The organism is Streptosporangium jomthongense (genome assembly GCF_042650425.1).
Taxonomy (GTDB): domain Bacteria; phylum Actinomycetota; class Actinomycetes; order Streptosporangiales; family Streptosporangiaceae; genus Streptosporangium.
In genome coordinates this window covers 170,710-272,888 of sequence record NZ_JBHSBC010000009.1, presented here as the reverse complement: position 1 = coordinate 272,888, position 102,179 = coordinate 170,710, and the positions used below count along the sequence as shown (strand labels likewise).

The 102,179-nt window shown below is 69.1% G+C and carries 94 protein-coding genes and 1 pseudogene; 52 read left to right on the top strand and 43 right to left on the bottom strand.

Annotated features, from left to right (window positions below):
• From ACFOYY_RS11055 to ACFOYY_RS11040, 4 genes are all read left to right on the top strand, one after another.
• Positions 1 to 776: RDD family protein (locus ACFOYY_RS11055; protein ID WP_386189648.1), on the top strand; the 776-nt coding region annotated here is incomplete at its 5' end.
• Positions 777 to 2,138: 1,362 nt separating this feature from the next.
• Entirely contained in the window at positions 2,139 to 2,471 is a 333-nt protein-coding gene (locus tag ACFOYY_RS11050) for a histone-like nucleoid-structuring protein Lsr2 (RefSeq protein WP_184724583.1), read from the top strand.
• 265 nt (positions 2,472 to 2,736) lie between these two features.
• Positions 2,737 to 5,244 carry an ATP-dependent Clp protease ATP-binding subunit gene (locus ACFOYY_RS11045; protein ID WP_352014102.1) on the top strand — a complete coding sequence of 836 codons (2,508 nt, stop codon included), beginning with the start codon at positions 2,737 to 2,739 and terminating at the stop codon, positions 5,242 to 5,244.
• Positions 5,245 to 5,591: 347 nt separating this feature from the next.
• Positions 5,592 to 6,542: a TIM barrel protein gene (locus ACFOYY_RS11040; RefSeq protein WP_352014101.1), complete on the top strand. Its 951-nt coding sequence runs from the start codon at positions 5,592 to 5,594 to the stop codon at positions 6,540 to 6,542.
• Positions 6,543 to 7,724: 1,182 nt separating this feature from the next.
• Here the strand turns inward: ACFOYY_RS11040 and ACFOYY_RS11035 are convergent.
• The gene (locus tag ACFOYY_RS11035; RefSeq protein ID WP_386189647.1) at positions 7,725 to 8,420 is read right to left on the bottom strand and encodes a hypothetical protein; all 696 of its coding nucleotides are present in this window, start codon (positions 8,418 to 8,420) and stop codon (positions 7,725 to 7,727) included.
• A gap of 122 nt (positions 8,421 to 8,542) precedes the next feature.
• On the opposite strand from ACFOYY_RS11035, the gene ACFOYY_RS11030 reads away from it, so the two are divergent.
• A complete protein-coding gene (locus ACFOYY_RS11030; RefSeq protein WP_352014099.1) occupies positions 8,543 to 9,418 on the top strand; it encodes an A/G-specific adenine glycosylase in 876 nt (291 codons plus the stop codon).
• Between the two features lie 60 nt (positions 9,419 to 9,478).
• On the opposite strand, the gene disA is transcribed toward ACFOYY_RS11030, so the two are convergent.
• The 5 genes from disA to ACFOYY_RS11005 all read right to left on the bottom strand — a co-directional run bounded on the left by disA (position 9,479) and on the right by ACFOYY_RS11005 (position 13,700).
• Entirely contained in the window at positions 9,479 to 10,579 is a 1,101-nt protein-coding gene (gene disA, locus ACFOYY_RS11025; protein WP_352014098.1) for a DNA integrity scanning diadenylate cyclase DisA, read from the bottom strand.
• 79 nt (positions 10,580 to 10,658) lie between these two features.
• The gene (radA, locus tag ACFOYY_RS11020; RefSeq protein WP_352014097.1) at positions 10,659 to 12,059 is read right to left on the bottom strand and encodes a DNA repair protein RadA; all 1,401 of its coding nucleotides are present in this window, start codon (positions 12,057 to 12,059) and stop codon (positions 10,659 to 10,661) included.
• A gap of 165 nt (positions 12,060 to 12,224) precedes the next feature.
• On the bottom strand, positions 12,225 to 12,539 hold the full coding sequence (gene trxA, locus ACFOYY_RS11015) for a thioredoxin (RefSeq protein ID WP_352014096.1): 315 nt from the start codon (positions 12,537 to 12,539) through the stop codon (positions 12,225 to 12,227).
• A gap of 2 nt (positions 12,540 to 12,541) precedes the next feature.
• Entirely contained in the window at positions 12,542 to 12,916 is a 375-nt protein-coding gene (locus ACFOYY_RS11010; protein WP_352014095.1) for a MerR family transcriptional regulator, read from the bottom strand.
• 85 nt (positions 12,917 to 13,001) lie between these two features.
• Complete coding sequence (locus tag ACFOYY_RS11005; protein ID WP_386189646.1) at positions 13,002 to 13,700, bottom strand: class I SAM-dependent methyltransferase; 699 nt, start codon at positions 13,698 to 13,700, stop codon at positions 13,002 to 13,004.
• Between the two features lie 161 nt (positions 13,701 to 13,861).
• On the opposite strand from ACFOYY_RS11005, the gene ACFOYY_RS11000 reads away from it, so the two are divergent.
• From ACFOYY_RS11000 to ACFOYY_RS10975, 6 genes are all read left to right on the top strand, one after another.
• Positions 13,862 to 14,710, top strand: coding sequence for a sugar phosphate isomerase/epimerase family protein (locus tag ACFOYY_RS11000; RefSeq protein ID WP_352014093.1), 849 nt, complete (start codon positions 13,862 to 13,864; stop codon positions 14,708 to 14,710).
• Positions 14,707 to 15,438: a TetR/AcrR family transcriptional regulator gene (locus ACFOYY_RS10995; protein WP_386189644.1), complete on the top strand. Its 732-nt coding sequence runs from the start codon at positions 14,707 to 14,709 to the stop codon at positions 15,436 to 15,438. The genes ACFOYY_RS11000 and ACFOYY_RS10995 overlap by 4 nt, the downstream gene beginning before the upstream one ends.
• A 174-nt stretch (positions 15,439 to 15,612) precedes the next feature.
• Positions 15,613 to 17,745, top strand: coding sequence for a heterodisulfide reductase-related iron-sulfur binding cluster (locus ACFOYY_RS10990; protein WP_352014091.1), 2,133 nt, complete (start codon positions 15,613 to 15,615; stop codon positions 17,743 to 17,745).
• 173 nt (positions 17,746 to 17,918) lie between these two features.
• Positions 17,919 to 18,722 (top strand): hypothetical protein, encoded by an 804-nt coding sequence (locus ACFOYY_RS10985; protein WP_386189643.1) that lies wholly within the window; start codon positions 17,919 to 17,921, stop codon positions 18,720 to 18,722.
• Complete coding sequence (locus ACFOYY_RS10980; RefSeq protein WP_386189642.1) at positions 18,719 to 19,798, top strand: glycosyltransferase; 1,080 nt, start codon at positions 18,719 to 18,721, stop codon at positions 19,796 to 19,798. The genes ACFOYY_RS10985 and ACFOYY_RS10980 overlap by 4 nt, the downstream gene beginning before the upstream one ends.
• A 73-nt stretch (positions 19,799 to 19,871) precedes the next feature.
• On the top strand, positions 19,872 to 20,153 hold the full coding sequence (locus ACFOYY_RS10975; RefSeq protein WP_352014088.1) for a metal-sensitive transcriptional regulator: 282 nt from the start codon (positions 19,872 to 19,874) through the stop codon (positions 20,151 to 20,153).
• Positions 20,154 to 20,241: 88 nt separating this feature from the next.
• Here ACFOYY_RS10975 and ACFOYY_RS10970 read toward each other — a convergent pair whose 3' ends face one another.
• The 3 genes from ACFOYY_RS10970 to ACFOYY_RS10960 all read right to left on the bottom strand — a co-directional run bounded on the left by ACFOYY_RS10970 (position 20,242) and on the right by ACFOYY_RS10960 (position 22,570).
• Entirely contained in the window at positions 20,242 to 20,430 is a 189-nt protein-coding gene (locus ACFOYY_RS10970; RefSeq protein ID WP_352014157.1) for a hypothetical protein, read from the bottom strand.
• Between the two features lie 206 nt (positions 20,431 to 20,636).
• The gene (locus ACFOYY_RS10965; protein ID WP_352014087.1) at positions 20,637 to 21,980 is read right to left on the bottom strand and encodes a hypothetical protein; all 1,344 of its coding nucleotides are present in this window, start codon (positions 21,978 to 21,980) and stop codon (positions 20,637 to 20,639) included.
• 47 nt (positions 21,981 to 22,027) lie between these two features.
• Positions 22,028 to 22,570, bottom strand: coding sequence for a gamma carbonic anhydrase family protein (locus ACFOYY_RS10960; protein WP_352014086.1), 543 nt, complete (start codon positions 22,568 to 22,570; stop codon positions 22,028 to 22,030).
• Positions 22,571 to 22,741: 171 nt separating this feature from the next.
• Here ACFOYY_RS10960 and ACFOYY_RS10955 point away from each other — a divergent pair, with 171 nt between their 5' ends.
• On the top strand, positions 22,742 to 23,836 hold the full coding sequence (locus tag ACFOYY_RS10955; protein ID WP_362781066.1) for a hypothetical protein: 1,095 nt from the start codon (positions 22,742 to 22,744) through the stop codon (positions 23,834 to 23,836).
• 230 nt (positions 23,837 to 24,066) lie between these two features.
• Here ACFOYY_RS10955 and ACFOYY_RS10950 read toward each other — a convergent pair whose 3' ends face one another.
• From ACFOYY_RS10950 to ACFOYY_RS10920, 7 genes are all read right to left on the bottom strand, one after another.
• Entirely contained in the window at positions 24,067 to 24,300 is a 234-nt protein-coding gene (locus tag ACFOYY_RS10950; RefSeq protein WP_352014084.1) for a hypothetical protein, read from the bottom strand.
• Between the two features lie 122 nt (positions 24,301 to 24,422).
• The gene (locus tag ACFOYY_RS10945) at positions 24,423 to 25,175 is read right to left on the bottom strand and encodes a GntR family transcriptional regulator (RefSeq protein ID WP_386189640.1); all 753 of its coding nucleotides are present in this window, start codon (positions 25,173 to 25,175) and stop codon (positions 24,423 to 24,425) included.
• Between the two features lie 149 nt (positions 25,176 to 25,324).
• Entirely contained in the window at positions 25,325 to 25,867 is a 543-nt protein-coding gene (locus ACFOYY_RS10940) for a VanZ family protein (protein WP_386189638.1), read from the bottom strand.
• A 50-nt stretch (positions 25,868 to 25,917) separates the two neighbouring features.
• A complete protein-coding gene (locus ACFOYY_RS10935; protein ID WP_386189637.1) occupies positions 25,918 to 26,628 on the bottom strand; it encodes a dienelactone hydrolase family protein in 711 nt (236 codons plus the stop codon).
• A gap of 59 nt (positions 26,629 to 26,687) precedes the next feature.
• The gene (locus ACFOYY_RS10930; RefSeq protein ID WP_352014080.1) at positions 26,688 to 27,089 is read right to left on the bottom strand and encodes a type II toxin-antitoxin system VapC family toxin; all 402 of its coding nucleotides are present in this window, start codon (positions 27,087 to 27,089) and stop codon (positions 26,688 to 26,690) included.
• A complete protein-coding gene (locus tag ACFOYY_RS10925; RefSeq protein WP_352014079.1) occupies positions 27,086 to 27,940 on the bottom strand; it encodes a hypothetical protein in 855 nt (284 codons plus the stop codon). Before ACFOYY_RS10925 ends, ACFOYY_RS10930 begins: the two co-directional genes overlap by 4 nt.
• Before the next feature lie 162 nt (positions 27,941 to 28,102).
• Positions 28,103 to 28,861, bottom strand: coding sequence for an IclR family transcriptional regulator (locus ACFOYY_RS10920; protein WP_352014078.1), 759 nt, complete (start codon positions 28,859 to 28,861; stop codon positions 28,103 to 28,105).
• A gap of 73 nt (positions 28,862 to 28,934) precedes the next feature.
• Between ACFOYY_RS10920 and ACFOYY_RS10915 the strand changes: the two genes are divergently transcribed.
• Genes ACFOYY_RS10915 through ACFOYY_RS10880 form a run of 8 tightly spaced genes read left to right on the top strand, consistent with a single transcriptional unit; the run spans position 28,935 to position 35,797 of the window.
• A complete protein-coding gene (locus tag ACFOYY_RS10915) occupies positions 28,935 to 30,389 on the top strand; it encodes a 2-hydroxymuconic semialdehyde dehydrogenase (RefSeq protein WP_362781072.1) in 1,455 nt (484 codons plus the stop codon).
• Positions 30,382 to 31,179 (top strand): 2-keto-4-pentenoate hydratase, encoded by a 798-nt coding sequence (locus ACFOYY_RS10910; protein ID WP_352014076.1) that lies wholly within the window; start codon positions 30,382 to 30,384, stop codon positions 31,177 to 31,179. Before ACFOYY_RS10915 ends, ACFOYY_RS10910 begins: the two co-directional genes overlap by 8 nt.
• Positions 31,176 to 32,108 carry an acetaldehyde dehydrogenase (acetylating) gene (locus ACFOYY_RS10905; RefSeq protein ID WP_386189636.1) on the top strand — a complete coding sequence of 311 codons (933 nt, stop codon included), beginning with the start codon at positions 31,176 to 31,178 and terminating at the stop codon, positions 32,106 to 32,108. The genes ACFOYY_RS10910 and ACFOYY_RS10905 overlap by 4 nt, the downstream gene beginning before the upstream one ends.
• A complete protein-coding gene (gene dmpG, locus ACFOYY_RS10900; RefSeq protein ID WP_352014074.1) occupies positions 32,105 to 33,118 on the top strand; it encodes a 4-hydroxy-2-oxovalerate aldolase in 1,014 nt (337 codons plus the stop codon). The genes ACFOYY_RS10905 and dmpG overlap by 4 nt, the downstream gene beginning before the upstream one ends.
• The gene (locus ACFOYY_RS10895; RefSeq protein WP_362781078.1) at positions 33,115 to 33,894 is read left to right on the top strand and encodes a 2-keto-4-pentenoate hydratase; all 780 of its coding nucleotides are present in this window, start codon (positions 33,115 to 33,117) and stop codon (positions 33,892 to 33,894) included. The genes dmpG and ACFOYY_RS10895 overlap by 4 nt, the downstream gene beginning before the upstream one ends.
• On the top strand, positions 33,891 to 34,310 hold the full coding sequence (locus ACFOYY_RS10890) for a RidA family protein (RefSeq protein WP_352014072.1): 420 nt from the start codon (positions 33,891 to 33,893) through the stop codon (positions 34,308 to 34,310). Before ACFOYY_RS10895 ends, ACFOYY_RS10890 begins: the two co-directional genes overlap by 4 nt.
• Entirely contained in the window at positions 34,307 to 34,822 is a 516-nt protein-coding gene (locus ACFOYY_RS10885) for a 3-hydroxyanthranilate 3,4-dioxygenase (RefSeq protein WP_362781082.1), read from the top strand. The genes ACFOYY_RS10890 and ACFOYY_RS10885 overlap by 4 nt, the downstream gene beginning before the upstream one ends.
• Before the next feature lie 3 nt (positions 34,823 to 34,825).
• Positions 34,826 to 35,797, top strand: a complete 972-nt coding sequence (locus ACFOYY_RS10880; RefSeq protein WP_386189635.1) for an amidohydrolase family protein — start codon at positions 34,826 to 34,828, stop codon at positions 35,795 to 35,797.
• A gap of 82 nt (positions 35,798 to 35,879) precedes the next feature.
• Here the strand turns inward: ACFOYY_RS10880 and ACFOYY_RS10875 are convergent, their stop codons facing one another.
• Positions 35,880 to 36,593 carry a hypothetical protein gene (locus tag ACFOYY_RS10875; protein ID WP_352014069.1) on the bottom strand — a complete coding sequence of 238 codons (714 nt, stop codon included), beginning with the start codon at positions 36,591 to 36,593 and terminating at the stop codon, positions 35,880 to 35,882.
• 503 nt (positions 36,594 to 37,096) lie between these two features.
• Here ACFOYY_RS10875 and ACFOYY_RS10870 point away from each other — a divergent pair.
• On the top strand, positions 37,097 to 37,363 hold the full coding sequence (locus ACFOYY_RS10870; protein WP_352014068.1) for a hypothetical protein: 267 nt from the start codon (positions 37,097 to 37,099) through the stop codon (positions 37,361 to 37,363).
• Positions 37,364 to 37,371: 8 nt separating this feature from the next.
• Here the strand turns inward: ACFOYY_RS10870 and ACFOYY_RS10865 are convergent, their stop codons facing one another.
• Genes ACFOYY_RS10865 through ACFOYY_RS10855 form a run of 3 tightly spaced genes read right to left on the bottom strand, consistent with a single transcriptional unit; the run spans position 37,372 to position 40,581 of the window.
• Positions 37,372 to 37,761 (bottom strand): MmcQ/YjbR family DNA-binding protein, encoded by a 390-nt coding sequence (locus ACFOYY_RS10865; protein WP_386189634.1) that lies wholly within the window; start codon positions 37,759 to 37,761, stop codon positions 37,372 to 37,374.
• Entirely contained in the window at positions 37,745 to 38,824 is a 1,080-nt protein-coding gene (locus tag ACFOYY_RS10860) for a DUF2293 domain-containing protein (RefSeq protein ID WP_386189633.1), read from the bottom strand. Before ACFOYY_RS10860 ends, ACFOYY_RS10865 begins: the two co-directional genes overlap by 17 nt.
• A gap of 23 nt (positions 38,825 to 38,847) precedes the next feature.
• Complete coding sequence (locus tag ACFOYY_RS10855) at positions 38,848 to 40,581, bottom strand: pyruvate dehydrogenase (RefSeq protein WP_362911207.1); 1,734 nt, start codon at positions 40,579 to 40,581, stop codon at positions 38,848 to 38,850.
• An 88-nt stretch (positions 40,582 to 40,669) separates the two neighbouring features.
• Between ACFOYY_RS10855 and ACFOYY_RS10850 the strand changes: the two genes are divergently transcribed.
• Positions 40,670 to 41,374: an SIR2 family NAD-dependent protein deacylase gene (locus ACFOYY_RS10850; RefSeq protein ID WP_352014064.1), complete on the top strand. Its 705-nt coding sequence runs from the start codon at positions 40,670 to 40,672 to the stop codon at positions 41,372 to 41,374.
• Between the two features lie 179 nt (positions 41,375 to 41,553).
• Here ACFOYY_RS10850 and ACFOYY_RS10845 read toward each other — a convergent pair whose 3' ends face one another.
• Positions 41,554 to 41,946, bottom strand: a complete 393-nt coding sequence (locus ACFOYY_RS10845) for a nuclear transport factor 2 family protein (protein ID WP_352014063.1) — start codon at positions 41,944 to 41,946, stop codon at positions 41,554 to 41,556.
• A 44-nt stretch (positions 41,947 to 41,990) separates the two neighbouring features.
• A complete protein-coding gene (locus ACFOYY_RS10840; protein ID WP_352014062.1) occupies positions 41,991 to 42,770 on the bottom strand; it encodes a MoaF C-terminal domain-containing protein in 780 nt (259 codons plus the stop codon).
• A 67-nt stretch (positions 42,771 to 42,837) separates the two neighbouring features.
• On the opposite strand from ACFOYY_RS10840, the gene ACFOYY_RS10835 reads away from it, so the two are divergent.
• On the top strand, positions 42,838 to 43,626 hold the full coding sequence (locus ACFOYY_RS10835) for an SDR family NAD(P)-dependent oxidoreductase (protein WP_352014061.1): 789 nt from the start codon (positions 42,838 to 42,840) through the stop codon (positions 43,624 to 43,626).
• A 50-nt stretch (positions 43,627 to 43,676) separates the two neighbouring features.
• On the opposite strand, the gene ACFOYY_RS10830 is transcribed toward ACFOYY_RS10835, so the two are convergent.
• Positions 43,677 to 45,098, bottom strand: a complete 1,422-nt coding sequence (locus ACFOYY_RS10830; RefSeq protein WP_386189632.1) for an MFS transporter — start codon at positions 45,096 to 45,098, stop codon at positions 43,677 to 43,679.
• A 165-nt stretch (positions 45,099 to 45,263) separates the two neighbouring features.
• Here ACFOYY_RS10830 and ACFOYY_RS10825 point away from each other — a divergent pair, with 165 nt between their 5' ends.
• Positions 45,264 to 46,121 carry a helix-turn-helix transcriptional regulator gene (locus ACFOYY_RS10825; protein ID WP_386189630.1) on the top strand — a complete coding sequence of 286 codons (858 nt, stop codon included), beginning with the start codon at positions 45,264 to 45,266 and terminating at the stop codon, positions 46,119 to 46,121.
• Positions 46,122 to 46,241: 120 nt separating this feature from the next.
• Here the strand turns inward: ACFOYY_RS10825 and hpaE are convergent, their stop codons facing one another.
• The 3 genes from hpaE to ACFOYY_RS10810 are packed head-to-tail and all read right to left on the bottom strand — an operon-like array spanning position 46,242 to position 50,089.
• The gene (hpaE, locus tag ACFOYY_RS10820; protein WP_352014058.1) at positions 46,242 to 47,708 is read right to left on the bottom strand and encodes a 5-carboxymethyl-2-hydroxymuconate semialdehyde dehydrogenase; all 1,467 of its coding nucleotides are present in this window, start codon (positions 47,706 to 47,708) and stop codon (positions 46,242 to 46,244) included.
• The gene (gene dapA / locus ACFOYY_RS10815) at positions 47,708 to 48,619 is read right to left on the bottom strand and encodes a 4-hydroxy-tetrahydrodipicolinate synthase (protein WP_386189629.1); all 912 of its coding nucleotides are present in this window, start codon (positions 48,617 to 48,619) and stop codon (positions 47,708 to 47,710) included. The genes hpaE and dapA overlap by 1 nt, the downstream gene beginning before the upstream one ends.
• A gap of 48 nt (positions 48,620 to 48,667) precedes the next feature.
• Positions 48,668 to 50,089 (bottom strand): fumarylacetoacetate hydrolase family protein, encoded by a 1,422-nt coding sequence (locus ACFOYY_RS10810; protein WP_352014056.1) that lies wholly within the window; start codon positions 50,087 to 50,089, stop codon positions 48,668 to 48,670.
• Positions 50,090 to 50,259: 170 nt separating this feature from the next.
• Here ACFOYY_RS10810 and ACFOYY_RS10805 point away from each other — a divergent pair, with 170 nt between their 5' ends.
• From ACFOYY_RS10805 to ACFOYY_RS10765, 9 genes are all read left to right on the top strand, one after another.
• Entirely contained in the window at positions 50,260 to 50,667 is a 408-nt protein-coding gene (locus tag ACFOYY_RS10805) for a hypothetical protein (protein ID WP_386189628.1), read from the top strand.
• Positions 50,667 to 51,524: a 3,4-dihydroxyphenylacetate 2,3-dioxygenase gene (hpaD, locus tag ACFOYY_RS10800; RefSeq protein WP_352014054.1), complete on the top strand. Its 858-nt coding sequence runs from the start codon at positions 50,667 to 50,669 to the stop codon at positions 51,522 to 51,524. Before ACFOYY_RS10805 ends, hpaD begins: the two co-directional genes overlap by 1 nt.
• A 94-nt stretch (positions 51,525 to 51,618) precedes the next feature.
• Positions 51,619 to 52,362: an alpha/beta fold hydrolase gene (locus tag ACFOYY_RS10795; protein ID WP_352014053.1), complete on the top strand. Its 744-nt coding sequence runs from the start codon at positions 51,619 to 51,621 to the stop codon at positions 52,360 to 52,362.
• A gap of 61 nt (positions 52,363 to 52,423) precedes the next feature.
• The gene (locus tag ACFOYY_RS10790) at positions 52,424 to 53,101 is read left to right on the top strand and encodes a GntR family transcriptional regulator (protein WP_352014052.1); all 678 of its coding nucleotides are present in this window, start codon (positions 52,424 to 52,426) and stop codon (positions 53,099 to 53,101) included.
• A 278-nt stretch (positions 53,102 to 53,379) separates the two neighbouring features.
• On the top strand, positions 53,380 to 53,943 hold the full coding sequence (locus ACFOYY_RS10785; RefSeq protein WP_386189626.1) for a GNAT family N-acetyltransferase: 564 nt from the start codon (positions 53,380 to 53,382) through the stop codon (positions 53,941 to 53,943).
• A gap of 339 nt (positions 53,944 to 54,282) precedes the next feature.
• Positions 54,283 to 54,630, top strand: coding sequence for a DoxX family protein (locus tag ACFOYY_RS10780; RefSeq protein ID WP_386189625.1), 348 nt, complete (start codon positions 54,283 to 54,285; stop codon positions 54,628 to 54,630).
• 89 nt (positions 54,631 to 54,719) lie between these two features.
• Positions 54,720 to 55,184 (top strand): tetratricopeptide repeat protein, encoded by a 465-nt coding sequence (locus ACFOYY_RS10775; protein WP_386189624.1) that lies wholly within the window; start codon positions 54,720 to 54,722, stop codon positions 55,182 to 55,184.
• 488 nt (positions 55,185 to 55,672) lie between these two features.
• Positions 55,673 to 58,255 carry an ABC transporter ATP-binding protein/permease gene (locus ACFOYY_RS10770; protein WP_386189622.1) on the top strand — a complete coding sequence of 861 codons (2,583 nt, stop codon included), beginning with the start codon at positions 55,673 to 55,675 and terminating at the stop codon, positions 58,253 to 58,255.
• Positions 58,252 to 60,024, top strand: coding sequence for an ABC transporter ATP-binding protein (locus tag ACFOYY_RS10765; RefSeq protein ID WP_386189621.1), 1,773 nt, complete (start codon positions 58,252 to 58,254; stop codon positions 60,022 to 60,024). Before ACFOYY_RS10770 ends, ACFOYY_RS10765 begins: the two co-directional genes overlap by 4 nt.
• 22 nt (positions 60,025 to 60,046) lie before the next feature.
• Here ACFOYY_RS10765 and ACFOYY_RS10760 read toward each other — a convergent pair whose 3' ends face one another.
• Positions 60,047 to 60,940 carry an NADP-dependent oxidoreductase gene (locus ACFOYY_RS10760; RefSeq protein WP_386189620.1) on the bottom strand — a complete coding sequence of 298 codons (894 nt, stop codon included), beginning with the start codon at positions 60,938 to 60,940 and terminating at the stop codon, positions 60,047 to 60,049.
• Positions 60,941 to 61,010: 70 nt separating this feature from the next.
• On the opposite strand from ACFOYY_RS10760, the gene ACFOYY_RS10755 reads away from it, so the two are divergent.
• Positions 61,011 to 61,586, top strand: coding sequence for a TetR/AcrR family transcriptional regulator (locus ACFOYY_RS10755; RefSeq protein WP_362785463.1), 576 nt, complete (start codon positions 61,011 to 61,013; stop codon positions 61,584 to 61,586).
• Between the two features lie 469 nt (positions 61,587 to 62,055).
• Here ACFOYY_RS10755 and ACFOYY_RS10750 read toward each other — a convergent pair whose 3' ends face one another.
• Both ACFOYY_RS10750 and ACFOYY_RS10745 read right to left on the bottom strand, forming a co-directional pair.
• Entirely contained in the window at positions 62,056 to 62,799 is a 744-nt protein-coding gene (locus ACFOYY_RS10750; protein WP_352014044.1) for an SDR family NAD(P)-dependent oxidoreductase, read from the bottom strand.
• The gene (locus ACFOYY_RS10745) at positions 62,796 to 63,797 is read right to left on the bottom strand and encodes a methyltransferase (RefSeq protein ID WP_352014043.1); all 1,002 of its coding nucleotides are present in this window, start codon (positions 63,795 to 63,797) and stop codon (positions 62,796 to 62,798) included. The genes ACFOYY_RS10750 and ACFOYY_RS10745 overlap by 4 nt, the downstream gene beginning before the upstream one ends.
• Positions 63,798 to 63,891: 94 nt before the next feature.
• On the opposite strand from ACFOYY_RS10745, the gene ACFOYY_RS10740 reads away from it, so the two are divergent.
• Positions 63,892 to 64,884, top strand: coding sequence for an aldo/keto reductase (locus ACFOYY_RS10740; protein WP_386189618.1), 993 nt, complete (start codon positions 63,892 to 63,894; stop codon positions 64,882 to 64,884).
• A 247-nt stretch (positions 64,885 to 65,131) separates the two neighbouring features.
• Here the strand turns inward: ACFOYY_RS10740 and ACFOYY_RS10735 are convergent, their stop codons facing one another.
• Positions 65,132 to 66,472: an amidohydrolase gene (locus ACFOYY_RS10735; protein WP_362911223.1), complete on the bottom strand. Its 1,341-nt coding sequence runs from the start codon at positions 66,470 to 66,472 to the stop codon at positions 65,132 to 65,134.
• A gap of 164 nt (positions 66,473 to 66,636) precedes the next feature.
• On the opposite strand from ACFOYY_RS10735, the gene ACFOYY_RS10730 reads away from it, so the two are divergent.
• The 7 genes from ACFOYY_RS10730 to ACFOYY_RS10700 all read left to right on the top strand — a co-directional run bounded on the left by ACFOYY_RS10730 (position 66,637) and on the right by ACFOYY_RS10700 (position 74,479).
• Positions 66,637 to 67,584: an alpha/beta hydrolase gene (locus ACFOYY_RS10730; RefSeq protein WP_362784418.1), complete on the top strand. Its 948-nt coding sequence runs from the start codon at positions 66,637 to 66,639 to the stop codon at positions 67,582 to 67,584.
• Positions 67,581 to 68,321 (top strand): ABC transporter ATP-binding protein, encoded by a 741-nt coding sequence (locus ACFOYY_RS10725; protein ID WP_352014039.1) that lies wholly within the window; start codon positions 67,581 to 67,583, stop codon positions 68,319 to 68,321. The genes ACFOYY_RS10730 and ACFOYY_RS10725 overlap by 4 nt, the downstream gene beginning before the upstream one ends.
• 2 nt (positions 68,322 to 68,323) lie before the next feature.
• Complete coding sequence (locus ACFOYY_RS10720) at positions 68,324 to 70,075, top strand: branched-chain amino acid ABC transporter ATP-binding protein/permease (RefSeq protein ID WP_352014038.1); 1,752 nt, start codon at positions 68,324 to 68,326, stop codon at positions 70,073 to 70,075.
• Between the two features lie 66 nt (positions 70,076 to 70,141).
• Positions 70,142 to 71,296 (top strand): ABC transporter substrate-binding protein, encoded by a 1,155-nt coding sequence (locus ACFOYY_RS10715; protein ID WP_362911225.1) that lies wholly within the window; start codon positions 70,142 to 70,144, stop codon positions 71,294 to 71,296.
• Between the two features lie 40 nt (positions 71,297 to 71,336).
• A complete protein-coding gene (locus ACFOYY_RS10710; RefSeq protein WP_352014036.1) occupies positions 71,337 to 72,209 on the top strand; it encodes a branched-chain amino acid ABC transporter permease in 873 nt (290 codons plus the stop codon).
• 19 nt (positions 72,210 to 72,228) lie between these two features.
• The gene (locus ACFOYY_RS10705; RefSeq protein WP_352014035.1) at positions 72,229 to 73,338 is read left to right on the top strand and encodes a zinc-binding dehydrogenase; all 1,110 of its coding nucleotides are present in this window, start codon (positions 72,229 to 72,231) and stop codon (positions 73,336 to 73,338) included.
• Between the two features lie 172 nt (positions 73,339 to 73,510).
• Positions 73,511 to 74,479, top strand: a complete 969-nt coding sequence (locus ACFOYY_RS10700) for an aldo/keto reductase (RefSeq protein ID WP_352014034.1) — start codon at positions 73,511 to 73,513, stop codon at positions 74,477 to 74,479.
• A 325-nt stretch (positions 74,480 to 74,804) separates the two neighbouring features.
• On the opposite strand, the gene ACFOYY_RS10695 is transcribed toward ACFOYY_RS10700, so the two are convergent.
• Both ACFOYY_RS10695 and ACFOYY_RS10690 read right to left on the bottom strand, forming a co-directional pair.
• Positions 74,805 to 75,626 (bottom strand): nitroreductase/quinone reductase family protein, encoded by an 822-nt coding sequence (locus ACFOYY_RS10695; protein ID WP_386189616.1) that lies wholly within the window; start codon positions 75,624 to 75,626, stop codon positions 74,805 to 74,807.
• Between the two features lie 146 nt (positions 75,627 to 75,772).
• On the bottom strand, positions 75,773 to 76,108 hold the full coding sequence (locus ACFOYY_RS10690; RefSeq protein ID WP_386189615.1) for a hypothetical protein: 336 nt from the start codon (positions 76,106 to 76,108) through the stop codon (positions 75,773 to 75,775).
• 279 nt (positions 76,109 to 76,387) lie between these two features.
• Here ACFOYY_RS10690 and ACFOYY_RS10685 point away from each other — a divergent pair, with 279 nt between their 5' ends.
• Positions 76,388 to 78,832 carry a hypothetical protein gene (locus ACFOYY_RS10685; protein ID WP_386189614.1) on the top strand — a complete coding sequence of 815 codons (2,445 nt, stop codon included), beginning with the start codon at positions 76,388 to 76,390 and terminating at the stop codon, positions 78,830 to 78,832.
• Between the two features lie 442 nt (positions 78,833 to 79,274).
• A pseudogene (locus ACFOYY_RS10680) lies at positions 79,275 to 80,305 on the top strand (IS5 family transposase).
• Positions 80,306 to 80,324: 19 nt separating this feature from the next.
• Here the strand turns inward: ACFOYY_RS10680 and ACFOYY_RS10675 are convergent.
• Positions 80,325 to 80,699 (bottom strand): hypothetical protein, encoded by a 375-nt coding sequence (locus tag ACFOYY_RS10675; RefSeq protein WP_386189613.1) that lies wholly within the window; start codon positions 80,697 to 80,699, stop codon positions 80,325 to 80,327.
• 263 nt (positions 80,700 to 80,962) lie between these two features.
• On the opposite strand from ACFOYY_RS10675, the gene sigJ reads away from it, so the two are divergent.
• Entirely contained in the window at positions 80,963 to 81,850 is an 888-nt protein-coding gene (sigJ, locus tag ACFOYY_RS10670; protein WP_386189612.1) for an RNA polymerase sigma factor SigJ, read from the top strand.
• A 270-nt stretch (positions 81,851 to 82,120) separates the two neighbouring features.
• Here the strand turns inward: sigJ and ACFOYY_RS10665 are convergent, their stop codons facing one another.
• The 4 genes from ACFOYY_RS10665 to ACFOYY_RS10650 all read right to left on the bottom strand — a co-directional run bounded on the left by ACFOYY_RS10665 (position 82,121) and on the right by ACFOYY_RS10650 (position 86,332).
• Complete coding sequence (locus ACFOYY_RS10665; RefSeq protein ID WP_386189611.1) at positions 82,121 to 82,735, bottom strand: hypothetical protein; 615 nt, start codon at positions 82,733 to 82,735, stop codon at positions 82,121 to 82,123.
• Positions 82,732 to 83,283: an RNA polymerase sigma factor gene (locus tag ACFOYY_RS10660; RefSeq protein ID WP_352014021.1), complete on the bottom strand. Its 552-nt coding sequence runs from the start codon at positions 83,281 to 83,283 to the stop codon at positions 82,732 to 82,734. Before ACFOYY_RS10660 ends, ACFOYY_RS10665 begins: the two co-directional genes overlap by 4 nt.
• A 680-nt stretch (positions 83,284 to 83,963) precedes the next feature.
• Positions 83,964 to 85,388: an aminobutyraldehyde dehydrogenase gene (locus ACFOYY_RS10655; RefSeq protein ID WP_386189610.1), complete on the bottom strand. Its 1,425-nt coding sequence runs from the start codon at positions 85,386 to 85,388 to the stop codon at positions 83,964 to 83,966.
• Positions 85,389 to 85,396: 8 nt separating this feature from the next.
• Complete coding sequence (locus tag ACFOYY_RS10650; RefSeq protein ID WP_386189609.1) at positions 85,397 to 86,332, bottom strand: TIGR03619 family F420-dependent LLM class oxidoreductase; 936 nt, start codon at positions 86,330 to 86,332, stop codon at positions 85,397 to 85,399.
• A gap of 159 nt (positions 86,333 to 86,491) precedes the next feature.
• Between ACFOYY_RS10650 and ACFOYY_RS10645 the strand changes: the two genes are divergently transcribed.
• Complete coding sequence (locus ACFOYY_RS10645; protein ID WP_386189608.1) at positions 86,492 to 88,198, top strand: amidohydrolase; 1,707 nt, start codon at positions 86,492 to 86,494, stop codon at positions 88,196 to 88,198.
• A gap of 50 nt (positions 88,199 to 88,248) precedes the next feature.
• Here ACFOYY_RS10645 and ACFOYY_RS10640 read toward each other — a convergent pair whose 3' ends face one another.
• Positions 88,249 to 89,052, bottom strand: a complete 804-nt coding sequence (locus ACFOYY_RS10640) for an ABC transporter permease (RefSeq protein ID WP_386189607.1) — start codon at positions 89,050 to 89,052, stop codon at positions 88,249 to 88,251.
• Positions 89,049 to 90,002 carry an ATP-binding cassette domain-containing protein gene (locus ACFOYY_RS10635; RefSeq protein ID WP_362911237.1) on the bottom strand — a complete coding sequence of 318 codons (954 nt, stop codon included), beginning with the start codon at positions 90,000 to 90,002 and terminating at the stop codon, positions 89,049 to 89,051. The genes ACFOYY_RS10640 and ACFOYY_RS10635 overlap by 4 nt, the downstream gene beginning before the upstream one ends.
• Positions 90,003 to 90,089: 87 nt before the next feature.
• On the opposite strand from ACFOYY_RS10635, the gene ACFOYY_RS10630 reads away from it, so the two are divergent.
• Together ACFOYY_RS10630 and ACFOYY_RS10625 are read left to right on the top strand one after the other, a co-directional pair.
• Positions 90,090 to 90,851 carry a TetR/AcrR family transcriptional regulator gene (locus tag ACFOYY_RS10630; protein WP_352014015.1) on the top strand — a complete coding sequence of 254 codons (762 nt, stop codon included), beginning with the start codon at positions 90,090 to 90,092 and terminating at the stop codon, positions 90,849 to 90,851.
• 60 nt (positions 90,852 to 90,911) lie between these two features.
• The gene (locus ACFOYY_RS10625; RefSeq protein WP_386189606.1) at positions 90,912 to 92,306 is read left to right on the top strand and encodes a DUF4276 family protein; all 1,395 of its coding nucleotides are present in this window, start codon (positions 90,912 to 90,914) and stop codon (positions 92,304 to 92,306) included.
• A gap of 67 nt (positions 92,307 to 92,373) precedes the next feature.
• Here ACFOYY_RS10625 and ACFOYY_RS10620 read toward each other — a convergent pair whose 3' ends face one another.
• On the bottom strand, positions 92,374 to 92,988 hold the full coding sequence (locus tag ACFOYY_RS10620; RefSeq protein WP_362784486.1) for a dioxygenase family protein: 615 nt from the start codon (positions 92,986 to 92,988) through the stop codon (positions 92,374 to 92,376).
• Between the two features lie 459 nt (positions 92,989 to 93,447).
• Between ACFOYY_RS10620 and ACFOYY_RS10615 the strand changes: the two genes are divergently transcribed.
• Complete coding sequence (locus ACFOYY_RS10615; RefSeq protein WP_386189605.1) at positions 93,448 to 95,949, top strand: M28 family peptidase; 2,502 nt, start codon at positions 93,448 to 93,450, stop codon at positions 95,947 to 95,949.
• A 198-nt stretch (positions 95,950 to 96,147) separates the two neighbouring features.
• Here ACFOYY_RS10615 and ACFOYY_RS10610 read toward each other — a convergent pair whose 3' ends face one another.
• Genes ACFOYY_RS10610 through ACFOYY_RS10600 form a run of 3 tightly spaced genes read right to left on the bottom strand, consistent with a single transcriptional unit; the run spans position 96,148 to position 99,414 of the window.
• The gene (locus tag ACFOYY_RS10610) at positions 96,148 to 96,993 is read right to left on the bottom strand and encodes a fumarylacetoacetate hydrolase family protein (protein WP_352014012.1); all 846 of its coding nucleotides are present in this window, start codon (positions 96,991 to 96,993) and stop codon (positions 96,148 to 96,150) included.
• A 55-nt stretch (positions 96,994 to 97,048) separates the two neighbouring features.
• A complete protein-coding gene (locus ACFOYY_RS10605) occupies positions 97,049 to 97,978 on the bottom strand; it encodes a DODA-type extradiol aromatic ring-opening family dioxygenase (protein WP_362911241.1) in 930 nt (309 codons plus the stop codon).
• Entirely contained in the window at positions 97,966 to 99,414 is a 1,449-nt protein-coding gene (locus ACFOYY_RS10600) for an aldehyde dehydrogenase (RefSeq protein WP_386189604.1), read from the bottom strand. Before ACFOYY_RS10600 ends, ACFOYY_RS10605 begins: the two co-directional genes overlap by 13 nt.
• A 119-nt stretch (positions 99,415 to 99,533) precedes the next feature.
• Between ACFOYY_RS10600 and ACFOYY_RS10595 the strand changes: the two genes are divergently transcribed.
• The 3 genes from ACFOYY_RS10595 (at position 99,534) to ACFOYY_RS10585 (ending at position 102,130) form a co-directional block, all read left to right on the top strand.
• Complete coding sequence (locus ACFOYY_RS10595; protein WP_386189603.1) at positions 99,534 to 100,226, top strand: gamma-glutamyl-gamma-aminobutyrate hydrolase family protein; 693 nt, start codon at positions 99,534 to 99,536, stop codon at positions 100,224 to 100,226.
• A 240-nt stretch (positions 100,227 to 100,466) separates the two neighbouring features.
• Positions 100,467 to 101,405, top strand: coding sequence for a hypothetical protein (locus ACFOYY_RS10590; RefSeq protein WP_386189602.1), 939 nt, complete (start codon positions 100,467 to 100,469; stop codon positions 101,403 to 101,405).
• Positions 101,406 to 101,602: 197 nt separating this feature from the next.
• Complete coding sequence (locus tag ACFOYY_RS10585) at positions 101,603 to 102,130, top strand: DUF11 domain-containing protein (protein WP_386189601.1); 528 nt, start codon at positions 101,603 to 101,605, stop codon at positions 102,128 to 102,130.
• Positions 102,131 to 102,179: the final 49 nt, after the last annotated feature.

The following is a 102,179-nucleotide window of genomic DNA, read 5'->3' as shown; positions in this document are numbered from 1 at the left end:
ACGGCCAGCAGCAGGGCTACGGCCAGCAGGCCGCCCAGCCCGGCTATGGTCAGGACTACGGTCAGCAGCAGGGTTACGGTCAGCAGGCCGCCCAGCCCTCCTACGGCCAGGACTACGGCCAGCAGGCGGCCCAGCCGTCCTACGGTCAGCAGCCCTCCTACGGGCAGCCCGACTACGGTCAGCAGGGCTACGGCCAGCAACCCGGTTACGGCGCCCAGGCGTCCATGTACGGCCAGGGGTACGGCCCCCAGGGGGTCACGCCCCCCGGTGCGCCGGCTCCGCTGGCCGAATGGTGGCAGCGTCTGGTGGCGAGGATGATCGACGGCATCATTCTGGCGATCCCCACGGTGATCCTCAGCCTTGTGCTCGCGGCGATCCTTATCACCAACGGCGGTTTCGACCTTGAGAGCGGTGTGATCACCCAGCCCTCGGGGTACGCCCTGTCGACTTTCCTGACCACCATCATCGCCGGTCTGATCTATGTCGCCTATGAGTTCCTGATGTTGCGGCAGAACGGTCAGACCGTCGGCAAGATGGTCATGGGTATCAAGGTCGTCCGGGTGGGAGGCGCTCTGCAGGGCGGTCTCTCCCCCGATGTCGCCATCAAGCGGGCGGGTGTCTCCTACGGCCCCTACGCGCTGAGCGGCATTCCGCTGGTCGGATTCGTGCTCAACATCTTCACTCTGGTGAACGTGCTCTGGCAGCTGTGGGACAAGCCCCTGAAGCAGTGCCTGCACGACAAGGTCGCCGCGACGGTGGTCGTCAAGACCAAGTAGTCGCGGGAAAAGGGACCGGCGGGTTGAACCGCCGGTCCCTTTTCGTGTCCGCGTCCCGGTGCGCCGGGTTTCGTGTGCGCGTTCGCGTGTGACGGGAAACACGCCGGAGGGCGTGCCCGGTAACGAGGGCCCCTCAGGACGCGATGGAAGCGCAAACCCATTCGAGGCGGCACGAGGAGCGTTATGGCCGTCCACCCCCCTCCCTCGCCGACAAACGCCGTGCGCCACGGACGTCACGGCGCCCCCACCCCCAAGGGCCGCGGGATGAACAACTACGCGGTGCGGCCTTTGGACAGCCGTCCACACGGTCTTATGGGGCCCCAAAGGGAGAACGCGTGCCGCGGGGAGTTCGCGGACAGACGGCCGAATGGATCGCGGCCGGGGGAGGGCATCCTCCCGGGCGGCGCCGACTTCGCGTCCCCCAAGGGATTGTCCCGCCACCCGACTTCCCCTTCCCGAGGCTTCTTAGCGATGGCTCAGGAGGCGTCCTGGTGTCACATGGTTGTTACGGAGTCCGCTCCTGTTTGGTGGTTATAAGGTCTACGACTATGTCCTAGATGCCAGACAAGGACGTACTCTTGGTAAGAAAACAAGGAAGATCCGTCTTCTTCTGTCGGCGGAGTCGCACCACGGCCCCCCGCAACATGAAGAGGGCAACTATCCATACGGGTGTTCTTCGCACCGGGGGCATTGTCGGCGGTGAACCCGCCCGAGGTGATCTCCGGCTTCGTGGACGGCCCGTTTGATCTTCCCTTCCAGACCCCTCACCAGGGGCTACGTGAGCAGGAGGCCGTACGGCTCCGCAGTCGCCGAGCCGGGACCGCAATGGTTTTCCGGTGGAGTGATCATCACAAGATCGCCCTGCCGGTTTTTCCCTCCGGCTTTACGGAGCGCAACCGGTAAGACGGCTGGAGAGAAGCATTAAGGTAGTGAGCGGCAGGTCTGTCTGCCCCAGTGACACCCACCGACCGCAGGTGACGCTATGGTCATCCGTGGACGGAACCGGACCGATCGAGCGCGTCCTCCCAGCGTGGCCCGGGTTGTCGCAGGCAAAATTTCCATGGTCTCCGAAAGTTACCCACGGTGCGGAGCGAGGACGAATGAACGAGGTATTGTCCGCGTTGATACCCCCGGTGGTCGTCGGCGGGGCCTTCATCTACGGAGTTGTCAAGCTTCTTCGGAGTGAAGCCGTCGGCCGTCGCCCGGCAAAACGACGGGATCAGGTCGAGTCGCAGAACGGTTGATCACTCCCCGGGCTCGCGGGGCGACGAGAATCGCCGGGCTCCTGGAATTGCCGCTCTCCGATTGCGGGTATATGTTTAGCTAGCGAATGAAACAATACTCCGCGAAAGGATTGCGTAGATGGCCAAGCAGATCCAGGAGATACTCATCGACGACCTCGATGGGGGCGAGGCCAATGAGACCGTCGCCTTCGCGATTGACGGCACCAGCTATGAGATTGACCTCAGCGACGTAAACGCGAAGAAGCTCCGCGACTCCCTGTCGCCTTTCGTGCAGAGCGCCCGTCGTTCCGGTGCTCTGGCTCCTCGCCGTCGTCGTGCGGGTGGTACCCGGGCACTCACGAGGGAGAAGAGCGCCGACATCCGGGCGTGGGCCAAGTCCCACGGCCTCAACGTCAGCGAGCGCGGTCGAATCGCCTCCAAGATCGTCGAGCAGTACGAAGCGGCTCACTAGATCGTTGAATCATGCGGTTATGGCGGCCACGGTGGGGTCCGGTGGCGGCCATGACCGCATGACGCGTTTGAGCGGCCGATAAACGTCGTTCGCTTGCGGCGTATCGGGAACATCGCACCCCCCGCAAGTAGTTGGATGGAGGGTGAACGCCCTGCTCTCGGGGAACGTCTTCTGCGTAGAGCGGTCGCCGGGTCGGGGCTACCATGCGGGATGACAGGGCCCGGATATCCCGGACCTGCCTGACCGCTCTGTGAGGAGCGACGAGATGTTCGAGAGGTTCACCGACCGCGCACGGCGGGTTGTCGTCCTGGCCCAAGAAGAGGCCCGGATGCTCAACCACAACTACATCGGTACGGAGCACATTCTTCTTGGCTTGATCCATGAAGGTGAAGGCGTTGCCGCCAAGGCTCTGGAGAGCCTCGGCATCAGTCTTGAAGGTGTGCGTCAGCAGGTCGAGGAGATCATCGGCCAGGGGCAGTCTGCGCCGTCGGGGCACATTCCCTTCACCCCGCGTGCGAAGAAGGTCCTTGAGCTGTCGCTCCGTGAGGCCTTGCAACTGGGACACAACTACATCGGCACCGAGCACATCCTGCTCGGCCTCATCCGTGAGGGCGAGGGTGTCGCCGCACAGGTGCTGGTGAAGCTGGGCGCGGATCTCAACCGCGTCAGGCAGCAGGTCATCCAGTTGCTCCACGGTTACCAGGGCAAGGAGCCGGCCGCCTCGGGCGGTCCGCAGGAGACGGCGCCGTCGACCTCCCTTGTGCTGGACCAGTTCGGCCGCAACCTGACCCAGGCCGCCCGCGAGGGCAAGCTCGACCCGGTCATCGGCCGGGACAAGGAGATCGAGCGGGTCATGCAGGTCCTGTCCCGCAGGACCAAGAATAACCCCGTCCTGGTCGGCGAGCCCGGCGTCGGCAAGACCGCCGTCGTCGAGGGCCTGTCGCAGAAGATCGTCAAGGGCGAGGTTCCGGAGACGCTCAAGGACAAGCAGCTCTACACCCTCGACCTGGGCGCCCTGGTCGCGGGCTCGCGCTACCGCGGTGACTTCGAGGAGCGCCTGAAGAAGGTGCTCAAGGAGATCCGCACCCGCGGCGACATCATCCTGTTCATCGACGAGCTGCACACGCTCGTCGGCGCGGGCGCCGCCGAGGGCGCGATCGACGCCGCCAGCATCCTCAAGCCGATGCTGGCCCGTGGTGAGCTGCAGACCATCGGCGCGACCACGCTCGACGAGTACCGCAAGCACCTGGAGAAGGACGCCGCGCTTGAGCGCCGCTTCCAGCCGATCCAGGTGGCCGAGCCCAGCCTCAGCCACACGATCGAGATCCTCAAGGGCCTGCGCGACCGTTACGAGGCCCACCACCGGGTCTCCATCACCGACGGTGCCCTGGTCGCCGCCGCCCAGCTCGCCGACCGCTACATCAGCGACCGGTTCCTGCCGGACAAGGCGATCGACCTCATCGACGAGGCCGGCTCGCGCATGCGCATCCGCCGTATGACCGCGCCGCCGGACCTGCGTGAGTACGACGAGAAGATCGCCAACGTGCGGCGCGACAAGGAGTCCGCGATCGACGCGCAGGACTTCGAGAAGGCCGCGGCGCTGCGCGACCAGGAGAAGCAGCTCCAGCTCAAGCGGGAACGCCGCGAGAAGGAGTGGAAGGCCGGCGACATGGACGTCGTGGCCGAGGTCACCGAGGAGCTCATCGCCGAGGTCCTGGCCACCGCCACCGGCATCCCGGTCTTCAAGCTCACCGAGGAGGAGTCCCAGCGACTGCTCCGCATGGAGGACGAGCTGCACAAGCGGATCATCGGCCAGGACGACGCCATCAAGGGTCTGTCCCGCTCGATCCGCCGCACCCGCGCCGGTCTGAAGGACCCGCGCCGCCCGGGCGGCTCGTTCATCTTCGCCGGTCCCTCCGGTGTCGGTAAGACGGAGCTGTCCAAGTCGCTCGCCGAGTTCCTCTTCGGGGACGAGGACGCGCTGATCATGCTGGACATGTCCGAGTTCATGGAGAAGCACACCGTCTCCAGGCTGTTCGGTTCGCCTCCCGGCTACGTCGGATACGAGGAGGGCGGTCAGCTCACCGAGAAGGTGCGGCGCAAGCCGTTCTCCGTGGTCCTCTTCGACGAGATCGAGAAGGCGCACCCGGACATCTTCAACTCGCTGCTGCAGATCCTGGAGGACGGTCGCCTGACCGACGCCCAGGGCCGGGTGGTCGACTTCAAGAACACCGTCATCATCATGACGACCAACCTCGGTACCCGTGACATCTCCAAGGGCATCGGGGTCGGGTTCGCGAAGGCCAACGACAACGAGTCCAACTACGACCGGATGAAGGCCAAGGTGCAGGAGGAGCTCAAGCAGCACTTCCGGCCCGAGTTCCTCAACCGTGTCGACGACATCGTGGTCTTCCACCAGCTCACGCCGAAGGAGATCATCAAGATCGTCGATCTGATGCTCGCCCAGGTGGCGCTGCGCCTGAAGGACCGCGACATGGGTCTCGAAGTCTCCGACGACGCCAAGCAGCTGCTGGCCGACCGCGGTTACGACCCGGTGATGGGTGCCCGTCCGCTGCGCCGTACGATCCAGCGCGAGCTGGAGGACACGCTGTCGGAGAAGATCCTGTACGGCGAGCTCCGGCCCGGCCAGATCGTCAAGATCGGCGTCGAGGGCGAGGGTGACAACGCCACCTTCACCTTCGTCGGCGAGGCCGCGCCCACGGACCGCGTCCCGGACTCGGCCGCCGCCATCGCGGAGCCGATCCAGCACTAGGCCGAACGGTCCCCGGGGCTCCATCCCCGAAGGACCGGCAGGTCAGAGAACTGAAGCAGACCCCGTCGTGAGACATCACGGCGGGGTCTGCTCATTTGTTATACAAGGAGGTGTCCTACCACCAAAGGTAGTACTACACTCTGTAGAGTGAGCCTGGCCAAGGCTCACCAAGTGAGCCACACATCGTGCTTTCCGCGGCGAGATCGCCTTCCGGGGTCAGCCGCGCGGCGTACCGGCGAATCACCTGCAGAGGTGACGCGGTGACCGGCCTCCGCGCGGGATGCTCGGCCCACCAGGCGGGTCCCAGGACCACCTGATCGAAAGCACCACACGCTTGGAGGCATCGGATGCGTTTGCGACACCAGGACGGGACTCTCGTTCACCTGTCCTACAACGCGGGCGTCCATCCCGCTGAGGACCTGGAGAACCTGATCGCCCACCTGACCAGGTACGCCGTTCCGGTGCGCAAGCGCCTCGGCGTCGGGCGGATGGGCGTCGGACTCTGGCTCTCCCCGAGCGTGGCCGACCACCTCATCGCCGACCGGATCGAACTGGTCCGCCTGCGCCGTTCCCTGGAGGAGCGCGGTCTGGAGGTCGTCAGCCTCAACGGCACCGGCGGCCGTAACCAGGAGAGCCCCGGCCCCGACTGGGCCAAGCCCGAGCGGTACCGCTACACGATGTCCCTGGCCAAGATCCTGGCCTTCCTGCTCCCGGACGACGTCCAGTTCGGCAGCATCTCCACCATCCCCATCGGCTGGCGCCGTGACTGGCCCGCCGACCTGCACGCCATCGCGGCCCGCCGCCTCGAACGACTCTCCCGCGAACTGCGCGGCCTCTACAGCGTCACCGGCAAGACGGTCAGGGTCGGCTTCGAGCCTTGGCCCGGCTGTGTGCTGGAGACCACCAAGCAGGCCCTCGAACGCGTCTGCGGCATCGACTCCGAGCATCTCGGCGTCTGCCTCGACGCCTGCCACCTCGCGGGCGGTGCGGAGCAGCCGGAGGACGCCCTGCGCGGCCTGGCCGCCGCTGGTGCCCCCGTCGTCAAGCTCGGCCACGTCCACAACCACTTCGGCGACGCCTGCCAGGAGCTCCCCAGCACCCGTTCCGTGCTTGAGGACACCCTCACCGCGATGCTCTCCGGCGCGGTGAACGGCACGGCCCACATCGAGGTCGAAACCCACGGTCTGGCCGTACCGCTGCGCGCCAAGGGCCCCGGCGCCCTGGTCAACATGATCGCCGAGGAACTCGACTGGGCAAGGACGAACCTGACGGCACTGGGCCTGACACTCGCTGCGTAACCTTTTGCGCCGCCTTCGGCGGCGCGGGTTCGGGTGCTTCGAGCCGACGCTTTCCCTCGTCGTTCGTCCGCTGCGCTCCCTCACTCCTCAGTCCAAGCGCCGGCGCACCCGAACCCTGTCCCTTTGCGCCGCCTGCGGCGTCGCGGGCTTGGGCGCCTCTGAGTCGGTGCTTTCCCTCGTCACTCCGTCGCTTCGCTCCTGCGTTCCTCAGTCCAAGCACCGACGCGCCCAAGCCGACACTCCTCACACTTGGCACCGGTAAAGCACAGGCAAAACCCCTCACTCCTGGTGTGGGGGGCGTCGGTTTCCTCGGCTCAGGTGGTGGGAGCACTGAGGGCAACAGGCCCAATTTCCTTGGTTCGGGCGTTGGAAGGTGCCGGAACTGCCTTTGGCGCGCATGGGCCGGGTTTCGTGGGGCTCGTGCTGGTTTCAGCTCAGCCATGCGCTCCTTTCCGCGTGGGGGCTTCAGCTGCGGTGGTTGGTTCCGGGTGGGGGTCGCGCGGGTTGCTTCAGCGGGCTGGAGGGCACTGGGCAGACGAAGTCAACGGTTCTTCGGTAGTGATCACGTCGGGCCAGGCTGCCACCCTCGGTGCGTACAGCGGGAGCCAGGACGAAGCCAGGGAAAACCCACAGCCCGGTGGGTCTGCGACATGGATGGGGGACCCGGGACGGAGTCAGGGAAGGGCCACGGCTCGGCATGGGGAGTGGCGTGGCGGGCGCTGAGGTGTGGAGCCAGGGAAGGTCCACGGCTCGATTTGGGGAGCTGCGCGTCTGCGGGGTGTGGGCTGAGCGGAGCGTGGCCCGTGAGGCAGAGGGTGGGCTTCAGGGTGAGGGCAGGGGGGAGCGGAGCGTGGTCCGTGAGGCGGATGGTGGGCTTCAGGGGGAGTTCGTGGCCTGGGCGCGGGAGGGTGAAACCGCGTGTGAGTGTGGAGAGGGCACGTCAGGTGAAGGCCGGGAAAGGCTATACGGAAGAACCGGGAAAACCGATCTGGGTGGTGTGAATTGGAGGAATCCGAGGCGGGTTGAGAAGCGGGCGGTGGTGTGGGCCTATCAGGTCAGGAAAAGTCCTGAAGAAGTAGACGGGTCAGGAAAAACCGCGGTACGGCCCCGGAATCCCAAGATGTGAGCCCCGAGAAACCGCGTTGCAAAAGCCTCGGAAACTGTAATGGGGGGAAGGGCAGGTCAGCGGAGGTGGAAGACGGCCTTGTGGCTCTTGAGGTCGGGAGTGCGGACCATGGCCACGTAGGTTCCGGCCTTGGCGGCGGGGCGATGGGCTGAGCAGTCGCTGCCGGAACGGTGCCGGTTCCAGTCGATCTGCCGGACGTACGGGATGCCCCGGTCGAGCCGGCGGATCTCCTCGGCCTCTCCGCTGACGCAGTCGGCGGACGACCAGATCCGGTCGTCGCCCGAGGTGATGCGGACCTCAAGCGCCCGTGCCCCCACGTTGGCGGTGCACATCACCTTGTTGGTGTTCACCAGCGTGACGATGAACTGGGGTCGGCTGCCCCCCGGGTAGACCTCGCTCCGTCCGCGTATGTCCAGGACCAGGTCGGACGGGTCGCAGGTCTGGCCGGGGCGCCTGATCTGGACCTTGGGCTTCGCCTTGACGACGGCGGCCTTCGGGGAGGAGGTGGCCCCGGGGGACCGTGGGGCGGGAGGCGTCGGGGTGATCGTCACCGCGGGCAGAAGCGCCAGGACCGGATCCGGTGACGGGGACCCGGTGGCCGTGCCGTTCGCCCGGGGGTCGTCGTCCTGTCCGCCTGCCGAGCAGGCCCATGCCACCAGGGCGACCACCATGAGCACACCGAGGAGCGCGACCATCCGCCGCCGCCAGTAGACGTCCACTCCTATATCACTACGGAAAGTGTCCGGATCCATACGCACAGTATGGTGACTCTCCGTGGGCCGTGAAGGGCGACCCGCCGCTCTGGTCGTCGTTTCGGAGGGCGGGGTCCGGCGAAGGCGGCGAAGCACGTCCGGAACGGCACTATCGTCGGAGAGTGCCCGAGTCGAACCTCCTGTTGGAGCCTGTCCTCTCCTGGTACGCCGACAACGCGCGTGACCTTCCATGGCGGGCCGAGGACGCCTCCCCCTGGTCGATCCTGGTCAGCGAGATCATGCTGCAGCAGACTCCGGTGGTCAGGGTGCTTCCCATCTGGACGGAGTGGATGGAACGCTGGCCGACGCCCGCGGCCCTGGCCAAGGAACCGCCGGGCGAGGCCGTACGGCACTGGGGGCGTCTTGGGTATCCACGGCGTGCCCTCAACCTGCACGCCTGCGCCAGGGTGATCACCGACGAGCACGGCGGGGAGGTGCCCTCCGACCACGCGACGCTGCTGACGTTGCCCGGTATCGGCGAGTACACCGCCGCCGCGGTGGCCAGTTTCGCCTTCCGGGGGCGATACGCCGTGCTGGACACCAACGTGCGCAGGGTCCTCGCGCGGGCCGTGCGGGGGGAGGAGTATCCCCCGAAGGCCACCACGCCCGTCGAGCGCAAGCTCGCCGCCTCGCTGCTGCCCGGGGAGGAGGACGCCCCGGTCTGGGCGGTGGCCGTGATGGAACTCGGCGCCCTGGTCTGTACGGCTCGCGCCCCTCGCTGCGCCGACTGCCCGGTCGTCGGCCTGTGCGCCTGGCGGCTGGCGGGCAAACCGCCCTACGAGGGACCGGCGCGTAAGGGGCAGACCTACGCGGGTACGGACCGTCAGTGCCGGGGGCGGCTGCTGGCCGTACTCCGTCAGGCCCACGAGCCCGTCCCCAAGGACGCCCTCGACGTGGTCTGGGACGACGCCCCGCAGCGGGAGCGCGCGCTGGACGGCCTGGTCGCCGACGGGCTGGCGGAGGTCCTCGACGACGGGACCTACCGTCTTCCCACCTGAGATCGCCGAGGCACGCACCGGCTTGAGGGCCGGTTCGCGGTGGAACTCCGGGAGGGCGGGTCAGACGTAACGTTCCAGGATGGACGACTCGGCCAGGCGGGACAGGCCCTCGCGGATGTGCCGGGCCCTGGCCTCACCGACGCCGCCGACCTCCTGCAGGTCGCCGATGCTGGCGGCCAGGAGCTTCTGCAGGCTGCCGAACTGGTCGACCAGGCGGTCGACGACCGTCACGGGCAGGCGGGGCACCTTGGCCAGCAGCCGGTAGCCACGGGGGCTGACCGGGCTCTCCAGGACGTCGGTGCCCGACTGGCCGAGCACGTGCGCGACGGCCGTCAGGTCGAGCAGGCCGTCGGAGGAGAGCTGGTCGAGGTCGTGCAGGGCGTCGGCGAAGCGGCGCGGACGTCGTGCCGAGATGGGGAGGTAGTCGCGCACGATCAGCTCACGGTCGCTCTCGGTCCCGGCGACCAGCTCGTTGAGCTGCAGGGAGAGGAGTCGGCCGTCGGTGCCGAGCTCGACCACGTAGCCGGCGATCTCGTTGGAGATGCGCCGGACCATCTCCAGGCGCTGGGCGACCACGGCCACGTCGCGGACGGTCACCAGGTCTTCGATCTCCAGGGCGGACAGCGTGCCCGAGACCTCGTCGAGCCGGAGTTTGTATCGCTCCAGAGTGGCCAGCGCCTGGTTGGCCTTCGACAGGATCACCGCCGACTCCTCCAGCACATGGCGGATGCCGCCCAGGTAGAGGGCGATGATCCGCATGGACTTGCTGAGGGAGATCACGGGAAGGGACGTCTGCACGGCGACGCGCTGGGCCGTACGGTGCCGGGTGCCCGACTCGTCGGTGGGGATGGACGGGTCGGGCATCAGGTGCACCGCGGCTCGGACGATCTTGTGGTCGTCGGAGCTCAGCACGATGGCGCCGTCCATCTTGGCCAGTTCGCGCAGTCGGGTGGCGGAGAACTCGACATCCAGCTCGAATCCGCCGCTGCAGATCGCCTCGACCGTGCTGTCGTAGCCCAGCACGATGAGACCGCCGGTGTGGCCGCGAAGGATGCGTTCCAGGCCGTCGCGCAGCTCGGTGCCCGGCGCGACCGCGGCCAGGACACTTCTGCGGCGTTCGTCGAGTCCTTGTTCGTCGAGTCCTTTGTAGGTGGCTGCCACATGACCCCCGTGGTCCGCGTATAAGGTCTAGCTTACCGGCGAAGGTCCCCCCGAGTCCGGAATCACCGGATCGCCTCTTCTAAGTGACATGAGTGAGGGCGTCCCAGACGTTTTCCGCCTCAACGACATCGAAACCTGGCATGAAGGATGTGCCCCGGCCGCCGACCGGGACCAGGGTGCGGTCGCCGTTGCGCCTTTTGCCCGAGTCGAGGGACCCGGAGGGGACCAGGGCGCGGGTGAAGCCGAGCCTGGCGGCCTCCGACAGGCGGCGCCGTACGTCGCGGACCGGGCGGAGCTCACCGGCCAGGCCGACCTCGCCGAGCACGACCAGGCCGGGGGGCAGCGGTTTGTCCCCGGCGGCGCTGGCGACGGCGAGCATCACCGACAGGTCGACCGCGGGGTCGCTGAGCTTGATGCCGCCGACGGTCGCGGTGAACACGTCGCAGCCGCCGAGCTTGGCGTTGAGCCGCCGTTCGAGCACGGCGAGCACCATCGTCACGCGGTAGGTGTCGAGCCCGGAGGAGGAGCGGCGCGGCTGCTGGGCCTCGGTCCGCGCGACCAGGGCCTGGACCTCGGCGGGCAGCGGGCGGGTGCCCTCAAGGGTGACGGTCACGCACGTGCCGGGGACCGGGTCGTTGCGGTGGGAGACGAACAGGCCACTGGCGTCGGCGATGCCCTCGATGCCGTTCTCGTGCAGGTCGAAGCAGCCGACCTCGTCGACGGGACCGTACCGGTTCTTGATCGCGCGGACCATGCGGAGCCGGGAGTGGCGGTCGCCCTCGAAGTGGAGCACGACGTCGACCAGGTGCTCAAGCGTCCTGGGGCCCGCGATGGAGCCCTCCTTGGTGACGTGGCCGACCAGGACCGTGGACATGCCGCGCTCCTTGGCCAGCCTGATCACGTTTCCCGCGACCTCTCTGACCTGGGTGACACCGCCGGGGACGCCGGTGGCCAGGGTCGAGCCGATCGTCTGCACCGAGTCGACGACGAGCATGTCGGGCTGGACCTTCTCCACATGGGCGACCAGCGCGGCCAGGTCGGTCTCGGCCGCGAGGTAGAGGCGGTCCTGGATCGCGCCGATCCGGTCGGCCCTGAGCCGCACCTGGGAGGCCGACTCCTCACCGGTGATGTAGAGGACGGTCTGCTGGCGCGCGATCTTGGCCGCCGCCTCAAGCAGGAGTGTGGACTTGCCGATGCCGGGCTCTCCGGCCAGCAGCACGACCGCGCCGGGGACCAGGCCGCCGCCGAGCACCCGGTCGAGCTCGCCGACCCCGGTGCTGCGGGCCTGCGCGACCTCGGCCTTGACCTCGCCGATCGGGACGGCGGGGGCGGAGACGGCGCCCGCGGAGGCCACGTTGACGCCGCCGCGCGCGGTCTCCTCCTCGACCGTGCCCCAGGCCTGGCACTCGCCGCAGCGACCGACCCACTTGGCGGTCTGCCAACCGCACTCACCACAGCGATAGCCGACCCTTTTTGCCATGGCCGCGAGGCTACCGGTCCCGACCGACAACTTCACCCGTCGTGTCCCGGGCGCGGGCGAGGAGGCCGGCCATGCGCAGGCGGTGCTGCGGGTTCTGGGGCGGCTCGGTCCCCGCCTGAGTCGTGGGGTCCTTCCCCGTGGATCACCGGGAAGGGCCCCACGGGCTCAGATGTGGCCTTCGAGCTCGGCCAGGAGCAGGCGCTTGGGCTTGGCGCCCACGACCTGCTTGACGACCTCGCCGTTCTTGTAGAGGTTGAGCGTGGGCAGGCCGAGCACGCCGTACCTGGCGCTGATCTCGGGGTGGTCGTCGGAGTTGATCTTGGCGATCGTGACGCGGTCGCCGTACTCGGCGTCGATCTCGTCGAGGACCGGCGCGATCATGCGGCACGGCGGGCACCACTCGGCCCAGAAGTCGACCAGGACGGGCTTGTCGCTCTCCAGCACCTGTTCTGCGAAGTTCTCCGCGGTCAGGGTGATCATTTCTACTCCCGTTTCGTCAGCACGCATCCGGGGCAGGCCGTGGACAACTGTCCGGCGACCTCGGCCCTTCGGACCAGTAGCGCGCGGATCTCGTCGTCGATCTCGGCCAGCTTGCGCCGGTAGACCTCGACGGACTCGGGACAGTCGGCCCCCGACTCGTGCCCCGCCCGAAGGCAGGCCACGAACGGCTTGGCGTCCTCCAGGGTGAACCCGACCGTGAGCAGCGACCTGATCTCGGTGACGAGCTTGAGATCCGCCTCGCTGTACTCCCGGTAGCCGTTCGCCGTCCGCCGAGCCCTGATCAGCCCCTGCTGCTCGTAGTAACGCAGCGCCCTGGGACTGACCCCGGCCCGTCTGGCGAGCTCCCCGATCCGCATCCGGTCCTCCTTACGGCGCCACGGTAAACGTTGACGTCAGTGTCAGGGTCAAGCCCCGGACCGGGGGAACGCATTCCCGGCGAGGTCAGAACCGCTTCCAGCGCAGGAGGTTGGGGTATTCGAGCTCCACCCCGGACGTCTCCGCGATGGCCCGCGCCGCGACCTCCGGCGTGAACTCGATGCGGAGCACGGCTTCGAGGTCGGTACGGCGCTCGAAGGCCATGCGCAGGTCGAGAGGCCGGGTGTGCCAGCCGTTGCGCCGCCAGAACTCCTCGACGGAGGCGGAGGAGTAGGACGGGAGCGAGGCGCTGAACCAGCGGCCGAAGGCGCCGCGGGTGGCGTCCAGGTCGATGACGAAGGCCGTGCCGCCGCGCCGTACGACCCGGGACAGCTCCTTCAGGCCGGGTTCGCAGCCGGGGCCGAAGAAGTAGGCCCAGCGGGCGACGGCCACGTCGGCCGAGGCGTCGGGGAGCGGCAGGTCCTGGGCGGTTCCCCGGCGCACGTCCACGTTCGGCAGGGAGCGGCAGCGGCGTCTGGCCAGCCCGACCAGGTCGTCGTGCGGCTCGACGCCGACCACCCGGGCGGCCCGTGCGGACAGGGACGGCAGGTGGTAGCCCGTCCCGCAGCCGATGTCCACGACCGTCGCGCCGGTCAGCGGCCTGACGGCGGCCATCGCGGCGTCGGCGACCCCCTCGGGATCGACGGCGCGGTTCTCCAGCTCGTAGATCTGCGGGGTGTTCCAGATGTTCGGGCTGGGAATGGCGCCCTTGGCAAACCGCGGCATGCCCCAACCGTAGCGACGGTGCCCGGGTGATCCGCGCCACGTCAAGCGGGCGATACGCCATCGTTCCCCGAGCGCGCTTAGGCTGGCAACGTGAGTGAGAGAACCGACGGCGGTAGGGGGACCCGCTCACGCGAGCTCTGGCCGGGAGGCGAGGAATCCGTATGAGCGTTACCCGAGCATCCACCGCGAAGATCGCCCTGTCCACGGCGTCGGTGTACCCGGAACGCACCCCTGACGCCTTCGAGCTGGCGGCCCGGCTGGGATACGACGGCGTCGAGATCATGGTCGGCGCCGACCCGGTCAGCCAGGACGTCGACGTGCTCGAACGGCTCAGCGACCACTACCAGCTGCCGATCCTGGCGATCCACGCGCCGTGTCTGCTGGTCACCCAGCGGGTGTGGGGCAAGGACCCGTGGGTCAAGCTCCAGCGGGCGCAGCGGGCCGCGGAGCGGGTCGGCGCCAGGACGGTCGTGGTGCACCCGCCCTTCCGCTGGCAGCGTGACTACGCCCGCGAGTTCGAGGTCGGCCTGGCCAGGATGCGCGAGGAGACCGATGTGGTCTTCGCGGTGGAGAACATGTTCCCGCTGAAGGCCAGGGGCAACGAGGTGGTCCCCTACTCTCCCGGCTGGAACCCGATCGACTACGACTTCCCCCAGGTCACCCTGGACCTGTCGCACACCGCGGTCTCCGGTGTCGACGCCAGGGAGATGTTCAACAAGCTCGGCGACAGGCTGGCCCACCTGCACCTGGCCGACGGGCTCGGGGTGGCCAACAAGGACGAGCACCTGGTCCCCGGGCGGGGCAACCAGCCGTGCGCGGAGATCCTGGAGCGCATGGCGGGCAACGGCTACGACGGCCTCGTCGTGCTGGAGATCAACACGCGCAAGGCGAGCGGCCGTACCGAGCGGATCGACGACCTCGCCGAGGCGTTGGCCTTCGCGCGGCGGCACCTGGCTCCCTCGCACGCGTCGGGGGCGAAGGGCTCGGGAACGGCGGGCTCGAAGGGGTGACCGAGCAGCAGTCCCCCGCGGAACAGGACACCGGGCGGGGCGCGGGCCGTACGGCTCCCGCAGGGCGGGACGCGGGGCGGAGCGTCAGGCAGGGCGCCGAGCGGGGCACGGAACAGGACACCGGGCGTGGCGCGGGCCGTACGGCGGGCGGGCGGCGCCTCGGGCGCAGGCCGGGGTCGGCCGACACGCGTGGGCAGATCCTCGCGGCGGCCCGTGAGACCTTCGCGGAGAAGGGCTTCGACAAGGCGACGGTGCGGGGCATCGCCCGGCGGGCCGAGGTCGATCCGGCGCTGGTCCACCACTACTTCACCAGCAAGGAGGGCATGTTCGTCGCGGCGATGGAGCTGCCGATCGACCCCGAGGACGTGGTCCCCATGCTGCTGGCCGGACCGCGCGAGGAGATGGGGGAGCGGCTGGCCGAGTTCGTGCTGACGATGACCTCGCACGCCCAGGCGCGCCAGCCGTTGCTCGCGCTGGTCCGCACGGCGATGACCAACGAGCAGATGGCCACCCTGATCCGTGAGTTCATGACGCACGCCCTGGTCGACAGGGTGGCGCAGGCGCTGGACATCCCCCCGATCAGGATGGAGCTGGCCTTCGCCCAGATGTTCGGCGTGGTGCTGGCCCGTTACGTGCTCAGGCTGGAGCCGATCGCCTCGGTCGACGTCAAGGAACTGGTCGGGCTGCTCGCGCCCACGATCCAGAGGTATCTCGACCCCGTGTCCTGATGCGGTCCGGTGGACAGATTATTGTTCTACAGGACAGGTTGACCGTATGGTGGCCATGGTCGTCGTGTGTCGCCGTCCGTCGCACGGCATCGCGGTGGCGCGGGACGATCCGTCGCAACCGTGGACGGGCCGCGGTCGTACGCCTGACAGCCACCGCCGTCTGTGGGAGGACCCGTGCTCTGGGTAGCGATCATCGGGCTGATCATGACCGCCGTCGCGCTCGCGCTCGCCGCGCGTCGTGTGTTGTTCCTCTACAAACTCGCCACCGTGGGGGCACCGGCCCCCGAGCGGATCGAGTACGCCAGGGACAACGTCGGCACCGAGATCAAGGCGCAGCTCGTCGAGGTCTTCGGTCAGCGGAAACTGCTGAAGTGGACCACCTCGGGCACCGCCCACTTCTTCGTCATGTGGGCCTTCTTCATCCTGGCGACCGTCTACCTGGAGGCGTACGGCACGCTGATCCAGGGCGCGATCACCGGGACGCCTGACTTCCACATCCCGATCATCGGGACCTGGCCGGTGCTCGGCTTCCTGCAGGACTTCATCGCGGTCGCGGCCCTGGTCGGCCTGGTCGTCTTCGCGGTCATCAGGGTGAGGAACTCGCCGAAGAAGCTGGGCCGCAAGTCCCGCTTCTCCGGTTCGCACCTCGGCGGAGCCTGGCTCGTCCTCTTCATGATCTTCAACGTGATCTGGACGATGTTCCTGTTCAGGGGGGCCGCCCACAACACCGGCAACCTGCCCTACGCCTCGGGCGCGTTCGCCTCCGAGGCCACCGCGGCGCTGCTGCACCCGCTGGGTGAGACGGCCAACGAGGTCCTCGAAGGCGTCGGACTGCTGCTGCACATCGGCGTCATGCTGGTCTTCCTGATCATCGTGGTGAACTCCAAGCACCTGCACATCTTCACCGCGCCGCTGAACGTGCTGTTCTCCCGCCGCCCCGACGGCAACGGCCCCGCCCAGCCGCTGCGGATCGACGGCAAGGTCGTCGACTTCGAGGACGAGGACCTCGACGGTGACCGGCTCGGCCGGGGCAAGGTCGAGGACACCACCTGGAAGGGCTTCCTCGACTTCTACACCTGCACCGAGTGCGGACGCTGCCAGTCGCAGTGCCCGGCGTGGAACACCGACAAGCCGCTGTCGCCGAAGATGCTCATCATCGACCAGCGCGACCACGCCTTCAAGATCGCGCCGTACCTGTCGGCGACCCAGGAGCAGCGCGCCGACCTGCACGAGGACGTGCTGGCCCTGCTGGACAAGCCGCTGGTCGGTGAGGACGGCGTCATCCACCCCGACGTGCTGTGGTCCTGCACCAACTGTGGCGCCTGCGTCGAGCAGTGCCCGGTGGACATCGAGCACATCGACCACATCCTGGACATGCGCCGCTACCAGGCGATGGTGGAGTCGAACTTCCCGTCCGAGGCCGGCGTCATGGTCAGGAACCTGGAGAACAAGGGCAACCCGTGGGGGATGTCCGAGATGAAGCGGGCCGACTGGATCGAGGAGCTGGCCGGGCGCGAGGACGACCCCATCGAGATCCAGCTCGTCGACGAGAAGATGCCCGAGGACACCGAGTACCTCTTCTGGGTCGGCTGCGCCGGAGCCCTTGAGGACAGGGCGAGGAAGACCACCAAGGCGGTCGCCGAGCTGCTGCACATCGCGGGGGTGAAGTTCGCGGTGCTCGGCCCGATGGAGGCCTGCACCGGAGACCCGGCCCGCCGCCTGGGCATGGAGTACCTCTTCGACATGCTGGCCAAGCAGAACATCGAGACGCTCAACGAGGCCGGGGTCAAGAAGATCGTCGCGACCTGCCCGCACTGCTTCAACACCCTCGCCAACGAGTATCCGCAGCTCGGCGGCACCTACGAGGTCGTGCACCACACCCAGCTGCTGGCCAAGCTGGTCGACGAGGGCAAGCTGGTCCCGGTCACGCCGATCGAGGAGAAGATCACCTACCACGACCCCTGCTTCCTCGGACGCCACAACAAGGTGTACTCCCAGCCGCGCGACATCATGGCCAAGGTCCCCGGCGTCAAGGCGCAGGAGATGCACCGGCACAAGGAGCGGGGCTTCTGCTGCGGCGCGGGCGGCGCGCGGATGTGGATGGAGGAGCGGATCGGCAAGCGCATCAACACCGAGCGGGTCGACGAGGCGCTGACCACCGACCCGGACACCATCTCGACCGCCTGCCCGTTCTGCCTGGTCATGCTGGGCGACTCGATCAACGAGAAGAAGAACGCCGGCGAGGCCAAGGAGACGCTTGAGGTCGTCGACGTCTCCCAGCTGCTGATCAAGTCCATCAAGGGGTAGGCCGGAACCCCGGTTTCGCCGTCCAGGTACGGCCTGCGACTTGCGGGCCGTACCTGACATGGGGTCAAGATTGCGCGAAAAGGACAGATGGTCGGAAACTTATCCTGTCTATAACAGAAAAATCACGGTAATCTCAACGTCGCGGCAGCCGTTCGACGGGGAGGGGGCTAACGGTGCATGTCGTCGTAACCGATGCCGAGGTCACCCTGGCCGACGTCCTGTCCCTCCGCCTGGCCATCGACGAACCGCTCAGCGAGGGCAGTGAGCTGGTCCTGCGTCAGCGGGGCACGGCCGTCGAGCACACGCTGGCACTGGGGGCGACGGGAGCCGGGGCGCGTGACGCGACGCTCGCCTTCTCCCTGGCCCCGCTGCCGCTCAGCCCCGGCCGCTGGGACACCTACCTCAACCAGGACGGGTCACGGACCAGGCTGCACAGCGTCGACCCCGGCTTCTCCCTGGACCACATCGACGCCTACGCGCTGAGCAGGCGCACGATGTCCTACCGGGCCTACCGGACCCGCAACGGCTTCCTGGCCCTGAAGATCGACGAGGCGGAGCCGGTCGCCGAGGTCCGCGCGGTCTGGTTCCGTGAGGGCCGCTTCGAGGTCACCGGCCTGCTGGCCTTCACCGGCCTCGACGACGACGAGTCCCGGCACGAGGCGCGCCTTTCGCTGCGCCACGACGCTTCCGGCTCCGCGCTGACCGCGGCCGCGACCGTCCAGGGGGTGCGCTTCCACGCCGCGCTCTCCCTGTGCGACCTGTGCGACGTGGTGGCCGGAGACCCCACCCAGCCGACGGCCTGGGCGCCCTCACTGGAGATCGACGGCCTGCCCGCCCCGCTGCGCCTGGCCTCCCGGCTCGACGACGTGAACGGCAAGCGCCGCCGCCTGCACTACCCGGCCACCCGGGTGGACGGGGTGCCGATCCGCCCCCGCTACACCTCCGACGACGAGCTCACGATCGAGGTCGGTGGATGAGGATCTGCCTGCTGGTGCCCTCGATCTGTGGCATGCGCGGAGACGTCAGGTCCGTGGTCAACCTCGCCGGTGAACTGGCCGAGCGCCACGAGGTGGAGATCCTCAGCGTACGGCGCCACCGCGACAGGCCGTTCTTCCCGATCTCCGCCAAGGTGCGGCTGTCCTGGGTCGTCGACGACCGGCCCGGTGTGCGGCACCTGCTGCCCAGGGGACAGGTGCACGCCGAGGTCGCCCTGTGGCGGCGGCTGCGCGCCCTGCGGACCGACGCGGTCGTCTCGACCAGGCCCGGCCTGAGCGTCCAGGTCGCCCGGCACGTCCCCCGGGAGACCGTACGCGTCGCCCGCGAGTGGGGACGGCCCTCCCCGCCGGGGCCGATCACGAAGTTCTACCCCCGGCTCGACGCCGTCGTCGCCGCGACCGAGCGGGGCAGGCAGGACTGGGACCACCTCCTGCACGGCGGCGCCGACGTCAGGCTGATCCCCGACGCGCTGCCCGCGGGGCCGTGGCCGCGCTCCCGCATGGACAACCGCATCGTGGCCGCGGGTGGGCGCTGGGTGCCGGTCAAGGCCTACGACCGGCTGATCCGCGCCTTCGCCGTCGTCGCCGACAAGCGCCCCGACTGGCGCCTGCGCCTGTACGGCGGCGGCCCGGAGGAACGGCGGCTGCGCTCCCTGGTCCAGGACCTGAACCTGCACAACCACGTCTACTTCATGGGCACGACCTCCGACCTGAGCGGCGAGTTCGCCAAGGCGTCGATCGTCGCGGTGACCTCGCGGGCCGAGACGCCGCAGACGCCCGGCATGACGGTGATCGAGGCGATGGCCAGCGGGGTGCCGGTGATCGGTTTCGACAGCCCGAGCGGGCCCGGCGAGTTCGTGGTCGAGGGGCGCAGCGGGGTCCTGGTGGCCGAGGGGGGCGCCGAGATCGAGGCCTACGCGGGCGCGCTGCTGGCGCTCATCGACGACGAACGGCGGCGCAGGGAACTCGCCGCCGGCGCGCTCGGGGCGGCCGCGGTCCACACGGCGCCCGTGGTCGCCGAACAGTGGGAGAAGCTGCTGACCTCCTCCTCTTCCTGAAGGCCGTCCACGGCGGGACAAGTGCTCGATCACGGCCTCTTCCCGTCGGGCGCGACACGGGTACCGTTGGGACATGCATGGCTACAGCGGAGACAAGCAGGCCTATCTGACCAGGCTGCGGCGGGTCGAGGGACAGATCAGAGGCCTGCAGCGGATGGTCGATGAGGATGCCTACTGCATCGACGTGCTGACCCAGGTGTCGGCCGCGACGCGGGCGCTCCAGGCGGTGGCGCTCGGCCTCCTGGAGGACCACATCTCGCACTGCGTCGCCGACGCGGTCAACTCCGGCGGACCCGAGGCCCAGGAGAAGATCAAAGAGGCCTCGGCGGCGATCGCCAGGCTCGTCCGGTCATAACTAGTCACAGGACCCCTTCACGAACTACGTCCCGGACTCCGAAGGGGGAGTCCGGGACTAGGTCGTTCAGATGGTTCTCTCATCGGCCTCAGCAAACAGCCGAGGCGCTCAATCCGAGCGCGTTGTCGAGCTCCGCCAAGGTGAGCGGCCGTTCGCTGGTGGCAACGGCGCTCAGCACCTCCGCGTAGAGCGCGATCTCGTCCAACGCGACACGGTCGTGGACCCTTGAGTCCAGGTCGTCGTGCCCCACCGCGTCGTCCTTCCTTCCGCAGCCCACACCCTCTCCGAGGTTACGGTGGGCGGACTTTCGTGCCCATGGCCCATCGGGACCATTCCTCACGACACCACCACAGCCCCAACGGGATCGTTTCCCGATTTTGAGATCACAATTCGGCAAATTGCCAGATATATATGGGGTCCGAGAGATACAGCAGTGACGGGAGTGAAATAACTAAATCTGTGAGTTAATCGCGCTGAACCGTGTCAGAAGTGTCGCGGGAAGGTTCCCGAGGTGCCCGGGACGGGATCGTCACGTTCGTGCGTCAGACGGTGCACGACCGCGGCGGCCGTGGTGAACCCCCGCTCGGGCACCGGTGTTCCGGTCAGGTTGCACCACGCCAGCCCCATGGCGTAGGCGGCCCCCAGGAAGGCCGCGGCCCCCGCCCTGTCGGGTGGGTTGAGCGCGGAGGGCAGTCTGCCCGAACGGGGCCAGCACCCCCGTAACGGATGCGAGGGGTCGGAGAGCACCACGTGGAGGATGTGCCGTAACTCGGGATCGAGCCACGGATAGAGCGGGTCGGCCGCCCTGGGCCCGAAGGCCGACAGGTCGGCGGCCAGCAGCGAGGCCGCGACCGCCCGCGGCTCGGCGCCCTTCGGCACCAGGAACCCCAGCGTCCCCACCAGGTCGTAGATCGCGTGCTGGAAGTGCTCCCCCGGGGAGTCGTCGGGCAGCGTCACGTGCGGCGGGCACCGCGCCAGCCACGCCTGCCGTACCGCGTCGTCGCCGTAGTGCGCCACCGACGGGTCAGGCCCGGTACGGCGCAGCACCGGGTCGATCATGGCCAGCAGGACGTCGGCCCTGGGCCGGAAGCGCGCGTCGTACCTGATGGTCGCGGCCGTGTCCGCCATCAACGCCACCAGCCGCAGGCCCGCCTCAGGGTGACCGGCCCTGACCCGCTCGCCGTACAGGGCCGCCAGGTCGGCCAGCGAGGCCGGAGGCAGCCAGCGCACCCACTCGTCGCCGGGCAGCGGGCGGGCGAGGAACTCGCCGAACATCGACAGCAGCACCTCGTTGCCGTCGAAGGCGGGCGCGTAGGCGCACCACATGAGCGTGCCCCAGATCGCGGCGACGGGGCTGGGGACCTCCCCGGCGAAGAACTCGGTGAAGGGACCGGTGAGCGGGAAGTCCTGGACGCGCCTGCCCCGCTGGGAGACGACCAGGTCGCGCAGCCGCTCGGTGATCTCGTACGGCACGTCGGGGCCGACGAACCCCTGCACCGAGCCACGGTCGGCGGTGAGGTCGTGGATGCCGGGGACCAGCTGCGGCGGGACCAGCGAGGGTGTCCGCACCACCTGGGCGCCCGTGCGCAGGGCCGGATCGGCGGGCGGGGCCGTCAGATGCCAGCGGCCGTCGGCCGGGTCCTGGCGGTACCACCGGGCGCGCGCGCCGAACAGCCAGCGCCCCCCGTCCGGGGTGGCCAGGACGCGTGAGGAGACGGCCTCGGCGCGGGCGACGGGGGGCAGCGTCCCCCACCGGGGATCGCCCACGAGGGCACGCAGATCCCTCTCGATGGCGTCAAACCCGTCCCAGTGCCGCACGGCGGTCATGTTACCCATCCACCCCCGGCGGGCGCCCTACAACGGCCACGGGCCGCTCAGACGGGCTGGACGACGGCCGCGGCCCGATGCCTGGCGGCCTTGGCCACGTAGTTGTCCGGCGTGCGGGCGAAGGAGGCGCGGTCCTCGTCGGTCAGCTCGCGGACGACCCTGCCCGGGACGCCGGCGACGAGCACCCCGGCCGGGATCCGCTTGCCCGGCCCGACCAGCGCTCCGGCGGCCACCAGCGAGCCCGCGCCGATCCTGGCCCCGCCGAGCACGATCGCCCCGATGCCGATGAGCGCCCCCGTCTCCACGTGCGCCCCGTGCACCATCGCCTTGTGCCCGAGGCTGACCCGGTCCTCAAGCACGGCGGGCTCACGCGGATCGGCGTGCAGGCAGCACAGGTCCTGGATGTTGCACTCCTCGCCGACCTCGATGAGTTCGTCGTCGCCGCGCAGGACCGAGCCGTACCAGACGTTGGCGGCGCGGCCGAGCCGTACCCGGCCGACGATCACGGCTCCGGGGGCGACGTAGGCCTCGGGGTGGATCAGGGGGGTCGCGTCGCCGTCGAGGGCCGCGACGTAGGGGGAGGCGTTCATGCATCGATGGTACGAGGGGGCCGGATGCCCGATATTTCGGCGGCCGGTGGCGCGTTCCGGTTGCGGTCTTGGGCAGTAAGCAGGAAAGTCGTCTCCTGACGTCTCCTTTTCCGTAACACAACCTCCACGGGTAGCGCGATGACAAACCAGCACGAGAGCTTTCCCGATCTGATGCATGAAGACTCGTTCGAGGTCGTCATGCGCGGCTACAGCCGCCGCCAGGTCCACGACTACATGAGCCGCACCCGCAACCAGGTCCGCGATCTGGAGGAACGGCTCGCACGGGCGATCGACCAGGTGGAACAGAGTCGTGCGGAGCTGGCTGACGCTCGTCGGCGGCTTTCCGACGCCCCCCAGGACTACGACGAGCTCGGCGAGCGGCTCAGCCAGATCCTGAAGCTGGGCGAGGAGGAGGCCGCCGCCAAGCGGCAGGTCGCCGACGCCGAGGCGACCAAGCTCCGCGACGACGCCGCCACCGAGGCCGAGCGGATGGTCACCTCCGCCATGGAGCGGGCCGAGGGCATTCTGAACGCCGCCCAGCAGGAGGCGGAGCGGCGTGTGTCCGAGGCCACGAACGCCTCCGAGCAGATGCTCTCCCAGGCGGGCAACGAGGCGGAGGAGACCGTCAACGCGGCCCGCGCCGAGTCCGAGGAGACCCTGCGCTCGGCCCGTGCGGAGGCCGACCGCATCCTCACCTCCGCCAGGCACGAGGCCGAGCGGATGATCGACAGCGCCCGCACCGAGGCCGAGTCCACGGTGACCTCAGCCAACGCCGAGGCCCACGCCACGCTGACGGCGGCCCAGCAGCGCGCCACGATCCTGGACGAAACGACCGGGCGCCGGGTGACATATCTCACCGACACCCACCACGAGGTCATGCGCCGGCTCAACGAGATGGGTGCCGTCCTCGGCGACCTGATCCACCGCGAGGGCGCGGCGGGCCCGCTGATCGACGAGGCCTCCGTGCTGCCCCCGGCGCCCGCGCAGCAGGCCCTGCCCGCCCCGGACGCCCCGCGGGCTCCCGAGCTCGCCGCCGCCGAGGCTCAGGACGGCCAGGACGGCGCGGAGGGCGACTTCTCCGGGCAGGACTTCTTCACCCCCAGGGCCGACTTCACCCCCGACCAGGCAAGGGACGGGCAGGACGAGGAGACCCTGCTCGTCGTCGAGTCGGACGTCGAGGCCGTCCGAGTGATCGTCGAGGACGACGGGGACGGCCGGGAACGGCGCGGCCGGACGGGGAACGACGAGTACGTCGCCCGCTCGTAGCCCTTCCGCTGCGGGGCGTCCTGTGTCCGGGGCGCCCCATGACGGGCGAGGAGACGTCCGGCGGATGGCCCGGTCCGTGTGGTGTCACATCCCACCGGTGTGCGGGCCGCGAATTCAAGCTGGTGTGATCAAGCGAAAGGCCCCCGCCCCCGATGGGTCGTGGGCCTTTCGCGATTGGGGGCCCGGTGCCGGGGCCGCGCGATCCGCTGAACCAGGCACCGGGCGGCTCTTCAGGAGTCCTCGTCCGGGCCGTCCGGCCGCTCGGAGAGGTCCTGCTGACGATGGAGCTGCTCGCGCAGCTTCTCGGGGTCGTCCGCGTCGATGGTCATCGCGCATCCGAGGTCACGCTGGGCGGAGGTCAGCGGGTGGTGGCGGGTTGCCCACCACCGACCCGCGTCGCTCCGCCAGATCGTCCACGCGGGAAACTCCCGGGCGATTTCCGCCAGATGCCGATCGAATGACATCTATGCACCTTCCCCGCGCCCAGGCCCTCGCGACGTCCACCTCTCGACGGTGATGCACTTCTCTAGAGAAATCAATGATCGTGGGGGACAGGTCAACCTATCGCTTGACGAGTCGCCTTGATCTATGCGTCGAAGTCGTACTGGAGTACATAGGACGCGGCGTCCAGCACCATCTCGTTGACCTCGACGGCTGTCCCGTCCGCCGTGTAGGCGACACGGCCGATCGCGATGACCGGGGTCCCCGCGGGCAGGTCGAGCTGGACGGTCTCGTGAGGGTGGGGCATGCGGGCCCGTACCTCCTCGGTGAAGTGGGCGGGGGCGTGGCCGAGGTCGCCCAGGCGCGCGTAGACGCCGCCGGGGCCGGTGTCCCGCAGGGTGATCGGTGTGCCCTCGACGAGAGCCGCGGGGAAGCAGGAGACCGACAGCTGCACGGGCCTGCCGTCGACCGAGTAGCGTCTGCGCCGTACCCACACCTCGGTGCTGCCCAGGACACGTGCGACCTCCTCCTCGGCGGCCTCCCTGCCGATCTCCACCTCGTCGACGGCGTAGGGGCGCCCCGAGGTGTCCGAGTCCCAGATCGCCTGGCCCTGTCCCCACTGCCGCTGCGCGAGCCTGCGTGAGCCGTGCCGTCTGATCGGCCGGAACAGCCGCACGTAGACTCCCGAACCGCGTTTCGGTACGGCCAGGCCCTCGTTGATCAACACGGACAGGGCCTGTCTGGCGGTCGCGCGGGCTATGCCGTGCTCGGCCATCAGGGCGTTCTCGCCCGGAAGCCGGTCCCCGTCTCTGAGCGCGCCGGACAGGATCGCTTCGCGAAGCCCGTCGGCGATGCGCCGGTAGATCGGGGGCTCGGGAGGAACCGGGGATTGCTGCACGTTATATCACCCTCTGTCACCAACCGGGTTTGGCGTCTCCAGAGAACTTGCCCCGTCTTGTCCACGATCGCACAGATGCAGACGATGGTCCCGTGCTTCTTTTGAGCGGATCGTACCCGTGTGACGAATGACGGGAATTACCCGGTCCGTTACCGGACACCCGTCTCGGCCGCCGTCCGTGACGCCCACCACCTCCGCGTGACCATCGCGGCCAGTACGGCGCCCGCCGTGTTGACCAGTACGTCGTCGACGGAACTCATCCTGCCCAGGCGCAGGCCGTACTGGAGGAGTTCGACCGTGCACGACGCGCAGGCGGCCACGGCGGCGATCCGGGCGAGGGAGGCCAGGCGCGCCACGCGCGTCGGCAGCAGGGCGCCGAGCGCGGCGAAGACCAGGAGATTGCCTCCGACCTGCACGAACACGGTGACGGCCGGGCTGCCGAACAGCTCGGCGAGGTCGCGGAGCGGGACCAGGCTGACGGTGCTCGGGGCCGGTCGCGGGGTGAGGATCATCCAGATCCAGGGGACGGTCCCGGCCACCATGGCGACGTCGGCGGCGGCCGTACGGGTGGGGTGGGGGTGGTCGTCACGGGCGCGGCGGCGGGCCAGGAGGCGGACGGCGAGCAGGGCGAGCGGGACCGCCAGGGCGCTCACGACGATGACATCTCCCCATAAAGCCCAGACCTGTCGCATGGGGTAATGATGCCGGGGTACAGGAAGATGACCTTCAGGTAAGGGCCGGCTCAGCGCAGGTGGCGGCCGAGGAAGTCCAGGGCGAGCGCCCAGACGGCGGGTGCCTCCTGCGGATCGTGGAACTGCGGGGCCTCGTGGTTGAGGAAGGCGTGCCCGGCCCGTTCCGCCACGTGGACCTCCACGTTCGGCCGCTCAGCCGCGGCCCGTTCGACCAGGGCGACCCGGTCACGGGAGATGTAGGGGTCGGAGCCGCCGAAGACGAGCAGCAACGGGCAGGCGATCCGCTCCATCAACCCCGTCACGTCCGGTACGGCGGAGCCGTAGAACGACAGCACCGCGTCCGTCCGCGCGTCCGCCTCCAGGGAGGCTGCCAGCAGGTAGGCCACCGAGCCGCCCAGGCAGAACCCGACGATCCCGGCACGGCCGTCCGCCTCGGGCAGTTCGCGCAGCAGGGACAGCGCCGCCGCCGCGTCCGCGACCCCCCGGGGGACGTCGAACCGGGCGCCGACCCGTATCGACTCCGCGGTCCCGGCCTCGTCGTGGGCGGAGACCCAGCCGGGCTGGATCCGCCAGAACAGGTCCGGCGCGCCGACCACGTACCCCAGCCCCGCGAGCTCCTCGGCGACCCCCCTGATGTAGGGCCCGACCCCGTAGATCTCCTGGATCAGCAGGACGACCGGGCCATGACCGCCCTCGGGCACCCACAGATGCAGATCGAAGGACCCGTCCGCCACGGCCACCTTCTCAACACGGGTCTCCACACGATCCTCCTGAGCCATCCGACACCTCAGCCCAGTGAACCGCATCTCCCCCTGAGGGCTCACACCAGGAGCGACAGTCCGGGGAAGTCGGTGAAGTGGCGCCGGTTCCCGGTGAGCAGGGGAGCATCGTGGTACATCGCCGTGGCGCACACCCACAGATCGTTCACCTGGTGAGCGGCGCCGAGGGCATGGCCCTGGGCGACGGCCTGTGCCCTGAGAGTGCCCCAGAGACGCGCGAGATCCTCGTGATAGGGAGCCACGAGGTAGCGGCGGACGGCCTCCTCAAGCGCCTGGACTTTCTTCGGCCCCCAGTTCTTCTTGGCGGCTCCGTAGTACAGCTCTCCGACCGAGGCGAAACTCAGCGCGGGAACCGCGCCTTCGAGGTGTGGTCTGTACTGGTCGGTGTTGATCCCCTGCCACAGGTACGAGAACACGTCCGTATCCACGAAGACGTATCTCATCCCTCTCCTCTGCGCGCGGCACTGATGGCCTCAAGGAAGTCGTCGAAGTCGTCGATGGCCTCGCCCTGTAGCTCCTCGACGTCGCCTACGGGGGAGACACCCTGCTCGTGGGCGAGGGTTCCGAGAGGAGACGAGGGAGCGCTCGTCAGGCGCCTGACCGTCTCCAGGTGCATGACCCGCACGGTGGTGCCGTCCGGCTGAAGCTCGGCTCTGCCGCCGGCCATGACCAGCTGGTCCATCGCGTCGAGCACGAGATCACGCAGGTCACCGTCGAAGTCGGCCAGGATGCTCCCCGCGTAGGTGTCTATCCGGCAGCGCAGGGTGGCCGGTGAGAAGTCCCCCATGTGGAGACGGCCGACCACTGTGACCTCCCTTTCCGTCGCCTGGGCGGGCGCTTCGCGCAGTGCCTCACGGAAGACGGAGTCGATCACGAAGCCTCCTCCTGGGCGGAGCAGTTCGATCCTGCTCACTCCTCCTGAGCCGATTCCCCCGGCGAGCTGGCGAAGGCCGCTGACCACCGGAGGAGTGAAGTGGGAGGGGAGCCCCCGGCCCTGACGGACGTGCTCGATGCCCTCGTCGAGCATACGCAGGGACTGCTGGAGCAGGTCGTTCGTCTCGGCCTGTGGGGGGCGCGTCACATCGAGGATCGCAGACCCTCGCCTGAACCCGGTGAAGTCGAGCCGTACGGCCTCGACCACGTCGCGTGGCCTGCGTCCAGGCCTGATGGAGGTGCCGAGCCCTGTCAGGGCCAGCCGTTCCAGAGTCATCTGCAGGCCGCCCGCGATGCGGGCGAGCTCTGCCAGCGGCAGCCGTCCGTCCTCGGAGGCGGGTCCACTGATCCGGACGCTCATCGAGAAATCCGGCGAGGCATCGCCATGCCGTGCCGTCATGGTCGCACCCACCCCCTCTCGGTCTCACGGTAACCCCGCCTTCCCTTCGGCGCCGAGCGGCGTCGCGGGGGAGCCTATGGCATTTCCTCACTGTCGGTGATCGAAAATATCTGAAAAGTCACCTCAGATGCCCCGGGTCAGGGCTCGGGAGATTCCGAGGGCGGCGGCTTTCACGGCGGGGGCCAGGCGGGTGGGCTGGAAGCGGGCCAGCGGGACGGAGACCGACAGGGCGGCGACCGCCACGCCGTCGCCGAAGACCGGGGCCGCGATGCAGGCGCCGCCGAGCTGGGACTCCTCACGCTCGTAGGCCAGGCCCGCCGCCTGGATCTGGCCGAGTGCCTCCTCAAGCCGCTTGGGGTCCACGATCGAGTGCGGGGTCAGGCGGCGCAGAGGACGGCCGAGGACCTCCTCGATGAGGCCGGGCCCCGAGTAGGCCAGCAGTGCCTTGCCGATGCCGGTGCAGGTCAGCGGGAGACGGCCGCCGACACGTGAGGGCAGGGCGAAGGACTCCTGGCCGCGGATCTTCTCGACGTAGACCACGTCGAGGCCGTCGCGCACCCCCAGGTGCACGGTCTCGTGGGTGGCCTCGTACAGGTCGTGCATGAAGGGCAGCGCGGCGTGTCTCAGGTCGCGTTCGAGGGGCACGATGCTACCGAGTTCGAACAGCCGGCGGCCGAGGTAGTAGCCGTCGTCCCGGCGGGTGACCGCCCCGATCTCGGTCAGCTCGGTGAGCAGCCGGAAGGCGGTGGTCTTGGGGAGATGGCAGCGCGCCGCGACCTCGGTGAGCCGCAGCGGGCCTCCCGTGGGGCGGAACGCGTCGAGCACGAGCCAGGACTTCTCCAGCATCGAGAGCCGGTCGGTGTTCCGTTTCACGGAACTCATTCTTGCTCAACGGAGTCCCCGCGCCTATACCCGTACGTAGTGACCAGGTGTGGTCCTTTCGTGAGGAGAAGACTTGTCTGACCAGGTGACCCACTTCATCGGTGGGGTACAGGTCGCCGAGGGGGCGACGTTCGAGACGCACGACCCCGTGACCGGCGGGGTGGTCCGCCTGGTCCACGAGGCGGACCGGGCCGTCGTCGACAAGGCGGTCGCCGCCGCCCGCGCGGCACAGCCCGGCTGGGCGGCGCTGCCGATCGCGGAGCGGGCCGGATGGATGCGCCGCCTCGCCGACGCGATCGAGGCCAGGTTCGAGGAGCTCGTCGCCGCGGAGATCGCGGACACCGGTAAGTCGATCACACAGACCCGTACGCTGGACATCCCGCGTGGCGCGGCCAACTTCCGTTCCTTCGCCGAGATCGCCGCCCAGCGCCCCGACGAGGCCTTCCATCTGAAGGACGTGCTGAGCTACACGGTGCGCAGGCCGCTCGGTGTGGTCGCGGTGATCGTGCCGTGGAACCTGCCGTTCCTGCTGGCGACCTGGAAGATCGGCCCCTCGCTCGTCGCGGGCAACACCATCGTGGTCAAGCCGTCGGAGCACACGCCGGGCTCGATGGCCGTGCTCGCCGACATCGCCGCCGAGGTCGGTCTGCCGCCGGGTGTCCTGAACGTGGTGCACGGCTTCGGCGGTGGCTCGACCGGCCAGTTCCTCGTGGAGCACCCGGGGGTGGACGCGGTCACCTTCACCGGCGAGAGCCGTACCGGGTCGACGATCATGAAGGGCGTGGCGGACCGGGTCAAGCCGGTCTCGTTCGAGCTGGGCGGCAAGAACGCCGGGCTGGTCTTCGCGGACGTCGATCTGGACGCGGCCGTCGAGGGCAGTGTGCGTTCGGTGTTCACCAACGGCGGGCAGGTCTGCCTGTGCACCGAGCGGCTCTACGTCGAGCGGCCGATCTTCGAGGAGTTCGTCACGCGCCTGGCCAAGCGGGCCGGGGAGCTGCGGTTCGGGCGTCCCGAGGACGAGGACACCACGATGATGCCGATGATCTCCGCCGAGCACCGGGACAAGGTGCTGACCTACTACCGGCTCGCCGAGAAGGAGGGCGCCGAGTTCAGGGCGGGCGGCGGCGTGCCGCGCTTCGGCGACGAACGGGACGGGGGGTACTACGTCGAACCGACCGTGCTGACCGGTCTGCCGCCGACCTCCAGGGTGAACCGGGAGGAGATCTTCGGCCCCGTCTGTCACGTCACGCCGTTCGACACCGAGGCCGAGGCGATCGCACTGGCCAACGACAGCGAGTACGGCCTGGCCGCGACGGTGTGGACCTCGCGGCTCAGCCGGGCGCACCGGGTCGCCCAGTCCCTTGAGGCGGGCCTGGTGTGGGTCAACACCTGGTACCTGCGCGACCTGCGCACCCCGTTCGGCGGGGTGAAGCTGTCGGGCATCGGCAGGGAGGGCGGCACCGACTCCCTGGACTTCTACTCGGAACCCACCACGATCACGATCAAGCTGGAGCCGGAACATGAGTGAGTGGAGCGAGGCGACCGACGCGCTCGCCGAGGCGGCCGACCAGCTGCTCGACGCGGCGCGCCACGGCAAGCCGTGTCCCCCGGTACGGCAGACGCTGCCGAGCGGGACGGCCGAGGTCGGCTACGCCGTACAGGAGATCAACACCAGGAGGGCGCTGCACGAGGGGCGGCGGCTGGTCGGGCGGAAGATCGGCCTGACCTCGACCGTGGTCCAGCGGCAGCTGGGCGTCGACCAGCCCGACTTCGGGATGCTCTTCGCCGACATGGCCTGCCTGGACGGGCTGCCCGTGCCCGCCTCCCGGTTCCTGCAGCCGAAGGCCGAGGCGGAGATCGCGGTCGTCCTCAAGAGCGACCTGGTCGGCGGGCCGTTCACGGTCGCGGACGTCATCAGGGCGGTCGACTTCGTGCTCCCGGCCATCGAGATCGTGGACAGCCGGATCGCCGGGTGGGACATCTCGCTGGTGGACACCATCGCCGACAACGCCTCAAGCGGGGCGTTCGTGCTCGGCAACACCCCGGTCGACCTGCGCGGTCTCGACCTGAGGCTGGCCGGGATGACCATGACGAGGAACGGCCAGGAGGCCTCGACCGGCGCAGGCGCGGCCTGCCTGGGGCACCCGCTCAACGCGGCCGTGTGGCTGGCCGACGCGCTCGGCGGCAAGGACTTCCCGCTGCTGGCCGGGGACGTGGTGCTGACCGGCGCGCTCGGGCCGATGGTGCCCGTCGAGGCCGGGGACGTGTTCGAGGCGCACATCGACGGCGTCGGTTCGGTAAGGGCGGTGTTCTCATGACGACGGTGACCACGGGTGGGCCGGTGAAGATCGCGATCATCGGGTCGGGCAACATCGGCACCGACCTGATGTTCAAGGCGCTGCTGTCCAGGCGGGTGGAGGTCGTCGCGATGGCGGGCATCGACCCCGAATCCGACGGTCTGGCCCGCGCCAGGCGGCGCGGGGTGGCCACCACCCACGAGGGTGTCGAGGGCCTGGTCAAGCTGCCCGGCTTCGACGAGGTGGACATCGTCCTGGACGCGACCTCGGCCGGGGCGCACGTGCACAACGACCGGGTGCTGTGCGAGCACGGCAAGCGGGTCATCGACCTGACCCCGGCCGCGATCGGGCCGTACGTGGTGCCTCCGGTGAACCTGGACGTCCACCTCGGCGAGCGCAACCTCAACATGGTGACCTGCGGCGGCCAGGCGACGATCCCGATCGTGGCGGCGGTGGCCTCGCGGGTCCCGGTGCGGTACGCCGAGATCGTCGCCTCGATCTCCTCCAGGTCGGCCGGTCCTGGCACCCGCGCCAACATCGACGAGTTCACCGAGACGACCTCACGGGCGATCGAGCAGGTCGGCGGGGCCGCGCGGGGCAAGGCGATCATCATCCTCAACCCGGCGGAACCGCCGTTGATCATGCGGGACACGGTCTACTGCCTCGTCGACGACTGTGACGAGGCCGAGGTCGAGCTGGCCGTACGGGAGATGGTCGAGCGGGTCGCCGGGTATGTGCCCGGTTACCGGCTCAAGCAGGACGTGCAGTTCGAGCGCGTCCCGGCGGGTGAGCCGCTGCCGACCGGGGAGCGCTCCGGCGGCGTCAAGGTGAGCGTCTTCCTCGAAGTCGAGGGGGCCGCCCACTACCTTCCCGCGTACGCGGGCAATCTGGACATCATGACCTCGGCCGCGTTGCGCACCGCCGAGCGGCTGGCGGAGGTGGGCGCATGAGGCTCTACGTCCAGGACGTGACGCTGCGGGACGGCATGCACGCCATCAGGCACCGTTACAGCACGGAGCAGGCGGCTCAGATCGCCGCCGCGCTGGACGCCGCGGGCGTCGCGGCCATCGAGGTCGCCCACGGCGACGGCCTCGCCGGGGGCAGCTTCAACTACGGCGCGGGCGCGCACACCGACGACGAGTGGATCGAGGCGGTCGCGGGAGCCGTACGGCAGGCGAAGCTGACGACCCTGCTGCTGCCCGGGATCGGCACCATCCACGACCTCAGGCGGGCCCACGCGCTCGGTGTGACCTCGGTCAGGATCGCCACCCACTGCACCGAGGCCGACATCTCCGCCCAGCACATCGCCACCGCCCGTGAACTGGGCATGGACGTGGCCGGGTTCCTGATGATGTCCCACATGGCGCCGCCGGAGGAGCTGGCCAGGCAGGCCAAGCTCATGGAGTCGTACGGCGCGCACTGCGTCTACGTGACCGACTCCGGCGGCGGGCTGACCATGGACGGGGTGCGTGACCGGGTCAGGGCCTACCGCGAGGTGCTCGACGAGGCGACGGAGATCGGCGTCCACGCCCACCACAACCTGGGCCTCGGCGTGGCCAACTCGGTCGTCGCCGTGGAGAACGGCACCTTCCGGGTCGACGCCTCCCTGGCCGGGATGGGCGCGGGCGCGGGCAACTGCCCGATCGAGGTGTTCGTCGCGGTGGCCGACCTGATGGGCTGGGAGCACGGCTGTGACCTCAACGCCCTGATGGACGCGGCCGACGACCTGATCAGGCCGTTGCAGGACCGGCCGGTCCGGGTGGACAGGGAGACGCTGACGCTCGGCTACGCCGGGGTCTACTCCAGCTTCCTGCGTCACGCGGAGGCGGCCTCCGAGCGCTACGGGATCGACACCCGGGCCATCCTGACGGAGGCGGGCAGGCGGCGGATGGTCGGCGGCCAGGAGGACATGATCGTGGACATCGCGCTGGACCTGGCGCGCGCGAAGGAGAACGCGTGACCGACATCCACAAGCTCGCCGCGGTGCTCGACGAGGCCGCCCGTACGGCTCGCGCCGTACGGCAGCCGGAGCAGGACTACGACGTGGCGACCGCCTACCGGGTGCAGGAGGAGTTGCTGCGGCTGCGCCTGGACCGGGGCGACCGGCTGGCCGGGGTGAAGCTGGGCTTCACCAGCGAGGGCAAGCGCCGCCAGATGGGCGTGCACGACGTGATCTTCGGCAGGGTGCCGGAGTCGTCGGCGGTCCTGGACGGCTCAAACGCTGATATTTCCGGCTATATCCACCCACGTATCGAGCCGGAGGTCGTCTACCTCGTCGGCAGGCGCATCGCCACCGTCGCCGACGCCCTCGCCCCCGGTGCCGTGGTGGCCATGGCGCCCGGCATCGAGATCATCGACTCCCGCTACGAGAACTTCCGCTTCTCGCTGCCCGACGTGATCGCCGACAACACCTCGGCCGCGGGCTACGTCGTCGGCCCGTGGCGGCCGTACGACCCGGCGCTGTGGAACCTCGGCGTGCTGCTGGAGATCGACGGCCGGGTCGTCCAGGCCGGATCGACCGGAGCCATCCTCGGCGACCCGCGCAGGGCCGTGGTCGAGGCCGCGCGGCTGGCCGTACAGGCCGGGGTGGTCATCGAGCCCGGCTGGATCCTGCTGGCGGGCGCCGCGACCCCGGCCGAGCCGCTCCCGGCGGGCGCGCACGTCAGGGTGCAGGCCCAGCACCTGGGGTCGGTCTCCTTCACCGCCGCGGGCGCCGTCAACGGGGAGGCGCCGTGAGCGAGGGCGTGGTCGTCGGCGGGAAGGCCACGCCGCGTGGCAGGTTCCCGCACGTCAAGCGGGCCGGTGACCTCATCTACGTGTCCGGGACCAGCTCCCGCAGGCCGGACAACACGATCGCCGGGGCACGGGCCGACGAGTTCGGCACGGTCAGCCTCGACATCGCCGAGCAGACCAGGGCGGTGATCGAGAACATCCGTGACATCCTCCAGGCCGTGGGAGCCGACCTCTCCGACCTGGTCCAGGTGACCGCCTACCTGGTGAACATGAACGACTTCGGCGGCTACAACGCGGTCTACGCGGAGTACTTCGACGAGACCGGACCGACCAGGACGACGGTCGCGGTCCACCAGCTGCCCCACCCCCATCTTCTGATCGAGATCCAGGCAGTCGCCTACAAGGAGGAGAGCCAGTGATTCCGCCCATCGACTTCACCAAGTGGATCGACGAGCACGCCCACCTGCTCAAGCCCCCGGTGGGCAACAAGGTGATCTTCGAGGGGGCGAACGACCTCATCGTCATGGTCGTCGGCGGCCCGAACGCGCGGACCGACTTCCACGTCGACCCGTACGAGGAGCTGTTCTACCAGGTCCGCGGCAACATGCACATCAACGTCATGACCGAGGACGGGCCGGAGACCGTGCACGTCAAGGAGGGCCAGATGTGGCTGCTCCCGCCGAACCTGCCGCACTCGCCGCAGCGCCCCGAGGAGGGGTCGGTCGGCTTCCTGGTCGAGCGGATCAGGCCCGAGGGCGTGCTGGAGAAGTTCCGGTGGTACTGCCAGGACTGCAACGCCGTCGTACACGAGGTCGAGCTCCAGGTCCGTGACATCGTGTCCGACCTGCCGCCGATCTTCCAGGCGTTCTACGACGACGAGAAGGCCCGTACCTGCGGCGACTGCGGCGCCCTCCACCCGGGCAAGGGATAGCCGTTGATCATCGACGTCCACACCCACCACGTCCCCCGGGGCTGGCCCGACCTGGGCTGGCCGCAGGCGCCCAGGCTCAGGGTCGAGTCGGAGCGGGAGGCCATGATCCTGCTCGGCGACCGGGAGTTCCGCAGGATCCAGGACGACTGCTGGAACCCCCGGGTCCGTCTCGACCGGATGGACGCCGACGGGATCGACGTCCAGGTCGTCTCCCCGACGCCGGTCTTCTTCTCCTACGAGCGTCCGGCGGCGCAGGCGGCCGGGGTGGCGCGGATCCTCAACGACCTGGCCCTGGAGATCTGCGACTCCGAGCGGCTCGTGCCGTTCTGCCAGGTGCCGCTGCAGGACCCCGACCTGGCCTGCGCGGAGCTGGACCGGTGCCTGGCGGCGGGGCACGCGGGCGTCGAGATCGGCAACCACGTCGGTGACCTCGACCTCGACGACGCGGGGATCGTCCAGTTCCTCCAGCACTGCGCGGCCGTCGGCGCGCCGGTCTTCGTCCACCCGTGGGACATGGCCGACAGCCCCCGGCTGCGGCGCTGGATGGCCCAGTGGCTGGTCGGCATGCCGGCGGAGACCCACCTGTCGGTGCTCGCCCTCATCCTGGGCGGTGTCTTCGACAGGGTCCCCGACAGCCTGCGGATCTGCTTCGCGCACGGCGGCGGCTCGTTCGCCTTCTGGCTCGGCCGCTTCGAGAACGCCTGGCACCGCCGCAACGACGTGGTCGGGACCTCGCTGCTGCCGCCCTCGGCCTATCTGGAGCGCTTCAGCGTCGACTCGGTGGTCTTCGACGAGCGGGCGCTGCGGCTGCTGGTGGACACCATGGGGCAGGAGCGGGTCATGCTCGGCTCCGACTTCCCCTACCCGCTGGGGGAGACGGCGGTCGGCTCGCTGATCAGGGGCGCCGGGTTCCTGACCGAGGAGGCGCGGGCGCGGTTGCTCGGCGGCAACGCCGTACGCTTCCTCGGCCGCTGACCCCTCTGTCCTCACGGGCGTACGGCGACGCCCGGGTGACCTGGCACGGTGGTCACCCGGGCGTCGCCGTACGGCCCGCGTCCTACTTCTCGGACAGCTTGCGGCCGCGGTACATCGGGTGGTCGGTCTCCCAGTAGCGCCAGCCCTCGACCCGGGCGGGAACGTTGGCGATGCCGGTGGCGATGTGGTTGACGCTGCAGTCCTCAAGCTGCTTCCAGGTCGACCAGCCGACCCGGTAGCCGAACACGCGGTACCAGAGGTTGCCGTACTTGCCGGGGGTGACGTCCCTGGCGTACAGGTGGCCCGCCTCGACGACGTGCTCCTCGGCGAGTAGCGGGTTGACGTTGTTGCGCAGCCTGCGCAGGATTCCCTCGTGCAGGGCGTTGCGGTCGATGTCGTGCTTGATCTCGCTCTGCTTCTCGCGCTCGATCTCCACCTCGAAGTACACGCGGTACTGCCGCCTGACGCTCGCCGTGATCGTGCCGCCGGGGCCGTCGATGAAGCGGGTCCTGGGAAGGAAGAAGTTGATCGGCTTGAAGTGGTGGAACCTGAAGAAGTTGTGGGGCCTGCACTTGCGGCGGGCCTCTTCCTTGAGCGTGGGGATGGTCGGCGTCGGGTTCGGGACGGCGACCGAGTCACCCTGGCTGCCGAGGGCGGCGGGCGCGGTGACGGTCGTGCACACGGAGGCAGCGAGCGCGAGGGAGGCGGACCCGGCCAGAATCGCCGTCGTCAGCCCCCTGGACCTGGTCCTGGCGCGGGCTACGACGGCATCCGTGCGGGGAATGGGCGTGAACATAGGAAGATACCGTTCTCTCCGGAACGCGGCCCGTGGCCGCGACCAACCATCTGACCGAAATACGGCCTGTGCCCGTTACGTTGGTTGACTCAACGTAACGATAAGGATGCTTACAGTTGCCAATGGTTGTCGTGTGACGCCACGCCGTCGCGAAGTCTCTTTAAAAGGGAAAGGCCGGGTGAAAGGCGTCTAGGCAGGTGGCGGTGGCGTTCTTCCGTCAGTGGTCACATTGCTCACGAAGCGGTCGGCCCATTGCGGTTCGCGGACATTCTCCTGACCCGTGGGACTCGGTGGAATCAGGGGATGAAAGACGATCTGTCGCTAAATGTGTTGGCGTAATCGCTTTTAGTGGCTGAATGGTAATCCGAGGGGCCTGAGGCCTTGGGGCTCTCTGGGGTGCCTCCGGGGCCTCGCGGTCATACCGTGGAAGTCTCCGGTTCGACGCCGTGCCGTCATCTCGGTGGCGGCACGGCGTTCCGTCTGAGATTCACGTGGAGTCATCCATGATGACCAGGATCAGGAACGCTCTCGCGGCCGGTGCGATGGGGGCCTGCGCCCTCGCCGTGCCCGCCATGACACCGGCCCAGGCGGCCCAGGTGGACGCGCCGGGCGTCACAGAGAACGTGAAGCCCTGCAAACACGGCAAGTGTCACCGCCACCGTCACCACCGTCAGAACCCGGAACGCATCCCCGGCGGAATCCTCAACGACGACCTCAGCGACAACAGGACGCCGGGCGGCAGCAGAGGAAGCGGGGGCATCATCAACTGAGGGAGCCCTCAGCTCGGCACATCACCGGGAGACGAGGCGTCCAGCGTGGCGACGAGCCGCTTGGGCGCCACGGCCCGGTAGCTCTCCTCGACCCAGTCGAGCAGCACCTCGGTCTCCGGCAGCGGGCCCGTCAGCGGGATCGTCACCCACCCCGCCCTGCCGAGGCCGTAGCCCGAGGGCTTGGCGCCGTCGAGGGACAGGGCGTGGCCGTTCGACTCGGGGAGCTTGACGCCCACGTGCGGACTCCACCTGTCGGTCGGCTCCTCGACGCCGAGGAAGACGAAGATCTTCTTGTTGACCTTGACGACGCTCTCACCCCAGGGGTGGTCCTCGTACGCCTCGGGAAGGCTCAGCGCGAACCTGCGCATCGTCTCCCGCACCTCACGCCAGCTGTCCATGGCGCCCATTGTGACCAGCGGCACCGACAATCTCGCTCCGCCAGCGGGCGAGCACCCGGTCGATGCCGCTCCTGATGCGCTCCCTGGCCTCGGCCCGGGGGACCCCGGACATCAGCAGCCGGTCGTAGTCGGTGTCCAGGTGCCGCACCGAGGCGATCACGGCCAGCGTGACGGCGTTCTCGTCGAGGACCCTGGCCGCCGCGGTACGGCCGACCCGGCCGCTGCCCCGCTGACCGGCGTGCCGGGCGATCTCCTCGGCCCGCTCGGGCGGACAGCCGGGGAACAGCCTGACGATCTCCGCGGCCATCCGCGCCTGGAACTCCACGTCCTCGCCCGCGCGCCGTTCCCGGTCGCGCTCGCGACGGCGCAGCCGCACCTCCTCGTCGGCCAGGCACTGCTCCTCGGCCAGCGCGAGCGCGGACTCCTCGACCAGGATGCCGAGGCGTTCGTACCGTTTGCGCCGTTGGTTGAACCTGACCACCAGGGCGGCCAGCCCGCTCTCCTTCTTCGCCCTGCGGCTCAGCGCCGCGTTCCCCGCGGGCAGCAGGACCAGGTGGTCCAGATCGGCGCAGGTCAGGCAGTACGGCTCGGTGCCCTCCATGATGAGGTACGGCCCCGTCCCGCCGCAGCCCGCGCACCTCCACTCCCGCTGGGGCTCGACCGCGACCAGATCGGGGGCCTTGGCCTGCCGTTCGGCCAGCCGCCTCCTCCTGGCCTCGCTCATGTCGGGGGAGACCCAGTGGACACGGAAGACCGACTCCTCGCCCCCGGCCAGGAAACGCAGCTCGCCCCGGTCCCTGCCGCTCGACAGGTAGGCGCTCTCGCCCTCGGTCAGCCCCCGTTCGAGCGCCCAGCACCTGAGCAGGAGGGCCGCCTCGGTCATCCGGGCGCCGTCGACCGCGGTCAGCTCCTCAAGCGTGGCGGCCCCGCCCTGCCGCCAGGTGTCCACCTGACCGGCGCGCAGCCAGCGCAGGCCCGTCAGCACGTCGATCACGGTGACGAACCCACGCTGGGCGAGCGCGGCCTCGGCCGCCTCGGTGATCCGCCGCTGCAGTCTGCTCACCCCGACAGCCTGCCGTACGGGAATCAGGGACGGGGAATGTTGCGCAGGTTCGCCCTCGCCATGTCGATCATGCGCCCGACGCCGCCGCTCAGCACCACCTTGCTCGCGGCCTTGGCGAACCCCTTGACCTGCTCTCCGGTGATGCGCGGCGGGATGGACAGCACGTTCGGGTCGGTGACGACGTCCACCAGGTACGGGCCGGGGGCCTCCAGGGCCGTGCCGAGCGCCTCGCGGACCTCCGAGGGACTGCGCACGGTCACGGCCTCGACGCCCATCGCCGTGGCGATCGCCGCGTAGTCGGTGAAGGGGTAGTCGGTGCCGAAGTCGGGGAGGCCGTCGACCAGCATCTCCAGCTTCACCATGCCGAGCGAGGAGTTGTTGAACACCACGATCTTCACCGGAAGGTCGTGGTCCCGTACGGTGAGCAGCTCCCCGAGCAGCATGCCGAGCCCGCCGTCGCCGGACAGCGAGACCACCTGCCTGCCGGGGGCCGCGAACTGGGCGCCGATGGCGTGCGGCAGGGCGTTGGCCATGCTCCCGTGCCTGAAGGAGCCGATGACACGCCTGCGGCCGTTCGGCGTCAGGTAGCGGGCGGCCCAGACGTTGCACATCCCGGTGTCAACGGTGAAGACCGTGTCGTCGCCGGCCAGCTCGTCCAGCACGTCGGCGACGTACTCGGGATGGATCGGGACATGGTGCTCGATGTCCCGGGTGTAGGCGTCCACCACGTTGTCCAGGGCCTTCAGGTGCCGTTCGAGCATCCTGTCCAGATAACGGCGGTCCTGCTTCTGGCGCACGTCGGGCAGTACGGCCCGCAGCGTCTCCCCGACGTCGCCGTGTACGGCCAGTTCGAGCGGTGTCCTGCGGCCCAGGCTGCCCGCGTCGTGGTCCACCTGGACGGTCCGCGCGCCGGGCAGGAACTCGTCGTAGGGGAAGTCCGTGCCCAGCAGCACCAGCAGGTCGGCCTCCCGTGTGGCCTCGTAGCACGCGCCGTACCCGAGCAGGCCGCTCATCCCCACGTCGTAGGGGTTGTCGTACTGGATCCACTCCTTGCCCCGCAGCGCGTGCCCGACCGGGGCGAGCGTGCGGGCGGCCAGCGACATGACCTCCTCGTGCGCGCCGCGCACCCCGGCGCCGCAGAACAGCATCACCTTCTCGGCGGCGTTCAGCGCGACGGCCAGCTCGGAGACCTGGTCGGCCGGAGGGTGGAGGGTGCCCGGCTGGGTGAGGAAGTCGTGCGGCCCGGCCTCCTGGGACACCCGCAGCTGCGCCACGTCGCCGGGCAGGACGACCACGGAGACTCCAGGGCCGCCGATCGCCCGCTGTACGGCCACGCGCAGCACCCTGGGCATCTGCTCCGCCGTGCCGATCACCTCGCAGAAGCCGGCGCACTCGGTGAACAGCCGTTCCGGGTGGGTCTCCTGGAAGAAGTCCGTCCCGATCTGCGGGCTGGGGATCTGCGAGGCCAGCGCGAGTACGGGGGCACGGCTGCGGTGGGCGTCGTACAGGCCCTGCACCAGGTGGGTGTTGCCGGGCCCGCAGCTGCCCGCGCACACCGCGAGCCGCCCGGTGACCTGCGCCTCGGCGGCGGCGGCGAAGGCCCCGGCCTCCTCGTTGCGTACCTGGACCCAGTCGATGCCCCCGGTTCTGCGCACCGCGTCGACCACCGGGTTGAGGCTGTCGCCCACGACCCCGTAGATCCGTTCGACTCCGGCCTGCCGCAACACCTGGACGAACTGCTCGGCGACGGTCCCCATGGCGCTCCCCCTCGTTTCGCGTCATGGGGTACCTCACCGGTTTTTTCCGAATCACTCCGGACCGCGTAGGGCTGACTACGATTGGGCGATGACGGTGACCGTACTGACGGGGGCGGGCATCTCCACCGAATCCGGCATTCCCGACTATCGAGGCCCGAACGGCCTGTGGCGCGCGGACCCGGAGCAGGAGAAGCTCGTCACCTACCACCACTACATGGGCAGCGCCGAGATCAGACGGCGGTCATGGCTGTTCCGCCGCGACAGTCCAGCCTGGGACGCCGAGCCGAACGCCGCCCACCGCGCCCTGGCCACGCTGCCGGACGCCTGGATCATCACGCAGAACGTCGACGGCCTGCACCGGCGCGCCGGGTCGCCGCCGGACCGGGTGCTCGAACTGCACGGCAACATGTTCGGCGCGGTGTGCACCTCGTGCGGGGCGGACTCGACGACGCGTGAGGCGGTCGAACGGATCATGGCGGGGGAGGACGACCCGGCCTGCCGCGCGTGCGGCGGCGTCCTGAAGACCGCGACCGTGATGTTCGGTCAGTCCCTCGACCAGGATGTCCTGTCCAGGGCGGTCGAGGCGGCAGGGAACTGCGAGGTGTTCGTCGCCGTGGGCACCTCCCTGCAGGTACGGCCCGCGGCGACCCTGGTCTCGATCGCGGCGGAGGCGGGGGCCAGGGTGGTCATCGTCAACGGGGAGCCGACGGCCTACGACCACATGGCCGACGAGGTCGTCCACGACCCGATCGGCGTGGCCGTACCCCGGCTGTGCGCCGCGCTCACGGCCTGACGGGCCTTGACGGGCCTTGATGGGCCTTGACGGGCAGGGCCCGCCGGGTTCGGGCCGACCGGCGCCGGTAACCGGTCGGCCCGAACCCGGCGGGCCATGTGACAAGGCCGGTGACACGAGGTGTGTCACCGGCCGCGTCATGGGCGCCCTGTCACAGGCGCCGCGTCATGGGCACCGTGTCACGGGCGCAGGGCCTCCTGGACCAGCGCGGTGTCGGTGAACTGCTCGAACTTCGTGGCGACGCCGTCCTTGACGTGCCACACGTGCGTGAAGCGGACGTCCATGTACTTGCCGGTGGCGAGGTAGGTGCCCCGGTAGTTGCCGATCACGACGATCGTGTCGCCGCCGTCGACGTACTCCTCGGGAACCGCCTGGTAGTTGTCCCACTCGCCGCCGAGCCTGGCGAAGACCTTGTCGCGCACCTCGTCAGGGCCGATGTAGGTGCCCGCGTACGGGAAACCGGCCATCTCGGTCCACGCGGCGTCGGGGCCGAGCAGGCCCAGGATGCCGTTGACGTCACCCGCCGCCGAAGCCTCGTATGACGCGCGGACCGCGTCGAGGTTCTTGCTCATTGCCTCTCCTTACTTCACTTCGCTTCGCTGAACAGCGCTTGTCCTCAGACGGGCTCTCCGCCGTCCGGGTAGGTCACCTGGCCGAGCGGCTGGATGTAGGCGCCGCCGCCGGAGTTCCTGATGTCACCCTCGCCGGAGATGCCGAGGAAGGAGCCGACCGAGCGCAGCGCGGCCCAGTCGTACAGCCAGGTCGCGGCCACCGGGATGAGGAACTCCCTGAAGGTGAAGACGTAGACGTCCTCGGCGATCTTCCAGGTGCTCGCCATGTCCACGTCACCGTGGCCGCGCTGCTCGCCGACGAGGCACTGCCAGGCGTAGCGTTCGGAACTGAGGTAGACGTGTTCGTAGAGGTGGTTCGGGCTGTAACGGTACAGCGCCCGCCTGCCGATCAGGTCACGAGTGGGTGCGGGCGCCTCGCCCGTGACCTCACGACCGTCGATGGTTCCGGGGGTGAAGGTCTGGGAGACCTGAGGCTCGCCGGGGGTCCGCTCCTCAGCGACGATGGAGACGATGCGCAGGGCGCGCCCGGTCGCGGTGTGCAGGACGACGACGTACGCCTCACGGGGCTGCGAGGCCTGGGTCCAGTGAACGAAGAAGAGATCGTCGCGTACGGCGATCGCCTCGTACCAGTCGGCGGCACCGCCGTCGACGTTCACGCTGTGCGCGTCCTTGAAGGAAAGGGTGGTCGTGGTCCCGTCGTCGAACGTCAGGCTCACCTCGGTGCCGGCGAGGACGTCGGAGACCGGAATTCGGTTGGTGTCGATCCCGGCGGCGAAGTCGTCCATGTTCTTCCAGCCGTCTGGCCGGTCTACTTCGGCGGTCACTACGACTCCTTCCTACGCGAAGTTATCTATGAAATCATATAGCTTCTAGCTGCAAAGGAGTAGGCCGATGAGGCTAAAAGGTAAGGTCGCCCTGGTCACCGGGGCCGGTACGGGAATCGGCGCGGCTGTCACCCGAAGGTACGTGGAAGAGGGCGCCAGAGTCGTTCTGACCGGTCGGAGAGAGGCGCTCCTTACCGAGGTCGCCACTCCGCTCGGAGACGCGGCCGTGGCCTTCGCCGCCGACGCGACGGACGCCGCCCAGATGCGGGCGGCGGCGGACCTGGCGCGTGAGCGCTTCGGCTCGCTCGACATCGTCGTCGCGAACGCCGGTGGACACGGGGGTTCCGGGGTCGCGGACACCGACGACGAGTCGTGGGGGCTCAGCCTCGACGCCAACCTCAACAGCTGCTTCGTGACCTGCCGGGAGACGCTGCCCGCGCTGATCGAGAGCCAGGGAAGCATCGTGATCGTCTCCTCGATCGCGGGTCTGGCCGCCGGACCCAACGTATGCGGATATGTCACGACCAAGCACGCGCTGGTGGGGCTGACCAAGTCGCTGGCCCGTGACTACGGCCCCAAGGGCGTGCGGGTGAACTGCCTGTGCCCCGGCTGGGTGCGTACCCCGATGGCCGACCACCAGATGGACGAGCTCGCCGCCCGCGACGCCATCACCCGTGACGAGGCCTACGACCTGGTCACCAAGGACGTCCCGCTGCGCCGCCCGGCCACCTCCGAGGAGATCGCCGACATCTGCCTGTTCCTCGGCTCCGCCGAGTCGGCCATCATGACCGGTTCCGTGATCGTCGCCGACGGCGGCGCCATGGCCGTCGACCTGCCGACCCTGGCGTTCGGCTGATCCTCGACGCCCGTACGGTGCCCGGCGGCCAACGCCGGGCACCGTACGGGTCAGACGGCAGGCCGCCTCGGGTTCGTAGGGACTCGTAGGAAGAGGGCGACCACCACCGCCGTGACCAGGCAGAAGGCGGCGTTGACGACGATCGCGACGCTCACCCCGCCGAGCACGTTCCCGACACTCTCCCCACCCTGGGCGTGGACGTAGGCCGCGACGACGGCGCTCATGACCGGGATGCCCATGGTGATGCCGACCTGCTGGCTCATCGTGGCCAGACCTGTCGCCAGCCCCTGCTCCCCGTCGGGAAGCCCGGAGGTCGCGGTGACCATGAACCCGACGATCGCGACCAGGTTGGCCACCCCACCGGCGAAGGTCGCCACCAGAAGCAGGGCGATCCAGCCGGGCTCCGGCCCGAGCAGGGCGAGCGGAAGGGTCGAGGCCGCCTGGACGACGAGGCCCGCGACGACGGCCCTGGCGCCGCCGATCCCGCCGATGACCCTCGGGCCGACGATCCCGCCCAGTACGGTGCCCACGCCGAGGACGGCGAAGGCCAGACCGGCGCCCAGCGGGGAGTAGCCGAGGACCTTCTGCAGGTAGAGGGTGAGCAGGAAGACCAGGGAGGTCTCCGTCGCGAAGGCCAGCAGCCCGGCGACGTTGCCCAGACCGACACTGCGCCGCTTCAGGATCGCGACCGGCACCAGCGGCGCGGCGACACGCTTCTCGATCACCCAGAAGGCGGCAAGGAGCAGCACGCCGGCGCCCAGGGCACCCAGCACGGCCGGGTCGCTCCAGGAACGCTCGCCCGCCGTGGTGAGTCCGTAGATCAGGGCCAGCAGGCCCGAGGTGACCGCGACCGCCCCCAACGGGTCGAGTTTCGGCCGTTCCGCGGGCCGGGTCTCGGTGAGCGTGGACGGGGCCAGGACGAGCACGACGACCGCGACCGGCACGTTGACGAAGAACGCCCACCTCCAGCTGAGCAGGTCGGTGAGGACGCCGCCCAGGATCGCCCCGGTGGTGAAGCCCGCGGCCATGAGGGCGCCGTTCAGGCCGAGCGCCCGCTCCCGCAGCGGCCCCTCGGGGAAGGCGGTCGTCAGCAGGGAGAGCGCCGCCGGAGTGACGGCGGCGGTGGCCAGCCCCTGGGCGACACGGGCGATCAGCAGCGGTTCGGGAGAGGTCGCCAGGCCACCGGCCAGGGACGCGACGCCGAGCAGCGCCATGCCGGACAGGAAGAGCCTGCGCCGTCCGAAGAAGTCGGCGAAGCGCCCGAACAGCAGGGTGAACCCCGCGGCGCAGAGCGCGAAGGCGGTGGCGATCCACTGCAGGTTCCGCAGGGAGAAACCGACGCTCTCCCCGATCTCCGGCAGGGCGACGTTGAGAATCGAGAAGTCGACCGCGAGGGTGAAGCTCGCGCTCAGCAGCAGGACCAGAGTGAGCCGCTGCTTGGTCGTCATCCTGGGCCGGGTCCGTTGGTCCACGCTTGACACGTCGAGGGTCCGTTCTCGCTGGTGGCTTTCCGCTGTCGGTTCACCACCATCGATCGGACCGGGATCGGCAACCAGGCCTCAGAAGCTCCTACCCACCGGTTGCCTGGCACCGGCAGGGACAGGCACGGCCCGGATAAACCGGGCACCATGGACTTCATGCAGGACATCACGGCACTCGGGGAGTTTCTCCGCACGAGACGAAGCAGGCTCAAGCCAGAGGACGTGGGCGTCGCCTCCTACGGCAGGCGTCGTGTGCCGGGCCTTCGCCGGGAGGAGCTGGCCCAGCTCGCCGGTGTCAGCGCCACCTACTACACCCGGCTGGAGCAGGGGCAGAGCGCCAACGCCTCGGAGGCCGTCATCGACTCCCTGGCCCGCGCGCTCGACCTGAACGAGGACGAACGCGCCCACCTGCACGACCTCGCCAGGCCCGTCCCCGCGAAACGCCGCAGACCCGCCAAGCCCGCCACGGTACGGCCCGGCACCCGCCAGCTCATCGACGCCATGGGTGAGGTTCCCGCCGTGGTGCTGGGGCGGCGCAACGAGGTGCTCGCCTGGAACAGGCTCGGACACCTGCTTCTCGCCGGGCACCACGCCTTCGACGCCCCCGACCGGATCGCGGACCGGCCGAACCTGGCCCGGATGCTCTTCCTCGACCCGCACCACCGCAACCTCCACGTCCACTGGGAGGAGGAGGCGATCCGCGCGGTGGCCTCGCTCAGAGTCGTGGCGGGCCGCTACCAGGACGACCGCGAGCTGGCGGAGCTGATCGGCGAGCTGTCCATGAAGAGCCCGGAGTTCGCCGCCATGTGGTCTCGGCATCCGGTGGCGACCTGCGCCTCCGGCACCAAGCGCTTCCAGCACCCGGAGGTCGGCGACCTCACCCTGGAGTTCGAGGTCCTGCACCTGCCGGACGACTCGGGCCACCGCGTGCTGATGTACAGCGCCAAGCCCGGCGGCTCCTCGGAGGCCGGACTGAAACTCCTGCGGAGCATGGTGAACTCCGTCGGTTTCTGACGCCGGAGGAACCGGCCGTGGCCCTCCCGGCCGGCAGGAGGCCGGAAGGACCACGACCCGCCGGACCGGGTACGGCCCGGCGGGAACGGTCCGGGCCAGGGGCGCCGGACCGGAGAAGGGTCAGGAGACGCCGAACCGGGAGATCGGCAGGTCCTCGGTCGCCACGTGCACGATGTGCGACTCGGTGTAGACGTCGATGCTGTGCTTGCCGCCCTCACGGCCGAGGCCACTGGCCTTGACGCCGCCGAACGGGGTGCGCAGGTCACGGACGTTCTGGGAGTTGACCCAGAGCATGCCCGACTCGATCTGCTGGGCGAGCCTGTGCGTGCGGCGCAGGTTGTTCGTCCACAGGTAGGCGGCCAGGCCGTACCGGGTGTCGTTGGCCAGCTCCAGCGCCTCCTCCTCGGTGGAGAACGGCGTGACGCACACGACCGGGCCGAAGATCTCCTCCTGGAAGATCCGCATCTTCGGCGAGACGTCCGCGAACACCGTGGCCGACAGGAAGTTGCCGACCGGCAGGCTGTCGGGGCGTGAGCCACCGGCGACCAGACGGGCGCCCTCGTCGATGCCGATCTGGACGTACTCCATGACCCGGGCGTAGTGCTCGGGGTGGACCAGCGCGCCCAGCTCGGTCGCCGGGTCGTCCGGGGCGCCGACCTTCACGCGGGAGGCGCGCTCGGCGAAGCGCTGGACGAACTCCTCGTAGACGGTGTCCTGGACCAGAACGCGGGAGCTGGCCGTGCAGCGCTCGCCGTTCAGGGAGAAGACACCGAAGACGGCGGCGTCGAGCGCGCGGTCGAGGTCGGCGTCGTCGAACACGATCAGCGGGGACTTGCCGCCGAGCTCCATCGACAGCGTCTTCAGGTTGTCCGCGGCGTTGCGCATGATGATCTGGCCGGTGGTGGTCTCACCGGTGAAGGAGATGATCGGCACGTCGGGGTGGGCGACCAGGGCGGCGCCCGCCTCCTCACCGATGCCGTGCACGATGTTGAACACACCGGCGGGCACGCCCGCCTCCTCCATGATGGCCGGAAGGAGGCTGGCCGACAGCGGGGACCACTCGGCGGGCTTCAGGATGACCGGGCAGCCGGCCGCGAGCGCGGGCGCCAGCTTCCAGGTCTCCAGCATGAACGGGGTGTTCCACGGGGTGATCAGGCCCGCGACGCCGATGGGCTTGCGGATCACGTAGTTCAGCTGGGCGGAGGCGACGCGGTAGACGTCCTCACCCAGGGTGGTGATGACGTCGGCGAAGAACCGGAAGTTCTGCGCGGCGCGGTGGGCCTGGCCACGGGCCTGGGTGATCGGCAGACCGGTGTCCCGGCACTCCAGGGAGGCGATCTCGTCGTCCCGCTTCTCGATCGCGTCGGCGATCTTGCGCAGGACGCCGGCGCGCTGCTGGGCCGGCATCTTCGGCCACGGGCCCTCGGTGAAGGCCTTGCGGGCCGCGGCGACCGCGGCCTCGATGTCCTCGGCCTGACCGGCGGAGACCGTCAGGTACTCCTCGTTGGTCGCGGGCTCAAGGGCGGTGAACGTCGCGCCGGAGACGCTGGGGACATGTTCCCCGCCGATGTAGTGCTGCAGGTTCATCAAGCCACTCCCTCACTCTGGGCCAGCAGTTCGTTGATCCGCTTGATCCCCGCGTCGGTGGGCGTGATCAGAGGCGGGCGGACATGACCGGAGGCGATCAGACCGCGTTGTTCCAGGACCCACTTGGCAGGGGCGGGGTTCGTTTCGACGAACAGCAGCTCGACCAGGGGGTGCAGGGCGTAGTGCAGGTCGAGGGCGGTCTTGTGGTCGCCCTCGACATAGGCGGTGTACATCTTCGCGACGGCGGCCGGGGCCAGGTTGGCGACCGCGCTGACGAAGCCGACGCCGCCGATCGCGAGCAGCGGCAGGCAGAGCAGCTCGATGCCCGACCACATCAGGAAGTCACGGCCGCACTTGTGGAGCACCTGGGAGAAGTGCTCGAAGTCCTTGGTGGTCTCCTTGATGCCCACGACGTTGTCGTGGTCGCGGCGGAGCCTGGCCACCGTCTCGGGGGCGATGTCGACCGCGGTCCGCGACGGGACGTTGTAGATGACGATCGGCAGGCTGGGGAACTCCTTGGCGACCGTGGAGTACCAGCTGTAGAGCGCCTCCTGGGTGGGACGCGCGTAGTACGGGGTGATGACGAGGGCGGCGTCGGCGCCGAGACGCTCGGCCTCCGCGGTCAGGCGCATGGTCTCGTCGAGCTTGGCGGAGCCGGTGCCCGGCAGGAACGGCACGCGGTCGGCGGTCTCCTCGGCGACGGCGGCCATCGCGGCGATCCGCTCGTCGACGCTCTGCGCGCCGGGCTCACCGGTCGAGCCGCCGATCGAGATGCCGTGGGAGCCCTGGTCGAGCTGCCAGCGGACCAGGGCACGCAGCGAGTCGAGGTCGAGCTCGCCCGTCGCGGTGAACGGGGTCACCACGGGGGCGAGGGACCCGCGAATGCTCGCGGGATCCGAACGGAACTTCATGTGATCACTCCTTGTGCTGCTACAGGTCGGTCTTCGCGGGGGTCAGGGTCACTCGGCGCTTGCCTGCTCCTCGTAGACCTGGCGCCAGGCCTTGTTCATCGGGTAGAGGCCGTCGACAGAGGCGCCCTCGTCGACTCGCTCGTAGATGAAGCGCTCCTCCTTCTCCTGCTTGACGGAGTCGCGCGCGACCTCGGCGACCAGCCGGGGCGGGATCACGACAACGCCCTCCGCGTCGCCGACCAGGACGTCACCCGGCATGACCAGCACGCCGCCGCAGTCCACCGGGATCTGCGAGTCCATCGGGACGTGCCTGCGCCCGAGCACGGCCGCGTGCGCGACCCCGTAGTAGGAGGGCATGTCCAGGCTGGAGAAGGAGGGGCTGTCCCGCAGGCCGCCGTCGGTGATCACGCCGACGGCGCCGCGGCGCAGGGCGCGCAGCGCGAGGATGTCGCCCAGCGTGCCCGCGCCGTGGTTGCCCCTGGCGCTGATGACCAGGACCTCACCCGGCTGGATCTCCTCGACGGTGCGCTTCTGCGCGTTCATGCCGTTGCCGATCTCGGCGAAGACGTCCTCACGCAGCGGGAGGTAGCGGAGCGTCCTGGCGACGCCCACCATGCGCAGGTCGGGCCTGGCGGGCTTGACGCCCTCGATGAAGTGGTGGTCGATGCCCCGCTTGCGCAGCTGGGAGGAGATCGTCGCGGTGGAGACGGACTTCAGGGCCGCGATGAGATCCTCGTCGAGGACGCCCGCCTTCTCGGCGCCGGGGACGGGGGTCGAGCCGTACGCGGCGGCCTTGAGCTGGTCGGTGACCTTGGGCTGCACGCCGTAGGGGGGCAGGGGGCCCTCGTCGGCGACGACCTCGTTGCGGAGCCTGCCGGTGTCCTCAAGCTCGACCTCGACCACGTCGCCGGGCTGCACGACGGTCGATCCCGCAGGGGTGCCGGCCAGGATGATGTCACCGGGTTCGAGCGTCATCAGCCGGGACAGGTCGGCGATCAGCAGGTCGAAGCCGAACAGCAGCTCGTCGGCGCACGCCTCCTGGACCAGGTCCCCGTTGACGTAGGTGCGCAGCCACAGCTTCGACGGGTCGTCCGTCTTGAGGATGGCCGGGCCGATCGGCGTGTAGCCGTCCTGGCCCTTGGCGCGGAGGTTGGAGCCGAGGTCGGCGTGCTTGAAGTCGTAGACCCCGAAGTCGTTGGCGGCGGCGTAACCGGCCACGTGGCCGAGCGCCTCCTCGGGGGAGACCCGGTGGGCCCGGGTGCCGATGATGATGGCGATCTCACCCTCGAAGGCCATCAGCTCACAGCCCGCGGGCCGGACGACGGGCCGACCCGACCAGGACAGTGAGGAGGCGGGCTTGAGAAAGTAGGAGGGGACCGCCGGGGTACGCCCACGCTCGGCCGCTCGGCTGCGGTAGTTGAGATGGACCGCGATGATCTTTCCTGGCGTCAGGCCGAGCGGGTGATCCACGGCCACCTCCCTGAGTTAAATCGTATACGACATCATGCATGATACGCGATGAGGTCACGTCGGGCTATAGACAAAGATATTTGAATTCGTACATGATTTGGAGGTGTTCGGGCTTGTGAGACCCACCGCGGGGGAACACGAGCACCGGACGGACCCGAGGAGATCGACAGATGACGGACCTGGCCAGCGGAGACGGGCGCGTTCCCGTGTCCCGCACGGCCGCCGACGGCCTCTTCGCGGCGGGTACGGCCCGCGTTCGGGCGGTGACGCCCCGGAGGACACACCGGCCGATCGTCCGGATACTGTCTGAGAACGACCCCGGTGCCCCCCACGACATCGTGGATCGTGCCAGCACCTCGGAGTACGGCCCCGCGACCTTCGCCACGGCCTTCGTCCGAACCAGGGACCTGTCCACCCCCCACCGCACGACGGCCGGGGACAGGGCCGGAGCCGTCCTCACCGACATGATCCATGTCCCGGATGCCGCGACCAGCGGCCACGACCGGGGGATGGGACCGTACGCCATCGTCGCCTATGCAGAAGTCAAGGGCGTCTGGACACACCTGGGAGGGTCGTGATGGGAGAGCTCGTCATGGCGGCCAAGATCACGCATGTGCCGTCGATCTGGCTGTCGATTCAGCCCGGTAAGCACTTCGGCATCCGGAGGAACGCCGAGCTGGCACTCACGGAGATCGGCAGGCGGGCCCACGAGCGTGGGGCCGACACCTTCCTGGTCGCCGACACCCACTGGCTGAACAGCATCGGCTTCCACCTCAACGGCAAGGAACGCCACCAGGCCACCTACGTCAGCCACGAGCTGCCGCACTTCATCCACGACCTGGCCTACGACTACCAGGGCGACCCCGAGCTGGCCGAACTGGTCCGTGAGGAGATCGTCGCGGGCGGGCAGAAGGCACGCGTCCACGACTACAACGACCTCGGCCTTGAGTACGCCACTCTCGTGCCGATGTACTTCATGAACAAGGACTCCTCGATCCGGGTGCTGCCGATCGGCTGCAACATGTACTCCACGATCGAGGAGAACCGCAGGATCGGCGAGGCGCTGATGCGGGCCATCCGCCGCAGTGACAGGAAAGTGGCCTTCCTGGCCAGTGGCTCGCTGTCGCACGCCTTCCCGGCCAACGAGATCGCCGAGTCGATGCTCGACGACGTGAGCAGCGAGATCAACCGGCAGGTGGACATCAGCGTCCTCGACATGTGGACGCAGGGCCGTACGGCCGAGTTCCTGGAGATGCTGCCCGACTACAACAAGCGCTGCACGGGAGAGGGTGCCATGGCCGACACGGCCATGCTCTTCGGTCTGCTCGGCTGGGAGAATTACACCGGCAACGGCGAGCAGCTCTGTCCGTACTTCGGCAGCAGCGGCACCGGCCAGGTGGTCGTCGACTTCCCCCTGCCCGCCGAGGTCTCCTGATCCCCAGGGGTACGGACGTCTTCCGGCGGAGATCGGAGACGTGCAGTACGATAAGAAATCGTATGTGAAAGACTCTTCGAGGAGTACGCGACCAATGCAGGACCGACAGGGCTTGGCCTCCCGTGTTTTCCCCTCTGACCACCCCGTCGACCTGCCCCCCGTGCTCCTCCTGCACGGCATCGCCTCCGACGGCGAGACCGACTGGGTCGCGCCGGGCACCGTCGCCGCGCTGAACGACGCCGGGCGCACCGCCGTCGTGGTCGACCTGCGCGCCCACGGCGCCAGCCCCGCCTCCGACTCCGCCGAGGAGGCGGGCGCCCCGGCGCAGGCACGCGACATCCTGGCCGTGTTGGACGAGGCGGGCGTCGAGACGTTCGACATCGCGGGCTACTCGCTGGGCGCCAGGCTCAGCTGGGCGGTCGCCGAGGCGGCTCCGGAGCGCGTGCGCCGGGCCGTACTCGGCGGGCTCAGCCCCGTCGAGCCCTTCACCATGGTGGACATCGCCGCCCTCCACAAGGCCGTCGCCGAGGGCGTGCAGCCCGAGGACCCCTTCACCGGGATGATCGCCGGGATGGTCGGCTCCCGTGGCCCCGAGCGGGCGCCGGGTCTCGCGCTCGTCGTCGAAGGCCTGGCCGGGAGCCCGTTCGACCCGAAGGGATGGCCCGGCCAGACCCCGCCGGTCTTCGTCGTCGGCCAAGACGACATGATGACGAACGGAATCGAGCGTATCGTCGGTCTGGTAGACGGAGCGGAGCTGCTCACCGTCCCGGGCGACCACTTCGGCGCGCTCACGGGTGCCGAGTTCCGTGGCATCGTCGTGAGGGCGCTGAGCCGGTGATCACCAACGGGGCGGGCGCCCACCAGGGCAGCGGCCCAGGGTTAAAGATGAGGGGACACCGGTGAGAGTGGTCAAGAAGACCGCCAAGGCCAAGGAGTCGAAGGCGGAGATCAGCTACGGGCTGCTCCGTTCACGAATCCTCGACGGAACGTACGGCCCCGGCTACCGGCTGGTCATGGACCAGCTCGCCAGGGAGACCGGAGTCAGCACGATCCCGCTGCGCGAAGCCGTACGGCGACTGCAGTCGGAAGGACTCGTCGAGGTCGTGCGCAACATCGGCGCACGCGTGGCCGTCTTCGACTCGACCCAGGTCGAGCACACGCTCAACGTCCTGGCCCGGCTTGAGGGATACGCCACGGCGATCTCCGCCCCTCTCATGTCGCCCGAGCAGATCGAGGAGTCGCGGGAGATCAACGCCCGCATGGTCGAAGCCCTTGAGGAGTTCGACCCGACCTCCTTCACGGCCCTCAACCGGCAGTTCCACTTCTCGATTTACCAGTACTGTCCGGACGACCACCTGGCCAACCTGCTTGAGTCGGAGTGGGCACGGCTGGACCACATGCGGCGTTCGAGCTTCACCTACGTTCCTGGACGGGCCCGGCGTTCGGTGGTCGAGCACGAGCACATGCTCGACCTGATCTCGATGGGCGCCCCGGCGGAGGAGATCGAACGGGTGGCCTGCGCCCACAAGATCGCCACGGCCGAGGCGTTGCACAACGCCCATGTGACGGCTGTGTAGTTTTGCGCCGCCTTCGGCGGCGCGGGCTTGGGCGCTTCGAGCCTGCGCTTTCCCTCGTCACTCCGTCGCTTCGCTCCTGCGTTCCTCAGTCCAAGCGCCGGCGCACCCGAACCGACACTCCTCACACTTGGCGCCGGTACCCCGAACTCCTCACGCTGGGCGTCGGGAGAGAATGAGGCGACAGGCGGCGTCCGAGGGGGGCGAGTAGGGGCGTGGAGGCCTTCTGGGGTGGGCAAGTGCGGAAGCTGTGGAAAGGGCCGTGTTCTAGGGTCATGGTCATGAAGCAGCTGCCTGCGCTTTCCGTCGCGGAGGTCTTCTCGGAGCGGCTCCTGCTGCGCAGGGCGTTGCACGATGGCGACCGTGAAGGGCTCGTCGAGCTCTCGACCGATCCCGAGGTCCAGGCGTACATCGGTGGCCCCCGGCCTCTGGGTGAGGTCGAGCGGCACTTCGACGAGGTCATGGCCTCCGGCGCGACGACCAGGCCGGGTAACTACGTCATCGCGGACAACACGACGAACCAGGTCATCGGGACGTTGACGCTCGCCCGCTGGTGGACCGACCACCCGCAGCGGGTCACCGAGGACGGCGAGGAACTGGTCCTCGGCTATGTCCTGCGGCGCGGCGCGTGGGGCGCGGGGTACGCGTTCGAGGCGGCGACGGCCGCGTTGCGCGCGGCGGCCGAGGAGTTCCCCGACCAGCCGGTCGTCCTCGTGACCCAGACCGCGAACAAACGCTCCCTGAAACTCGCCGAACGCCTCGGCTTCCACCTCACCACCACGTTCGAGGAATTCGACGCCGAACAGGCCCTCTGCGTCACACGCCTGTCCGCGTTCAGGGCCTGATCACCGCTGTGGGCGCGGGGCTTTCGGACGTGCCTCCGCTGGCCGGGCCGTAAAGGCCGTGACGGACCTGCTCATCACCCTGAAGGGTCCGCAACCGGGTGAGCACGATCCGGCCCGGGTGGTCTGGGGCGGCGGGTCCCTCATCACCCTGAAGGGTTCGTGGCGGTGCGAAAGCGTGGGGGCGGGGCGCTCGTTGAGTGAGTTTCGGCTCTTGGGCGGAACGGGGTGTCGCTTGAGCCGGGCCGGTCGGGAGGCCGCGCATCGTCGGCGCATCGCGGAATCATCAACCGGGGCCCACAGGATCGGTGCCACAAGAAGCACCGAACAGGGAGTGTCCCCATGTCCACCACCGCCACCGTCGTCACCGTCCTGGCCGCCCTCTGGGTGGGTTTCTCCGCCTTCTCCCTCCTGCGCCGCGCCGAATGGGTCGTGAAGCCGCTGATGGACTACGGTGTCCCCCGCTCGTGGTGGACCTGGCTCGGCGCGGCCAAGGCCGCCGGGGCCGCGGGTCTGTTGGCCGGCCTGTTCGTGCCGGTCGTCGGCGTGGCGGCCGGGGTCGGCCTGGTGCTGTACTTCGCCGGGGCCGTCGTCACCGTGCTCAGGGCGCGTTCGTACTCGACCGTGGTCTTCCCCCTGCTGTACATGGGCCCGGTGATCGCGGCCCTGGCGCTGGGACACCTCGCCTGACAGCGGCACGTGTCCGATCGGCCCTCAGGGGAGCGGAAAGGGCGGAAGTAGGCTGACCGCGGTCGTCCCGCTACGGTGAAGGAGCCACTGTGACCACAGACCCGACGATGACCCGGATCGGCCAGGGAGTGGAGCTGCACCACCACCAGGGCCAACGCGAAGCCGCTCGTGACGTGTTCGCGCGGATCTGGGATGACATCGGCGGTGAGCAGGGCGATCCGCTGCATGTCTGCGTCCTCGCCCACTCGATGGCCGACGTCCAGGACGACGTGCGGCAGGAGCTGATGTGGGATCTGCGGGCGCTCGCCGCCGCCGATCTCCTCACCGACGAGCGGGTGGCCCAGGCCGGGTCACCCCTTTCTGCGGCCGGTCTGTATCCGTCGTTGCATCTGAACCTGAGCGAGTGCTACCGCAAGCTGGGCGATTTCGACCGCGCTCGTGAGCATCTCCAGCAGGCGCGGGCGAGGGTCGGCGCGCTCGACGACGACGGGTACGGGCGGCTCATCAGAGGTGGCCTGGAGCGGTTGGCCGAACAGTTGGGCGAGCCCGCCTGACCGCGCGGCTGAAGCCGAGATTTCAGAGCACACCTTGTCGCCGGTGGTGAGGTGCCCTCCGTGCTGGTGCGTGTGTCACGACGTCACCTTCGACTTATGGCGGGATTAGCCGGAAAGCTGGATGTAAGTGGTGGATTCTCCGGTTTGGGGGTGGTTGGGAGGTCCTGCTGCTGTTAGGTTATGCCCCTAACGAAGGTTAGCCTTACCTTAGGGGGCGCGGTGGTGTCGCAACGGCGGGTTGTCGGGCGTCCCGGGCGGACCACCGTGCGCGACATCGAGAAGACCGGGGTTGGAGGGCGGATCACCTCGCCGCCGCGCCGGGGATACGCGCCGGACATGACGGCGGTGGTCCGTGGGACGGTCGCCGGGAGCACGGCGAGACCGACGGCCATGGCGAACCCGATGCCTCGGGCTGCCGAGGGCCTGAAGGCCATGAAGGCTACGGAGGGGGCGCGGTGATGGCCGCGCGGGGTTTCCAGGGAGCCGTCATGCGCGGCTTCGGGGCTCGTGACCATGTGGCGACCGTGGTGCGGACGTCCATGGTCACGCCGCACATGGTACGGATCCACATGTCGGCGCCGACCCTGTTCGAGAACGTCACCGTCGGCCCCACCGCGTGGCTGCGGTTCTGGTTCCCCGATCCCACCGGGTCCGACAGGGAGCATCAGCGCGCCTACACCCTTGTCTCGTGCGAGCCGGAGACCGGTGAGTTCGCCGTGGACGTGGTGCTGCACGAGCCCGCGGGACCGGCGACCGTGTGGGCGAGGAGGGCCGAGCCCGGCGACGAGGTCCAGGTGATGTCGTTCGGCTCCTCGCGCTTCGCCGTACCGGACGAGCCGCCTGCGGGATATCTGCTGGTCGGCGACCCCGCCTCGGTGCCCGCGATCAACGGCATCGTCGCCGCGCTGCCCGACGACGCCGAGATCGCGCTCTACCTGGAGAAACAGCACGAGGAGGACGAGCTGATCCCGCTCGCCTCCCACCCGGGGCTGCGGGTGCGGTGGGTGCCCAGGGACGGCGAGACCTCGCTGGCCGCCGCGATCGACGAGCGTGACTGGTCCAACTGGTACGCCTGGGCGGCGACCGAGGCGGGCTCCCTCAAGCACCTGCGCAGGACCCTGCGTGACAGGTTCGGCTTCCCCAAGGCCGACACCTACGCCCAGGCCTACTGGACGTACGGCAGGGCCATGGGTTCGCTGCGCCGTACCGACGAGGAGAAGGCGACCGGGCAGGCACCCGCCGTACGGCCTGCTGAGGGGGAGGCCACCGGGCAGGAGGATGTGCGGGCTGGCGGGTCGGCTTCCGTGGCGCAGGACGGGCGGGTTCCTGGGCGGTGGCGGTCGCAGGCGGCCAAGGAGCTGCTCGCGCCGGTGAAGACCGCGATGATCGTCGCCGGGGTGGTGCAGGGGGTCGTCACGCTGGTGCAGCTCGCGCCGTTCGTGCTGCTGGCGGAGCTGGCGCGGCTGCTGCTCGCGGGGGCCGACGGGGATCGGCTGTGGGGCACCGCCGTGGCCTTCCTGGTCGTCTTCGGCGCCGGAGCGCTGCTGGGCGGTGCGCTGACGGTGTGGCTGCATGTCGTGGACGCGCGGTTCGGCGCGCGGGTCCGTCACCGGCTGCTCGGCAAGCTCGTACGGCTGCCGCTCGGCTGGTTCACCCGGCGTGGCTCCGGGGCGGTCAAGAAGCTCGTGCAGGACGACACGCTGGAGCTGCACGGTCTGGTCACGCACGCCATCCCCGACGGGGTCGCGGCCGTCGTCGCCCCGGTCGCGGTGCTGGTCTACCTGTTCGCGACCGACTGGCGGCTGGCGCTCGTCCTGTTCGTCCCGATCGTCGTGTATCTCTTCGCCTTCGCCGCGATGATGTTCCAGAGCGGCCCGAAGATCGCCGAGGCGTCCCGGTGGGCGGAGCGGATGGGCAACGAGTCGGCCGCCTTCTTCGCGGGACAGCCGGTGATCCGGATGTTCGGCGGCGTCGCGGCCTCCTCCTTCCGGCGTGAGCTTGAGTCCTACATCGGCTTCCTGGACGGCTGGCAGCGGCCGTTCATCGGCAAGAAGACGTTCATCGACCTGGTCACCCGCCCGATGACCTTCCTGTGGTTGATCATGGTCGTCGGCACGCCCATGGTCGTCTCCGGGGCCATGGAGGCGGCGACGCTGCTGCCGTTCCTGCTGCTCGGCACCACCTTCGGCGCGCGGCTGCTGGGCATCGGCCTCGGGATGGGCGGCGTCCGCGCGGGCGTCCTGGCGGCCCGCCGTATCGCCGTCGTCCTCGGCGAGAAGGAACTGGCCGTCCGGCCTGAGGCGGTGGAACCGGAGGGGGAGCGGGGGGTTGTCCGCTTCGAGGGGGTGAGCTTCGGCTACCGGCCCGGCAAACCCGTCATCCACGACGTCTCGCTGACCCTGCGGCCGGGTACGGTCACCGCGCTCGTCGGTCCCTCGGGGTCGGGCAAGTCGACGCTCGCCGGACTGCTGGCCCGCTTCCACGACGTGGACTCCGGCGCCGTCACCGTCGGGGGACGCGACATCCGTGCGATGTCCGGTGACGACCTCTACACCCGTGTCGGGTTCGTCTTCCAGGACGCGCAACTCGTGCACGGAACCGTACGGGAGAACATCGCCCTGGCCAGGCCGGAGGCGACCACGGCCGAGATCGAGACGGCGGCGCGGGACGCGCGGATCCACGAGCGGATCCTGCGGCTGCCCGACGGCTACGAGACCGTGCTGGACGGCGACGGCGGACTCTCCGGCGGGGAACGGCAGCGCCTCACCATCGCGCGTGCCCTGCTCGCCGACACCCCGGTGCTGGTCCTCGACGAGGCGACGGCGTTCGCCGACCCCGAGTCCGAACACCTCGTGCAGCAGGCCCTGACCCGGCTCACCCGAGGCCGTACGGTGCTCGTCGTCGCGCACCGCCTGCACACCGTCGTCGACGCCGACCAGATCGTCGTCCTCGACCACGGTCGCGTCGCCGAGACCGGCACCCACACCGAGCTGATCGCGTCCGGCGGCCGTTACCGCAGGCTGTGGGACAGCCGGGGAAGCGTACCCGCCAAGGCGGAGGTGTCCCGATGATCCGCACCCTCGTCCGGCTCGTCCCCGCGACCGATCGGGGCAAGGTGGTCGGGTACGCCCTGCTCACCGTGGTCTCCGCGATCCTGCGGGGAGTCGGCTGCCTGCTGCTCGTCCCCCTGCTCGGCGCGTTGTTCTCCACGGTTCCGGCCGACGCGCTGCCGTGGCTGGGCGCGCTCACCGTGAGCGTCGTGCTCGTGTGGGCCGTGGACACGGCCGTGTCCCGCATCGGCTTCGACATCGGGTTCACGCTGCTCGGCACCGTGCAACGCGACCTCACCGACCGGCTCACCCGCATCCCGCTCGGCTGGTTCACCGCCGAACGCACGGCGACCGCCAGGCAGGCCGTCGCCGCCTGCGGCCCCGAACTGGTCGGGCTCGTCGCCAACCTGCTCACCCCGTTGCTGAGCGCCGTCCTGCTTCCCGTCGTGATCGCGATCGGCCTGACGGGCTTCGCCTGGCAGCTCGGGGCCGCCGCCTGGGTCGCCGTCGTGGGACTGCTGGCCGCGCTGTGGGCGACCACCAGGATCACCCGCGCGGCCGACGCCGCCGACACGGCCGCGCACAGCGCGCTGACCGAGCGCGTCCTGGAGTTCGCCCGCACCCAGCAGGCACTGCGCGCCGCCCGCAGGGTCGAACCGGCCCGTAACGGCGCGGGAGCCGCCGCCGTCGCGCAGCGCGGTACGGCGCTGCGCCTGGTGCTGCTGCAGATCCCCGGGCAACTGCTGTTCGGCCTGGCCGGTCAGGTGGCGCTGGTCGCGCTCGCCGGAGCCGTCACCCTGCTCCACCTCGACGGGAGCCTCGGAGCGCCGCAGGCCGTGGCGCTCGTCGTGGTGGCCGTACGGTTCCTCGAACCCTTCACCGTGATCAGCGAGCTGGCACCCGCGATCGAGTCCGTCCGGGGCACCCTCGACACCCTGCGCGCCATCCTCGACGCCCCGGCACCCCCTGTTTCAGCCGCCGCTTCGGCCCCCGGCCGGGACGCGCCGCGCGTCGAGTTCCAGGGGGTGGGCTTCGGCTACGGCGACGACGAGGTGCTCAGGGACCTGTCCTTCAGCCTCGAACCGGGGACGACCACGGCCGTCGTCGGCCCCTCCGGCTCGGGGAAGAGCACGATCCTGTCTCTCGTCGCGGGCTTCCACGAGGCCTCGCGGGGACGCGTCCTCATCGACGGCCAGGACGTCTCCGGGCTCGACCCGGCCACCCGGCAGCGGCTGTCCAGCATGGTCTTCCAGCATCCGTACCTGTTCGGCGGGACCATCCGCGACAACGTCCTCGCCGGTGACCCGGACGCCGAACCGGCACAGGTCGCGCAGGTCATGCGGCTCGCCCAGGTGGACGAGATCGTCGGGCGGCTGCCCGACGGGGAGCGTACGGACGTCGGCGAGGCCGGGGCCGCCCTCTCCGGCGGTGAACGGCAGCGCGTCAGCATCGCCCGTGCCCTGCTCAAACCGGCGCCGATCCTGCTGATCGACGAGGCGACCAGCGCCCTGGACACCGAGAACGAGGCCGCCGTGGCCCAGGCGCTGAGCCAGGACGTACGGCGACGCACCCGTGTCATCGTCGCCCACCGCCTGGGCGGCATCCGTCACGCGGACCGGGTGCTCTTCGTCGAGGACGGCGCGATCGTCGAACAGGGAACCCCGGCGGAACTGCGCGCGGCCAACGGCCGCTTCGCCGAGTTCTGCCGCCACCAGGAACAAGGACAGGACTGGCGCCTGCGCTCGGCCGCCCCCGACCACGACCTGGTCCTCTCCCCGGACCCGGACTGAACCGGCCCCCGAAGGAGAGGGTTCAGACGACGATGACCCGGCGTCCGCGGGCGTGACCGGCCTGGCTGTCGGTGTGTGCCGCCGCCGCTTCGGCGAGGGTGTACGACTTCTCGACGGGGATGTGGAGTTTCCCCCGGGAGATGAGGTCGGCGGCCTCGGCGAGCGCGTCCGGCACGCTTCCGGCCACGCCGGAGAACCGGACGCCGAACTCCGGCGCGCCGAGATCGGCGATGGAGATCACCTTCTGCGGATCCCCGGTCAGTTCGACGAGTTCGCGGATCACGCCGGAGCCGGCCAGGTCGAGGGCCGCGTCGACACGACCGAGCCGTCGCACCCGCTCGACCCAGCCCTCGCCGTATGTCGTGGGGACGGCGCCCAGGCCGCGTAGGTAGTCCTGGTTCGCGGCCCCGGCTGTGCCGATCACCGTGATGCCACGGTCACGGGCGATCTGCAGCACCGCCGATCCGACTCCGCCGGAGGCGCCGCTGACCAGCAGCGTCTGCCCGGGCCGTACACCGACCTGGTCGATGACGCGCAGCGCGGTCTCCACCACGGAGGGGTATCCGGCCGCCTCCTCGAACGTCAGTCCCTCGGGCATCGGGGCCCAGGCCGACAGCACGGCGAACTCGGCGTAGGTGCTCGAACCCTCGCCGAACACGTGGTCACCGACCTTGACCCCTTCGACGCCCGCGCCGACCTCGTCCACCACCCCGGAGGCGTCCAGCCCGACCCCGGCGGGCAACTCGATCGGACGGGCCTTCTGGAACTGGCCTTCGCGAATCCGCCAGTCGACGGGGTTCACCCCCGCCGCCCGTACGGCGACGCGTATCTTCCCAGGTCCCGCGTGGGGCTCCTCGGCGTCCACGAGTCGCAGGACGTCCGGGCCGCCGAACACGGCGAAGCTCACTTTCCTCATGCCGCCGACCGTAGCACTAACGGTTAGCCTTTTAAAACCGTTGTTATTTCGTATCTGATAGCATCATGGCATGACCGTGCCGTCCGGGCGCCGCGAGCGCAAGAAGGCCGCGACCCGCCAGAAGATCGCCGAAACCGCCCTGCGTCTCTTCCTGGAGCGTGGATACGACGCGGTGGGCATCCGGGACGTGGCGGCCGAGGCCGACGTGGCCGTCACCACGGTCTTCTCGCACTTCGCCTCGAAAGAGGCCCTGGTGTTCGGGCAGGACGAGGACTTCGAGCGACGCCTCAGGCAGGCGGTCACCGACCGGGCGCCGCAGGAGCCGCTCATCCCCGCGCTGCGCCGCGAGATCCGGGCCATGGTGCGCCACTGCGCGTCGAACAGCGGCACCCCGATCTGGGGCATGATCGACAAGACACCCGCCCTGCGGGAGTACGAGGAGTCGATGAGACTGCGCCACGCGGAGTCCCTGGCGACGGCCATCGCCGCCGATCCCGACCTGGCACGCACCACGACGGCCTGCCGGACGATCGCGAGGTTCGTGGTCGACGCCTACGCGCTGGCCCGCGAGGCCCCCGACCCGGAAGCCGCCGTGGACGAGATCTTCCAAATGATCGAAGCCGCCTGGTCAGCCACCAAGGGGTAACCCTCGGACTTGGATCCCGCCACCCGGCCTGTCCACATCCGGCCGGGTGAGAAGCCCTCTCCCTCCGCCCCCCGCCGAACCCCACCACGCGACCGCGCACACCCGACGACACGCCGATCAGCAGGGATTCCGATCCGGACACACCCGGTGCCACGGACGAGAGACCTCAGTTCAGGCGCCGACGCCGTACACGAGAAGTTTCGGCCCGCGCCTTACCAACCCCCACGCGCAAGAAGTTTCGGTCCATACGCACCAACCCCAAGCGTGAAGAGTTCGGGGTACCGGCGCCAGGTGTGAGGAATGTCGGTTCGGGCGCGCCGACGCTTGGACTGAGGAGCGAAGGAGCGCAGCGGATGAGCGACGAGGGAAAGCGTTGGCTCGAAGCGCCCGGACCCAGTGCTGCCGAAGGCAGCACCATAAACACAGCCCGGCGCCCCCCCACGGTGCGCCGGGCTGTGTTGTTCTGGGGTCACACCAGGAGCTGGCCGCCGTCCACCTGGACCACGGTGCCGGTGATGTGACCGGCGTTCGCGGAGGCCAGGAACAGCACCAGCGGTGTGATGTCCTCGGTGGTCGCGATCTTGCGGAGCGGGATGCGCGACTCCCACGCCTCCCGGGCCTCGGCGTTCTCCATCAGACCGGCGGTCATCGGGGTGTGCACGGGACCGGGGGCCACGCCGTTGACGCGGATGCCGTGACCGGCCAGCTCGACGGCGCCGGTGCGGGTCAGCGCGTCCACGGCGGCCTTGGTGGCCTCGTAGTGACCCATGCCGGGGGTCGGCTGGCGGGCGCCGATGGAGCTGATGTTGACGATGCAGCCGCCCTTGCCCGCCTTGATCATCTGCGCGGCGACCGTCTTGGTGACGGTGAAGGTGCCGCGGAAGTTGACCGAGACGACCGTGTCGAAGACCTCGAAGGGGAGGTCGACGAGGAGGCCGCCACCGGCGACGAGGCCGGCGTTGTTGACGAGGACGTCGACGGTGCCGAGCTTCTCGGCGACCTCCTCGACGGCCGCGTTGACGCTCTCGGGGTCGGTGACGTCGAGGGTGACGGCGTGGCCGCCGATCTCGGCGGCGACCTCGTCGGCGCCCGCGCGGTTGACGTCGGCGACGACGACACGGTCACCGGCGGCGGCGAACGCCTCCGCGACGGCCCTGCCGATGCCGCTCGCGGCGCCCGTGACGAGGACGACGCGTCCTTCGGCGCCGCTCACCGGGCTTCCGCGACGATCACGCGGGGGCTGCCGGGCAGCGCGAGGGTCTCGACGGGGGTCCAGCCGGCCTCGGTCAGCCAGCCGTGGACCTGGTCCTCGGGGTAGACGATGGTGCCGTCGATGGTGAGGTACTCACCGGCGTGCAGGGCGTCGATGCTGCGCTGCTTGTCGTCGTTGTCGAGGAAGAAGTCGAGCAGCAGGAGCTTGGCGCCGGGGACGGCCGCCTCGCGGGCGCGCTTGACGATGGTCCTGTTCTGCTCGTCGTCGTAGCGGTGCGCGACGTGCTCAAGGAAGACCAGGTCGAAGCCGGTGGGGATGTCGCCCTGCAGCGGGTCGCCCTCGACGATCTCGACGCGCTCGTTCAGGCCGGCCTCGGCCAGCACGCCCCTGGCGGCCTCGACGAGCGGGCCGCCGGAGAAGAAGGTGCCGTTGAGCGCGGAGTTGGCGGTCAGGGCCTCGACGAGGAAGGAGACGGACAGGCCGCCGTAGTCGAGGACCTTGGTGTAGGGGGAGAAGTCGAAGTTGTCGGCGAGCATCTTGGCGTGCAGCGCGTTGTAGGTCATGACGCCGCCCATGAAGATGTCCATGCGGTCGCCGGACATGTCCAGGTCGCCGGGCTTGCCGGTGCGGACGGTGTTGATGAAGCCGAGCCAGTGGCCGTAGCTGACGGCGTCGAGGAAGGCGAGGAACTTACGCAGGTCGAGGTCGCCGGCGGAGCCCGCGAGGTACCGCGCGGTGGCGGGGGTGTTGGCGTACACCCCGTCGGTGCGGGTGAGGAGGTCGAGGCTCGACATCGCGTCGGCGAGAATCCTGGCGACGTTCGCGGGGATCCCGGCGCGCTCGGCGATTTCGGCGGCGGTCGCGGGACCGTCGGCCAGCGCCGCGAACACTCCGGCCTCACTGGCGGCGAAGAGCTGCTTGGCGGCCATGTAGCCGATGGCCACGTCCACGATCTTCGAGGGGCTCGCGGACGAGGTGCTGTCGGGGAGAGACGACATGCGATGCGCTCCTTTGATTCCAAACAATATTGGGAATACTATACGATTCACCAGGCAGCGACCAGGGGTCGCACATCGGCATCGGAGGTTCTCTGTGGAGTACTCAGGTCAGGTCCCCCGGCGTCGGCTCGGTGAGCGTGGCCCCCTGGTTCCGGTCTTCGGTCTCGGCTCCTGGAACACCTGGGACAGGATGGAGCGGGACGACGCCGTCGCCCTGATCCGTTACGCCGTCGACCGTGGCGTGAACCTCTTCGACGTCGCCCACTACAACTTCGGTCCGCACGCCGAGAACGCGGTCACCGACATCATCTTCGGTGAGGCCGTCGTCGAGGCCGGGGTGGCCAGGGACGACTACCTCCTGTGCGGCAAGCTCTGGCTGTGGGAGTACCCCAAGTCCTCCTTCGCCGAGCAGATCGACACCTCGCTGTCCCGGATCGGGACCGACAGGGCCGACTCCGTCGTGGTCGGCGACTTCTTCGGCGACCTGGACATCCGCGCCGTGGTCACCGACGTGGCCGAGCTGGTGCGGGCCGGGCGCTTCCAGACCTGGGGCGTGAACAACTGGTCGGCCGACGACCTGTGGTTCGCGCGTGACTTCGCCATCGCCGAGGGCATGGAGCCGCCGTCCTTCGCGCAGCTCAAGTACAGCCTCGCCCGCCGTTCGGTGCCGGACGGCACGCCGTACGGCAGGCTGTTCACCGAGGGTGGTATGGGGCTGCAGGCCTCGGACGTCTTCGAGGGCGGCATCCTGGCGGGCAAGCTGAACCCGCAGCGCAAGATCGGCGCGGACCCGGGCGGCATCCGCGACCGGATCCGTGACTCCTACCCCGAGGTCAAGCGGATCGCCGAGGGCTTCGGCGCGACCCCGGCCCAGCTGGCCATCGCCTTCACCCTGACCCACCCGGCCGCGGCGAACGTGCTCTTCGGCGCCAGCAGCAGGGCGCAGCTCGACGAGAACCTGGGCGCTCTCGAACTGCTCGAACGGCACGGCGACGAACTGCGTTCCGCGGTCGGGTCGCTGTGGATCGACAAGGGCGTGGTCGCCCCCGACGCCTCCTGGGGCACCGACGCCCCGAACAAGGCCTGACGACTCCGTTCGGCGTCCCGGCCGCCCTTTCCCGGCGGCTCCGGGACGCGTTCGGCTCGTGCCCGTGCCGTACGGCGGGGCAGCGTCCGGAACCAGGCCCGTAGCCGGGCCGGAAAACGAGGCCGGGTCCGTAACCGGGTTTCGGACGGGACCATACGGCAGGGTGACGTGACGAGGGACCGGCTCGCGTGTTCGCGGGCCGGTCCCTCGTGGCTTCTCGGTGCGACTGGACGTGGTGTCCTCCGGATCAGCTCTCGTGGACGACGCGGCCGTCCACCATGGTCAGGCTCACCGGGACCTGGGGCAGGGCCTCGGGCTCGACCTCAAGCAGGTCGCCGTCCAGCACGCACAGGTCGGCGACCTTGCCGGCCTCCAGTGAACCCTTCCACGACTCCGCCCCGTCCTGCCAGGCGGGGGTGATGGTGTAGGCCCGCAGGGCCTCGGCGACCGCGAGCCGCTGGGCGGCGCCACGCACGGCGCCGTCGAGACCACGCCGGGTGACGGCCGCGGCGATCCCGACCCGCCAGTCGGGGGTGAGGACCGGGGCGTCGGAACTGAGGCAGAGCTTCACCCCGATGTCCAGTGCGTCACGGGTCGGCCACGTCTGGGGGAGGATGTCCTCGCCCAGGGCTCCGAGCACCATATGCTCAGTCGCCACGGGTATTCCCACCTGGGTGTTCAGTCCGATGCCTGCGGCCGCCATCGTGGCCAGGGTCCTGGAGGAGATCACGTCGCCATGGATGATGTAGTGCCTCGCGTCGCGGCCGTCCCTGGAGGCCGCCGCGGCGAAGGCGTCCGTCACCGTCCTGGTGGTCCTGCTTCCGGTCGCGTGCACGGCGACCTGGTGTCCCGCCGCGTGCGCCGCGTCGATCATCGCGATGAGCACGGCCTCACGCTCGGCCTCGGAGGCCCCCTCGACCAGCAGCCCGCCGTACGTGCCGTCGAGGTAGGGCTCGTCCATCCAGGCGTTGCGCATCGGCGGGATGCCGTCACCGAAGATCTTCACACCCGCGACGCGGAACCAGCCGGGCACGTCGGCGGGGGGCGTGAAGTCACGCAGCCCGTCGAGCACCCCGGACAGCGAGCTCGCGCCGTCCAGCTCGCCGAACAGCATGAGGGCGGTCACCCGGGAGGTGAGCCTGCCCTCCGCCGCGAGGTCGGCGTAGTCGCGCAGGGCCGCGGAGCCGAAGCAGCCGCTCGCCCCGTTGTCCTCCCCTGGGCCGAGGCCCGGTTCGGTGTAGCTCGTGACCCCGAGTGACGCGAGCAGTTCGGCGGTGCGCAGGATCGCGCCACGCCGGTCCTGTGAGGTCTCCAGCCGCGCCGGCGGCTCGCCTCCGTGGTGCCCGGCCGCCATCTGGTCCATGAGGAGGGCGGGCCACATCTGGCCGAGCCAGACGCCGTGGAGGTGGGAGTCGTTGATCCCCGGAAGGACCGATCTTCCCCGCAATGGGATGACGCGGGTGTCGGGACCGATCAGAGATGAAATTTCATCTTCTGTTCCCACCCGGGTGACGCGGCCGCCGGTGATCGCGATCGACTCCGCGACAGTGTCGGCGGCGTCGACGGTGTGCACCTTACCGCCGGTCATGACCACATCCGCCGAGGCGGCGTCGTACCTCGAATCGTTAGGCAACATTTCACCATCACACTAGACACGTCATTTGGACCCGCATAACGTACATGGAATCGGATACGATTTGCGAGTGCCTGAACCTTTGGGAAGGCACTCGGGCCGCCCCCGGAGGTAACCCCATGCCCCTGCATCCCGAGGCGCAGCGAATAATCGACCGCACCGGCGTTCAGGACCAGGGCGAGGCCCCCCAGCTTGACGCGGCGGCGATGCGCGAGGGATTCCGTCTTGCCTGGTCCATGCCGGACGACCTTCAGCCGGTCGGCGGTGTGGTCGATACCGTGTTCCCCGGTCCCGCGGGTGAGGTACCGGTTCGTGTATACACCCCCGAGGGCGACGGGCCGTTCCCGGCGCTGGTCTGGTTCCACGGCGGCGGGTGGACCATTGGCTCTCTCGACGAGAACGAGGTCGCCTGCCGGGCGGTCTGCGCAGGGGCGGGCGCCGTCGTCGTCTCCGTCGACTACCGGCTCGCACCGGAGAACCCCTTCCCGGCCGCGGCGGACGACTCCTACGCCGCGCTCCTGTGGGTCCACGAGAACGCCGAGGCGCTCTCGGTCGACGCCTCGCGCCTCGCCGTCGCCGGTGAGAGCGCGGGCGGGAACCTCGCCGCCGTCGTCGCGCTCAAGGCCCGCGACCTGAACGGTCCCCGGCTGTCCCTGCAGGTGCTCGTCTCGCCGATTCTGGGCCACCCCGACGACGGGCGCGCCTCCTACCGGGACTGCTCCGAGGGCTACTTCCTCTCGAAGGAAGGCATGGACTGGTTCTTCACCCAGTACCCCCGTAACGCCAGTGATCTCGACGACCCCTATCTCCTGCCGCTCCGCTCGAAGGACCTGTCGGGCCTGGCGCCCGCGCTGGTCGTCGAGGCCGAGTACGACGTCCTCCGCGACGAGGGCGTCGAGTACGCCGAGGCGCTCAAGGCCGCGGGCAACCAGGTTGAGCTGGCCGTGTTCGACGGCATGATCCACGGCTTCTTCGGACTGCTCACGCTTGAGCTGGCCGAGGTCAGCGGTGTCACTGCCCACGTCGTCGAGGCACTGCGATCCGCCTATGTGAAAGGCGCCCAATGAGCGGCGAAGTCCTCTCCCTTAAGGACGTCAGCATCAACCGGGGTGACACCCCGATCGTCCACGACGTCTCCCTGACCGTCGCACCCGGAACCGTCACGGTCGTCCTGGGCGCCAACGGCGCCGGAAAGACGACGCTGATGGACGGAATCGCGGGGCTGGCCCCCGTGACCTCAGGAACGATCCAGCTCGACGGCGCGCCGATCGAGAAGCTTCCCATCTACAAGCGCTCCCAGGCCGGTCTGGGTTACGTCGAGCAGGCCCGTACGGTCTTCAGGACGCTGACCGTCGAGCAGAACCTGCTCGTCTCCCGTTCCGGCAAGGGCGACGCCGAGAAGGTCTACGAGCTCTTCCCCGAGTTGCAGAAGCGCCGTACGCTCCAGGCCGGTCACCTGTCCGGCGGTGAACAGCAGATGCTCGTCCTGGGACGCGCGCTGATCTCCGACCCCAAGATCATACTCATTGACGAGATGTCCCTCGGCCTCGCGCCCGTGGTCGTCCGTCGCCTCATGCACGCCGTCAAGGACCTGGTCGGCCTGGGCATCGCGGTCCTGCTCATCGAGCAGTTCGCGAACCTGGCCCTGGAGATCGGGGCCAACGCCTACGTCCTCCGCAAGGGCCGCGTCGTCTTCGACGGCCCGTGTGACGAGATCAGGGGCGACTCCGAGCGCCTGCATGAGTTCTATTTCGGCGCCATGCCCACGGACGCCGTCGTCGAAGCTGGGGGCGAGAACCCGTGAACATGATCGACAAGCGTTCGTGGGGGATCGCCCTGGCCGTCGCCGCGGCGGCCTGCGTGATCGTGCCCAACGTGCTGCCGCCGTACTGGGTGTATCTCGCGATCACCGCGGTCGTCAGCTCGGTGATCATGCAGAGCTACGGTGTGATCGTCGGCAGGGCCGGCGTCATGTCCCTGTGTCAGATGTCCTTCGCGGCCATCGGCGCCTGGGTCGTGCTCCGCCTGAACCTGGCCGACGCCCCCGGCGGCTTCATCGTCTGGCTGGTCATCGGCGGTCTGGCGGCCGTTCCCGTCGGCGTCGCCATCGGCCTGCCCGCCCTGCGCATCCGTGGCGTCAACCTCGCGGTCGTCACCTTCGGCTTCGCCGTCGCTGCGGACATCGTGCTCAACGCCAACCAGTTCCCCGGCACCACCGAACTGAAGACGCTGCAGCGCCCCGGCCTGTTCCACACCAACGGCGGCTACTTCGTCCTGGCCGTGATCGTCTTCATGGTGCTCAGCATCGGGCTGGCGCTGTTCAACCGGACCAGGCTCGGCATGTCCTGGCTGGAGATCCGCTACTCGGAGCGGGCCGCGGCCGCGCACGGCATCTCGGTCGCACGCAGCAAGCTCGCCGCGTTCGCGCTCAGCGCCTTCATCGCCGGCATCGGCGGTGGCCTGATGGCCGGTCAGCTCGGTCTGGTCGTCTCCAGCAACTTCGCCATGGGACAGTCGCTCGCGCTCTTCGCGGTGGCGATCCTCATCGGCCCGCACAACCCCGAGGGCGCCCTCATGGGCGGCATCTTCGGCGCGGTGATGGCGACGATCCTGGAGAAGCTCAGGCTGCCCCAGGACCTGGGCGGCATCCTCTTCGGCCTCTCGGCGATCTTCGCCCTGCGCAGCGGCGTCAGCCAGACCGACTTCACCCGGGCCCGCAAGCGGGAGGCCGCCGCGCGCAAGCTGCTGGAGAGCCTCCCGGACAAGCCCAAGGAGGAGCCCAAGGCGGCCGTCCCGGCCACCGAGTCGACCTCCCTGGTCCCGCCGCCCGCCCCCGCGGGCGACCAGCCGGCCCTCGACGTGCGCGGCCTGACCGTCAGGTACGGCGAGGTCCTCGCGCTCGACAGCATCGACCTCACCGTCCCCAGCGGTGGCGTCGTCGGCCTGATCGGCCCCAACGGCGCGGGCAAGTCCACCTTCATCGCCGCGGTCAGCGGGTTCCTCCACGCCTACGAGGGCACGGTCGAGCTTGAGGGCAGGTCCCTGGACAAGCTCAGCCCGAGCGCCCGCGCGAGCAACGGCCTGCGCCGTACGTTCCAGACGACGGTGATCGCGCCCGAGCTGACCCAGTACGAGTACCTCTCGATCGGCGCCAACAGGAAGCTGTCCAAGCAGGAGGCCGACGAGCTGCTCGACTTCTTCGGCTGCCCGCCCGGAGAGGTCCCGGTGTCCATCGTGGACGTCGGCAGCCGCCGTCTGCTCGACGTGGCCGCCGCCATCGCGGCCAAGCCCAAGGTCGCGCTGCTCGACGAGCCCGCCGCCGGTCAGTCGGCCGCCGAGTCGCTCAAGCTGGGCCAGAGGCTCGCCGAGGTGCCCTCCCGCTTCGGTGTCTCCATCCTCCTCGTCGAACACGACATGGAGCTGGTCCGCGCGGCGTGCGCGCAGGTGACCGTTCTCGACTTCGGACACGTCATCGCGTCCGGAACCACGCAGGAAGTGCTCGACGACCCGGCGGTCATGGCCGCCTACCTCGGTACTGCCGACGTGCCCCTCGTATAACCCTCCCGAACCCGACCCCTACCCCCACCCCCCCTCTTCCCCCAGCCCCAAGGAAGTAGTGCAGTGATGAAGCGTTCCCTCACCAGCGTCGCGGTGGTCGCCGCCCTGGCCATGGCCAGCGCGGCCTGTTCGAGCAGCGACTCCGGCACCGGCGGCCCGATCAAGGTCGGCTCGATCAACGGTGTCACCGGCCTGTTCCAGACGCCCGAGGTTCCCCAGGCCGTCAAGGCCGTCTTCGACGAGGTCAACAAGCAGGGCGGCATCAACGGCCGTCAGATCGAGCTCGTCAGCAAGGACGACGCGATGAACCCGCAGCGTTCCACCGAGGCGGCCCTTGAGCTGCTGGAGTCGGAGAACGTCGTGGCCCTCGTCGGTTCCTCCAGCGCGGTCGACTGTGGCCTGAACCGCGCCACCTACACCAACGCCGGGATCATCTCCATGCCGGCCGTCGGCGTCGACCCCGCCTGCTTCACCAGCCCGAACATCGCCCCGGTCAACCCGGGTCCGTTCAAGCTGATCACGGCGATGCTCTACTACGCCTCCGAGACGCTCAAGCGCGACAAGGTGTGCATGTACTACACCGTGCTGCCGGGCAGCGGCGGTGGCATCGACGCCGCCATCAAGGAGTGGACGGACCTCACCGGCAAGCAGCTGGCCGTCAAGGACACCTCGGTCGGCCAGGGCGACCCGACGCCGTACCTCGTCAAGGCCAAGGCCGCAGGCTGCCAGGCGATCCTGTACAACGCCACCGTCGGCCCGTGGTTCGCCCAGGCCAAGACCCAGGGCATGCAGGACGTCGACTTCATCGTGGCCGCCAACAGCTACACCGACGCCAACGCCCAGGCGATCCCGGACGGCCTCAACGTCTACGCCGGCACCGAGTGGCAGCCGTACACCGACGAGACCCTCCCCGGCAACGAGCGCTGGGCGAAGGTCATCGACGAGAACAAGATCCAGAAGACCGCCTTCAGCCAGGGCGCCGTCATGGCCGCCGACCTGTTCGTCCAGGTCCTGAAGACCGTCAAGGGCGACATCACCCGCGAGTCGGTCACCGAGGCCTTCAAGAACATGAAGCCGATCGACTACCCGATGGTCGGTACCCCGTGGATCTTCGGTCCCGGTGAGGCCCACAGCCCGATCGAGGGCAGCCGCTTCGTGAAGGTCGAGGCCGGCAAGTGGAAGGTCCTTCCCGAGGGCTTCATCGTCCCCGGCAAGAACTGATCTTTCAGGTCTTTCAGGAGCCCCAGGAGGTGGGTGTCCGATGTTGAATTCCTTGGTCGCGGGCCTGACCAGCGGTGGCGTCTACGCCCTGCTCGGCCTGTGCGTCGTGCTGACCTACCGGCTCGTCGCCGTGGTCAACTTCGCCATGGCGGGTGTGGGCACGATGGGTGCCTTCATCATGGTGTCGCTGATGGACCTGGGGCTGCCCTGGCCCGTCGCGCTGGTCGTCGGAGTCGTGGCGGGGTCGCTGCTGTCGGCCCTGATCGGCTCCGGGCTCGTCCGCTGGTTCGGTGAGCACGACGAGCGCACCAAGGCCGCCGTCACCGTGGCTCTCTTCGTGGCCATCGGGGCGATCGGTCTGCGCCTGTTCGGCAGCACGTCGACGGGGGCCAGGAGGTTCCCGACCGTGTTCGACTCACCCGCCTTCACCCTGGGCGACGTCGTGGTACCCCAGTCGGTGCTGGTCTCGCTCGCCTTCGCGGCGCTCATCACCTTCGGGGTCGGCCTGATGCTGTCCCGGACCTCCGTCGGCCTGCGGCTGCAGGCGCTGTCGGAGCGTCCGGGCACCGCCCAGGTGGTGGGCATCCCGGCGCCCAAGCTCGCCATCGCCGTCTGGGCCGCCATCGGCGGTGTCAGCACGCTGGTGATCCTGCTGGTCGCGCCGCGTCTCGGTGGGGACTTCTCCACCCTGAGCGGGCTTGTCACCACGGCCCTGGCCGTGGCGATGGTCGGTTCCTTCAAGAGCCTGCCCCTGACACTTCTGGGTGGTGTGCTCATGGGCCTGCTCGAAGGTTTCGCCGCGTCGCTCGACGAGATCCAGAAGTACCGGGGCGTCGTCCCCTTCCTCGTGATCCTGGTGCTGCTGTGGTGGCGCAGCCGTAACGAGGTCTGGGACACAGCCCACAGCAGATAGCGAATTCGGAGATCATCGCATGACAGTCCCTACGTCCACGCGGGCCGCCGTACTGCGCGCCCACGGGGAACCTCTGGTCATCGAGGAGCTGCCGCTCCCCGCCGAGTGCGAGCCGGGTGGCGCGATCGTCAAGGTCGACTGCGCCACGCTGTGCGCGACGGACGTGCACATCTGGAGCGGCGGCATGTCGTTCCCGGGCATGCTCCCGATGGTACTCGGCCACGAGATGATCGGAACGGTCGTGGCCGTCGGGTCGGGCACCGTCGACGCCCTCGGTCGCCCCGTCGAGGTCGGCGCCAAGATCGGCTGGTCGGAGTCCACCTGCGGCTACTGCTACGGCTGTACGGTGATCCGCAACCCCGTGGCCTGCTCCAAGCGGGGCTACGGGTTCCTGCAGCGCTCCGACGTGTGGCCGCACTCGACCGCCGGACTCGCCGAGTACGACTACGTCACGCCGACCGCCCAGAAGTACATCCTTCCCGAGGACGTCAAGGACACCTGGGCGGCCAGCGCGGGCTGCGCCGTCAAGACCGTCCTGCACGCCTTCGACCGCGCCGGGGGCGCCAAGCTCGGCTCGAACGTCCTCGTCCAGGGGGCGGGCGCGCTGGGCATCGTCGCCACCGCGGTCGCCAGCGCCTCGGGTGCGAGCAAGGTCATCACCGTCGGCGGCCCCGACTCCAGGCTCGAACTGGCCAAGCGCTTCGGCGCCGACGTCACCATCGGCCTGGACGGTGACGCCGACAGCCGTCGCGCCGCCATCATGGAGGCGACCGACGGCCAGGGCGCGCACCTGGTGATCGACGTCGCCGGAGCGCCCGGTGTCGGCGCGGAGGCCATCGACGCCGCCGCCTGGGGCGGCACGTTCGTCATCGTCGGCACCACGGGCCCGCGCCCCGACCCGATCTCCCTCGGGACGATCATGGGCAAGGAGCTCAACGTGCTGGGGTCGCTCAACGGCGACGTCGGCGACTACTACAACTCGATCGAGTTCCTGCGCTCGACCCAGACGCGGTTCCCCTGGGACGAGCTGTTCAGCGAGCCCGTCGGACTCAGCGGGGCCTCGGCAGCGCTTGAGTCCATGTCGCGCCTTGAGCAGGTCAAGGCCGTCGTCCACCCGTGGCTTCCCTGAGAACCTGCTTCCGGACCCTCGCCTGATCCTCCGAAGGTCCCCGCGGAGACGCTCCGCGGGGACCCGAGGGCCGTTTCCGCGGGTCTTCCACAGACCTTTCCCGGGGCTTGGCAGGCGAGAAGCTCCACCGAACAGAGCCTGACGGCCATCCACATATTTTTCGAGGAGTCCGATGTCCACGCCCAAGAAGGTGGTTCCCCTCCGCAGGGTCGGAACCCACGGTCCCGACGTCTCCGTCCTGTCGCTGGGGTCCTGGCACACCTACGACCGCATGGCCTTCGAGGACGCGGTGGCCATGGTCCGCCACGCCGTGGACCTGGGCATCAACCTGTTCGACGTCGGCGTGTACGGCTTCCCCGGCCACCCGCCGGTCTTCACCGACGTGCTGTTCTCCGCCATCGTCAGGGCGGCGGGCATCTCCAGGGACGAGTACCTGCTGTCGGCCAAGCTGTGGCTGGAGCCGTACCCGGAGATGTCGCTGCGTGAGCAGCTGGAGAAGGCCCTGTTCAGGGTCGGGACCGACCGGGCCGACCTGGTGATCCTTGGCGACATCCGCCGCGACGACCTCGACCTGAACCAGCTCGCGGTCGATCTCGCGGAGCTGGAGGTCGACGGGATCATCGGCTGCTGGGGTGTGAACAACTGGTCGGCCACGGCGGTCAGGACCATCCGCGACCACGCCATCCAGGCGGGTTCGCCCGGTCCGCAGATCGCGCAGCTGAAGTACAGCCCCTGCCGCAGGTCGATCCCGGACGGCGCGCCGTTCGCCCAGGTGTTCGCCGAGGGCATCACCATGCAGGCGTCGGACATCCTCGAAGGCGGCATCCTCGCGGGCAACAAGAAGCCCGGACGTGAGATCGGCCGCGACCCGGGCGGCGTCCGCGAGCGCATCATCGAGGCCGCCGACGGCCTCGCCGCGGTCGCGGCCGAGCTGGAGGTCACTCCCGCCCAGCTGTGCGTGGCGTTCACCCTCACGCACCCCTCGGTCAGCACCGTGCTGTTCGGGGCGACCAAGATGCAGCAGCTCGTCGACAACGTCAACGCGATCGAACTGGTCGAGCGGGTCGGCGCCGAGCGGCTGCGCGAACTGGTCGCCCCCTTCTGGGTCGACGCCGACGTGGTGAACCCGGAAGGCCCGTGACCCCCACCCGGAGGCCGGTGAGGTGAGTCACCGGCCCCGGGCGCTTTGCCCGGCCCGGTTCCCCGGTGGGCGGGGAACCATGTGCCCGTGAACCGCCCGTCCTGTTCCTCCTTCTCTCGCGGTGCGGCGCGAAAAGGCGGAACAGGGCGGGTTTTCCCGTTCTCAACCGTTTTACCGGTACGGCGGGCCGTACCGGTGCGGCCTGGTACGGCGGGCTTGCCGATACGGCGAGCCCTATTGGTACGGCGGCCCGTATCGGTACGGCGGCCCTTGTCGGTACGGCGGCCCTTGTCGGTACGGCGGCCCTTGTTGGTACGGCGGGCCTTCAGCCGAGGTCGAGGACCGGGATCAGTTGCTCCTCCTCGTAGGTCAGGTGCGCTTCGAGCTCGTCGACGAGCCGTTCGATCTCGGCCCGCACCTTCAGCGGATCGTCCCCCGAGAGGGCCCGCTTCAGCTCCTCCACGAGTGCGGCGACGCGCTCGTGCTCCCTGGCCAGCCGTTCGAGGACCGGGGCGAGCGAAGGGTGCTGCTCGGCGAGGACGGGGAACATCATGGTGTCCTCGCCCATGTGGTGATGGTGCAGGCCCTGGCAGACGGTCAGGCAGTTGATCCTGAGCTGCACACCGAGGCCGGGCCGTCCCGAGTCGGACAGCTCCTTGCGGATCAGCGCCAGTTCGCGGCGGAAGCCGTCGTGCACCAGCCTGAGGTAGGCGCCGCCCGACGGCGCGTTGCTCCGGGGCGGCCCGGCGATGCGAAGCGCGACGACCGGGATGACACGGGTCGTCTTGGCCTGGTACTCGGCCCAGCCCGGGTCGCCCTCCACGGCGCGGGCGAACGCCGCGTCACGCTCCTCGCCTTCCAGTACCTCCGCCACGACGTCGAAGTCGAAGACCCCGGTCTCGACGGTGGCCCGTGGGTTGGCCTTCAGGTTGTGGTACCAGGCCGGGTGTTTGGGGGACCCTCCGGCGGAGGCGATGACCAGCATGCGGTCGCCGCCGTCGGGCAGGTAGCCGAGGGGGTTCGTGTGCGGTCTGCCCGAGCGGGCGCCGACGGTCGTGAGCAGGAGCAGTCTCGCTCCCTCGAAATAGCCACCGACCTGGCCGTTGTTGGCACGGAACTCGTCGATGACCTGCTTGTTGAAATCCACTCTTCTCCATTGGTCGATCCTGCTTGCCGTACTGAATGGAGAAGGATGCGGCGGGCCCCTGGCCCGCCCGGCGATCAAGCGTCAGCCGGGCTGCTCTCTGGTGCGTGGCCCAAGGCCGACCCGGCAGTCACGCGGTTAACGCTACTTCATCGGGATTTTTCGCGCAAAAGCGGTACTTCCTGAAGGTCGTCTCTCGAAGTGGAGAAGGTGATACCGGCGGTGGTGAGCGCCACGTCGGTCTCGACGCCGGGCTCACGGACCATGGCCGCGGGAGCGTTCGTCACCACACCTTCAACCGCCCCAGTCGGGCTCTGAAGGGCGATCAGGGGGGCGTTGAGGAGGACGGTGACGCGCTCACCCGCTTCCCACCCATGACCCTCCATCCGTTGTTCGACGAGGAGATCGTCGAGAGTCTGGCCGGGCTGCCCGACTGGAACGGAACGGGTACACGATCCGGCGCGCTTTCCGGCATACCTGACCACGGGTGCAGTGCACCCGGCGATGTACATCGCAGCCAGCAGGGGCTCGATTGCCAGACCTTGTCGGTCAGCTCACTTCGTCGCACTGCGAACGACCGTCTAACCGCGCCAGAGGCGATCATTTATCAGGCATTGCCCAGGGGCTGCTGTTACCTTTGACGTGCTCGGCTCCTGACCCCATGTCCCCTCTACGGCTTCGCCTTCTGTTCACGCAGGTCAGTGACGATTTGAGATCAGGTAGACCAGTATGCTGTAGGGGCACCCTAGACCGAGCATGAGGCAGTGACTGTCTTGCCTAACGAATATGACGCCGGAAAACTCGCCCTTGATCAACTGATTCAATGGGTTGACGATAATGTAACGGATGCATCGCGAAATGAGGCGTCCACTCGTTTGCATTTGATAGACCGCCTCATCTTCGATGTTCTTCAGTGGCCGCGCTCAGCAGTACATCCCGAAGAACCCGCAGGGACAGGTAGAATCGATTACGCGCTTGGCGAGCCGGCGCCTCGAATGCTCATAGAAGCCAAGCGTGAGGGTGTTTACTTTGACTTGCCGGCAGGAGCCGAAGCCGGTGTTCACACCCTTGGCAGCCTAACTGCGGGTGACGCCGGAAGAGCACTTCGCGATGCCGTCAATCAGGTGATTCAGTACGCTGCGACAAACGGTGTGGGACTGGCTGGAGTATGCAACGGCCATCAACTTGTCCTCTTCATGGCAGTACGGACGGACGGCGTGGCACCGCTCCGGGGGCGCGCCCTCGTGTTCCCATCTCTGATAGACATGCGGAACTCCTTCAGAGATCTCTGGGATCACGCGTCTCCCGCGGGGGTCGATGCGCGTACCCTCTACAGAAGCCTGAAGGCTACCTTCACGCCACCGCCCGAGCCACTCTCGACCCATCTGGCCAACTACCCGGGACTGAAGCGTAGAAATGATCTACAAGCAAATCTCGATATCCTGGGCGAGCTTTTTCTTGAAGACGTGACGAGGCTTGAAGAGCTTCGCGTGGATTTCTTGCAGGACTGTTACGCGAGCAGTGGTGCGCTCTCGCAGTACGCAGAAATCAGTCGAAAAATACTGCAGACGCGTTACGCGTTGCTCAAGGAGGAGGACGGCCCGGAGGCGACGCCGGTCGAGGGCAAGAAGGGCGTCACCCCGCACCTGACACAGGATATGCTCGCCGCCGCTGCGTCTCGCAGGCCCATTGTTCTTCTTGGTGACGTTGGCTCCGGAAAGACGACGTTCATCCAGAGACTGGTCAACGTCGACGCCAGGGAGATATTTGATGACGCCTTTAGCATCTATATAGATTTTGGTGCTTCAACCACACTGGGCGCTCTGAACAGATTCGTCATCGACGAGGCCGTCCGGCAACTGCAGACTCGATATGATCTGGACATCGAGGAGGCTTCTTTCGTTGAGGACGTCTACCGGCGGGAGCTCGAGCGATTCGATAAGGGACTGCTCGGTAAACTCCGCGACATTGATCCCGTGGCTTACGAGCGAGGACGGATCAACCACCTTCAGCGACTGGTGGAGGACCGGGCCAACCATCTGAGCGAGAGCCTGGAACGTCTCCGTACGAGTTGGCGTAAACAGATCGTCGTATTCCTGGACAACATTGATCAGAGGAGTAGCGAGGACCAGGAGCAGGTCTTCCTGATCGCCAACGAGCTGGCGCAGTCCTGGCCGGCCACGGTTTTCGTGACCCTGCGACCGGAGACTTTCTACCGGTCCAGCCGTACCGGCACGCTGTCGGGTTATCACGCGCGGGTCTTCACCATTTCTCCTCCTCGTGCCGATATCATGCTGCAACGCCGAGTTGATTTCGCCCTGAAAAACCTGAGGGAAACAGGGCGGCTGGGTTCCTATCCGGTAAGCGTTTCCGTCGACAGTGAAAGCCTGGTCGATTTTCTCGAAGTGCTGTCGGAAAACTTCCGCAGTAATGCAAAACTGCTCGCACTGATCGACAATATCGCAGGCGGAAACATGCGCCTTGCCTTGAAGTTCGTCACGGACTTTCTTGGTAGTGGTCATGTCGATACGGCGAAAATCTTGCAACGATACAGGGAGTCGGGAAGCTACGTCATAGCGGTGCATGAATTCCTTCGTGCGCTGCTGTATGGGGACAATAACTACTACGACCCCGAGGCCTCTCCGGTGGCCAACCTGTTCCGCATCGGTCAGCCCGATGGTCGAGAGCACTTCCTGCTTCCGCTCCTGCTCAGTTTCGCCCAAACGGTGGGGGAGCAGTCCGGTGAGGAGGGATACGTATCCGCAGACGATCTCTATGCGTTCACCCAACGTCTCGGGTTCGGTGCGGACCAAACCGCAGGTGCGTTGGAATATGCAATAAGAAAGCGACTCCTGGACGGGGCTCCACGGTATTCTGGAGAGCGTCGACACCTGCATTACAGGATTACCACTGTAGGTTCGTACACCACGAGAGTGCTGCTGGAGTACTTTGCTTACGCCGATGCGGTTGTAATTGATACTCCTATTGTGGACTCGGGGTATCGGCGACTGATAGAAGACGTGCATCCCCTTGCCGACAGGGTCGCGAGGGCGGAATATTTCCGCAACTACCTCAACAAGCAATGGTCCAACGTGAAGGAGGAAGGTCTTCCATGGGAGTGGCCCGACACGAGTGAGCGCCTCTCGAAGGACATACATCGTGTCGGATACCATGCCGACCCCGACACCTGGCGTTGGCCGGGACGGTGACCCACAGCTGTGGGAAGCACGGTGAATCTGGCCGTCGATGGTCGGTACGGCCGATCCAGCAGCCCCACCGCAGCCCCCGGCAGGTCCGCAACGATGCGGGGTGGGCCCTGCGCCTGTGGTGCGAACACCGCGCCGGACCGCTGAGACCGGCCACTCGTCGGCGTCGCCGCCTCCACATGCCCGCCCTGACCATCCAGGATCGGGCGACCGGCGAGCCCATGCGCGGATACGAACCGCCTGCCCCGGCGAGCCGGTTCACAACGACGTCAAGAAGCTCAGCCGTACCTCCGACGACGGAGACCACAAAGTCCTCGGCCGCGCAGCCCTCGGACGGTACTGGATGCGACCGCCCGCACACCGCCGGCCTGAACTAGGAGCTGTTCGGGGTTCGGATCTCGGTGGGGCCGGAGAGCGGGCTGGCTGTGGCTGGTAGAACTCGGACGTGGCGCGTTTTGATGTGACGGATACCGAGTGGGCGTTGATCGAGCCGTATCTGCCGGTGGCGGCTACCGGGCCGTTGCCGCGGCGGGTACGGGATCAGTTCAACGGGATCCTGTGGCGCTTCCGTACTGGTTCGGGCTGGCGTGATGTGCCGGAACGGTATGGGTCTTGGTCCACGCTGTATTCCCGGTTCAACGGCTGGGCCAAGGCCGGGGTGTTCCAGGACTTGATGGAGGCGCTGATCGCTGAGGCCGCTTCGCGGGGGCAGGTCGGGCTGGAGCTGGTCAGTGTGGACTCCACGATCGTGCGGGCGCATCAGGAATCGGCCGGGCTGGCGGTGGCCGGGGAGACGCTGGATGCGCTGGAGCAGGCGCTGACGGAGGAAAAGGGGGCTCCACTTGCGGAGCAGCCGCCGGTGCTGCGGGTGATGCGCCGCAGGTCAGCCTCGGTGCGGACAACGCCGATGATGCGGACGCGTCGCCGGGTGGGGATCGTGCCGCCGCTCGCCGACGACGCCGGGCCCGCGCTGCGGTTGCCGGGCTCGGCCGATCCCGAGGCGGGCTGAGCAGCAAGATCCATGCCGCGGTGGACGCCGCCGGGCTGCCGCTGGCCTTCGTGCTCACGCCCGGCCAGGCCGCCGACTGCCCACGCTTCGTCACCGTCCTGAACAAGATCCGTGTTCCCGGCCGGGTCGGGCGGCCGCGTACCCGCCCTGCCGCGGTGGCGGCGGACAAGGCGTACTCCTCCAAGGCCAACCGTGCTCATCTGCGCCGCCGCCGGATCAGGGCGGTCATTCCGGAAAAGATCGATCAGCAGGCCAACCGTAAGAAGAAGGGGTCGGCAGGTGGGCGGCCCGTGCTCTTTGATTCGCAGCGCTACCGGCAGCGCAACACCGTTGAGCGCTGTTTCCAGAAGATCAAGGCCTGGCGCGGTCTGGCCACCCGCTACGGCAAGGCCCCGGAAAGCTACGAGGCCGGGCTCTACCTCCGAGGCTCGATCATGTGGCTGAAGCTCCTTACCTCAACCACATGATCCGAACCCCGAACAGCTCCTAGGGTCTGCGCCAGGTTCGGGACAGGGCGAGCAGGCTCAGGCCGAACATCAGGACGCCCAGGGGGAGGTGGACCGAGGGGATGTGGGCGATGCCGAGCAGTACCTGGACGGAGGCCAGGATGAGGAAGCCGGCGGCGTGGAGGATGGGGCGGGGGGAGCCGCCGCCTGGCTTCCAGGCCAGGATCGCCGCGAGGACGTAGAGGACCGACGCTCCGTACATGACGCGGGCTCCGGCGCTGTGCAGGGTCTCCCCGTAGGAGGTGGACAGCAGCAGTCCGGCGGAGGTCGCCTGGACGAAGATGGTCAGGGTCTGCAGAGCGATCGCGATCCGCAGAAACGAGAAGTTGCGCTGTGCTGTCGCCTGAGTGGCCATGTCACGGTTCCCCTGTTCCGCCCTGGAAGTGTCTTGGAGTGCCTGTCGGTGCCCTGAAGGGCCAAAAAATGCCTGAGAGTGCCCTGAGACACCCGGAAGTGCCGTGAAGCGCCAGAAAAGATCTTGAAGTGTCCGGAAATATCTGGATGCGCCAGGGATCGTTGGATAGTGCTGAAAAGTACCCCTAGGTAGTGGATCGATAAGGTCTCATCAGTCCGACGACGCAGGCCCGCGAAAGGTAAGGCGAGGAGGCGGCCGGGAGCATGGACACGGCTGGGACGGCCGCTGAGCGGCGCCAACTGATCAATGTCGCCTACCGGTTGCTCGGTTCACTGGCCGAGGCCGAGGACGCCGTACAGGAGGCCTACACGCGCTGGTACGCGCTGCCGCGAGGCAAACGGGAGGAGATCGCGTCCCCCGGCGCCTGGCTGACGACCGTGACCGGCCGCGTCTGCCTGGACGTGCTCGGTTCCGCGCGGGCCCGGCGTGAGCGCTATGTCGGCGCGTGGTTGCCCGAGCCGCTGCCCGACCGTGCCGAGTGGGGTCACGGCCAGGGCGCCGACCCCGCCGACCAGCTGGTCCTGGACGAGTCGGTGGCCATGGCCTTCCTCGTCGTCCTGGAGTCGATGACCCCGGCCGAGCGGGTGGCGTTCGTTCTGCACGACGTCTTCCGCTACTCCTTCGCCGAGATCGCCGACGTTCTCGACCGGACCCCCGCGGCCTGCAAGCAGCTGGCGGCCTCCGCCCGGCGGCGGGTGGACGGCACGCGGGCCCCGACGGTGGCGACGGTGGCGCGGGCCGACGCGGTACGGCAGGTCAAGGAGGCGTGGGAGACGAAGGACATCACGGCCCTTGTCGGCCTCCTCGACCCGGCCGCCGTGATGGTCGCCGACGGCGGGGGAGCGGTCGGCACCGTACCGCACCCGGTCGAGGGCGGCGCGCGCATCGCCCGGTACATGGTCGCCATCGCCGACATGGCCCCGGGGCTCGAACTCCTGGAGCGGTCGGTCAACGGCATGCCGGGTCTGGTGGCGCGGCGTGCCGGTGTGGTCACGACCGTGGCCGCGTTCGACGTCGCCGACGGTTACGTCACCCGGATCTGGGTGGTCCGCAACCCGGAGAAACTACGCCTCTGGACACAGGACGGCTGACACTCCGGTGGAGAACACAAGAAGGGACGTGCCTGGTGGGCACGCCCCTTCCTCGTGGAGGACCTCCCCGATCGGAAAGCCTCCTCCGGACCGGAAAACTCGCTCCTCCGGATCAGAAGGCCCGCTTCTCCGGACCAGGAGGCTCGCGACCTGGAGGGGAGGCCGTCAGGAGTGACCGATCACCACGGTTTGACCGCGAACCCCGGCGGCCACGGTCGGGGCGGAAGGAGTGGAAGGCCGCCTGGACGGCCCGGGGCACTCCTGGCGGGTTCAGCTTCCCGCCGGGGGCCCGCCGGAGCCGTCGACGTCGTTCCAGAGCGGGTCGTCGACCACAACGCATGGTTTGACCTGGCCATTGACCACGTAGGTGGGGAGCTGCCACTGCGTCCCCGATCTTCCCGACCCGAACACGCGGTCCTTGTTCTCGGTGAGCATCATCACCAGGGTCTGTCCGTTTCCGACATACCGAGGATCGATTTCCAACCCTCCTCCGTGAGGCAGCAGGCGAACGGCCTTGGCGGACGCGGAGCCCTCCCATTCCTCCGGGGATGCGCCCCCAACGATGTCTCCCCTGTTCCCCTGGCACGCCTTACCGGACTTGAGGTAGGTGATGTCCGCGGACACCCCCATCTTTTTCAGATCCTGTTCCAGCTTGTCGGCGTCCCTGAACTCGTTCAGCTTGACGTTGATCGTGCCGTCGGTGTTCCTGGTCACCGCGTACGCGGCCTGTTCCGACCCGGTCAACAGCGGCATCGCGATCGTCGCCGCCGCGGCCAGCCCGGCCACCGCCGCCCCCGTGAGCAGGCGGCGACCGATGCGTCGACGGTTGGCGCGCGCGGTGATCTCGGCTTTCATCTGCATCAGTATCTGTTCCTCGAAACTCATCCCAGTGTTCCTTCCAGAACGAAGGGCAATCCCCGCAGCCTGCGGCGAGCGCGGTGCAACCGCACCTTGGCGGCCCCCGGCTGGATGCCGAGGGCCACCGCCGCCTCGGTGACCGTGAGCTGGTCGATGACGACCAGTTCGAGTACGGCGCGTTCCCCCTTCGGCAGGCCGGCCATGGCCGTGAAGAGCCGCCTGGCGGGCTGCTCCGCGTCGATGCGCTCCTCAAGCTTGGCGATGTCGTCACTGTCCAGTGGTCGCCTCCCGCTCATCCGGCTCGCCAGCCGCCACTCCTTGAACGAACGCCGCCGCTCGGTCGAGACCCTGTTGCGTGCCACGCCGTACAGCCACGCGAGCTCGGTCCCCTGCTCGGCCCGGTAGGTGTGGGCGGAGTTGAGCACCGCCATGAACACCTCGGCCACCATGTCGGCCACGGTGTGCGGGTCGTCGACGCGTCGTGCGAGGAAGCGGGTGACCGCATCGACGTGCCGCCGGTAGAAGGCTTCGAACGCCGCGTGATCTGTGGCGATCTCCGCCTGTTTGCGAAGCACTGGCAATGCCCCCCTTCGTTGGCTAACACCCCCTTTGGTCAGAATCTCCCAAAGGGTTACAGGGGGCGGATCCGCTCCTTCGGCCCGGCTGGAGCGGCGCCGTCGTCCCAGGCCGAAACGCCACACGGCACGACACAGGGCGGGAACATGAGCACCCGCCCTGTGCGCGACCACCTCGCCGCCCTTCGCAAGGGTGACGGAGGCGTCGGTACCGGTTGCTTCGGTCGGCTCGTCCGGTGAGAACCGGGTCCACCGCGGCCCACGCATCGCCCGGTACATGGTCGCGACATGGCCCCGGAGCTCGAACTCCTGGAGCGGCCGGTCAACGGCGTGCCGGTGTGGTCACGACCGTGGCCGCGTTCGACGTCGCCGACGGTCACGTCACCCGGATCTGGGTGGTCCGCAACCCGGAGAGACTACGCCTCTGGACACAGGACGGCTGACACCCCAAACAGACGCTCCAGCTGGAAGAGCCCTGGACGGAAAGCTTCAGCGGGCAGGCCTCAGGTGGAAGGTCCGGACGGAAGGCGCCGAGCGGAAATCCCGGCTGGAAGAGCCCGGGTGGAAAGGCCGGACGGGAAGGAAACAGAGGAAGGGGCGTGCCCGTTGGGCGCGCCCCTTCCTCGTCGGAAACCCCGGTCGGCGAGCCTCCTCCGGACCAGAAGGCTCACGACCGGAAGTCAGGAGTGGCTGATCATCACGTGCTTGATCCGGGTGTAGGCGTCGAAGCCATACCGCGACAGGTCCTTGCCGGTTCCCGAGTGCTTGAAGCCGCCGTGGGGCAGCTCGGGGATGATCACCTGGTGGCAGTTGACCCAGACCGCGCCGAAGTCCAGTTCCGCGGTCAGCCGCATCGCCCGGCCCGTGTCGCGGGTCCAGACGCTGGCGGCCAGGGCGTAGGGGACGCCGTTGGCCAGCTCGATCGCCTCCCGCTCGTCGGCGAAGGACTGCACGGTCACGACCGGGCCGAAGACCTCCTGCTGCACGATGTCGTCGTCCTGGCGGACCCCGGCGACCACGGTGGGGGCGAAGAAGTAGCCGGGCCTGTCCAGGCGGTGGCCGCCGGTGACGACGCGGGCGTGGCCGGGCAGCCCCTCGACGAAGGAGGCGACCCGTTCTGCCTGCGCGGCGTTGTTCGAGGGGCCGAGGAAGACGCCCTCCTCGTCGGGAGCGCCGACGGTCAGGGCGTCCGCGGCCTCGGCGAGAGCCTGGGTGAAGGCCTCGGCGACGCTCTCCTCGACCAGGACGCGGGTGACGGCGGTGCAGTCCTGGCCGGTGTTGAAGAAGGCGGCCTCGGCGACGGAGCGGGCCGTCTCGACCACGTCCACGTCGGCGAAGACCACGGCCGGGGCCTTGCCGCCCAGTTCGAGGTGGACGTCCTTGAGGTCGTCGGCGGCCGAGCGCATGACCTCGATCCCGGCGCGGGTCGAACCGGTGATGGCGACCATCTCGACGCCGGGGTGCTCGACAAGCGCCCGGCCCGTGTCGCGGTCACCGCAGACGACGTTGACGACGCCGGGCGGGAAGACCTGCGCGCACAGCTCGCCGAGCAGCACGGTCGAGCCGGGTGTGCTGTCGGCGGGCTTGATGACCAGGGTGTTGCCCGCGGCCAGGGCGGGGCCGATCTTCCAGGCGGCCATCATGAGCGGGTAGTTCCACGGCGTCACCTGGGCGACGACGCCGATCGGCTCACGCCGTACGAACGAGGTGTGGCCCTCGGCGTACTCGGTGGCGCCCAGGCCCTCCAGGACCCGGGCGGCGCCGGCGAAGTAGCGGATGGCGTCGATGGACCCGCCGACGTCCACGCGGCGGGTGATGCCGCGGGGCTTGCCGGTGGACCGTACCTCGGCCTCGGTCAGCGCGTCGCGGTTCTCCTCCATCAGCCGGGCGAGGTCGAGCAGGAGCTCCTGCCGCCTGGCCGGGGTGCTGCGCCGCCAGGAACGGGCGGCCTCGGTGGCGGCGGCGACCGCGGCGGCGACGTCGTCGGCGGTCGAGCGGGGCGCGCGGCCGTACACCTTCTCCGTGGCCGGGTCGACGAGGTCCATCCACTCACCGCCCGCGGGCTCCCGGCTCTGCCCGTCGATGACGTTGCGCAGGGTGTCCATGGGTCTCCTTAGCTGGTGAGGGTTTCGACGCGGGCCATCACCCGGCGGCAGAAGGCCGCGACGTCGTGCGGGTCGTCGGTGAACTGGGAGGGCTTGATGCAGAAGGTGTCGAAGCCCTGGGCCATCTGGTCGGGGATGGTGGACAGCGCCTGGTCGAGGTCGGCGACCGAGTCGTTGCCGGGGAAGATCGCCCGGGTGCCGCCGATCATCTCAAGCTCGGAGATGTCCCGTCCGGCCTCGCGCATCGCGTTCGCGAGCAGGTCGAGCTCCTCGGGCTTGGGCCTGCCGAGCGGGTTGAAGCCGTGGCCGTAGCGGACCAGGCGCCGCAGCAGCGGGCCGTGCAGGGTCTGGCCGCCGAACCAGAGGGTGGGGCCGCCGGGGCGGAAGGGCTTGGGCTCCAGGTAGACGTCCTCGAACGGGTAGTACTCGCCGTCGAAGCTCGCCGGGGACTCCTTCCAGAGCAGGTCCCAGGCGGCCAGGTGCTCGTCGAGGAGCTTGCCGCGCTTTTCGTACGGCACGCCGAGGGCGGCGTACTCGTCGCGGCTCCAGCTCACCGTGGGGAGCACGACGAGACGGCCCTCGCTGAGCCGGTCCAGGGTGGCCATCTCCTTGGCCAGCAGCAGCGGGTGGCGCAGCGGGGCCAGGATCGCCCCGGCGACGAGCCGGATCTGGCTGGTCACCGCGGCGATGGCGCTGAGCAGGACGATCGAGTTGGGCCAGGAGGTCTTCGGGTCCTGGTTGCCGGGCAGGGCGTACTCCCTGGGGTTGGGCATGACCCCCAGGGCGCCGGAGTCGGGGCCGAGCACCACGTGTTCGCTGAGCATCACCGAGTCGAACCCGGCGTCCTCCGCCTCACGGGCCCACCGGACGACGGAGGCCAGGTCGTCGCCCGGCGTCATCGTCCAGTTCTCGCTGAGGATGAGCAGCATCTTCGGGGTCGCCACGGGCACGCCTCCGCCTGTCGTCTAAAGATTTGGGTCCAAACGGTATGTCCCGGGGGTGGGTGTTGGCAAGGTTTGTACGCCGTGAGCTGCGCGGCCCCCCATTGACGGAGAGTCATTTGGGTCCATACATTCATTCAAACAACCCCTTGGAGGCCTCCGATGTCCCAACCAGCGGACCTGATCCTGGTCAACGGCGACGTCCTGACCGTCGACGCCGACTTCTCCGTGGCCCAGGCGGTCGCGGTGCGGGACGGACGCATCCTCGCCGTCGGTGAGACCGCGGAGATCGAGGCGCTGGCCGGACCGGAGACCCGGGTGATCGACCTGGCGGGCCGTACGCTCCTGCCCGGCATCAACGACTCGCACCTGCACGGCGCCGCCTGGGGTCTGACCAGGCCGCCCTTCGCGCTCAGCGTCGGCTACCCCGCCGTCAGGTCCATCGCCGACATCGCCGAGACCGTACGGCGGGCCACCGAGACCACCCCCGAGGGAGAGTGGATCACCGGCCTCGGCTGGGACCTCGGCTACCTCGCCGAAGTCCTCGCCGACCCGTCCCGCCGCCCGCACCACCGTGACCTGGACGCCGTCTCCCCCGACCACCCGGTCGCGCTGACCGACTTCTCCGCGCACATGCTGTGGGTCAACTCCAGGGCCCTGGAGATCGCCGGGATCACCCGCGACACCGTCGCCCCTGCCGGCGGGGTGATCGAGGTGGACGCCGACGGTGAGCCGACCGGCATCCTGAAGGAGGCCGCCCAGGCCCTCGTGCAGGGCCTCATCCCGGTCGCGAGCGTCGAGCAGCGCAAGGAGGCCATCCGCCAGGCCGTCGCCGCCCTGCACGCCGAGGGCATCACCAGCTACACCGAGCCCGGCCTCGGCCCCGGCGGCACCCAGATCCTCGGTGGCGGCCTCAGCACCGAGTCCCTGGACGCCTACATCGAGCTGGCCCGCGCCGGGGAACTGGCCGCCAGGGTCAGGGTCCTGCTGCTGCCCGCCGCCATCGGCGGCTCCGCGGCCGACCTGGTCGCCGGGCTCGAAGGCCTCGGCGTGCCCGACGACATCGACCCCGACCTGCTGTCGGTCATCGGCGTGAAGATCTTCGCCGACGGTGTCCCGCCCAACGAGACCGCCTGGATGCACGAGCCGTACGGCAGCGCGGGAGGCTACGGCTCGCTGTGCGTGCACGGCGCGACCGCCGCCCTGCAGGAGGCGGAGCTGCGGGAGATGATCAGGCACGCGCACGCCGCGGGCTACCAGCTCGGGGTGCACGTCACCGGTGACCGGGGCATCGACGCCGTGGTCGACGCCTTCGTCGCGGCCAACGAGGTCCACCCCAGGCCGGACGCCAGGCACTACCTCATCCACGGCGACTTCGTCTCCGCCGAGAGCCTGGCCAAACTCTCCGCGCACGGCTACTCGGTCAACATGAACCCCGGCATCAAGTGGATGACCGCCGACATGATGGACGACATCCTCGGCAAGGCGCGCTCCGAGTACCAGTGGCCGGTCCGCTCCGCGGTCGAGGCGGGCGTCGCGGTCTGCTCAAGCTCGGACGCGCCGATCACCGAGCCCAACTGGCGCCAGGCCGTCGCCTCGATGATGCTGCGCGAGTCCAAGGCGACCGGCAAGGTCAGCGGCCCCGACCAGTGCGTGGACCTGGCCACCGCGCTGCGCGCCTACACGATCAACCCCGCCCGCCAGGACTTCGCCGAGTCCTGGAAGGGCAGCGTCGAGGTCGGCAAGATCGCCGACCTGTGCGTCCTCGGCGGTGACCTGCGCGCCGGCGACCCGCACGATTACGCCGACATCCCGGTCGACCTGACCGTCCTCGGCGGGAAGGTCGTCTACGAGCGCGCCGGGAGCTGAGCCACCAGGCGAGGGGCCGTCCCGGGGGTGCGCCCGGGACGGTCCCTTTTTCATGTCCTGCTCAGATGGCGATATTTCCGTACCGACAGCGGCAGGAAGACCGCGACGAGCAGCAGCGGCCACGCCACGGCCATGGGGATCGCGTTCAGGGTGATCCAGGACCCGGCCTCGAAGCCCGGGGTTCCGAACAGGTCCCGTACGGCCGCCGCCGTGACCGAGAGCGGGTTCCACTCGGCGATCGCGCCGAGCCAGAAGGGCATGGTCGCCGGGTCGACGAAGACGTTGGACAGGAAGCCCACCGGCCAGACCAGGATCTGCACGGCCGTCACCGACTCCGGGCCGCCGGCGGCCAGGCCCGCCAGGATTCCCACCCACAGCAGGGCGAAACGCAGCAGGAGCAGCAGCCCGAACGCGGCCAGGGCCGGGCCGGGTCCCTCGTGCCAGCGCCAGCCGAGCGCGAGCCCCGCGCCGACCATGACGGCCAGGCCGACCACCGAGTTGAGCATGTCGGCGACGCAGCGGCCCGCCACGACGGCCAGTGAGCTCATCGGCATCGAGCGGAACCTGTCGGTCACGCCTTTCGCGGCGTCGGTCGTCACGGCCATCATGGTGTTCTCCAGCCCGAAGAACACGGTCATGGCGAACATCCCGGGCATCAGGAAGTCGAAGTAACCTCCCCCGCCGGGCACCTCGATCGCGCCGCCGAACAGGCCGCCGAACATCAGCGCGATCATGACGGGGAAGATCCAGCCGATGGCGACCGTGCCGGGCCGCAGGGCCCAGTGGTTCAGGTCGCGCCTGGTGATCGTCCAGGTGTCCGCGAAGGCCCAGCCGACCGTGGACAGTGCCGTCATCGAACGACCTCCTTGGTGAGTTTGAGGAAGACCTCGTCGAGTGTCGGACGGCGCAGGGTGATGTCCTGAGGCTCGACGCCCGCCTCGTTCAGCGCCGAAACCAGCTCGGCCAGCGCGCGGGTGCGCCCGGCCACCGGCACGCTGACCCGGTCACCCTCGGCGTACGGCTCGCCGGAGGCGACCCGGCCCGCCAGGCCGAGCACCGTCGTCACGTCGTCGCCACCGGACAGCACGACGTCGATCCGGTCACCGCCGACGGTGGCCTTGAGCTCGTCCGGCGTGCCCTCGGCGACGACCCGACCGGCCCTGAGCATCGAGATCCGGTCGGCCAGCCGGTCGGCCTCCTCCAAATACTGGGTGGTCAGCAGCACGGTCGTGCCCGACTCGGCCAGCTCGCGGACCGCCTCCCACACCTCGGCGCGGGCCGCCGGGTCGAGACCGGTCGTCGGCTCGTCGACCAGCAGCACCGGCGGCGCCACGATCAGGCTCGCGGCCAGGTCGAGCCTGCGCCGCATGCCCCCCGAGTAGGTCGCGACCGATCTGCCGGCGCTCTCGGTCAGGGAGAAGCGTTCGAGCAGCTCCTCGGCCCTGCTTCTGGCCACCGGGGAGGGCAGGTGGTTCAGCCTGCCGAACATCACGAGGTTCTGCCGTCCGGTCAGCACCTCGTCGACCGCGGCGTACTGCCCGACGAGCCCGATGTTCCGGCGGACCTGCCGGGCCTGCGTCGCGACGTCGAACCCGGCGACGCTCACCCGCCCGGCGTCGGCTTCGAGCAGCGTGGCCAGGATCCGGACCGCGGTCGTCTTGCCCGCCCCGTTCGGGCCGAGCAGCCCGCGCACCGAGCCCGCCCGCACCCGCAGGTCGAACCCATTCAAACCCGTCCCCTCCGGCGCCTTCGGGTAGCGCTTGCGCACCCCCTCGGCGTCGATCGTGAACTCGGGTCGCCCCACGTGCACCCCTTTCTTTCGTACGGCGTACCGTACACCGTACTGAATGACTATAGTGGGGTCAACGCCGAAGGTTTGGAGACTGTTCCCGTGAGCGGAAGAAAGGGCGCCGACCCCGCCCGCAGCCTGGCCCTGCTGTGGGGGGCGCACGGCAGGCCGGGAAGGTCCGGGCTGACCATCCGCGCGATCGTCGAGGCCGCCGTCGAGCTGGCCGACACCGAGGGCATCGAGGCCGTCTCCATGCGCCAGGTCGCCGAGCGGCTGCGGGTCGGCACCATGTCGCTCTACACCCACGTGCCCGGCAAGACAGAGCTGGTGGACCTGATGGTCGACACCGCGTACGGCAGGCTCTACGACGACGTGGACGCGCCCTCCGCACAACCCGGCGGCTGGCGGGGGGCGCTGCGGTTCGTCGCCGCGCGCAACTGGGACCTCTACCTACGCCACCCCTGGATGCTGCAGGTCACGGGGGGCCGCCCCGCCCTGGGACCCAACGCCGTGCTCAAGTACGAGGCCGAGCTGCGGCCCCTCGACGGCATCGGCCTGACCGACCTGGAGATGGACGCCGTCCTCACCCTGGTCCTGACCCACGTCGAGGGCACCGCGCGGACCAGGGCGAGCCTGGAGGAGGCCCGGCGCGACAGCGGCCTGACCGACGACGAGTGGTGGGTGGCCAACGCGCCCCTGCTGGACAAGGTCGCCGACGAGAGCAGGTTCCCCGTCGCCTCCCGGGTCGGCCAGGCAGCGGGCCAGGAGTACGACGCCCCCGCCGACCCGGAGGTCGCCCTGACCTTCGGCCTCGACCGCATCCTCGACGGCGTGGCCACCCTGATCACCGGCCGGGAGGGCTGACCACCACGGAACCGTCCAGGAAGTCGTACTGTCCAGGAAGTTGGACCGTACGCTTGGGATATGCCGCGCAAGATCCAGAACATCCACGTCGAGGGATACACCTCGATCCGCCAGGCCGATGTCCGGCTGGGGGACATCACGCTCCTGGTGGGAGCGAACGGCGCGGGCAAGAGCAACTTCATCGCCGCCGTGGAGCTCCTCGGCAGGATCGCCGACGGTGAGCTCGGCCTTGAGGTCGGCCTCAGGGGAGGAGCCCAGGCCCTCCTGCACGCGGGCGCCAAGGCGGGCGGGTCCATCGTCCTGGGAATCGAGGCCGTGGACGGCGAGGCGACGGACGGCTACACGGCGGTGTTGATTCCCGCGGCGAACGACACACTGATCTTCGAACAGGAGACGGTCGTCACAAAACGGCGAGGCGTTGCCTTGGGGGGAGGCCACCGGGAGACGCTCCTGCACACCGCGCCGGAGGACACGGAGGACATAGTGGACATCCTGCGGGGGTGCCGGGTCTTCCACTTCCAGGACACCAGCAGGAACGCCCCGGTCAAACAGCTCGGCTACGTGGACGGCCAGGACTTCCTACGGCCGGACGCGGGAAACCTCGCCGCCTTCCTCCTGCACCTGCGCAGGGAACACCCGGAGAGTTACGAACGGATCCGAAGCACGGTGCGGGTGATGGCGCCGTTCTTCCGCGACTTCGTCCTGGTGGAGGACGCCAAGGGGCGGACCAGCCTCCGCTGGAACCAGCAGGGCGTCGACGCGGTCTTCCCCGCGGAGGCCCTCTCGGACGGCACCCTGCGTTACATCTGCCTGACCACACTTCTTCTGCAGCCGAGGCCTCCCGCCCTGCTGACCCTGAACGAACCCGAGCTGGGACTGCACCCGTTCGCGATCGTCCAGCTGGCGGACATGCTGAGATCCGCCGCCACCCGCAGCCAGATCGTCATCGCCACCCAGTCGGTGACCCTGCTCAACCAGTTCTCCCTCGACGACCTCGTGGTGGCCGAGAGGGACGAGGGGGAAACGGTCCTGCGCAGGCCGGAGCCCGAGGCCCTCCGGGAATGGCTCGACGACTACTCCTACTACGGCCTTCCCCGAGACACCCCTGGGATGGACGACCTTCCGAGTGGGACGCCTCACGCGCGCGTCGAGCATGTGGAGAGGGCCATCCATCGTGCGCTGGACGATGACCCGCGTCTCGTTCCGAACCTTGTTCTGCACGAGACGGAGACGTGGGTGTTCGCCGCGGCGAAAGAGCTGGGGGAGCTTCTCGGCAGGCCGGATGTCGCCGACGCCCTGCGCAAGCAGGCCGAACGCGCCGGAGGGCCCGAACTGGTCAACGACGGAAGGGAGACCGCCCCTTCGAAGCGCATCCTGGCGGCGTACCCGGGATACCGGAAGACCCATGACGGGCCTCGCCATCGCGGATCACGGCCTCGCCGCCCTGCGGCGTGACTGCCCGCATCTGGACGCGTGGGTGCTTCGGGTGCTGGAGGGCGAGAGAACGGTGTGACCCGGTGGCTCACCCGGTGGAGTCGAGGACGAAGACGTAGGTTCCGTTGCCGGCGTACATGTTCAGGAGCAGCCGGGGGTCGAAGAGGACGTCGACGCTGTTGCGCGGTTCCCCGGGGAAGTAGAGCTGGGTGGTCAGCAGCCGCAGGCCGGGGGCCTGGATCTTGACGTGGATGTGCCGGGTGCGGCTGGGATAGGGGCCGGGCACGACCGTGGTCAGCTTGAAGGCGCCCCGGGGGTCGGTGAGCTGGTGGCCGCGGAACGCGAACCCGACGCTGTCGTATTTTCCCTGGCTGTCCGCGTGCCAGAAGTCCATCAGGACGTTGGGCAGCGGGTCGCAGGAGCGGTTCACGACGAAACCGCTGACCTTCAGCGGGGTGCCGGAGCCGGGAAAGACGTTGCGCGCGGGAGAGCTCGGCCTGAAGTGGACGCCCACGGGCTGCTGGACGGTCGGGTCGTCGTCGCAGAACGGCGTGGGGTCGAGGAGCCGCCCGGCCTCCCCGGCCAGCGCGGGTGCGGCCTGGCCGAGCAGCAGCGGGATCGGCACACCCATCAGGGCCGCCTTCAGCAGCGTCTTCCTGCTGATGCCGTTCTCGGTCTCGTCGGTTACGCGATCGGCGCCCACGGTGGTCTCCTCGGCGTGCGGGGGGTGTCCGGTTCCTCGGAGAACGGCAGGAGCCGGTTTGTTTAAGGTCGCATGGAATTGAGATCATTTGCACCCAACGGGCGTCCATAGCCTCGGGTAATACCCCCTGGCTGTTCATTGTCCGAGGCGTCGTACCCCCGATATAGTGCCTTCCTTTTCATGAAATTTCGGTAATTGGGGGGCGAGATCTCCCTGGCCACAGGGGTGGTTTTTTCGGGGGAGGATACGTAGCTTCTTCTACTGGGCCACGCATGTGGCGGCGGTTTTTCGGTGGCCACTTAGTGCTTACCGTTTGGCCGGCAAAGTTAGAACCGTATCCCTTTTCTGCCCCCCAATCCCCGTGATGTTCCGTACCTTCCGGATGTTTCCGGTGGCGTCGGCGCCCGGTGTTCCCAGCGAACGCCAGGCAGGCGGGGAAGCCAGGAAGGAACGACACGCATGAAACGTAAGGGACTGATCGCGGTGACGGTGGGTGTCGCCACGGTCGCGGCGACCACGCTCTACACGGCACCCGTGAACGCGGCCGGACAGACCACCCCGGGAACGTCGAACGCGACGACGGCCGACCCCGGAAGCGACCCCAGGGCGCTGGCCGCGCAGGCCGCCGACAAGGCGGTCGCCGAGGGGCTGGGCGCGTTACGCAGGGGCCCGGAGGAGAGCTTCGAGCGCACCGGCGTGACCTCCGGCGCCGACGGCACGCAGTACGTCGGCTACGAGCGCGCCTACAAGGGGCTGCCGGTGGTCGGCGGCGACGCGGTGGTCGTCACCGACGCCGCCGGAAAGATCATCGACACCGTCGCGGCCACCGGCCCCACCGGGGACGTCGCGCTGACGCCGAAGGTCAGCACGAGGAGCGCCCTGAAGGTCGCCAAGGCCAGGCTGTCCCAGGTGGACAAGGCCGAGCAGCCGAGGCTCGTGGTGCGGGCCGGGGAGAAGGGCGAAAGACTCGCCTGGGAGGTCGCGGTCTCCGGCGTCGCCGACGGGAAACCGAGCGTCCAGCACGTCTTCGTCGACGCCCTCGACGGCTCGGTCATCGACGCCTACGACCTGGTCAAGTACGGCACCGGCAACGGCTTCTACAACGGCCAGGTGACGATCTCCACCTCCGGCTCCGCCGGCTCGTACACGATGAAGGACCCGACCCGCAACGGCCTGGCCTGCGGTGGGCAGAACGGCGCGCCGTACACCAAGGACGTCGACTCCTGGGGTGACGGAACCGGCACCAGCCTGGAGACCGGCTGTGTCGACGCCTTCTGGGCCGCCCAGAAGATGTGGGACATGCTCCGCGACTGGTTCGGCTACAACGGCTTCAACGGCCGTGGCGGCGGCTTCCCGACGCGGGTCGGCATGAACGACGCCAACGCGTACTGGAGCGGCTCCTACGCCGTCTTCGGCCGCAACCGGGCGAACACCCAGCAGGCCACCGCGTTGGACGTCATCGGCCACGAGTACGGCCACGCCATCTTCCAGTTCGCGGGCAGCGGCAGCATGGGCACCGGGAACGAGTTCGGCGGGCTGAACGAGTCGGCGGGTGACATCTTCGGCACGCTGCTCGAACACTACGCGAACGTCCCCGGCGACCCGCCGGACTACACCATCGGCGAGGAGGTCGACCTGCTCGGCACCGGCCCGATCAGGAACATGGCCAACCCGTCGCTGATCGACAGCGCGCCCAACTGCTACTCCTCCACGATCCCCATCACCGAGGTGCACGCCGCGGCCGGGCCGCAGAACCACTGGTTCTACCTGCTGGCCGAGGGCACCCACCCCGGCGGCGGTAAGCCGAACAGCCCGGTCTGCTCCGGCCCGTCCTACCTGGCCGGTATCGGCATCAAGAAGGCGGGCAAGATCTTCCTGAACGCCCTGCTGCGCAGGACCTCGACCTGGCGTCACACCGACGTCCACCGTGCGACCCTCGCCGCCGCGGCCGAGCTGTACGGCTCCCGCAGCGTCGAGTACGCCGCCGTCTGGGCGGCCTGGAGAGCGGTCAACGTCCCCTCCGCCACGCCGACCCCGCCCCCGGTCCCCACGGTGACGCCGGTGGTGGCCCCCACGGGACCCGGTGACCCCCCTGGGGTCAGCCTGGCCAACGTCAAGGCCCACCTGCAGCAGTTCCAGTCCATCGCGTCGAGCAACGGTGGCACCCGCCGTTCGACCGGCGCGGGTTACACCGCCTCGGTCACCTACATCGAGAACAAGCTGCGCGCCGCGGGCTACACCGTGACCCGGCAGAGCTGCACCAGCGGCTGCAGCCGGGGCGCGGGTCCCAACCTGATCGCCGACTGGCCGGGCGGTGACGTCAACCAGGTCATCATGGCCGGTGCCCATCTCGACAGCGTCTCCGCAGGTCCCGGCATCAACGACAACGGCTCCGGCTCCGCCAGCCTGCTTGAGGTCGCGCTGACCCTGGCCCAGTACAGGCCGACCGTGGCCAAGCACGTGCGGTTCGGCTGGTGGACCGACGAGGAGCAGGGTCTGCTCGGCTCGAAGTTCTACGTCAACTCGCTCGGCTCGGCCGGGCGCTCCAAGATCAAGCGGTATCTGAACTTCGACATGGTCGGCTCGCGCAACGGCGGTTACTTCATCAACAACATCTCCACCGCGGCGGCGGCCGATCTCAAGGCCTTCTACAACCAGATCGGTGTCCAGACCGAGGAGAACGTCGAGGGCGCCAACCGCTCCGACGACGCCTCCTTCCGCAACGGGGGCATCCCCACCTCCGGGGTCGCGGCCGGGGCCAGCGCCCGTAAGACCTACGCCCAGGCCTCCAAGTGGGGAGGTACGGCCAACCAGCCCTACGACTCCTGCTACCACTCCGCCTGCGACACCACGAGCAACATCAGCGACACGATCCTGGACCGGGCCGCCGACGCCACCCTCTACGCCATCTGGCGGGCGGCCGCGAGCACCGGACCGACCCTCGCGCAGCCCCAGCCGTGACATCCACTGTGACACCCGCTGTGACGCGCGCCTGAACGGGTGAACCCCGGCCGGATCACTCCGGCCGGGGTTCACCTGCCCCTGTACTCCCTCGGCCCCGGCGCAGGCACGGTCAGGGGCCTGCCGGACAAGGCCGCAGGCCCCTGACCTCCCGACGTGCTCCGCCGGGGCGGGCTCTGGGGATCCGCAAAACAGGCTCTAACGCTGGGGCGCGCGGATGCCGCGGAACTCCCAGTCGCCGCCGAAGGTGGTGGAGATGACCTCCTCCGACTCGGTCGGCTGGGCGCCGCAGTCGTCGCGGATCGGCGCCGGGCCGGTCACGATGTGGTTGGTCAGCTTGCCCAGCCCCTCGACCTCGACCTCGACCACGTCACCGGGCTGGACCGGGCGGGAGTTGGCCGGGGTGCCCGACAGCAGCACGTCGCCGGGGTAGAGGGTGATGGTGCGGGCGATGTCGGCCACCAGATAGTGCATGTCCCACTCCATCTCGTCGGTGGAGCCGTCCTGCACCACCTTTCCGTTGACGAGGGTGCGCAGCCGCTTGTGGTGGAAGTCCCAGTCGGTGACCAGGCCGGGGCCGAGCGGGCACAGCGTGTCGGAGCCCTTGACGCGCAGCATGGACCCGGCGTCGGTGTCGCGGAAGTCGTGCAGCCCGTAGTCGTTGCCGATGGTGTACCCGGCGATGTAGTCGCCCGCCTCCTCGGGGGAGACGTTGCGGGCGGTGCGGCCGATGACGATGGCCACCTCGCCCTCGTAGTTGAGGTACTTGCAGCGCTCGGGACGGACCACGGCGCCCTTATGCGCGTTGAGGGCCGAGGTGGGCTTGTGGAAGTAGGTCGGGGCATCGGGCAGGGTGGTCATGAACTCCTCGACCCGGCTGCGGTGGTTGAGGTGCACCGCGACGACCTTGGAGGGAACGACCGGCGGCAGGTGCACGGCCTCCTCGACACCGACCACCCGCCCGTCGGCGCTGACCAGTTCGTCGCCTTCACGCCGCACCTGGGTGGCGGCGCCGTCGAGCAGGATTCTGCGATATTCGGGCATCAACGGCCCTTTCCACGTTGAGAGTCGGAAGAGAAGCGAGGACTGGGCGCGCAGGTCAGCCGGGATAGGGGTAAGGGTAGGGGTCGTTGGAGGGGTCGGTGCGGTGCGGAGCCGGGAAACCGCCCGCGGGCGGGTCGAACCACAACAGGACCTGGCCGGTGCCCACGGAGTTCTCGTACTCCCCGTACTGCCGGCCCGGCGCGGTGCAGTCCCCCTCACCCAGAGCGCCGATCATCATGAGGTAGTGGCCGAACCGGGCCTCCGGCTTGAACCGGGCGAACTCCGGCATGGTGTCCAGCACCCGGGCGTGATCGCCCTCCTTGAACCAGCCGATCCGCTCGTAGTCGGCGGCGCGGGCCTCGGGGGTGATGATGTGCTCAGGACCGGAGGCCTCGTGCGCCCGCAGATGCCGCAGCGGCCAGAAGGTGTGCGACAGGGCGCCGGAGGCGATCAGCAGCACCTTGCGGTCCGTCGCGGCGATCGCGTCCCCCAGGGCGCGTCCGAGTCGCAGGTGGTCCTCGGCGTCACCGGTCTGACACACCCCGATGCTCACCCACCGCTTACCGGCCACGCCCAGATGCGTCCACAGGTTGGTGGTGGCGTAGTAGATCGGCAGGTAGGGGTCCTCGATCGCGGTGATCCAGGTGGCGTGGTCGGCCGCCCTGGCGGCGATGGCGTGCGCGAGCTCCTGGTCGCCGGGGAAGTCGTAGGGCATCCGGCACATGCCGCGGGGCAGTTCCTCGGAGGTGAACAGGCCCGCGCGGTGCTGCTGGGCGGTGACGACGAACTCGACCGTGGTGGCCCAGTGCGAGTCCAGCACCACCACCGTGTCGTAGTCCACCGTCTCGAAGACGTCCTTGCGGAGTTGCCGCAGGCCCGTGACCAGGGTGATCTCCTGGCCGTTGTTCAGCTCCCGCCGGGTGGCCTCGGGAAGGACGATGGTGGGCACGTGGGCCAGCAGGCCCGCCCCGACTACCTGGCCCATGGCGCGCTCACCGTGTTCTTCACGTCGCAGTAGAAGTCGAAGCTCCAGGTGCCGCCCTCACGGCCGACCCCGGACTCCCGGGACCCGCCGAACGGCGCCTTGAGGTCACGCACGAAGAAGCAGTTCACCCACACCGTCCCGGCGACGAGCTGGGCGCTGACCCGCTCGGCCCGCTCCTGGTCGCCGGTGATCAGGGTGGCGGCCAGCCCGAACCGGGTTCCGTTGGCCATCTCCACCGCCTGCTGCTCGCCGGTGAAGGTCTGCAGGGTCAGCACCGGCCCGAAGACCTCCTCGGTGAGGATCTCGCTCCCCTCGGCGGCACCGGTGATCAGGGTCGGCCGGTAGTACTGGCCGCCCAGGTCGGTGTTGGGGCCGCCGCCGATGACGGCCTTCGCCCCGGCCTCCAGGGCGCGCTGGACGAAGCCGTCGATGCGCTCCAGGTGCCTGGGGTGGATGTTGGGGCCCAGGTCGGTGGACAGGTCCCGGGGGTCACCCTGCTTCAACGCGGTGGCGCGTTCGACGAACCGGGCGGTGAACTCCTCGGCGACGGACTCCTCGACGAGCAGGCGGGTACCGGCCAGGCAGACCTGCCCGGCGTTGTCGTACTGCTCGACCGCCAGGTTCACCGCCAGGTCCAGGTCGGCGTCGGCGAACACGATCAGCGGCGACTTGCCGCCGAGCTCCAGCGACAGCGGGGTGAGGTTCGCGGCGGCGGCGGAGGCGATGGTCCGGGCCGTGGGCACGGAGCCGGTGAAGCTGATGCGCCGCACCCGGGGGTCGGCGACCAGGGCGGCGCCTGCCTCGGCACCGTAGCCCTGCACGACGTTGAACACCCCGGCGGGCAGCCCGGCCTCGGCGGTGATGTCGGCCAGCAGGGAGGCGGTCAGCGGCGTCCACTCGGCCGGCTTGAGCACCACCGTGTTGCCCGCCGCCAGCGCGGGCGCGATCTTCCAGGTGGCCAGCATCAGCGGCGCGTTCCACGGCGTGATCAGCGCGCACACCCCGGCCGGGTCCCAGCTGACGTGGTTGGTGTGACCGCGGGTCTCGAAGTCCTCGTGGCCCAGCTCCAGCAGCCAGTCGGCGAAGAAGCGGAAGTTGTGCGCCACCCGCGGCATGACCCCCCGCAGATGGGAGCGCAGCAGGGCGCCGTTGTCGGTGGTCTCCACGATCGCCAGGTCCTCAAGCCTGGCCTCGACCCCGTCGGCGATCGCGTGCAGCAACCGCGCCCGCTCAGCCCGGGAGGTCGCGGCCCAGGCGGGGAAGGCGGCGTGGGCGGCGCCGACCGCGGCGTCGACCTCGGCCGCCCCACCCCGGGCGACCTGGGCGAGCAGGGTCTGGTCGATGGGGGAGTGGTCGTCGAACGTGGTGGGCGAGCCGACCCGCTCGCCGCCGATCCAGTGATCGCCGTGGACGGGGATACCGGCGACAGTGGCCATCCGCTTCTCCTAATCGTTTGGCTCCAAACAACCTAGGGTGAGCCGCGATGGCAGGTCAAGACCTAGGAGGAGCTCTAGGGTACCGTTTGGCTTCAAATGAACCTTTGAAGGAGTCCGGGATGTCTCGACGTCCGCTCATCGCGATCCCGTCGCGTTTCGCCGCCACCACCTCCGCCCTGCGGTATGAGGCCGTGGTCACCGCCCGGGCGCTGGCCGACGCGGTGTACCGGGCGGGCGGGGAGCCGTTCCTCATGCACCCGGTCGACGCCGAGCGGGCGGCCGAGCGGCTCGCGGTGGCCGACGGACTGCTGCTGCCCGGCGGCGGCGACCTGGCCCCGCAGTCGTACGGCGAGGCCGTGGCGCACGAGACGGTCTACGACGTGGACGCCGAGCAGGACGCCTTCGACCTGGCCGCCGCCGAGTACGCGCTGACGACCGGCCTGCCGACGCTGGCGATCTGCCGGGGGCTGCAGGTGGTCAACGTGCTGCGGGGCGGCAGGCTCCGGCAGCACATGGAGGCCGACCACCGTCACATGGTGCACCCGGTGACCGTACGGCCGGGCTCGCTGCTGGCCGGGATCACCGGGGAGGGCCGGATCAGCGCCTCGTGTTACCACCACCAGTGCGCCTCCGGGCTGGGTGAGGGCCTGGTGGCGGTGGCGCACGCCGTGGACGGCACGGTCGAGGCGGCCGAGCTGCCCGACGCGGCCGGGTGGTTCCTCGGGGTGCAGTGGCACCCGGAGGACACCGCGGCGAAGGACCCGGCCAACCAGTGCCTCTTCGACGCCCTGGTGACCGCCTCCCGAAATTAAGGGTGATTGTTCCTATTTCATTCACCCTTGTCCCAGGCGTTTGCTGCATTGATCGGATGAAGGTGGTTACAACCGCATAACGATGCCGATAAAGCATGCATGGTGAAGTGCGTGAGTATTGTGATTGCAGGGGCTTGCGTGGCTATGGCCACTATTGTGGGATTTGTTCCCAGGGCCTACGCGGCTGACTACGACACGGCGTGTGCGAATCCCACCGTTACCCTCACCAGCGGGAGCCCCGTGCCACCGATCTCCGCGGGCATGGTCGTGCTCTTCCAGGCGGGGACCTACAACAGCCTCTCGGCGATGGTGACCGGCGGTGGCGTCGCCTGCCTGGCCCCCGGGGCGAAGTGGACGGTGACCTCCTTCGGCGTCGCCCCGGTCGGGTCGATCCACGTGCGGGGCGAACTCGACGTGCAGACGCTCCAGGCGCTGAGCAACGGCTTCCTGCTGGAGAACGAGGGCACGGTCTCGGTGAGCGGCATCATCCAGGCCGGTGCGAACTCGATGCTGATCAACCACAAGGGGGCCACCTGGCAGGGCACCGGATCACAGACACTGTTCGGTACGGCGAGCCTGACCAACGAGGGCACGATCGACCTGGTGGGCTCGCTGACGTTGGCCGAGCAGAGCTCGTTCACCAACGTCGGCGACACCACGCTCGGCGCCTTCCAGAACGGCTCGACCACGACGAACACCGGGACCATCACGGTCATCGGCTCGGCCACCACCTCGGGGACCCTCTACAACAGGTGCATAGCCGACTTCCGGTTCGGCTACGAGTCCGAGGGCTCGACGACCAACGAGGGCATACTTCTGGCCGTCAGCGGCACCCGGGACAGGACGGGCCTGTACATCTCCGGGACCTACACCAGCACCGCGACCGGCGTGACCAGCGGCAGTGACTTCACCATCGCCGTGACCGGGCAGATGACGGGCGCGGGGAGCTACCGCTTCACCGGCCTCACCACGGTGGCGGGCAGCGCCGTCGGCAGCCCGCAGATCGTCTTCTACGACACCTCGCAGACGGGAAGCCAGATCTTCGACGTGGTGACGGGCACGGTGACCAACGTGGTCAGGGCCGTGGTGCCACCGCCCGACCCCGCCGTCCTGCCCGCCGGATGCGCCGCGGCGGGGGTCGACCTGTCCATCACCAAGTCGGTCAGCCCGGTGAGCTGATCGTCCGCGCTGTCTGACGAACTGGTCTGCCCTGGGTGTGGCACGATGCCGACAGACTGTGACCGGGTGTATAACTCGTGGAGTTTTCCCTGTTCAGCGACTTGATCGGCTTATGAGTGAAGAGATCGAACGCCGTATGGCCAATGGCTTTGTTGTCTCTGGCCTGCATCCAAGGACCGGCCGAAGCGGAAGAAACCGTGCGCGCCGGTCATGAGGTGGTCTTCGCCATGACCATCAGGAACGTGGGACCCGCGGTCGCGCGCGAGGTCGTCGTACGTGACCCGCTCGACGACCGGCTGACGTTCCTCTCGGTCAGCCCCGACTCCTGCGGTTACCAGGACCGGGTGCTGACCTGCCGGTTGGGGAGGTTGGGTCCGGAGGAGGCGGTCACCGTCGAGTGGCGGGGGCTGGTCTCCCCGGACACACCGGACGGCTACCGGCTGCGCAACGTCGCGAAGGTGTCGGGCGTGACCCCCGAGTCGCGTCTCGACAACAACCTCGGGCGCGCGGAGATCACGGTGACGAACCGGCCTCCGCACGTCAGGAGGCCGCCGCACGTCGAGAGGCCGCCCCTCTTCGAGAAGCCGCCGCTCGTCGCCGGACCGGCGCCGGTGCCCCGGGAGGAACTGCCGTTCACCGGCTTCCCCGCCTGGCTGCTCGGCCTGGCCGGGCTGCTGGTCGTCGCGGGCTCCGCCGTACGGTGGACGGCCCGCCGGACCGGTTGAGCCCTGCCCTGAAACCGCCGTGAAACCGTCCTAGAACCGTCCTGAGACA

Excerpts from the sequence above, each read along its gene's own strand:
- ACFOYY_RS10925 (WP_352014079.1), bottom strand. The coding sequence starts at position 27,940 with ATGAGCGTCCGGATCAGTGGACCCGCCTCCGAGGACGGACGGCTGCCG.
- ACFOYY_RS10845 (WP_352014063.1), bottom strand. The coding sequence starts at position 41,946 with ATGAGCAAGAACCTCGACGCGGTCCGCGCGTCATACGAGGCTTCGGCG.
- ACFOYY_RS11045 (WP_352014102.1), top strand. The coding sequence starts at position 2,737 with ATGTTCGAGAGGTTCACCGACCGCGCACGGCGGGTTGTCGTCCTGGCC.
- ACFOYY_RS10780 (WP_386189625.1), top strand. The coding sequence starts at position 54,283 with ATGTCCACCACCGCCACCGTCGTCACCGTCCTGGCCGCCCTCTGGGTG.
- radA (WP_352014097.1), bottom strand. The coding sequence starts at position 12,059 with ATGGCAAAAAGGGTCGGCTATCGCTGTGGTGAGTGCGGTTGGCAGACC.
- ACFOYY_RS10705 (WP_352014035.1), top strand. The coding sequence starts at position 72,229 with ATGACAGTCCCTACGTCCACGCGGGCCGCCGTACTGCGCGCCCACGGG.
- ACFOYY_RS10745 (WP_352014043.1), bottom strand. The coding sequence starts at position 63,797 with ATGTCGTCTCTCCCCGACAGCACCTCGTCCGCGAGCCCCTCGAAGATC.
- ACFOYY_RS10700 (WP_352014034.1), top strand. The coding sequence starts at position 73,511 with ATGTCCACGCCCAAGAAGGTGGTTCCCCTCCGCAGGGTCGGAACCCAC.
- ACFOYY_RS10600 (WP_386189604.1), bottom strand. The coding sequence starts at position 99,414 with ATGGCCACTGTCGCCGGTATCCCCGTCCACGGCGATCACTGGATCGGC.
- ACFOYY_RS10930 (WP_352014080.1), bottom strand. The coding sequence starts at position 27,089 with ATGAGATACGTCTTCGTGGATACGGACGTGTTCTCGTACCTGTGGCAG.
- ACFOYY_RS10755 (WP_362785463.1), top strand. The coding sequence starts at position 61,011 with ATGACCGTGCCGTCCGGGCGCCGCGAGCGCAAGAAGGCCGCGACCCGC.
- ACFOYY_RS10760 (WP_386189620.1), bottom strand. The coding sequence starts at position 60,940 with ATGAGGAAAGTGAGCTTCGCCGTGTTCGGCGGCCCGGACGTCCTGCGA.
- ACFOYY_RS10920 (WP_352014078.1), bottom strand. The coding sequence starts at position 28,861 with ATGAGTTCCGTGAAACGGAACACCGACCGGCTCTCGATGCTGGAGAAG.
- ACFOYY_RS10955 (WP_362781066.1), top strand. The coding sequence starts at position 22,742 with ATGCATGAAGACTCGTTCGAGGTCGTCATGCGCGGCTACAGCCGCCGC.
- ACFOYY_RS10725 (WP_352014039.1), top strand. The coding sequence starts at position 67,581 with ATGAGCGGCGAAGTCCTCTCCCTTAAGGACGTCAGCATCAACCGGGGT.
- ACFOYY_RS10785 (WP_386189626.1), top strand. The coding sequence starts at position 53,380 with ATGAAGCAGCTGCCTGCGCTTTCCGTCGCGGAGGTCTTCTCGGAGCGG.
- ACFOYY_RS10975 (WP_352014088.1), top strand. The coding sequence starts at position 19,872 with ATGCATGGCTACAGCGGAGACAAGCAGGCCTATCTGACCAGGCTGCGG.
- ACFOYY_RS10730 (WP_362784418.1), top strand. The coding sequence starts at position 66,637 with ATGCCCCTGCATCCCGAGGCGCAGCGAATAATCGACCGCACCGGCGTT.
- ACFOYY_RS10605 (WP_362911241.1), bottom strand. The coding sequence starts at position 97,978 with ATGGGCCAGGTAGTCGGGGCGGGCCTGCTGGCCCACGTGCCCACCATC.
- ACFOYY_RS10910 (WP_352014076.1), top strand. The coding sequence starts at position 30,382 with ATGAGTGAGTGGAGCGAGGCGACCGACGCGCTCGCCGAGGCGGCCGAC.
- ACFOYY_RS10835 (WP_352014061.1), top strand. The coding sequence starts at position 42,838 with ATGAGGCTAAAAGGTAAGGTCGCCCTGGTCACCGGGGCCGGTACGGGA.
- ACFOYY_RS10965 (WP_352014087.1), bottom strand. The coding sequence starts at position 21,980 with ATGACCGCCGTGCGGCACTGGGACGGGTTTGACGCCATCGAGAGGGAT.
- ACFOYY_RS10715 (WP_362911225.1), top strand. The coding sequence starts at position 70,142 with ATGAAGCGTTCCCTCACCAGCGTCGCGGTGGTCGCCGCCCTGGCCATG.
- ACFOYY_RS10625 (WP_386189606.1), top strand. The coding sequence starts at position 90,912 with ATGCCGCGCAAGATCCAGAACATCCACGTCGAGGGATACACCTCGATC.
- ACFOYY_RS11050 (WP_184724583.1), top strand. The coding sequence starts at position 2,139 with ATGGCCAAGCAGATCCAGGAGATACTCATCGACGACCTCGATGGGGGC.
- ACFOYY_RS11040 (WP_352014101.1), top strand. The coding sequence starts at position 5,592 with ATGCGTTTGCGACACCAGGACGGGACTCTCGTTCACCTGTCCTACAAC.
- ACFOYY_RS11035 (WP_386189647.1), bottom strand. The coding sequence starts at position 8,420 with ATGGATCCGGACACTTTCCGTAGTGATATAGGAGTGGACGTCTACTGG.
- ACFOYY_RS10735 (WP_362911223.1), bottom strand. The coding sequence starts at position 66,472 with ATGACCGGCGGTAAGGTGCACACCGTCGACGCCGCCGACACTGTCGCG.
- ACFOYY_RS10645 (WP_386189608.1), top strand. The coding sequence starts at position 86,492 with ATGTCCCAACCAGCGGACCTGATCCTGGTCAACGGCGACGTCCTGACC.
- ACFOYY_RS10665 (WP_386189611.1), bottom strand. The coding sequence starts at position 82,735 with ATGAGTTTCGAGGAACAGATACTGATGCAGATGAAAGCCGAGATCACC.
- ACFOYY_RS10855 (WP_362911207.1), bottom strand. The coding sequence starts at position 40,581 with ATGGGGACCGTCGCCGAGCAGTTCGTCCAGGTGTTGCGGCAGGCCGGA.
- ACFOYY_RS11010 (WP_352014095.1), bottom strand. The coding sequence starts at position 12,916 with ATGCGGATCGGGGAGCTCGCCAGACGGGCCGGGGTCAGTCCCAGGGCG.
- ACFOYY_RS11000 (WP_352014093.1), top strand. The coding sequence starts at position 13,862 with ATGAGCGTTACCCGAGCATCCACCGCGAAGATCGCCCTGTCCACGGCG.
- ACFOYY_RS11005 (WP_386189646.1), bottom strand. The coding sequence starts at position 13,700 with ATGCCGCGGTTTGCCAAGGGCGCCATTCCCAGCCCGAACATCTGGAAC.
- ACFOYY_RS10710 (WP_352014036.1), top strand. The coding sequence starts at position 71,337 with ATGTTGAATTCCTTGGTCGCGGGCCTGACCAGCGGTGGCGTCTACGCC.
- ACFOYY_RS10905 (WP_386189636.1), top strand. The coding sequence starts at position 31,176 with ATGACGACGGTGACCACGGGTGGGCCGGTGAAGATCGCGATCATCGGG.
- ACFOYY_RS10615 (WP_386189605.1), top strand. The coding sequence starts at position 93,448 with ATGAAACGTAAGGGACTGATCGCGGTGACGGTGGGTGTCGCCACGGTC.
- hpaD (WP_352014054.1), top strand. The coding sequence starts at position 50,667 with ATGGGAGAGCTCGTCATGGCGGCCAAGATCACGCATGTGCCGTCGATC.
- ACFOYY_RS10940 (WP_386189638.1), bottom strand. The coding sequence starts at position 25,867 with ATGCGACAGGTCTGGGCTTTATGGGGAGATGTCATCGTCGTGAGCGCC.
- ACFOYY_RS10950 (WP_352014084.1), bottom strand. The coding sequence starts at position 24,300 with ATGTCATTCGATCGGCATCTGGCGGAAATCGCCCGGGAGTTTCCCGCG.
- ACFOYY_RS10720 (WP_352014038.1), top strand. The coding sequence starts at position 68,324 with ATGATCGACAAGCGTTCGTGGGGGATCGCCCTGGCCGTCGCCGCGGCG.
- ACFOYY_RS10640 (WP_386189607.1), bottom strand. The coding sequence starts at position 89,052 with ATGACGGCACTGTCCACGGTCGGCTGGGCCTTCGCGGACACCTGGACG.
- ACFOYY_RS10875 (WP_352014069.1), bottom strand. The coding sequence starts at position 36,593 with ATGTTCACGCCCATTCCCCGCACGGATGCCGTCGTAGCCCGCGCCAGG.
- ACFOYY_RS10765 (WP_386189621.1), top strand. The coding sequence starts at position 58,252 with ATGATCCGCACCCTCGTCCGGCTCGTCCCCGCGACCGATCGGGGCAAG.
- ACFOYY_RS10595 (WP_386189603.1), top strand. The coding sequence starts at position 99,534 with ATGTCTCGACGTCCGCTCATCGCGATCCCGTCGCGTTTCGCCGCCACC.
- ACFOYY_RS10865 (WP_386189634.1), bottom strand. The coding sequence starts at position 37,761 with ATGGACAGCTGGCGTGAGGTGCGGGAGACGATGCGCAGGTTCGCGCTG.
- ACFOYY_RS10655 (WP_386189610.1), bottom strand. The coding sequence starts at position 85,388 with ATGGACACCCTGCGCAACGTCATCGACGGGCAGAGCCGGGAGCCCGCG.
- ACFOYY_RS10770 (WP_386189622.1), top strand. The coding sequence starts at position 55,673 with ATGCGCGGCTTCGGGGCTCGTGACCATGTGGCGACCGTGGTGCGGACG.
- ACFOYY_RS10850 (WP_352014064.1), top strand. The coding sequence starts at position 40,670 with ATGACGGTGACCGTACTGACGGGGGCGGGCATCTCCACCGAATCCGGC.
- ACFOYY_RS10610 (WP_352014012.1), bottom strand. The coding sequence starts at position 96,993 with ATGCCCGAATATCGCAGAATCCTGCTCGACGGCGCCGCCACCCAGGTG.
- ACFOYY_RS10795 (WP_352014053.1), top strand. The coding sequence starts at position 51,619 with ATGCAGGACCGACAGGGCTTGGCCTCCCGTGTTTTCCCCTCTGACCAC.
- ACFOYY_RS10960 (WP_352014086.1), bottom strand. The coding sequence starts at position 22,570 with ATGAACGCCTCCCCCTACGTCGCGGCCCTCGACGGCGACGCGACCCCC.
- hpaE (WP_352014058.1), bottom strand. The coding sequence starts at position 47,708 with ATGAACCTGCAGCACTACATCGGCGGGGAACATGTCCCCAGCGTCTCC.
- sigJ (WP_386189612.1), top strand. The coding sequence starts at position 80,963 with ATGGACACGGCTGGGACGGCCGCTGAGCGGCGCCAACTGATCAATGTC.
- ACFOYY_RS10870 (WP_352014068.1), top strand. The coding sequence starts at position 37,097 with ATGATGACCAGGATCAGGAACGCTCTCGCGGCCGGTGCGATGGGGGCC.
- ACFOYY_RS10805 (WP_386189628.1), top strand. The coding sequence starts at position 50,260 with ATGACGGACCTGGCCAGCGGAGACGGGCGCGTTCCCGTGTCCCGCACG.
- ACFOYY_RS10980 (WP_386189642.1), top strand. The coding sequence starts at position 18,719 with ATGAGGATCTGCCTGCTGGTGCCCTCGATCTGTGGCATGCGCGGAGAC.
- ACFOYY_RS10825 (WP_386189630.1), top strand. The coding sequence starts at position 45,264 with ATGCAGGACATCACGGCACTCGGGGAGTTTCTCCGCACGAGACGAAGC.
- dapA (WP_386189629.1), bottom strand. The coding sequence starts at position 48,619 with ATGAAGTTCCGTTCGGATCCCGCGAGCATTCGCGGGTCCCTCGCCCCC.
- ACFOYY_RS10675 (WP_386189613.1), bottom strand. The coding sequence starts at position 80,699 with ATGGCCACTCAGGCGACAGCACAGCGCAACTTCTCGTTTCTGCGGATC.
- dmpG (WP_352014074.1), top strand. The coding sequence starts at position 32,105 with ATGAGGCTCTACGTCCAGGACGTGACGCTGCGGGACGGCATGCACGCC.
- trxA (WP_352014096.1), bottom strand. The coding sequence starts at position 12,539 with ATGATCACCCTGACCGCGGAGAACTTCGCAGAACAGGTGCTGGAGAGC.